The sequence below is a fragment of the Yersinia sp. 2553 StPb PI genome (genome assembly GCF_052217105.1).
GTDB classification, from domain to species: Bacteria; Pseudomonadota; Gammaproteobacteria; order Enterobacterales; family Enterobacteriaceae; genus Yersinia; species Yersinia enterocolitica_E.
In genome coordinates this window covers 1,207,545-1,322,887 of sequence record NZ_JAZGPX010000002.1, presented here as the reverse complement: position 1 = coordinate 1,322,887, position 115,343 = coordinate 1,207,545, and the positions used below count along the sequence as shown (strand labels likewise).

Here is a 115,343-nt window from a genome sequence, read left to right as displayed (position 1 = left end):
TATTACGCCCCCGCAACTCTTTCGCCAGAATAGCTGTCATGGTTTCAACCGCCGCTTTGGTTGCAGCATAAACACCGTATTTTTCCAGTTTCAGCCCGACAACACTGGTTGAAAAGTTTACGATGCGGCCGCCATCTTTCAAACGCTTTGCCGCTTCACGCATCCCGTTAAAGCTCCCTTTCAGGTTAATGGCGATCTGGCGGTCAAAGTGTTCATCATCACTGTCTGCAATGGCACTGAGAGATAGAATTCCAGCATTGTTGACCAAGACATCAACCCCGCCAAACGCAGCTTCTGCTTGAGAAAATAACTGTGCAACCGCTGCGGCATCACTGATATCCCCCTTCGCACTCGCTGCATTTCCGCCCGCTTGTTGAATTTTGCGCACCAGTGTTTCCGCCTCAATGTTACTCCGGGCATAATTGATCAGAACGGTATACCCCTCCTGAGCCAAACGCTCAGCAATTGCTGCGCCAATACCCCGTGATGCTCCGGTTACAATGGCAACCTGCCCGGTTGTATTCACCATGATTTTCTCCTCGATGTGTATTTTATCGTTTGTGACGATGCATTGATTGCTATCCAGCAAGTGGAGCATGCTATGTTTAACCGCCCGCAAACAGAGAATGCCACTTTTATCGTTTCGGATAATCATCTATTATTCGTTAACACTATCCGAATAAAGCGAACAATCACGTGGACCGAATTGATGCAATGCGGGTATTTATCAGGGTAGTGGAACAACGCAGTTTTACCCAAACCGCCCAAGATTTAAATCTACCGCGATCTACAGTGACAGATGCCATTCAACAGCTCGAAAAGCGTTTAAATGTGCGCTTATTGCAGCGAACTACCCGACATGTTAGCCCTACGCTGGATGGTGGAGCTTACTACCAGCGCTGTCTGCGTATTATTGCTGATATTGAAGATGCTGAAATGGCCTTTGCCAATGCCAAGCCACGAGGTTTGTTACGAATTGATGTACAGGGCACGTTAGCCCGCCATTTCGTCTTGCCACAATTACCTGATTTTATTGCTCAATATCCTGACATTGAGTTATTTATCAGTGAAGGTGACCGCTTGGTCGACCTTATTCGAGAAGGTATTGACGGGGTGCTACGTGTAGGTAATTTACAAGACAGCGATATGGTCGCCCGCCGAGTGGCGTTGTTGCCACAAGTCACCTGTGCTGCACCGCAATATTTACAACGACAGGGTACTCCACTCCGGTTGGACCAGTTACCAGGCCATCAGATGGTAGGTTTTCGTTCTAGCGCAACCGGTAGCCTGATGCCACTGGAATTTGGCACTGACAGCACCCTTAGCCCCGATAAAACAACAGGTTATAATAAATCAGCGTCCTCCAGGGTAATAACAGAAAGCGCATATCTACCCTCTGCTTCGTCATCATCTACTAAAACTCAGCAAGTAAAATTACCGACTGTTCTATCAGTCAGTGGTGCAGAAAGCTTTGTAGCAGCCGCACGTCTTGGATTGGGTATTATTCAAGTGCCTCGTTACCATATCGAATCTGACTTAATCGCTGGCACCTTGGTTGAGATACTACCAAAATACGCACCACCCCCGATGCCAGTCTCGTTCCTGTATCCTCACAACCGCCAGCTTTCCCCTCGAGTACGTATTTTCAGTGACTGGTTGAGCCAGTTATTTCTTGCCACCGAGATAAAGTGATAATACGCCGGTACGCCTATCCTGAATCAATGTTGCCACGATAGGCAGCCGCACCAACCGGCACAGCCGCCACTCATTATTGTGCTTTTTCAACCGATTGACAGATATCGATATCAAAATAACCATCAGTTATGCCGTCATTGAGGTAAACCTCATAACACGCACCTTCTACCGAACGATAACCACTTTGTGGCAGATGCTGGTTATACAACTCGCTCCAGGCTTTGGCATAATCATCATCCGTTACCCTGGTGTGATACACCGCATACAACCCCCCGGGAATCACTTGTAGTTGTAGTTGATCACTGAGTTCTGCGGGCAACACATAATCGTCAGCCACAGACAAGGATATGTCAGCCCGTAGCTCAGCAGGAGGATTAGTCTCAGGATTGTCCCAGTAAAGAGCCAACCACTCTTTCCCAGGGATTTGGTACTGAGTATAGAGTGAAGAAAGTTGGTTAAAGCCTTGCGGGATAGTCTCGTGATAAGGGCCGACCAGCCGAATACTGACTATTTGCTGCGGTTGCTTTTCTACTATCTTAAATGTCATATCGCTACCTCGACTTAATGGTTTCAAGAAAGATGAAGTGACCAAAAATGCGACTTTATGCCACAACTGTACATTCATACAGTATAGCGAGATTTTATGACACTCGGTTAATTTTCAACCTTGACTTGTGAAGAGCTTCGCAAAAAATCATCCGCCTGTTTAAGCTGATGATGGCTGAAAACGGTTATTCCGTGGCGGCGCAATAACGCCGTGGTGACTCCCTGTCCTGTGCGCTGGGTGCCGCTAAAATGACCATCATAGATGCGGCTGCTCCCACAAGATGGACTCCCTTCGGTCAAAATTGCTACTGTGCAGCAGTGCTTTTGCGCCAACTCCAGAGCCTGATAAGCCCCTTGCAAAAACTCCCGGCTAACATCATTGCCCCACTGCTCGGTCACCCGCGCCAGCCCTTGCAACACCGCCTCGCCGTTACCTTGCTGAATTTCGGCAGGCGGACGCGGTACCGGCATACCTGCGGATAATTCAGGGCAAATAAGGACCAGTCGCCCCTCATCCTGCCAGCGTTGAATAATTTCATCGCTAACAGACAGGGCACTGCCGTTATAACGTACCGGTTTTCCCATTAAACAGGCACTGATCAGAATGCGCGCAGGTTTTGGTTCCACGTAATTATCAACCTTAATATTATGCAGCGAATAAAAAATGATGATTATGCTGATAATAACCAATTAATGGCTGTTGGTCATGAGCGTGCGTTGATAATTGTTGCAGAACAGATAATTTTCATGTCAATAAATGGCATTGTTGCTTATTTTGCATAATTCAATGCCGCTAACACCTGCGGCAACAGTCGCGCCAAACGGCTCGCCCAGAGCGCCTGACCTGCTTGATGCGTAATAAGATCCTGACGAATCTCAATACCCACATAAGGTAACTGCCGCTGTTCTGCGTGGAAGGGTAACGTGAAATCTGTTGCATCCGTCATGGCATAAGGTTCGTTAATCCCGACGTGCAGGTCACCTTCTTGCTGTAACAATGAAACCAGTTGCAAAGCAAACTCAGGATTACGATGAAACAAGGTACCAATCTGCCAGGGGCGCGCGATGTTTTTAAACGACGGTGTAAAACTGTGCATGGAGAGGATCACGCTCATCTGGCCGCTATCACGACGTTGATTCAGCGTTTGTGTAATCAAATCATGATAAGGCTGGAATACCTCAACCCGGCGCGCTTCAGCCTCTGCTACGGTGACACCAATATTGCGCGGGATCCGTGTGTGCTCAGAAATTTCAGGGATCGAACTGGCGATTCCCGGCGTGCGATTGCAATCAATCACCAATCGCGAATACTGCTGATGAATCAAGGTTGCATCCAGATACTGGCTAAGTAACCGCGCCATTGCCAATGAACCTATATCCCAACCGATGTGGCGGTCAATTTCTCCTGAGGGTAACCCCAAATCACCAAGTTGAACCGGTATCCGTTGACCGGCATGGTCGGCCAGTAAGATAAATGGTGATTGGCTGTGCGGGCGCTCGATAACAGCTGACTGAGGATCGCCATCACGTAATAAAGGAGACAAAATGATATTTGACATGGAGTTAGTACCTGGCATGAAGTGGCAATCGTAAGTATCAGTCGTCACAACAGTTAATACTCACAAACAAGGGCTTTCGTAATCAATAAGCTATCATCCTAGCCGCTAATGTTGGGTTCGCCCACCCCGAATTTATACCTAAATTTTCTTGGTTATGCGATTATCGCCACAGTAGGTATCTTTTGATGCCATATTTCAGGCAATCATTATCGGCAAAACTGTCTACAACCAACAGCAGCAGCATAGCGGAGACTTATGGAAACGTTTTTTATTGATCGGATGGCAACTCCACAAGGTGAACTGTTACTGATCGCAGACCAAGAAAACCGGCTACGTGCCATCGATTGGACTGACCACTACGAGCGTCTGATGAAGTTGCTAGGCAACCATTACGGCCAGGGCGCGTTTACATTGGTTGAAGAACGCAATCCCGGTGGGCTAAGTGACAGTATGCAACGCTATTTTGCTGGTGACCTGAGCATTATTGATAATTTACCAGTTAAAACCGCTGGGACTGATTTTCAGCGTCAAGTCTGGCAAGAGCTGCGAAAAATCCCCTGTGGCGAAACGATTACTTATGGCGAGTTAGCAAAACGAATCAACCGCCCTACCGCTTCGCGGGCTGTCGGGATGGCGAATGGATTGAACCCTATTTCAATTGTTGTCCCTTGTCATCGGGTCATTGGGCAACAAGGTGCATTGACAGGATATGCCGGTGGAGTGGAGAGAAAACGCTGGTTATTAATGCATGAGGGTTATCTTTTAGCACGCTAACTATTGTTGCTCTTATCAGACGCAAGAAAAGATGTTAAAATTGACGCATATCAATATTAATGGGAATACCCTATGATCCCGGAAAAACGCGTAATCCGACGTATCCAGTCTGGTGGTTGTGCAATTCACTGTCAGGATTGCAGTATTAGCCAGCTCTGTATTCCGTTTACCTTAAATGAAAACGAGCTGGATCAGCTCGACAATATCATTGAAAGGAAGAAACCTATTCAGAAAGGACAGGCGCTGTTTAAAGCGGGTGATGAACTCAAATCCCTGTATGCCATCCGTTCCGGGACCATTAAAAGCTACACCATTACCGAAGAAGGTGATGAGCAAATCACCGGTTTCCATCTGGCGGGTGATTTAGTCGGTTTTGACGCTATCAGCAATTTGCAGCATCCGAGCTTCGCACAAGCTCTGGAAACATCCATGGTTTGTGAAATCCCGTTTGATACGTTGGACGATTTATCCGGCAAAATGCCAAATCTGCGCCAGCAGATGATGCGCCTGATGAGTGGTGAGATCAAAGGTGACCAAGATATGATTTTGCTACTTTCCAAAAAGAATGCAGAAGAGCGTCTGGCGGCCTTTATCTATAATCTGTCTCGCCGTTTTGCTCAACGTGGTTTCTCTCCACGTGAGTTCCGCCTGACGATGACCCGTGGTGATATTGGTAACTATTTAGGTCTGACGGTAGAAACCATCAGCCGTTTACTGGGCCGTTTCCAGAAAAGCGATATTCTGAGTGTGAAAGGTAAGTACATTACTATCGAGAATACCGAAGCTCTGGCCAAACTGGCGGGTAATCCAAGACCAAGTCTGTAACCTGATCAAAACCAGAATAATAAATACCCGATAGATTTCAAGTTGCAGGAAGGCGGTAAGTAACGGCCTCGTAGAGAGCAGGTCTGAGGATCGACCGAGTAACACAAGCCGTCAGCAAATCTGCAACTTGAAAATTTATTGGTCTGCTTCTCCCAGCCACCTATCCTGTTTCCCTTTCATGGTTTACTCTTTAACTAACATACTGTTAATTCACGTTTGTAAGGAGACTCTATGGCAAAGTATCAGAATATTCTGGTTGCTATTGACCCCAATCAGGATGATCAACCTGCACTAAGACGTGCAGTTTACCTTGTGCAGCGCAATGGCGGCACAATCAAAGCATTTTTGGCTATTTATGATCTGTCATATGATATGACCACCCTGCTGTCGCCTGATGAGCGTACCGCAATGCGTAAAGGGGTTATCAGCCAACGTTCCGCATGGATAAGCGAGCAATGCCGCTTTTATCTTGATGCCGGTATTCCAATTGAAATCAAAGTGGTATGGCATAATCGGCCCTATGAGGCCATTATTCAGGAAATCCTGAACGCCAAGCACGATTTGTTGTTAAAAATGGCGCATCAACACGACCGCCTGGAGTCGATTATCTTTACCCCAACCGACTGGCATTTATTGCGTAAGTGCCCATGCCCAGTCTGGATGGTGAAAGACCAACCTTGGCCGGAAGGCGCCACAGCGCTGGTGGCCGTTAACCTCTCAAGTGAAGATCCACTCCATGACCCACTAAATCTCCGTTTGGTCAAAGAGACCAGAGAGTTAGCCGAACATGTCAATCAAACGCCAGTGCATCTGATCAGCGCCTACCCGGTAACCCCGATTAATATCGCCATTGAATTGCCTGATTTTGACCCGAGCGTCTATAACGATGCCATTCGTGGTCAGCATTTGGTTGCGATGAAAGCGTTACGCCAGCAATTTGGCATTGATGAAAAATTCACCCATGTTGAAAAAGGTCTCCCTGAAGAGGTTATCCCTGATTTGGCTGAACACTTGCGGGCTGGGGTGGTTGTTCTGGGTACCTTGGGGCGTACTGGGCTATCTGCCGCCTTTATTGGGAATACTACCGAACATGTGATCGACCATCTTAAGTGTGACTTACTGGCAATTAAACCCGAAGGATTTACCTGTCCGATAGAAGGCCATGAAGATCTGGAAGAGATTGAATAACCCTTGTCTGACATCACCCATTGATTAAATCAAAAAGAAGGGCCACCGAATAGGTGGCCCTTGATCTGCGATTCGTAATAACGAATTACAATGCGCGTAAAATTGCTTCTACGCTGTCTTTAGCATCGCCAAACAACATTTGGGTATTTTCTTTAAAGAACAATGGGTTTTGCACGCCAGCATAACCGGTATTCATTGAACGTTTAAAGGCAATAACACTTTGCGCTTTCCATACTTCCAACACCGGCATGCCGGCAATCGGACTACGCGGGTCTTCCAGTGCTGCTGGGTTAACCGTATCGTTGGCACCAATCACCAACACGACATCAGTACTTGGGAAATCATCATTGATTTCATCCATTTCCAGCACTACGTCATAAGGGACCTTGGCTTCAGCCAATAACACGTTCATATGACCTGGCAAACGCCCAGCTACCGGGTGAATACCAAAGCGGACTTTGATGCCCCGCGCTTGTAGTTTTGCAGTAATCTCAGCGACGGGGCATTGTGCCTGTGCCACTGCCATGCCATAACCCGGAGTGATGATAACTGAGCTAGCATTTTTCAGCAGGTCAGCCACTTCTTCAGCCGTGGTTTCACGGTATTCACCCATTTCTTCAGCATTACCGGTTGAAGAACCATCAGTACCAAAGCCACCGGCGATCACACTGATAAATGAGCGATTCATCGCTTTACACATGATGTAAGACAGAATAGCACCGGAAGAACCGACCAAGGCACCCGTTACAATCAACAGGTCATTGCTCAACATGAAACCTGCCGCAGCCGCAGCCCAACCGGAGTAGGAGTTCAGCATTGAGACCACAACCGGCATGTCAGCACCACCGATAGATGCCACCAAGTGCCAGCCAAAGCCCAAAGCAATCACCGTCATCAATAACAACGCGACCACTTGTAAGCTAACGCTGTCGGTTTTGACGAACAGAATCATCAGCAGGAATGACACAACCAGTGCCACCAGATTCAACTTATGGCGTTGTGGCAACATCAGTGGTTTGGATGAGATAATCCCGCGTAACTTACCAAAGGCAACAATAGAACCGGTGAATGTTACTGCCCCGATAAAAATACCTAAGAAGACTTCAGTCAGATGGATATTAACCATCACCGCGTCCATCACCACCGGGCCGTGATCCAGATAGCTGTTAAAGCCAACCAGAACGGCTGCCAGACCGACGAAACTGTGCAAAATGGCAACCAGTTCTGGCATTTCAGTCATTTCGACTTTCTTCGCCAGATAGATACCAATTGCGCCACCAATCACCATGGCAATGATGATCCAGGCAACATTACCTGAATCCGGCCCAAGGATGGTGGCGATAAGCGCGATGGCCATACCGGTCACACCGAAAGTGTTACCTTGTTTGGATGTTTCGTGGCGCGACAGCCCAGCCAAACTGAAAATAAATAAAATCGCAGCAACTATGTACGCAGCTGTAACGAGACCACTAGACATCAGTTACCCCTATATTTTTGTGTGACATTATTTTTATACCCACCGAGTTTTATACCACTCAGTTTTTACGGAACATTTTCAGCATGCGCTGGGTGACCGTAAAGCCACCAAAAATGTTGATACTGGCAATCAGTACGGCAATAAAGGATAAGAAGCTTACCCAACCGCCATGGCCAATCTGCAATAATGCACCGACGACAATAATGCCTGAAATGGCGTTAGTGACTGACATTAAAGGTGTATGTAGTGCATGGCTGACGTTCCACACCACGTAATAACCCACTACGCACGCCAGTGCAAAGACCGTAAAGTGAGATAAAAACTCTTTCGGAGCAACATTTGCTAACCAGCCAAACAACACAACGACCAGTGCCATAATGATGTATTTCGGCCATGGCGAGCTAGGCTTGGCGTCTTCTTTCACAATAGGTTCAGCTTTAGCCGCCTGAGGCTGTGCTGATACCTGAATAGGCGGCGCTGGCCACGTTATTTCACCGGTTTTGACCACGGTTACACCGCGAATCACGGTATCTTCGAAATCAATATCTATCTCACCATTTTTCTCTTTACAGAGTAATTTCAGCAAGTTAACCAAGTTGGTTCCGTAAAGTTGCGATGACTGTGTGGGTAAACGGCTGGGTAGATCGGTATAGCCGATAATTTTTACGCCATTGTCTGTCACTGTCACTTTATCGGCGACGGTCAGTTCACAGTTACCACCGGTTTGCGCGGCCAGGTCAACAATCACACTGCCCGACTTCATGGATGCCACCATCTCTTTGGTGATCAACCGAGGAGCAGGTTTACCCGGAATCAGTGCAGTGGTAACAATGATGTCCACTTCAGCAGCTTGAGCGGCAAACAGTGCCATCTCGGCTTTGATAAAAGCGTCAGACATCACTTTGGCGTAACCATCACCACTGCCCGCTTCTTCCTCAAAGTCCAGCTCAAGGAATTCAGCACCCATACTCTGAACTTGTTCTTTTACTTCTGGGCGGGTGTCGAATGCACGCACGATAGCACCCATACTCCCTGCCGCCCCGATGGCTGCCAAACCTGCAACCCCAGCCCCGATAATTACCACTTTCGCCGGTGGAACTTTACCCGCGGCCGTAATTTGCCCAGTGAAGAAGCGACCAAATTCATGGGCAGCTTCAACAATGGCACGATAGCCGGCTATATTGGCCATTGAACTGAGCGCATCCATCGATTGCGCGCGAGATATGCGCGGCACTGAATCCATGGCCAATACGGTTACCTGACGCTCCGCTAACTTTTGCAGTAATTCCGGGTTTTGAGCTGGCCAGATAAAACTGGCTAACGTACTCCCAGCACGCATCAGGCTAATTTCTTCCTCAAGGGGCGCATTCACTTTGAGGATAAGGTCGGATTGCCACACATCGGTGGTATCCGTAATGGTGGCACCCGCTTCCTGGTACGCCGCATCGTCGAAGCTGGCTAAGTGACCAGCTCCACTTTCAATCGCCACGGTGAAGCCTAATTTCAGCAGTTGTTCCACCGTTTTCGGCGTTGCTGCAACACGGGCTTCATTGGCCAACCGCTCTTTTGGTACACCAATACGCATAATGTTCCCTTTTTACCTGTCTTTGATGATGAGTATTGCCATATCCATCTTACTCGGCGTTGCTGGGACGTTAGCGACTTACACTCACCCGAACCACTGACGTGAGATTCGTTTGCTTGCAGCCTACCGGCAACACCCACTAATTTGGGTATGCTTCAGTTCTATTTGGTTACTGATAAACCTGCTTTGCTACAGCTCCCTATAACCTACTGAAAATGTGACTGATGATCCATATCTGTGTGTGCTTCTGGTGCAGTTTTTGCACTAAAACTGGCAGGCGGAAAGAACTCTCTATAATTCACTACAAAAATAATATTTACTAGCGGCTTGTCCTGCAACTTTGCACCAAAATAACAAGCCGGACAATAATGAGGCAGCCCAGTAATGGCGCGGCATCAGGTTAGCAAAATGTAAATAATCAGCACTTATGACGTTAAAGCAATTATTCGTAAAGCTTATCCCTATTATTGCTGTAAAGTACCGGCGGGCTAATCTTCAGAATTGATATACTAAGTCATATAAATTGCTGAGACACCCGCCATTATTACATGTAATAATCATCTGCTATTCTGTTACACATCAATTGTTCCGCACGTATCAACGTTAATGCGCAAGGCGAAAGGATTTTTTATGAAGCTGAAATACACGATCATCGCATCGGCATTGCTATCACTCACCGCGCTTTCTGCTGCACAAGCGGCAAAAGAACTCGCGCCTGAGCAAGCAGCAGCCATTAAGCCATTTGATCGCATTACTATTACTGGCCGATTTAATGCAATAAATGAAGCAGCGGATGCGGTATCCCGCCGTGCTGACAAATTGGGTGCAGACTCCTTCTATATTCAGGATATCAACAGCAACAATAATGGCGGCAACTGGCGTGTAACGGCCGATGTTTATCATAACGATGCCGCGGAAGTGAGCAAAGAAACCCAGTATCGCGTCTTTAATGATGTGAAAGAATTGCCAAAAGCAGAAGCCTACGCGCTTCAGCCTTATGATACCGTTTCTGTTAGTGGCTTCTTCCGCAGCCAGCCTGATATCAACGATGCCATTTCAAAAGCGGCAAAAGAGAAAGGGGCTTACTCCTTCTTTATCGTACGTCAGGTTGATGCAAACCAAGGCGGCAACCAGTTTGTTACGGCATATGTTTATAAAGCAGATGCGGCAAAACGTGTTGTCCAGAGCCCGGATGTTATTCCTGCCGATTCTGATGCTGGTCGTGCGGCACTGGCTGCCGGTGGCGCAGCTGCTGCCAACGTTGAAATCCCAGGTGTTGCCTCTTCAGGTACGCCAAGTGCTGATGTGGGCCGTTTCTTCGAAACGCAATCATCAACCGGTAAACGTTACACTGTCACCCTGAATGATGGTACTCAAATTCAGGAGCTGAATAACACGACAGCCGCACAGATGGTGCCGTTTGATTCTATTACCTTTAGCGGTCACTACAACAGCATGACTGACGTATCTCATGAAGTGGCTAAACGTGCTGCGGCAAAAGGTGCGAAGTATTACCATGTGACTCGCCAGTGGCAGAACCAAAGTGGTGGTAACCTGAGTGTTAGCGCTGACTTGTTCAAATAAGTTTGCTTAAATCGTTACTGTAAGGGCAGCTCCGTGCTGCCTTTTTTTATGTGTCTGCTGTTGTCCTGCTTCTTATTGGTACGGACTGAATAATTTTTTGCCCAAATCGCATAACCAATCATTGCATGATCGCGTTCCACTCCGTAAAATCTCCCCAAAAATTTGGGGCTATTATCTGTCAATTATCGATAATCTTTCCTCATATAATGCTGCTTACAAGTCAGTAACCATTCATTAATACTTTCAAAACCAGGATCCATAATTGGAAAAAAAACTCGGCCTGACTGCGTTAACCGCGCTGGTCCTTAGCTCAATGCTGGGAGCGGGTGTCTTCAGCTTACCGCAAAATATGGCAGAAGTTGCCAGCCCTGCGGCACTGCTTATCGGCTGGAGTATTACCGGCGTGGGGATCATCTTCCTGGCGTTTGCCATGCTGTTACTGACGCGTTTGCGCCCTGATCTCGATGGCGGAATATTCACCTATGCCAAAGAAGGCTTTGGTGATCTTATCGGTTTTTTCTCAGCCTGGGGTTACTGGCTATGCGCCGTTATTGCTAATGTCTCTTACTTAGTAATTGTTTTTGCTGCATTAAGCTTCTTTACTGATAAATCGGGTCACATTATCTTCGGTGAAGGGAATACTTGGCAGGCATTGCTGGGAGCCTCCTTCCTGCTATGGTTGGTGCATGCACTGGTTCTGCGCGGTGTCCAAACCGCCGCCAGTATTAACCTGGCCGCCACCTTGGCAAAACTGCTGCCTATCGGTGGTTTTATTGTGTTGGCGGGACTTGCATTCAGCCTTGATACTTTCAGTTTTGATTTTAGTGGTGTCGCGCTGCATACCCCGGTCTGGCAGCAGGTTAAGGACACCATGCTAATAACGCTCTGGGTCTTTATTGGTGTGGAAGGCGCAGTCGTTGTTTCGGCCCGCGCACGCAATAAAAAAGATGTGGGTCGGGCAACCATGTTAGCCGTACTTTCTGCCCTGTGCGTTTATTTGCTCATTACCCTATTGTCTCTTGGCGTAGTGCCGCGGGCTGAGTTAGCAGGCATGCGTAATCCGTCGATGGCTGGAATTATGGTCGAGATGATTGGCCCTTGGGGGGAAGTCATCATTGCCACTGGGCTCATTATTTCTGTGTGTGGCGCTTATCTTAGCTGGACCATTATGGCTGCTGAAGTGCCGATGGTTGCAGCTAAGCACGGGGCTTTTCCCAAAATGTTCCGCCATCAGAATAAAAACAATGCACCGGCACAATCTTTGTGGTTAACCAACTGCGCAGTACAGGTGGCTCTGATTCTGATTTGGCTGACGGGTAGCAACTACAATACCTTACTAACAATTGCGTCAGAAATGATTCTGGTACCCTATTTCCTCGTGGGAGCCTTCTTATTTAAAGTCGCCTTAAAGCGTCATGACTGGCGTTTGATTGTTGCTGCCAGTGGCGCGTGCTTGTATGGTTTGTGGTTAATTTATGCTGCCGGATTAGTGTACCTGCTGTTGTCCGTTCTGTTATATGCCCCAGGATTATTGGTATTTATTTATGCGCGCAAAGGGCATGAAGGGCTGAAATTACTCAATACCGTGGAGCGAGCGGCTATCTGCCTGGTGTTGATTGCAACTATTCCAGCAACCTGGCTCGCGATGCATTAAGCCCGAATAAAAGCGGCGAAAAATAAGATCTCAAATGGGCTGACCGCGTTACCTCAGTTTGCCCGTTTGAGTATCGTCTGTTAACTAATGATTAGCTGCTCCCGCCAAATCCACCGATAAACACTCCCCCTGCTGGTTTAATTTTATCGATTCCGGCAATTTTTGTTTAATCTCACCGAGTTGATCAGTATCCAAAGGGTAAGGCAACTGGATATCCAACACCGTAATGCCCTGTTGTTCGGCTAGCCGAATCAAGCGAACAATATTGGTTTGGTCATTAAGCTGGGTAGATAATACCTGTAAGGCCAATGCTTTAAGCCGCTCTTGCGGTGTTTTTTCCGATTCAGTCTGCGATTTTACTACCATGCCAAATATCGGCATAACACCATAAATCGCATCGATAAAACTCCACCGTTTTTTGCATGATGCGGCTAAAAATTCCGTGTAATTGAAACAAACCTTTTCACTGTGCGCTGGCGCACCAATGTGTTCGCCACTCATCCCTCAGTCCTCAGCTGATCGATACAGCTATTCATTAATCGTAAGTATTGATATATAAACGATAGGCGCAACAAAATAGAGATGACGATATAATCACTTTTATTAATATAATGAAATGATTTACCTGTTGTCTAGCAATCACTCATCAGCATTAATGATAAGCGGAATAAATAACATGCATAGTATTGCTGTCAACTGCGCGCTATGCTGAATTCTGGCACCTTTATAAACTGAAAAACATGACCAAAATTGTTTTTGTGGAAGACGACCCGGAAGTCGGAAAATTGATTGCTGCCTATCTGGGTAAGCATGACATTGATGTGTTTGTAGAACCCCGTGGCGATACGGCCCAGGCGGTGATTGAACAACAACAACCGGACTTGGTATTGCTTGATATCATGTTGCCAGGAAAAGATGGCATGACGCTGTGTCGTGATTTGCGGCCGGTTTATGAGGGGCCGATTGTGCTACTGACCTCGCTTGACAGTGATATGAACCATATTCTGTCGCTTGAAATGGGCGCAAATGACTATATTCTCAAAACCACACCACCCGCAGTACTGCTAGCACGCCTACGGCTACATCTTCGCCAGCATAATCAGCAACAAAGCAAAGAGATCATTAGTCCGCCATTTACCGGTCATAATGCGATTCATTTCGGCTTACTCTGTATCGATCCGGTAAACCGCCAAGTTAATCTTAATGATGAAGAGATAACATTATCCACGTCTGATTTTGATTTGTTATGGGAGTTAGCTACCCATGCAGGAATAATAATGGACCGTGAAGCGCTACTGAAAAATTTACGCGGCGTCAGCTACGACGGCATGGACCGCAGTATAGACGTTGCCATCTCGCGTTTGCGGCGCAAACTCTATGACAATGCTTTCGAGCCATTTCGCATCAAAACCGTGCGTAATAAAGGCTATTTATTCGCCCCCAATGCCTGGGAGTCCGTGCAACAATGAGGAAGCTATTTATTCAGTTTTTCTTATTGCTGTTCGTCTGTTTTATGGTGATGGCGATGCTGGTTGGCTTGGTTTACAAAGTCACCGCAGAGCGTGCTGGCAGGCAGTCATTAGATGACCTGATGAAAAGTTCACTTTCGTTGATGCGCAGTGAATTGCGGGAAATTCCCCTGAAGGATTGGAATAAAACCATTGCTACACTGGACTTAAATCTTTCCTTTCAGTTGCATATAGAACCTCTCGATAAACGGGATCTCGGCGAGCGTTTGAATAAACGCCTGCGCGCCGGTGAAATTATTGCGTTAGATGATGAATATACTTTCCTGCAACGTATCCCACGCAGTCACTACGTTCTTGCTGTCGGCCCAGTCCCCTATTTATTTTATTTGCATCAAATGCGCCTGCTCGACTTGGCCTTATTAATCCTGATTGGTATGTCCTTAGCGCTGCCAGTATTCTTGTGGATGCGCCCGCACTGGAAAGACCTACTGAAACTGGAGAATGCGGCTCAGCGACTGGGGGCTGGCTATCTTGACGAGCGAACCCATTTTGATCCTACGTCCAGTTTAAACCGCTTAGGCGTAGCGTTTAATCAAATGGCTGACAATATCAATACTCTGATTGTTAGCAAGAAATTACTCATTGATGGTATTGCTCATGAACTCCGCACACCGCTCGTGCGTTTACGCTATCGTTTAGCGATGAGTGACAACCTGACAGAAAGTGAACAATTGGCTTTAAATCATGATATTGGCCAGTTAGAAGCACTGATTGATGAGTTACTGACCTACGCTCGATTGGACCGCCCGCAGGTTTCCCTTAATCTGGAACCCATCGACCTACCCGCTTGGTTAACAGCAAAAGTCGTGGATATGCGCTTAATCCATAGTGATCGGGAAATCGAACTCGATATCCCCCATCGCGGTGACTTTGGTGCTGTTGACCTGCGTCTGATGGAGCGCGTATTAGATAATCTGGTTAATAACGCGCTACGCTATTCCACTCAACGACTGCGTATCGGATTATGGTTTGATGGTGACAACGCCTGCTTGCAAGTTGAAGATGATGGGCCTGGTATCCCTTTGGAAGAGCGCGCACGCGTTTTTGAGCCTTTTGTTCGCCTCGATCCCAGCCGCGACCGGGCAACGGGAGGCTGTGGCTTGGGCTTGGCGATTGTTCACTCCATCGCACTGGCTTATCAAGGCAGTATCTCCGTCGATGCCAGTTCATTAGGCGGTGCCAGTTTCCGTTTCTGTTGGCCGGTAAAAAGCCTTTACTCACTGTCCGTTGCTCAAGATTAAGCACTAACTTTTACTTTGGAGTGTTTTATGACCACTGCTTACCACCACCTGCGTACAACCTTTACCCGGCTTGCACGTTTCGAACACCTGTCGGCTATTGCCGGATGGGATATACAGACTATGATGCCAGTGAAAGGTAACCTTGCCCGTTCAGAAGCGATGGCGGAGCTGAATGTCTTACAACACCAGATATTAACGGCCAACCAGGTTGGTGAATGGTTAAAACAAGCTGAGCAAGAAACACTTGATGATATTGAGCAGGCAAATTTATGCGAAATGCGTCGCCATTATGACAATGCAGTCCTGCTGCCAGAAGCACTGGTAGAAGCTAAATCACTGGCAGGGGCGCGATGTGAGCATGCATGGCGGCAACAGCGTATCGCTAATGATTGGCATGGTTTTGCAAAGAACTTGCGGGAAGTGGTCAAACTCAGCCGTGAAGAAGCCTCGATACGTTCTCAGGCGGCTGGTATATCGGGTTATGACGCATTACTTAATCTCTATGAACCAGGGACTAACAGTGCCGATTTAGACCGTATATTTGGTGATCTTAAGCAATGGCTACCTGACCTATTACAAAAAGTGACGGCTAAACAAGCCAATGAAAACTGCCTGATACCACAGGGCACTTTTGACGTGGAAAAACAGCGTCAGCTTGGGTTACAAGTGATGAAAGTACTCGGTTTTGACTTTGACGGCGGGCGGGTCGATGTCAGTGTACATCCGTTCTGCGGTGGTGTTCCTCAAGACGTACGCATTACAACTCGTTATAACGAACAAGAATTTCTCAGTTCATTAATGGGTATTGTGCATGAAACAGGCCATGCCCGTTATGAGCAAAATCTACCACGTGAATGGTTAGGGCAACCCATTTCCCATGCACGGTCAACCGCCATCCATGAGTCCCAAAGCTTACTGTTTGAGATGCAATTAGCACGCAGTAATGAATTCTTACAAGTGATCCGCCCACTGGTAGCAAACCAATTTGGGGATCAACCCGCTTTTGCGCAACAGAACTTCATAGCTCTCAATCAACGGGTTAAAACGGGTTTTATTCGAGTTGATGCCGATGAAGTGAGCTATCCTGCCCATGTTATATTGCGGTATGAAATCGAAAAAGCGTTGATCAGTGGTGAAATCGAAGTAGATGATATCCCTATGCTGTGGAATGAGAAAATGCAGCAATACCTCGGTATTAATACTGAGGGTAATTACCGTAACGGATGTATGCAAGATATCCATTGGACCGATGGTGCTTTTGGCTATTTCCCAACGTATACATTGGGTGCAATGTATGCAGCGCAACTGTTCCAAACTGCCCGTGATGCTATGCCGGGGCTGGATAAAAGTATCGCTAGTGGCGATCTCAGCGCCCTATTCACCTGGTTACAACAGAATATCTGGCAGCATGGCAGTCGTTACTCAACCGCAGAATTAATTACCAAGGCTACCGGTGAAACACTTAACCCTCGCTATTTCCGCCAACATTTAGAGCGGCGCTATTTGTAATTTATTGCGTGTTAGTCTGCGCCTAACCTCTCATTAGGGTTGGGCGCCTTCTCCCTGCATAACTCAAATTACATCCCCACTATCAAGCGACGTTGATGTTACATAAGACGATAAGTTTATTAAAAGGCTATATGTATGTTGTAACTAAAATAAGTGATTTAGTCGGTTATTTATCTGGTTTATTGCCGTTGTACAATCGGTTACAAGCCGAAACCAATGACTCACGGAAGCCAGTATATATTTCCTCTACTCTCTTTATAACGACCCAACGGGGCCGATATACAAACAGAACACTGAGGAATAAATTATGAAAACAGTATTAGCTCTGATTGTTGCTGCAACCTTGGGTGTATCATCTATAGCAATAGCCGCCGACACCGTTGCACCACCGGCAGCACCCGTTGTTACAGCACCTGTAGCTCATAGTGCACCGGCTAAAACCATGCACCACAAGAAAGCTAAAAAATCTGATTCGATGAAAAAAATGGATAAAGCAGCCCCGGTGCAAAAAGCACAGGCAGCCAAAAAACACCATAAAAAAGCGACACACAGTAAGTCAGCTCCAACCGCAGTGCCAGTGACCAAATAGCGGCAGCATTTAACTTGTGAAAGCTACAACAGGCTCTCACGATTGACCTGCAACAGCGATTCACTCGACACCCGGTTTACCGGGTGTTTTTTATTAGGAGTGCTGATAATGCTGCGCCATTATTTATTTGAAATCACTTTAGCCATATTAGTTATTTGCGGTCTGATCACATTATTCTTTTATTTATAGTACCAACAGCCGATAGCGCTCTAAAATTATCGAAAAATCAATTACTGACAACATATGACACAACTTATTATGTCTATAGTTAGCGCTAGTAGAGCCGTGATTGGTCGTCTAATCAGCAGGTCTCAGGTGTGTTAATGGATAACCTTTGGTCAGTAAATAAAGGCAAGGCTAATTATTTATGCGTTTATCTTCATTATTACTATTGAGTCTGTTGCCACTTTCCATCTCTATGGCTTTAGCCCTTCCCCCCACTGACAAGCCGAATGATGAAAGCAGCATTGCGGATCAAACCACGTTGTTCTTCGGGAAAGATGACCGTACAGCGATAACAAATAGTACGGAGTGGCCGTGGCAAGCCATTGGGCAAGTTGAAACAACCAGTGGCAACCTTTGCACAGCAACGTTAATCTCCCCTCGTCTGGCGCTCACCGCAGGCCATTGCGTTCTTACCCCACCGGGGAAAATTGATCGCGCTGTTGCCTTACGTTTTATTTCTCATGATGGTCATTGGAAGTACCAGATTACCCGACTGGAAACGCTGGTTGATGCCAAATTAGGTAAAAAACTTAAACCTGATGGCGATGGTTGGATAGTTCCACCCGCCGCCGCCGCTTATGATTTTGCACTTATTCGGTTAACTAACACAAAGCCTATCCCGATTAAGCCGTTACCGCTTTGGGATGGAACCTCAAGTGAGCTGACACAAGCGCTTAAATTGGTTAATCGTAAAATAACTCAAGCGGGTTATCCCCTTGATCATCTTGAAACTTTATACAGCCATGAAGACTGTCTGGTTACCGGGTGGGCACAACAGGGCGTACTTTCACACCAATGCGATACCTTGCCAGGTGACAGTGGTTCCCCACTATTACTAAAAAATGGCGACGCGTGGTCTTTAATTGCGATTCAAAGTTCTGCACCGGCCGCCAAAGACCGCTATCTTGCGGATAACCGCGCCCTAGCGGTAACGGCGATTAGAGAACGGTTAAAAACGCTCGCTAAAAATGCAGCAAAGTGACCACTTTATTCAGTGATACACAGAGTGAGGGATATCCCCTATTTCTTACTGACACAATGGGGCTTTTGGTTGAATTTGAAAACAAAAGTCCCACCTAATGCTGCTGCGTAACGGCTCAACGTGGTGAGGTTGGGAGAAATGATACCTTTCTCCATACGGCTGATATTTTGTTTTTTCAGCCCTGCTCGTTGCGCCACTTCCTCTTGTGTTAAATTACATTGCTGACGGGCAGCTTTCAGCTCAGTCATCATGGCGTCGCGAATCTGCAAGTCTGTGTAAGCTTCTTTGACCTGAGGATGATTTAAAGCATCTGTTTTAACCTCAGCAAAAGAAATAATGTCAAAGTCATCTTGTTTTTTCATGGTTGCAATCTCCGTTTGATTTCCTTCATCCGCTGATAAGCCAACATCAGTGTTCGCCTTGGGGTCTTTTGCGTCTTCTTTTGTAAGATATGAATGATGTAAACCTGCCAACCCAGGTGGTAAAAGAAAAAACCACGCCCGCCCCCCTCTCTAGCACTAACCCGCAATTCCTTTAGCCCGCGCCCAATATCCCGCACCTCTGGCTCCCGCAACTCATGACCATAAGCCTCTAACTCATCCATAGCTTTAATCAGAGCCGCCTGAATGCCTACAGGTAATTTAAACAACTCGCGCTGTGCCAACCTCAACAAACTAATTTGATACATAAGCAATCCCTGCACTGGAAAAACTCTATCAAACTCACCATAGGTAATCAAATATGGTGACCCTAAATCAGACAAACTTTAACCCAATGGTCTGATTTATCAGTACCCATATAGCGGGAGTTCAAGATAGGAGGCAATAATGCCGCGGCCATGCAGCCCAGTTAATTTACAATTCTCGAGAGGCTTCGCATCAACATCAGCAAGTTTCATCTATTACATAGTTGACATGCAGATAAAAATAGACGAATCATAAAGATAGTGAATTTTATAGCGGTATATTAGGAAGGAATTTAGTCAGTAAGAGACTCCGCGTCTAAATCAATGATACTTAGAACGCGGAGTGATATTAATCGCTAATCAGGCAGAAAGCTGTTCGATAGTTTGTAGAATACGCTTGTCAGAAATAGGGTAAGCTGTCCCCAATTGCTGGGCAAATAAGCTCACACGCAGTTCTTCAATCATCCAGCGAACTTCTTTAACATCTTCATCTTGCTGGCGTTTTGGCGGCAATTTATGCAGCCATTGCTGCCACATCTGTTGCACATGTTCTACGCGTAGCATTTGGGCACGATCACGATGAGGGTCCATAGCCAGCTTTTCCAATCGGCGCTCAATTGCTTGCAGATAACGCAGTGTATCCGGCAGACGTTTCCAACCATTATTGGTCACGAAACCACGATAAATAAGCCCCCCTAGCTGGGCTTTGATATCAGAGAGAGCCAATGCCATTGAGATATCTATCCGGCCTTTCAGTCGCTTATTAATACTGAATACCGTCGTCAGAATTTGTTCAACTTGCTTGGCAATCTCAACCACCGTGTCATTCAGCTCAGCACGAACCTTTTCCTGTAGTCGAGCGAACTCCGCCTCTTGCCATGCGGGGCCACCATGCTGCGCAACTAACTTATCCACACCACAAGCAATGCAGTCATCAATCAGGTCCAACACTTTGCCATAAGGATTAAAATAGAGCCCGAGCTTGGATTTGTTCGGCAATTTCTCATGTAAATACTTTATAGGGGATGGGATATTCAATAATAGTAAACGTCTTGTCCCCTGCCACATAGCTTGTTGTTGCTGAGATTCTGTATCAAACAAGCGAATAGCGACACTGTCTTTTTCATCCACCAGTGCCGGGTATGCCTTGACTTCATAGCCACCACGACGCTGCTCATAGCACAGCGGTAGATCACCGAAACTCCAGATATGTAAGTCAGTTTGTTCAATACCATCGTCGGCAACGGCGGACAATGTTTCCTGCACTTTCTCTTGTAACTGTAGCTTCAAGGCAGCAAGGTCTTTACCTTCACGCAAAATACGATTTTTATCATCGAGCACACGGAAGGTTATTTTAAGATGATCTGGAACTTGGTCCCATTGCCAACTATCACGTGACACTGTCACACCAGTCATGCGCCGCAGTTCACGCTCTAATGCATCGAGCAGCCCCACCTCCATCGGGGTAACGCGGGCCAGAAACGCCTCAGCATAATTGGGCGCGGGGACAAAATTGCGCCGCACCGGTTTAGGCAAAGACTTGATCAGTGCAATCACTAATTCACGCCGAATCCCCGGTATCTGCCAATCAAAACCCTGCTCTTGGATCTGATTAAGGATGGGCAACGGAATATGTACGGTTACCCCATCAGCGTCAGTACCGGGTTCAAATTGGTAGGAAAGCCGTAACTTAAGCGACCCCTGATACCAAAAATTGGGATAGTCGAGCGGGTTAACTTTGTTCGCGCCATCTTTGATAAGCATGGTTTTTTCAAAGTTCAATAACTCTGGCTGTGTCTGGCTGGTTTTCTTCCACCAGCTATCAAAATGACGGGCTGAAATAACCTCGCGACCAATTCGCTGGTCATAGAAGTTAAACAGTGTCTCATCATCCACCAGAATATCGCGCCGACGTGATTTGTGTTCCAACTCTTCAACTTCAGCCAATAGTTTGAGATTGGCGCGGAAAAAAGCGTGACGCGTTTGCCAATCCCCCTCCACCAAGCCATGACGAATAAACAACTCACGGCATAGCGGTGGGTCAATCAGGCCATAATTGATTTTGCGCTCAGCAACTATGGGTAAACCGAATAGGGTGACTTTCTCACTGGCCATCACCGCACCCTGTGCTTTCTCCCAATGCGGATCACTATAATGATGTTTCACCAAATGCTGCGCCAAAGGTTCGATCCATTCCGGCTCGATGCGGGCAGCAATGCGGCCCCATAAGCGACTGGTTTCGACCAGCTCAGCCACCATGCTCCATTTCGGCGGTTTTTTAAATAAACCGGAACCGGGGAAGATAGCAAACCTTGCGTTACGAGCACCGGTATACTCTTGCTTTTCAACATCTTTTTGGCCGATATGAGATAACAAACCGGTCAATATCGCGGTATGCACGCTACGGTAGTCGGCTGCAACACTATTCACCGGAATACCCAGTTCTTTCACCACCTGGCGCAGTTGCGTGTAGATATCCTGCCATTCGCGCACCCGCAGATAGTTGAGAAAGTCACTACGGCACAGTTTACGGAACTGCGCTGATGACAACTCTTTTTGCTGCTCTTTCAGGTAATCCCATAAGTTAACAAACGCCAGGAAATCAGAATCCTTATCCGCAAAGCGACGATGTTTTTCATCAGAAGCCTGCTGCTTATCCATTGGCCGTTCACGCGGGTCCTGAATCGACAACGCCGAGGTAATGATCATCAGTTCACGGACACTGCCACTTTTCTGTGCTTCCAGCACCATCCGTGCCAGACGAGGGTCGACGGGCAATTGCGCTAATTGTCGCCCCAGCGGGGTCAGTTGTTGATGACCATTATCAGCGGTTTGTATCGCACCCAGCTCTTCCAGTAACCGAACACCATCTTGGATATTGCGTTTATCGGGGGCTTCCACAAACGGGAATGCCGCAATATCACCCAGACCGAGTGACGTCATTTGCAAAATGACGGAGGCCAGGTTGGTTCGTAGAATTTCCGGGTCGGTAAACTCTGGGCGAGAGAGGAAGTCCTGCTCAGAATAAAGACGGATACAGATACCGTCTGACACACGGCCACAGCGGCCTTTACGCTGATTAGCTGACGCCTGAGACACCGGCTCGATAGGCAACCGCTGCACCTTAGTACGGAAGCTATAACGGCTGATGCGAGCTGTACCGGGGTCAATCACGTACTTAATCCCAGGTACGGTGAGCGAGGTTTCAGCCACGTTGGTCGCCAATACAATTCGCCGCCCATGATGCGACTGGAACACCCGATTCTGCTCACTGTTTGATAAGCGGGCATAGAGTGGTAGTACTTCCGTATGGGGCAGATTTTGCTTCATCAATGCATCAGCGGTATCACGAATCTCACGCTCACCACTCATAAAGATCAGAATATCGCCGGGACTTTCATGGCCTAACTCATCAACCGCATCAAAAATAGCCTGTAGTTGGTCACGTTCAACATCATCGGCATCATCCACAATGGGGCGATAACGTACTTCGACCGGATAGGTGCGGCCAGAAACCTCGATAATAGGGGCATTATTGAAATGCTGGGAGAAACGCTGCGGATCAATGGTCGCCGAAGTGATAATTACTTTTAGATCTGGGCGTTTGGGTAATAATTCACGCAAATAGCCCAAGATGAAATCAATGTTCAGGCTACGTTCATGGGCTTCATCGATAATCAACGTATCATATTGCATCAACAGACGATCTTGCTGAATTTCAGCCAACAAAATCCCGTCGGTCATCAACTTAACCAGCGTGTTTTCACCCACTTGATCGTTAAAACGCACTTTATAACCGACACAACCGCCAAGGGAGGTATCCAGTTCATCCGCAATACGGTTTGCGACGGTGCGCGCAGCCAGACGACGTGGTTGAGTATGGCCGATCACCCCTTGCACGCCCCGCCCCAATTCCAGGCAAATTTTCGGCAACTGGGTGGTTTTACCGGAACCGGTTTCACCGGCGACGATCACCACCTGATGGTCACGAATAGCATGGTAGATATCTTGCTTTTTCTGGCTGACCGGCAAGTTTTCAGGATAAGTTATCGCCGGACAAGCAGCTCGACGACGAATAACCCGCTGCATGGCGGTTGCTATATCAGCCTCAAGCTCGAGGGTAATCGCCTCTACGGCCTGTGGATTATTAATTTTTCGTGCGCCTTGCAGCCGACGCCGCAGGCGTTGTTGGTCACGGAGCATCAACTCACCGAGTTGGGTGGATAATGCTGCGAGCGAAGATTTCACGTTCTGTGTTCCTTGTTACGATGCGGCTGCAACCTACGGTATCAGCCCAATGATTTTATGCTATGAGTTTGATTGGCAGATATTTTTTATTAATCGGTATCAATTTTTAACCTGCCAATACCCCCATTTTCGACGCCAAATAGATGAGTGACCCATAGCTTTTATTAGATAAACCCTTACCTGATATGGTAACACAGCCTCGGATTACGCTGTAACCCGGCGGAGATTTCCTATCTGATTATCATCGTTCAATTAAATCGAACAAAGAACGCAAAATATTGCGCTATCACTAATAGAAAAATATTAATAAAGTGTATCTCATTGAAAGGGCGAACCGCCTAAGTCTCTGTTACCTGTTAAGGAATTACGATGAGCAAAGTACTGGTCCTGAAATCAAGCATTCTGGCAACTTATTCACAGTCCAACCAATTAGCTGACTTTTTTGTCGAACAATGGCAAGCAGCCCATGCTGACGACGAAATCACCGTACGTGACTTGGCCGCTCAACCGGTTCCGGTGTTAGATGGTGAACTGGTGGGTGCTCTGCGCCCTTCAGATGCCGCGCTAACACCGCGCCAACAAGAGGCTTTGGCACTGTCTGATGAGCTGATTGCGGAACTGCAAGCCAATGACGTGATAGTTATGGCAGCACCAATGTACAACTTCAATATCCCGACGCAGTTGAAAAACTATTTTGACCTGATTGCACGTGCTGGCGTGACTTTCCGCTACACAGAAAAAGGTCCAGAAGGTTTGGTAACCGGTAAACGTGCCATTATTCTGACCAGCCGTGGGGGCATTCATAAAGACACCCCAACTGATCTGGTGGTGCCTTACCTGCGTCTGTTCCTGGGCTTTATCGGCATTACCGATGTTGAATTTGTGTTTGCAGAAGGCATTGCTTATGGTCCTGAAGTGGCGACCAAAGCACAAGCTGATGCCAAACAGTTACTGGCTCAGGTTGTCAGTGCTTAATTGATAACTTTCGCGCAGAAGTGGGTGTCTCCGTCAATGCGCGACTGAAAATGACCTTGTATTACCCTCGTGTTACCCAGTAGTGTCATTGGTTAATTGCGCGCCTTTCGGCGCGCTTTTTTCTCTGTGATTATGCCAGTAACGCCATCGCACTCTCTTCATCCGTAACCAAACCATTCACCCAATGCCCCCTGAGCGCCGCTTTAATAGCCTGATGTTTCTCCTTACCACCTGCGATAGCAATCACCGGTTTTTCTGGCTGAATACGTAAGCTGGCACTGGTTAAACGCTGATCCAATTCATAGGCGACGCGCTGACCATCGATATCAATGAAATTACCCAGCATTTCTGCCACAACATTCGCGGCCATGAGCACATCGACATCTTGTGCAGAAATAAAGCCATCTTTATGCAATGGACAATGATACCCCATTGAGCCAATACCGATAAACGTAACATCAGCCTGAGCTGCTTTCTCAGTGACAGTGCGGTAAATCCGGTGATTACACCACAGGTCACGATCCGCCGCGCTGTCAGCAAACAAAGGCGCGGGCAAAATAAAGTAGCGTCCTTGTGTTTTCTCGGCCATCCACAGCGGGACATCATAGCGTGTACAGGAACCATCAGCAGCAATAGCGCCGATAAGTGAGACACAACTGTGCTGAGGACGTTCGAAATCAGGTAACTCATCAATGGCGGCTTTCAAACTGCGACCAGAGCCGACACCAATGACCAGTGGCTGTTCTTGACGCAGAAATTGCGACATCACTTCAGCCCCCACCACAGCAATGGCTCGTTGGATACCCGAGCTGTCCATCCCCAAGCTGGGGACCACCTGACACTGATGCAAGCCATACTGCTTTTGCACCTGTTCGGCCAGCGCCATACAGCGGCCAACCGGGTGAGCAATGCTGACACTGACCAGCCCGTTATCAATAGCACACGCCACCAGCCGCTGGGCCACCTGACGCGAAACCCCCAGGGCATCAGCAATTTCATGTTGCGTCTGCCCGGCAACGTAATACATCCAGGCCGCTCTGGCCGCTTGATCCAGCTTCTTATCACTCTTCTGCATGAGTTATCTGCGCAATATTATTTGAAATAGAGATAGGGGGTGAAACCACAATGGTCATCATCTTACGCCTCTATTTGACAGATTTTTATCTCTACTTACGGTTATGTGAGCCAAAGCCCACCTTTCGGGCAAAAGTTACATTACCCTAACGCCATTAGAGCAAATGCCCTACATTAGAGCTTATGCTCAAATTATAACGCCAACACTTACCGTGATTGTGGAGATAATTTATGAACAGTTTTCTGAATACCACCCATGCAGTGTGGTTGCACATTGGTGCAGGCTCCTTCCACCGTGCTCACCAAGCCTGGTATCTACACCGGTTACGGGCCATAGGCGATAATCGTTGGTCTATTGCTCTGGCTAATATTCGGGATGACGCGACCCCGTTGCTCAATGCATTACAAGCCCAAAACGGCGAATACACCTTGGAAACCGTGACACCAGGGGGGGAGCGTCAATATGAAAAAATCACATCAATCCGCAAAATTATCCCTTGGGATAAAGAACTGAGCCAATTGGTAGCACAAGGTAGTCTGCCAGAAACGCGCGTTATCTCCTTTACCGTGACCGAGGGCGGTTACTACCTGGATAACCAATTTAACCTGCAACAGGATAATGCGGATATCCAGGCTGACCTCAAAGGTGATTGCCGCACAATATACGGTGCTATCAGCCGTATCTTGCTGCAACGCCAACAGATGCAGAGCGGGCCAGTGACCTTGCTGAACTGCGATAATTTGCGTCATAACGGTGAGCGTTTCCGCCATTGCCTGCTTGAGTTCCTCGCACTTCGCGACCAGCAAAGCTTGCTCAGTTGGGTGACAAGTCAAACCCGTAGTCCCAATACCATGGTTGACCGCATTACCCCGCGCCCCGCTGATGACATCGCACCACGGGTGCTGGAACAAACCGGTTTCGCTGATCTGGCACCGGTTATGGGGGAATCATTCATCCAGTGGGTTATTGAGGACGATTTTATTGCCGGACGCCCAGCATTGGAGAATGTGGGTGTAGAGATGGTGGAATCAGTTCTGCCGTATGAAGAGGCAAAAATCCGCATCCTCAATGCCAGTCACAGTTGTATTGCCTGGGCTGGCACCTTGCTTGGGCAAAGTTACATTCATGAAAGTACCCAGACTGACGCTATTCGCCAGATGGCCTATGACTATGTGACTCAGGATGTCATCCCATCACTGTCGCCAAGCCCACTGGATCTTGCCAATTACCGTGATGTGGTGCTGGACCGTTTCAGTAATCCGTATATTCGTGACACCAACCAACGGGTGGCGGCAGATGGCTTTTCCAAAATTCCCGGATTTATTACACCCACATTGATGGAGTGCTACCAACGAGGTGATACCCCAGCAGCAACCGCGATACTACCCGCATTATTCTTCGTATTTATGGAAAGTTGGCATCAGGGCATCCTGCCGTATGAATACCAGGACGGAATACTGGACGCCGCGGCCGTCCATGCCATGTTCCAATCAACTGACCCGGTAGGTCTGTTCGCTCGCGACAGCAAGCTATTTGGGCCACTAGCCAGTGACAACCAGTTTGAACAGCTGCTGCGCCAATCGATTGACCGGGTAAATACCTGGCTCGTTGCTAACCGTTAATCATCGACAAGGAATTGCTATGTATCTTGGACTTGATTTAGGGACGTCAGAAATTAAAGCCGTGGTGATTGATGACCGGGGCCAGATTCTGGCCAGTGAAGGCGAACCCTTGACCGTGCAGCGCCCGCATCCTTTATGGTCGGAGCAAAATCCCACTGACTGGTGGCAGGCGACACAACGGGTTATTGGCCGCCTGCGCCATAAAATACCCCAGCGCTGGGGTGAGATCCTCGCGATTGGTCTTTCGGGTCAAATGCATGGCGCGGTGCTGTTGAGCCGCGAGGATCGTATCTTGCGACCGGCTATTTTGTGGAATGATGCGCGCTGTGCCGAAGAGTGTGATGAGTTGACCCGCAATGCCCCACAGTTGCATCAGATTGCCGGAAATCTGGCGATGCCAGGCTTTACTGCACCGAAACTGCTGTGGGTTGCTCGCCATGAGCCGGAGGTGTTCGCACAACTGGCGACGGTACTGCTACCTAAAGATTATCTGCGCTGGATGATGAGTGGCGATAAGGTCAGTGATATGTCTGATGCCGCCGGAACGTTATGGTTGGATGTCGCCAGGCGCGACTGGTCGGACTCTCTCCTGGCTGCCTGCGGATTATCCCGCGATATGATGCCGCGCTTGATTGAAGGTAATGAACCCAGTGGTTACCTGAAAACAGATATTGCGCGCGAGTGGGGCTTAGCCGATAAAGTGATTATTGCTGGCGGTGGTGGCGATAACGCAGCCAGTGCTGTTGGGATTGGTGCCATCAATCCTGGTGATGGCTTCATCTCTCTGGGCACGTCCGGTGTATTGTTTGCCGTTAATGATTGCTACCGGCCCAATCCACAATCTGCCGTTCATGCCTTTTGCCATGCTTTGCCGCATCGCTGGCATCAGATGAGTGTCATGCTGACCGCAGCCAGCGCCCTGCGCTGGTTGTGCCAATTGCTGGGAACCAATGAAACCACCCTTCTATCCGAGGTTGCGCAACTCAGTCGCTCAAAGCAGCGGCTGGCACCAATTTTCCTGCCTTACCTTTCAGGCGAACGCACCCCCCATAACGATCCGCTGGCAACCGGTGCGTTTCATGGCATGACTCATGCGACAGACCGTGCGGCGCTGGGATATGCCGTGCTGGAGGGGGTGACTTTCGGTATTGCTGATGGCCTGGCGGTGTTACAGCAGGCCGGTACCCAACTGAGCCAATCATCGTTGATTGGTGGTGGTGCACGCAGTGTGTGGTGGGGGCAATTGATGGCTGACACCCTTAACCTGCCAATTGTCACCCACAGCGGTGGGGAGGCTGGTGGGGCTTTAGGTGCCGCACGTTTAGGGTGGCTTGCCAGCGGCGGTGATGAGCAGGAGGTGTGCAGCAAACCACAAATCGACCAACGCTTCATCCCCGATGTTAACCGGCAAGATGCCTTGTTTGCGCGCCTTGAACGCTATCGACTGCTCTATCAACAGCAGCGGCAGTTACGCCAACAACAGCCGCAATAACCATCTAAAAAATAAAGATATAACAAGCCCGGGCGAGCCTATCGCCCTTTTCTCTGTCCCTATAACCGTTGCTCCTACCAGCAACTCAACCAGCCGGCGCTCAAGCGCCAGAGGAACTTACTATGCAAAAAAAACCTACCCACTGGTTTGGTTTGCCAATGAATTTGTTCTGGGGTTACATTGCCATTGCCATTTTTATGAGCGGCGATGGATTTGAAATGGCCTTCTTATCCAAACATATTACTGATATGGGCTTTTCTCCGGCACAATCAGCCTTTGTGTTTACACTCTATGGCTTAGCTGCTGCCATTGCCGCCTGGAGCTCTGGTGTGGTTGCAGAGATCATCACGCCACAACGCGCCATGCGGATTGGTTTTGTGCTGTGGGTGGTCATGCACTGCTTATTTATGGTATTCGGTTTAGGCATTAAAAGTTATCCACTAATGTTGCTGTTCTATGGTATTCGTGGGTTGGCCTATCCGTTATTTATCTATTCATTTGTTATGTTAATTGTTCAAAATGTCCCTAAACAGCAACTCTCTTCTGCCATGGGTTGGTTTTGGGCGATGTATTCCGTCGGTATCGGTGTCATAGGGAGCTATTTGCCCAGTTTCACCATTCCGGTGATTGGTGAAACCGGTACGTTGTGGTTTGCCATTGTCTGGGTCATGGCCGGCGGTATGATGGCGTTGATATTACTGCGCAATGTTGGCACTGCCAGCCCTAAAGCATCACTCTCAAATAAAGAAAAAATCAAAGAGTTGTCACGGGCCGTCACTATTCTGTTTACCAATAAAAACATCTTCTTATCCTGTTTAATCCGCATCATCAACACCCTGTCATTATTTGGTTTTGCCGTTATTATGCCGCTCCTGTTCGTTGGCCGACTTGGTTTTACCATGTCTGAATGGCTGCAAATCTGGGCGGTGTTCTTCTTCGTGACAATTTTCACCAATATTATGTGGGGGATCTTGGGCGAAAAAATTGGTTGGATGCGGCAGGTGCGTTGGTTTGGCTGTATCGGTTGTGCCCTTTCTAGTCTGGCGTTCTACTATATTCCGGTTCATTTCGGCCATAATTTCTGGGCGGCCCTGATCCCGGCAGTAATGTTGGGGATAACCGTAGCCGCTTTCGTTCCGATGACCGCAGTATTCCCGGTATTGGAACCGGAACACAAAGGTGCAGCCATCTCGATTTATAACTTGTCTGCGGGTCTGAGTAACTTTGTTGCCCCGGCGATTGCCTCGCTGGTGTTACCTTTCTTCGATATTGTTGGCGTGGTGTGGGTTTATACTGCGCTGTATCTGATTGCTGCTGTGCTGACCCTGATTGTTAAAGTTGAGCAACCAGGGCATGCAGATACCTATTATCGCAAAGAATCACTCGATAGCCTCGCTGGGCATCCTGCTACGGCCAGTTTACACCCTGAGCGCTAGCGGGTTATTTTTTAAGCTAAGGCCAATACCGTCGAAATCAATATTTCAGCAACCCGAAGTTTAGACATAAAAAACGCCCGTGCTGAGACGGGCGTTTTCCATAGCGTCATTGATACCATCATCGCAACAATTAGCGCTGCATCCACTGGCCATTAATACCGCGCACATATTCACCGGCAGCCGCACGGTTAACTAACTTTTGCCCTGCCAGCTTGGCAACATCTTCAGTTGAAATATGGTTTTTCTGCGCCACTTCCTGATATTTCTCTGTTCTGGCAATATTGATTTGCTCTACCAACGCCAGTGTCTCAGGATCTTTTTTGACCGGAGCCAAATAACCACTTAGGGTTTCGCCAACCCGCCCTTGCTGCTTTGCCTGTTCCACGGTCAGGGCGAAAGCCATGGCGCTGAACAGCAAACTGCCACTCAATATCGTCCACCCCAACATCACTCGAATCAGCCTTAGCCTGCCACCAATCCAGCCTGAATTTTGCTTTTTCATCGTGGCTCCTTAAAATAGATTGGATTGATTTTTAAGCAAGTTTTCCACATCTTTATCAACTTTTATCTGGATTTCATGCTCAATCTTGACGTTCATATTGATAGTGATCGGTTTTTCCGGTGTCGCTACCTCAAGGCGTAAACAGCCACTGAGCATCAAAACACCCAAAGCTATTGCCACATGTTCCCCTGTCAAGATCTTCATTCCTTCGTCCTCGCCGGTATCACTGTTGGTTGTAAAGAAAGCGTCTGTTGTAGCCACTCTTGTAAATTGTCACCAAAACGCAGGCTACGCCAGAGTTGGAACACATTTTCCTGATGCTGATAATTCAATACTATCTCACGCTTTGAGTTTTTTTGCGTATTCACACCATGAATCTTCGAGCGTAATGTCAATTGCCCCAAATTATCCAGATCCACTTTGGCATAAGATTGATAAATCTCCATATAGCGTAACCAATCAATCGCAGCACCGGCGACAAAGTTACTATCACCGATTGAATTGGCCAGATCTTGATCGAGGCGCAATGTCACCCTGCCATCGTTAGCAATCCAACCATTACGCACCAACCACTGTGGGTTATTGAGATAAAGAGGCAATTCCCCGTTGACCTTCCCCGACATCGCAAACTGTTTCGGTTGTAGCACGGTAAATAGCTCACTCAAGTCAATGGCGGTTAATTTCAGCACGGCGGCGTCGTGTTGCGGTAAGCGTAACGCGGACAAACTCAGATGGCCGTTAAGAATGTCCATACCGACGTTACTCAAAGTTAACGGTGCATCATCAGAATAGGGATAAGTACCTTGTAAATCAGCAGTTATATTCTGCATTTCAAACAAGTTGCTTATTGAGGCGATACGCAACATCACCGGGTCTTTCGCGCCCAACTGCCAGTGGTGATTCTGCAAGCGATACGACATGACAAAATCTAACCCGCTCATTTCTCCGTCTTTCAGCCACATCCCGCCATTCTTCACCACCCAGTGACCACCGGCGGTAAAGCCTTGTTCTCGGGCTGCCGAAAAGGCCGCCTGAGCATACAGCTCTCCATCACGCAGTTTGATGCCTAACTCGGATGCGATAAGCGGCTGGAATACGGTTAACGATTGTTTCGGCCACCAGCCCTCACCCCGTAACCGCTCGCCATCCCAGCGGCCGCGCAGTGGGATCGGCCCGATAGGCTGCGCCTGCAATTGCCCCTGCCACAGAAAGCTGTTTGGTTCCCGACCATTGAGTTGCAAAGATAATTCAGCGGGAGGTAGATAACCGCCCCCGTCGCTGAACGACACTTTTTTCGCCCCTAACGCAAAACCGGCAATAAAGGCTGGGTGATGGTTATCGCGCTGCCAGGTGAGTGGTTTCACCAATGTCAGTCTTGGCGCCTCAACCTTAACCAGGCCATATTGCAACCGATCAAAACCGGTCGAGAGCTGGTCAACGGTGATTAATGTATCGCGCCAACTCCCCTTGCCCGCCATATCCCAGCGAGCAGCCAGTGGCGGCAGGTGACCATTGCCCCAGTAACGCCACTGCCAATAACCTTTATCCGGCCAAAACTCTTGCGCCTGACCATCCAAATGCAGGTTGAAATTACCCCAATAGCTGTCTTGTGCATCAACGATGGCTTGTAGACGCCCGCTAACCCCGGCAGCCGTGACCTTGACACCAGCCAATGGCCAGCGAGCATCTCTTATCCGCAATTCAGGCGTCACATTGCCATGCGCGCGCAGTAACGCCCCCGGGTGCAGCACCCACGTTGGGTTCAACACCGAACCACTGAGCAGCCCTGGAATGGTGGCATTAAGCACCATTTTCTCCAGATTAGCCTGACCACTGAGTTGGAATTTTAAATCGCTGTTTATCATGCTCAGATTACCCGGCCCGAGGGTCAATACGGCATTACCCTTACCACTCTGCCCAGAGGTAATCACATTAATTCGCGCGTCAACTGAGGTCTGATCCAACCCTTGGTCCCAGTCATGTAACGTCAGGTTAATACCGCCACTTAATGGTTGCTGCGCGTATGGCCATTGCCACTGTCCGTTAACTAGCTGAATTTGGTTTACCGCAACACGCCATGGCAACCGTGCGAGCGGCACATCATCGCCACGCTCAGTGAGCGTCAGCACACCTTGCTGCTGTTGCCAGCTCAAGTTTAGAAGCAGTGGTTTAGACAGATAACCGGTGGTTAGCATCCCCTGTAATTCACCCTGTTCCGGCCAATCATCCAGTGACAAAGGAATCTTTATTTTTCCACTGAGTTCGAAAGGCTGCGGGGTACCAGGAACCGCAATAGAGAATTGATGCAAACTCAGTTGTTGATCCTGATCAAGGGTCGCGGCAAAGCTCAGTTGCGGCCCCTGATAACGTAACTCTTGAATCAATTTAAGCTTATCGGGCGAGGTGAGGGTCAGTTTACCGGCATATTGCTGCCAGGGCGTAATCTGCAAATTGCTGATATCCAGATCCAATACCGATAACTGCTGTTGCCAGTAAGCTAAATTCAGTGGTGCGCTGTCGCCATTAGTCGGTAATTTACTCAAACAAGCAGTATCCAACGCAACATTACCGGCCGCAAGTTGCCAGCGCCCCTGATGGTAGCCGACACTCAATTGATTCATATTTGCGAGGGTGCAGTCTTGTATCGAATAGCGCAATTGCTTGATACGCAGTGCGCCGTCACGCCATACCGGTGGCGTAGCCAGCGTTATCTGACTCCCCACGGGTAACCAATAATGTGCCACTTTGGGTAACCACTGTGGCAGGGTTTTCCATAATGCCATCAGAGAAATTGCGCTGATTAATAACAACCAACCCACTATTTTTGCGCATTTAGCCATGACTCGCCTTGTTTTATCCCCAACCAGACTTACGGTGTGCTTTAATCAAATCACTGCAAGATACAATAATAGATAACGCTACCCTTGCAACTCAGACAAAACTGTTGCCATTGAAAGTTGGAATAAAAACCTTATCTCTTTGGCATGAAAAAGTTACAAGTGCTCTATTTAACTTATTATTGTGGCAAATTGTATGATTTATTCAAATCTGTTAGATTGATCACAATATTTTAGCGGAGATATCGCGATGAAATTAGCCGTTTACAGTACTAAACAGTATGACCGTAAATACCTCGAATTGGTCAACAAAGATTTTGGCTTTGAATTAGAGTTTTTCGATTTTCTGTTAACGCCAAAAACAGCAAAAATGGCTGCTGGCTGTGATGCGGTCTGTCTTTTCGTCAACGATGATGGTTGTCGTGCGACATTGGAAGAACTGAAAAGTGTCGGTGTCGAGATTCTAGCGTTGCGTTGCGCTGGTTTCAATAATGTGGATCTGGAAGCCGCGAAAGAACTGGGAATTCAGGTAGTTCGTGTCCCTGCCTATTCACCTGAGGCGGTCGCTGAACATGCTGTGGGTATGATGATGAGCCTTAACCGCCGAATTCATCGTGCTTATCAGCGCACCCGTGATGCCAACTTCTCGCTGGAAGGACTGATCGGCTTCAATATGCATAACCGCACTGCCGGGATTATCGGTACCGGTAAAATTGGTGTGGCAACCATGCGCATTCTGAAGGGTTTTGGTATGCGTCTGCTCGCTTTTGACCCCTATCCAAGTGCGCAAGCTCTGGAACTGGGTGCTGAATATGTCGATCTCAAAACGCTATATGCTGAATCTGATGTTATTTCCTTGCATTGCCCGATGACACCGGAAAACCATCATCTGCTTAATAAACAATCATTTGATCAAATGAAAAACGGTGTAATGATCATCAACACCAGTAGAGGTGGTCTGATTGACTCTACCGCAGCCATTGATGCCCTAAAACAGCAAAAAATAGGTTCGCTCGGCATGGATGTGTATGAAAATGAACGTGACCTGTTCTTTGAAGACAAATCCAACGATGTGATTCAGGATGATGTTTTCCGCCGTTTATCTTCTTGTCATAACGTGTTATTTACCGGGCATCAGGCGTTTCTGACCGAAGAGGCGCTGACCAGTATTTCGGCCACCACAATGCAGAATATTGCCCAGTTGAAAAAGGGTGAACCCTGCCCGAATATTATTACCGCCTGATTATTTATACGTTATAACAAGCGGCAGCATGGGATACCCAATAGATTTCGAGCACAGGCAGGCGGCAAACAGAAGTAGCCAATACACCTGAGACTTGAAAGATGGCGGGTATCAACGTGCCGGACAAGCGCCGCGCATTAACGCCCATTCTTCACAACGTTTACCATCGGGTAACTGACACATCCCTACGCTGCCACCATTGAGTTGTTTGGCAATGGTTAATACACCACCGGCATTGGCACAATTGACTGCCGCCGGATTGGCCATATTAATATTATGGTGGACACTGGCGCTGGTGGCTTGTTGCACGGGTTCATAGGCATCAACATTATTTAAAGCTGTATCCGTTGGGTCATTGCTGCTACAGGCGGCTAAAAAGAACACAGCGCCACCCACAAACATTGATAATACTTTCATTCTTCTGCTCCGGCATGAGAAAGGCATAAATCTATTGTTTAATGCAATTTCGTCTACGCTAATTGGCTTATATAATATCTGTTATAATTAAAACACAACATAAATAAGCGCAAATTCGATAATTAAACTTAACCTGTAACAAGGTGAATAGCCGAATTATCAAGGTAGTTTGCTGTTAAAAATTTGGCGAAATAACCAAACCGAGACTAATTAGATAGAGAATCAGTTACCTACGATTTGGATAAAACGGGAATAACTATGATCACTGATTTACTGCTACGAATAGCCCTTGCCGGATTGCTGGGTGGGTTAATAGGTATTGAACGTCAATTGCGGTCAAAAGAAGCAGGATTGCGTACTCATATCCTGGTTGGTATCGGCAGTGCCATGTTTATGATTGTTTCAAAATACGGTTTCGAGGACTTACTGACACTGGAACACGTCAGTTTTGACCCTAGTCGAGTCGCAGCACAGGTTGTCAGCGGCATGGGGTTCCTGGGAGCCGGGACGATTATGATTCAAAAGCAGATGGTTAAAGGCCTAACAACCGCAGCCGGTATGTGGGTAACAGCGGCTATCGGCCTGGTGATTGGTAGCGGCCTGTATGAAATTGGCATCTATGGCACGCTAATGACACTGGTGGTACTGGAGATCTTCCGCCAATTGAGTAATCGCCTGCTTGGCCAGCACCATTATGTCTCGATCAAACTGTTACCCGAAAGTGTGCCACTTATTCTGGTCGCATTGCAAAAACTGCGACTGCGACCAATTAACCTGTCAGTGGTACAAAAACGTGAAGAGAAGGATACCGATTGTGAACTGACCATGGAAGTGACTTTGTCACCTAGAAAAAGTCTCGATCAGTTTTATGAGACGTTATTGTCTATTGATGGCATACATCAATTAGACATTAAATAGTTGAAAAGGACGTTGTCCTACCTTTCAGTGACACCGACCATCACTCATTAGCGTGTTATCCCGCCCCACCACGATAACGCGCTAATAGATGAGTTCCGCCTGTATCCTACAGGCGTGATTAATGCATGGGTGTCTTAGACAGCAGATTAATCACCATAACCCCCGCAATGATTAGCGTCATCCCGGCAATGGCTGCCCAATCAAGCTTTTGTTGGTACATAAAGGTAGCGGCGATCGACACCAAAACAATACCCAACCCTGACCAGATGGCATAAGCGATACCTAATGGCATGGTTTTAACCACCTGCGAAAGCCCCCAAAATGCAATGCCGTAGCCAATAACCACCACAATTGAGGGTACCAATCGGGTAAACCCATCAGATGCTTTCAGCATCGTAGTAGCCACCACTTCGGCAACAATTGCCATCATTAAATACATTAAACCGCTCATCATCATTTTCTCATTTCAGTATTGGGTCAACATTATGCCCGTCCCATATTAAATGTTCATTAAATCTAATTCAGCTTCACAATTATTTTACAAAAGCACCCATAGGTATTGCTTCACCAAGCGATATCTGAGCAGTGCAATAAATAGTTTTCTAATTGTAATAATTATTATCCGAATAACATCTATATAAGCTTTGCCTGCGCTACTGGCTTATTTTCTGCATTTTAACTGAAAGCATTTAGCCCCCCAGCCACACAAACTCGATAACTGACAAAAATGCACTCTGCTAGAATTTCAGTATTAGTTCAAATAATTCGTTAACCGTCAGAGGCACCCATTACTACTTTGGTCTCTGCGTGACAAGCAATGTGAAGGTATAAATTAATGATTACTACTGACGGTAACAGTGCAGTAGCTTCTGTGGCCTATCGCGCCAGCGAAGTTATTGCTATCTACCCTATTACACCCAGTTCTACCATGGCAGAGCTTGCTGATGCATGGTCAGGTGATGGTAAAGTCAATATTTGGGGAGACGTTCCCCGCGTGGTTGAAATGCAGTCAGAAGGCGGCGCCATTGCCACTGTGCATGGCGCACTACAAACTGGCGCGCTGTCGACCTCCTTTACCTCTTCGCAGGGATTGCTGTTGATGATCCCCACGTTGTATAAGTTAGCGGGTGAACTGACCCCTTTCGTACTGCATGTTGCAGCCCGAACCATTGCGACTCATGCCTTATCCATCTTTGGTGATCACTCCGATGTTATGGCCGTGCGCCAGACCGGTTGTGCCATGCTGTGCGCCAGCAGCGTGCAAGAAGCGCAGGATTTCGCCCTGATTTCACAGGTAGCGACGCTCAATAGTCGCATTCCATTTATTCATTTCTTTGATGGTTTCCGCACCTCACATGAAATCAATAAAATTGTGCCACTCGATGATGACACGCTACGCCAATTATTGCCGCAAAAAGGGATAGATGGCCACCGCAGCCGAGCGCTGTCACCGGAGAGTCCGGTTGTGCGCGGTACCTCTGCCAACCCTGATACCTATTTCCAGTCGCGTGAAGCGACCAACCCTTGGTATAACAACACCTATCAGCATGTTGCTGATGCCATGGCCGCTTTTGCCGAGGCCACTGGGCGCGAATATAAACCATTTGAATATTACGGCCACCCACAGGCGGAGCGTGTCATTATCTTAATGGGTTCCGCTATCGGCACCTGCGAAGAAGTGATCGATACTTTGTTGACGCGCGGCGAAAAAGTCGGCGTGCTTAAAGTGCGTCTATTCCGCCCTTTCTCTGCGGCGCAGCTGTTGAGTGTCTTACCCCAATCAGTAATAAAAGTGGCCGTGTTGGATCGCACCAAAGAACCGGGTGCACTGGCCGAGCCACTCTATCTTGATGTGATGACCGCATTGGCTGAAACCTATAGCCGTGGCGAACGCGCCACATTACCGAAAGTGATTGGTGGTCGTTATGGTTTGTCTTCCAAGGAGTTTGGCCCTGATTGTGCTCTCGCCATTTTCAAAGAGTTGACATTGGATTTGCCTCGTCCACGTTTCACCGTAGGGATTTTTGATGATGTTACTGGTCTGTCATTGCCATTGACTGACGAAAAGATAGAACAACGCGCCACACTGGAGGCGCTGTTCTATGGCCTGGGCAGTGATGGTTCGGTCTCTGCCACTAAAAACAACATCAAGATAATCGGCAACAGTACCTCACTGTATGCACAGGGTTATTTTGTTTATGACTCGAAAAAAGCGGGTGGCCTGACGGTCTCGCACTTGCGCGTCAGTGAAACTCCGATCAATTCCGCCTATTTGGTCAGCCACGCCGATTTTGTCGGTTGCCACCAGTTGCAGTTTATTGATATCTACCAAATGGCCGAACGGCTGAAACCGGGTGGTATCTTCCTGATTAATACCCCATTCAGTGCAGACGAAATGTGGTCTCGCCTACCACAAGAAGTGCAGGCCGTATTGCACCAGCGCAATGCACGGCTGTTTGTGATCAATGCAGCCAAAATTGCCCGTGAATGCAAACTGGGCGCTCGTATTAATACCGTGATGCAGATGGCGTTCTTCCATCTGACACAGATTTTACCCACTGCGATGGCGCAACAGCAGTTGCGGGCCGCAATTGATCTTAGCTACAGTAATAAAGGGCCAGAAATTGTCACGCGCAACTGGCAGGCACTGGATGCGACCCTTGATGCACTGATTGAAATCCCGCTACAACCGATTAATGAAAATAGCCCGATGCGGCCACCGATCGTCTCCGATCAAGCACCTGATTTCGTCAAAACAGTTACCGCAACCATGTTGGCTGGTTTGGGGGACGCACTGCCAGTATCAGCCTTCCCGCCTGATGGAACCTGGCCGGTGGGTACGACCCAGTGGGAAAAACGCAATATTGCAGAAAATATTCCTATCTGGCAGCCCGACCTCTGTACCCAGTGCAACCACTGCGTTGCCGCCTGCCCACACTCAGCAATCCGTGCCAAAGTGGTACCGCCAGAGGCTATGTCTGGTGCACCTGACAGCTTGCAGTCACTCGATGTCAAAGCCCGTGATATGCGTGGGCAGAAGTATGTGTTACAAGTTGCGCCGGAAGATTGCACCGGATGTAACCTGTGCTATGAAGTCTGTCCGGCCAAAGATCGCCAGAATCCTGAAATCAAAGCCATCAACATGCAACCACGGCTGGAGCACCTGGTGGAAGAAAAAACACACTATGACTTCTTCCTCAAATTGCCGGAAATCGATAAAACCCAAATGGAACGTATTGATATCCGTACGTCACAATTGATTTCCCCGCTGTTTGAATACTCTGGAGCCTGTTCGGGTTGTGGCGAAACACCGTATATTAAGCTGTTGACCCAGTTATATGGCGATCGTCTGTTAATTGCCAACGCCACCGGTTGCTCATCAATCTATGGCGGCAATCTACCTACCACGCCTTATACCACCAACGCCGATGGCCGTGGTCCGGCATGGGCTAACTCACTGTTCGAAGATAATGCCGAGTTCGGTCTGGGCTTCCGCCTCACCGTCGATCAGCATCGTCAGCGGGTAACTCGCCTAATCAACCAACTGGCACCACAGTTACCACAAGAGCTGGTCGATCAGTTAATTCTTCAGGATGCCACGCCAGAAGTACGCCGTGAGCAAGTCTCTCAATTGCGTCAGCTATTGCGTGACATCCCAGGCAATGATGCTCAACAATTGGCAACGGATGCGGATTATTTAGTCGATAAATCCATCTGGTTGATTGGTGGCGATGGCTGGGCATATGACATTGGTTTTGGTGGACTTGACCATGTATTGAGCCTAACAGAAAACGTCAATGTGCTGGTGCTCGATACCCAGTGTTACTCCAACACCGGCGGTCAGCAATCTAAAGCGACCCCGCTCGGGGCGGTCACTAAATTTGGTGAGCATGGCAAACGTAAGGCGCGCAAAGACTTAGGCGTCAGTATGATGATGTATGGCCATGTCTATGTTGCCCAGATTTCGCTGGGAGCGCAGCTCAATCAGACGGTAAAAGCCATTCAAGAAGCGGAAGCTTATCCTGGCCCATCGCTGATTATCGCTTACAGTCCGTGTGAGGAGCATGGTTATGATTTGGCCTACAGCCATGACCAGATGAAGCAATTAACCGCCACCGGTTTCTGGCCGCTATACCGCTTTGACCCACGCCGCACTGACGAAGGCAAAGCGGCCTTGGCATTGGACTCCCGCCCACCAAGCAGTGACCTGACCACCACACTGCTGAATGAGCAACGTTTCCGCCGACTCAATACCCAAGAGCCGGAGGTGGCGGCACAGTTGTACGCGGCGGCGGAGAAAGACTTGAAAAAACGCTACGACTTCCTGAGCTTACTGGCAGGGAAAACAGAAAAAACCGCCTCTGAGGGATAAGTCCACTCAGTATCAACATCGTTTATCAGCAGGATAACAACGCCTCATTCGGGGCGTTGTACTGCGGGTTTTGATTCTGGGGGCACCCTATTCTATTGTTTTTCTCGTACTGAGTATTCCCCCATAAATCAATGGGGGAATAGCAGAATGGGTCAAAGGTGATATTACCGCGTTAACTTAATAGATAAATAAAATCAGAGATTGGTTACATCTATATACAGGGCGTTATTGATATTGGTAGAAGAAACCGTTGCTTCACTAAACGCGTACTCTTCCCTATCCCCGTCACGATCTAACGGCAGGTTGACGAAATCAAAAAGGTTACGGTCAGCTAACTGGCTTGGGCTTACGTTTTGTATTGACTTAAATACACTCTCAACCCGTCCCGGATCTTTTTTATCCCATTCGCCTAGCATGGTTTTAATCGCCTGGCGTTGCAAATTCTCCTGCGAACCACACAGGTTACATGGAATTATTGGAAAAGTTTTATACTCAGAATACTTAATCAGGTCTTTCTCGCGGCAATATGCCAGCGGCCTGATAACAATATTACGTCCATCGTCAGAACGTAATTTTGGCGGCATCGCTTTCATGCGTGCACCATGGAAAATATTCAAAAATAGCGTTTCAACAATGTCATCCATATGGTGACCGAGCGCGATTTTTGTAGCGCCAATCTTCTCCGCAAATGAATACAATGTTCCTCTGCGTAGACGAGAACATAGCCCGCAGGTTGTTTTACCTTCAGGTATTTTCTCTTTAACAACCGAATAAGTATCTTTATCCACAATATAATAAGGGATATTAAGGCTTTCAAGATACTCAGGCAGAATATGCTCAGGAAAACCGGGCTGTTTTTGGTCTAAATTTACCGCAATAACATCGAACTTGATCGGCGCAACCTTTTGTAGGCCGAGCAGGATGTCCAACATTGCAAACGAGTCCTTCCCACCACTCATGCATGCCATTACAACGTCATTATCTTCGATCATGTTGTAATCGGTGATAGCGTTGCCGACATTTCTCCGAATGCGCTTCTGGAGTTTATTGAACTCAAGGGTTTCTTTTCTTGTATCTTCTTGATTCATAAATACTTATCAGGTCTCTAATAACGTTCAGAGCGACTAATTCCGAGTGAAAAAGTAAAGCGTTATTATACGTAAGTTTATGCATCCATGAAACAGTAGAAATTGCAGCAACCCTGAGCAGGTTGAAAGGAATTAAATATCTTGCTAAAAATGCATAAAAAAAATGCCGATGTTGAGACAACATCGGCATCGTAACAATTATGTGCTATGCAGTAATTCAAAATAAAAGTATTACAAATATGGAGCGCAACGCCCATCGCTTGACGTTGCATTCACCTGCACAGTGATAATGCCTGAGTCATTACCATCAAATCTTGATGTGGCTCAATTTTGCAGTGATTAACCCTATCTCTGGCACACTCTTTTACGCGCCTACCGCTTCATTATTAGAGCCATTTACTGCGCTTTAACCACCAGGCAACACCTAACACCAAAGCCACCAACATCATGCAAAAAGTCGCAAAACCAAAAGAGTCGGTATTACCGGGGATCCCACCAAGGTTGACCCCAAACAAACCGGTCAAAAAGGTCGTCGGTAAAAAGACCATTGCCAAAAGCGACATGGTATAGGTCCGCCGGTTCATCGCATCAGCCATTAATGAACTAATTTCATCAGACAGCACTGCCGTGCGGGCGATGCTTGAATCTAAATCCTCTAATCCACGGCCCAGCCGTTCTGAGATTTCCTGCATTCGACGCCGATCATCATCATTCATCCAGGGCAAACGCTCGCTGGCCAATCGAGAAAATACATCGCGTTGTGGTGCCATATAGCGGCGTAACACAATTAGCTGCTTGCGTAATAATGCCATTTGCCCACGCTGGGGGATTTTTTGCTCCAGTAAATCATCTTCAAGATCGATAATTTTGTCGTGTAAGTCTTCGATAAACTCACTGGTATGGTCGGTCAGGCCATCGACAATCTCCACCAGCCAATTACCACTGTCTGTCGGGCCAGTGCCGCTTTGCAGGTCATTTAGTACATCATCGATGGAGTAAACCTTACGATGGCGAGTTGAGACGATCAATTTGTCTGTGATATAGACCCTAATCGTCACTAACTGATCGGGACGGGCATCGGTGTTAAAGTTAATACCACGCAAGGTTATCATCGTGCCATCACCCAGCCGGGTGACCTTAGGACGCACACTCTCCCCCGCCAGACCATCACGCACCACCTCTGGCAGTAAGGGTGTATTTTGCAACCAGGCTGCACTTTGCGGATAGGTATAATCCAGATGCAACCAGCAAGGCTGCTCCGCTGTGGCGACCGCATCAACACTTATTGACGTCACCCCCCCTTTACCATCGAGTTGATAGGCATAAACCGCATCAGAGACTTGAAGTGCTTTCCCTTCGACTACATCCACAACAACATCCTCTATTTCGGAATTTATCATGCAATTAGCTCAGTGTAGCGCTAGCCACCCGATCTTTAAAGGTGATGAACCAGGATAGCTCGCCGCAGCCATAACAGAACCGTCTGACACTAAGAAAACGCAATGTTAAATGTAGTAAAATGATCTAAACATAAAGTGACCAGATAGATTTAATTATCTCATCACCACTGAGAGAAAATTAAAAAAATAGAAAAAGCCGCCAATTAATACTGGCGGCCTAACTGTCAGAAACACACCAGCTTTAGTGCTTGATGATATACATCGTCTGACTGTATGCCACATCCTCAGGGTTAGTGATTGGATAACCTTTCACCCACGGCTTAATTAAACGGCCATTGGTAAATTGATATATAGGTGCGATAGGTACTTGCTCGGCAATAATCTGTTCAGCTTTATTATAATCATCACTCAGTGCTTTAGCATTGGTCTGTTTACCCGCTTCATTGAGTAACTTATCATAATCTACACTATTAAATTTCGCGATATTTCCGCTGTGTGTGGATGTCAGCAGTGACAGGAAGGTAGACGGCTCATTATAGTCACCGACCCATGACGCACGAACCACATCAAAATTACCGGTGTTACGGCTGTCAATATATGTCTTCCATTCCTGGTTAATCATTTTGACATCCACACCCAATGTTTTCTTCCACATAGAAGCAATGGCAATGGCTAATTTCTGATTATTATCAGAGGTATTATACAAGAGGGATAATGTTAACGGCTTATCAGGGCCATAGCCCGCAGCATGCAGCAATGCTTTGGCTTGTGCGTTCAATTCATCCTGATCTTGCTGCTGCAATAAATTTGCAACCGGATGGTAGCCAGCAGTAACATCAGGCGTAAAGTGATAAGCTGGCTTCTCTCCAGTACCTAATACTTTTTCAGCAATGATTTTACGATCTATCGCATAAGATAATGCTTTACGTACGCGAATATCATTGGTTGGTGCACGTTGCGTATTAAAGGCGTAATAATAGGTTCCTAGCTGATCAGGCGTATAAACCTGGTCAGGAATATCTTTTAGCAACTTCTGATATAAATTTTTCGGGAATGATTCTGTAATATCAATATCACCCGCACGATAACGTTTAGTGGCATTTGCTTCCTGATTAATTGGAATAAACGTTACTTTGGTCAGCACCGTATGCGCATGGTCCCAATAATGTTCATTCGGTACTAAGACCAATTTCTCATTGACGACTCTATCTTGTAATTTAAATGCGCCATTGCCTACCAGATTACCGACTTTGGTCCAATCATTACCATATTGTTCAACAACAGACTGGGGTACCGGGAATAAACTGAAATTTGCTGTCAGACTTGGGAAATAAGGTACTGGTTTACTGAGTTTGACTTTTAAGGTGTGATTATTAATAGCACTCACCCCTAGCGTGTCGGGTGACATTTTCCCTGAAATAATTTGCTGTGCATTCTCCATCCCCGCTAATTCAGCGAACCAGGCAAAAGGAGATAAACTTTTAGGGTCAACTAATCGACGCCAGCTGTAAACAAAGTCCTGTGCAGTGACCGGTGAGCCGTTAGACCATTTAGCGTCTTTACGTAAAGTAAATATATAGGTTTGGTTATCTGTTGTTTGCCAGCTTAATGCCACTCCGGGAATTATTTGGCCCTGAGCATCCTGATTCACTAAGCCTTCAAACAGGTCACGCGCGACCTGAGCCTCGATGAGCCCCACGGCTTTCATCGGATCAAGGGAGGCTGGCTCATCTTTAATATGACGAACGATTTCTTGTTTTTCTGCCAATACGGTACCCGCAGGAACATCAGCAGCATTTGCTGCGCCCAACGCGGTGCCCACTAATGCGGCACACAATGCATAACGGAAATAGCGCATAATCGATAACCTTATCGTTGTTGTCCATGTCAGCGAAAGCAGCCCCTGACTGCTCATAACGTTAACTACTCACAGCGCGTACCAACATATTCTATGTAGGTAATATTCAGCCATGACCTTGGGGTTACTGTGTGTGTAAATTTAACGCATCATTATTTCTAGATCTATTTATTTAAAGTAAATCAAACAGTAAAGCTTCAACATCAACTCAACACGTTGTCGATATAAACTAGCAGATTAAACCCTATACTGACGATGATAAAATATAGCTCACCACGGCAACATCAAAAGTAAACTGCATTCAACAATACAATCAGCGACTGACGTTAGCCTTTATGGTTCTCTGAACCATTGCCATCAGCATCAAAAATAACTTATTGATTCAAAGAAATAATATTAAATGCTATGTTGAAAGTATTATAAATATGTTCAGGATAACAGAGAACATTATGACTCAATATCGACCTCGTTCAGCACGAGGAAATTTGTTCACCTTAGGCCAACACTACGGCCAATCGCTGCTGGGGGCACCGCTGCTTTACTTCCCTGCCCCCACGTCATCTGTGAACACCGGGTTGATTATCGCCGGCACCCATGGCGATGAAAGTGCGGCCATTGTTGCCCTTTCCTGCGCGTTACGCACTATTGCCCCGGAACAACAGCGCCATCATGTGGTATTAGCAGTGAACCCGGATGGTTGCCAATTAGGGTTACGTGCTAATGCCAATGGTGTTGATCTTAATCGCAATTTCCCGGCAAAAAACTGGCAACCAGGCGAGACGGTTTATCGCTGGAACAGTGCCGCTGATGCACGTGATGTCCGGTTATTGACGGGCGAACACGCAGGTTCAGAGCCAGAAACACAAGCTTTATGCGCCTTGATTGAGCAACTTGCTCCCCGCTGGGTCGTCTCATTCCATGAGCCGTTGGCCTGCATTGAAGACCCTGATAGCTCTGTGCTAGGGGCTCGGTTGGCAGCCAATTTCGCATTACCGCTCGTTAACAGTGTCGGTTACGCCACACCGGGGTCATTTGGTAGCTGGTGCGCTGATCGCAATTTGCCGTGTATCACCGCAGAATTACCGCCAATTTCCGCCGATGCGGCCAGTGAATGTTATCTGGCTGCATTGGTGGATTTACTCACGTTGGCGGATTAAACCGACAAATCGATCGCCCCTGTTGAGAAGTGCAACCCACCCTCAATGTCCTGTTCCAACCATGTCGGGCCGTCGAGATCAACAAACCGCGCGCCCGGTGCCAGTGGCAAGGCCGCTCGTATGGCGCGGGAAGTACACAACATGCAACCGAGCATAATGGCAAATCCCTGTGATTTTGCCTGCTCGGCTAGCAATAACGCTTCGGTTAACCCGCCACTTTTGTCCAGTTTAATGTTTACCATGTCATAGCGGCCAACCAGTCCGGCTAAATCCGCCCGCGTATGGCAGCTTTCGTCAGCACAAATCGGCAACGGATGAATAAAATTCTGCAAGCTATCATCTTCACCGGCCGGTAGCGGCTGTTCCAGCATCGCCACACCTAAATCTGCCAGTAACTGGCAACGGGCAACCAGCCCTTCGGTTTGCCAGGATTCATTGGCATCCACGATTAAGGTCACTTCTGGCGCAGCACTGCGGATCGCCACTAAACGCTCAGCAATAAGATGGTCATCAAGTTTTATTTTCAACAATCTGGCGCCAAGATGTGCCAATGCACTGGCACTGTACGCCATCGCTTCTGGCGTGCCGATACTGACTGTTTGAGCCATTGAAATATGGGGAATAGCCGTTGTCTGGCTCATATGCCACAAACTTTGCTGGCTCTGTAAACATTCCAACTGCCACAGTGCACAATCCACCGCATTCCTGGCGGCCCCTGCGGATAATAGCGGCTGTAAATCCTGCCGTGAAATGCCACCTTCTATGGCATTAACAACCAAGGCGAGCTGTGCCATGACCGATGATTCACTTTCACCATAATGTGGATATGGCGTACATTCGCCGCAAGCCAGGATGCCGTCCTCTTCAATCTCGACGACCACCACTTTGGCTTCGGTGCGGCTACCACGGGAAATAACAAACGCAGAATGTAAAGGCCATGCCTCAGGGTAGAAACGCATTGTTCTCAATTATGGCTCCTTGGCAAAATTCGGGTTTGAGTATCAGACGTTAGAACCTAACGTAAGCGAAATCTCAATTATTTAGCAAATTTCTCATATCCAAGCCGCCATTGTTACCTTAAACTGAACTTCGTGTTACACATCTGTAAAAGGGATCAAATAATGACACAGACCGTACATTTTCAAGGCAATCCAGTGACTGTTGCAGGTCAACTGCCACAAGCTGGCGATAAAGCAAAAGACTTTACTTTGGTTGCGAAAGATTTATCTGATGTTGCCCTGAGCAGCTTCATTGGCAAACGTAAAGTCCTGAATATCTTCCCAAGTATTGATACCGGCGTTTGTGCGGCATCGGTACGTAAATTCAATCAATTGGCTGGCGAACTTGAGAACACTGTCGTTCTTTGTATCTCCTCTGACCTGCCATTCGCTCAATCACGCTTTTGCGGTGCTGAAGGCCTGAGCAACGTAACGACCTTATCAACGCTGCGTGGCGCCGATTTCAAACAAGCTTATGGTGTGGCCATTACCGAAGGCCCATTGGCTGGTTTGACTGCGCGTGCTGTGGTGGTTCTGGATGGGCAAGATAACGTTATCTACAGTGAACTGGTTAACGAAATCACCACTGAACCAAACTATGATGCCGCCCTGGCAGCATTGAAGTAACTGGTTAACTTGGGTTTAACTAATCCGGAGCATTAACTCAAAACGGCTGGCCCATCTGGGTACAGCCGTTTTTTAATACAATCCGTTTTTAATACAATCCGTTTTTAATACAATCCATTTATAGCAACGTATTGCTCTGTTGCTTACTCTTCTTCGCTGTTATCACTGACTGGCCGCTTACTGCTTAAACCATATTCGCGCAACTTGTTGGCAATCGCGGTATGCGAGACGCCAAGGCGCTTGGCCAATTTACGTGTACTGGGATAATTACGATAAAGACGGGTCAGCACTGAGCGTTCAAAGCGTTTGCTGATGTCATCAAGCGAACCATCAAGCACTTCGTCCCCCAGTACGGCTTCAACTTCGAACTCCGGCAAGATAATGTCCTGGGGCCGTAGTTCGAAACCGTCCAATTGGGTCAGAGCGCGATAAATGGCATTTTTCAACTGCCGTACATTGCCGGGCCAACCATAATTAGTCAGAAAACTGCTCAGTTCAGGAGCCAACTTCGGCCGTGGCACGCCTTGTTCGTCCGAAAAGCGGGCAACGAACAATTCGGTCAGTGGCATGATATCAGCCTGACGCTCACGCAATGGTGGCAAGGTGATAGTCAGCACATTAAGGCGATAATAGAGATCTTCACGAAACTCACCACGCTGAACCAACTCCACCAGGTTCTTTTGCGTGGCGCAAATAACCCGAACATCGACATGCACTTCATGTTCTTCCCCGACACGGCGGAAGGTACCATCGTTTAGGAATCGCAACAGTTTGATTTGCATGCGTGGCGACATTTCGCCGATTTCATCCAGTAGCACCGAGCCACCATTCGCCTGCTCAAAGAAGCCTTTTTTACCTTCGATGGCATTCGGGTAAGCCCCGGCTGCATAGCCGAATAGCTCGCTTTCTACCACATCGTCCGGCATTGAAGCACAATTAAGGCCAAGGAAAGGCATTTTCCCGCGCGGGCTACGCAAGTGACAGGCGTGAGCCAAGAGATCTTTACCAGTACCGGTATCACCGACCAATAGCAAGGGGGCATCCAGCATCGCCAATTTACGGGCTTGCTCAAGCACTTGGCGCATCTTAACGCTGGTGGCAACAATCTGTTTAAATTCAGTATCATCGTTAACTGATAAGATTTGTAACTGTTTACCCATGCGCGCCGTGGATTTTAACATCACCACTGCACCCACTGTTTGGTTCTGCTGATGCTCGTCTTCAAGCTCGATGGGGGTTATCTCCATCAGGTAATCCTGATTGTTGATCAACACCCGTTCGGTATGAGGCGCGGTTTCCCCCCCTTCAAACCAACGGGCAAAGTTATATCCCCCGAGCAGGCTGCCGGCAGTTTTGTGGCGAATACGCTCCTCATGAAGGGAGAAAAGCTCACGGGCCGCAGGGTTCGCTAACTCAAGATTACCTCTTAAATCAATGGAGAATACCGGTTCTGGCATCGATTCAAGTAACGCTCGCAGCGCGCGGTGTTCACGTTCTGATGGCATAAAGGAGACGGTTCGAACGTCTGTTACCCCCTCGATACGTCGAATATCCATCATTAAAGCACTGAATACACTGAAATCCAGTTGAGAAAAGTTCAGGTAAATACGCCCTATCGGATCAATTTCGATCCCCCGTAAATCAATGCTGCGTAAAACCAAGAGATCAAGTAACTCTCTGGTGAGACCGAGTCGGTCTTCACAAAAAACTTCCAAGCGCATCAGTATCGACCTTATATAGTGCAGGTGCGGAGTCTCTGCTTATGATAATACCCTGTCCCCCCTTGCTGATGAAGCAGTCTGTCAGCAAAAGTTGACAGGAATCGGGTTTTTGCTGATTTTTTCCCCGACCAATACTAGCAAGGTAAGATTTTCAGCGCCTGTGCGCTATACATCTAGCGAGTTATTAGTTTTTATAAGAATAATTCAGAATAATATAATGCCTGACTGTATCAGTCCCTTCGTCAAGGTGAGGTGACACTTTGCATTCCATCGGCCAACTGGCTATAGTAGAGGTAGCCATATGACCGAGGAGGTTACATGAGAGCTTATCAGCCTACCCCCACAACCAAGGCAGGGGCGCTCTGGCGTGAAATTGGTTTGCCGGCCAGTCGTGGCACGGTATTGGTGGATAGCATCAAATTGGGTTTTTCTGTCGATGTCATCGATAGCATCCATCTCTGGGCGTCCATACCTAAATCTGAAGTATTGCGTGCTACCGGTATTCCCAGCCGTAGTCTAACCCGCAGACGCACCCATGATGGCCGTTTCACACCGGAAGAAAGCGAGCGAATTGCGCGTTTCGTGCGAGTAATGGATGCCGCCGTTGATCTATTTGGTGGTGATAAAGGCAAAGCCATCGTCTGGATGTCGACGCCAATTAAGGGGCTTGGGCATCGCAGCCCTGACTCACTGCTGGAGACCGAAACCGGCGCACTAGAAATCTGTGATTTAATTGGCCGGCTGGAACACGGTGTATTTTCATAGCTGAGTGCCAGGAAGGATAAAAGTTCTATAGGGAAGATGACATGGATAAGTTCACAATTACTAGCAACCCGACGGGGCAATACTTATGATGCTCTATCGCATTGTGATGCGCCGTTATCTTGCTTCAACCTGGACCGGCTATGGCGCTGAAATCTATGGCGGCCGCTGGAATCATAAAGGCCACGCTGCCATCTATTTAGCCAGTAGTGTGTCACTGGCAATGCTGGAAACACTGGTGCATATTCAAGACAGCTCAACACTCAGTGAGTTTGAATTATTTCAAATTGAGATTGATGATAGCAATATCATGCTGTTACAGCCACAGGATTGGCCCATTGACTGGCGTAACGACCCCGCACCTGTCGCTACGATGGATATCGGCACCGAGTGGTTGGCATCAGAATCATCAATTGGATTACTGGTCCCGTCCACACTGGTGCCATCAGAACACAATATGCTGGTCAACCCACGCCACAAAGATTTTCAGACCTGTTTGAGTACCGCTAAAACACTCTCCTTCGCCTTCGATCCGCGATTGAAATAGCCAACCGGCTATGGCTTAGCTTGGTCTTTTTTCGGCAGCGTATTTTTCAATTGGCTAATCAACTGGCGGCGAAAATCTCCCAGTTTAGGTTTATCACCATCCAGCCATGGCAACGGGCGACATAGCTCCATCGCTTTGATACCCAGTCGGGCGGTCAGTAGCCCCGCCCCGATCCCTTGCGCCGCACGAGCCGATAAACGCGCGGCCAAATCCTGTGACAACCAGTCCATACCCACTTCTCGTACCAATTCGGAAGCCCCGGCAAAAGCAATGTTCAGTAACACTAAGCGGAATAACCGAATTCGGCTGAAATATCCCAATTCGATACCATACAAAGCAGCAATACGATTAATCAGACGAATATTACGCCAGGCGATAAAGGCCATATCCACCAACGCCAGAGGACTGACCGCAATCATTAATGCTGATTCAGCAGCGTAGCGGCTAATTTCTGCCCGTGCCTGATTATCCAGTGCTGGCTGTACCAGTTTGGCATATAACTCAACCACTTCTCGATCGTTATGCGTCTCATGCAAGGACGCCTGCCAACGTTGCAGTGCCGGATGCCCTTGATCCAGTCCGGCCTGACGCGCCAGTTTTTCACAAAAGGTGCGCCCTTGCCCGATACCGTGACTCACCAAGAGTTCACGGGCGATATCTCGCTCTTGTGCCCGCTGGCGTAAACGGTATAAGCGCCGCCACTCGGTCAACACCGAACCAACTCCGGCCACCACAATCAGCCCACCGGCAGTCGTTGCCCCCAGTGCTATCCAATCCTGCTGCTGCCAAGCCTGATTAACCCATTGCACTGACTGGGCAATTACACTGACACCAAAGAGTGCCAGTCCGGCCGTCACCATTTTGCGCCACAGACTGCGTTTGGGTTTCAGCGCAGCATTCACCAACCCTTCCACCCGCCCTTCTTCATCTTCAGCGTCTAGTTCAGGTGCCGCAGGGTAGAAGTTCTCCGCGGTTTGTTGATCAAAAGCCTGTGCTGCTTTTAATACTGGCTCATCAAGAGGCTGCAAAGGCTGTTCAAAATCTATCCGTGGTTTCAACGGCTCACTCATCGCAACTTATCTCCCAATAAGAACTCCATCACTGCATCCAGCCGAATATGGGGCAATGGGCTATCAACATTCACCGCTTGTGGACGAAATTCATCAAAATGAAAACCCTGTTGCTGCCAGAATGCCGGACCAGGCAAACGCGCCGGGACATCCCCCGGGAATACCGTCAGCGGTACACCATCCAGTAGGCGATGGCCACGCAATGCAGGGATTTTTTGCCCCTGATGTTCAACTATGCCACTTTCTGTCGCCTGTACCGATGCTAGCCCAACACAATCCATACTGATCCCTTCGAAAGCAGCATTTTGCCAGGCTTCCTGCACCAATTGCTGGAGTAACGATACTAGATTCGCGTGTTGATCCGCCGTCACGTGATCCGCTTTAGTCGCCGCAAACATCAGCTTATCGATACACGGCGAGAATAAGCGACGGAATAACGTTCGTTTTCCGTAATGGAAACTCTGCATTAATTGTGTCAGAGCCAGGCGCATATCGTTGAATGCCTGCGGCCCGCTGTTCAAGGGTTGCAAACAATCCACCAGCACAATTTGTCGATCAAATCGGACAAAATGTTCTTTATAAAAACCTTTCACCACCGAGTTGCAGTAATAGCTAAAACGGGTGCGTAACATACCCAAATTGGAATGTTTATCCGCCTGCGCCAGCCGTGATTCACTCAGTTCATTCACCTCCGGCCACGGGAAAAACTGTAGTGCAGGCGCACCAGCCATATCACCAGGCAGGACAAACCGCCCGGGTTGAATGAAATGCAGGCCTTCATTCTTGCAGCGAATAAGATAATCGGTATAGGCCTGTGCAATGGCCGCTAGCTGGTTTTCGTCTGCCGGTGCTAACGGATCACACTGCTGACACAATGTTAGCCAAGGTTTGGCCCACTGTGCGCGATCCCCTTGTAGTAGACCAGCCATCTGGCGGGACCAGCTTAAATAGTCCTGTTCCAACATAGGCAGGTCCAGTAACCATTCACCGGGGTAATCGACAATCTCCAAATAAAGTGTCGATGTCTCTTTAAAGTGGCGCAAAAGCGAATCACCAGAACGAAAGCGCAATGCTAAGCGAATTTCACTGACGCCACGGGTTGGGGTTGGCCAGTTTGGCGGTGTGCCATATAAAGACGCCAATCCTTCATCATAGGTAAAACGTTGAATACCCAAATCACGCTGCGGTACCCGTTTTACACCCAGTAGCCGCTCTTCGCGCACAGCCGAAAACAGCGGTAAACGTGCACCGCTGTGGACATGAAGTAATTGATTCACTAACGAAGTAATAAAGGCAGTTTTCCCGCTGCGGCTCAAGCCGGTTACCGCTAATCGCAGATGGCGATCCATCCCACGATTAACCAAAGACGTAATCTCATTTTGCAGTCGTTTCATGCTTCTCCTTGGCAAATTGGCCAGCAGCTGCCTGCATTGCGCGTTTTAACATTGGCTCGAGCAGCATCAGCAGCAACCAACGCAGGGGCTTGCGGCTCACACTCTTTACTATCAAGCCAGCCGCACTGGCTGGGCCATAGGCCAATGCAACAGTAAAGATAATTTTAACCAGTGACGTTAATACTACACCTGCACGTGAACGGGCGGGATTATTGTTCATCTTTTGCCCTCCGGCAGGCTGTATGGATAGGTAAGTAACATCTATGGGCAACATTCCCGGCTGCAATAATTGGTAACACTACAACTGGCGAAAACGGCTCTGGACACCAAAAGTCTCAGAGGTGACATAGCGCTCTACCTGGCGCAAACGCTGTTCCCCGGCGCCCAACTCAAACTCTAGTTGATCCAGCAGCTGACGAGGCGTTGCTTCATGCTGCCCATTAAAACTGGCTGCGGGGACCGGTTCCAGTATAAAAGTCAGTACGATATAGGCCGCGATAGTGAAAACAAACAAACCAAAGAACAGGGATAACACCACCATCACCCGAATCAATCGTACTGGAATATCAAAATAGTGGGCCAGACCAGCACACACCCCTTTGATCATGCCCTCTTCTGGCACCCGGTACAGTTTTTTGCCACTTAACATATTATTTTTAAAAACATCGCCCATTATGACTGCCTCCAGTTCGGATGTTGCGCATCAAGAATTTCTTCTAATGTTTGAATCCGTTCCCGCATCCGGCGAGCATCATCAGTTAACTGTGATAGGCGCTGCATATCCTGATGACTAAGCTGAGCGCCACTTTGCTGGCGATTGCTGTAATGCAGCCATAACCAAATAGGTGCGACAAACAGCACAAAAATGGTCAGTGGTATGGCAAGAAACAGGATACTCATTCGTTCCCCTTAATCATCTGGCGCGGGTATCCGCATTTTAATTATGGCAGGCCGCTTTATTGCTTACGGCCCGCCCGATATATTTTCGCCCCTAAAGCGATAAAACAGAGCAAAAGATAGGGCTTACGCAAATGGGTCAAGACCATTACTCAGCCGAATTCATTTTCGCTTTCAGTGCGGCCAACTGGTTACTGATTTCATCATCTGCTTTCAGTTCAGCAAACTGGCTTTCCAGCGACTTTTGTTTGCCGACCCCCACAGTTTCAGCCTCAGCTTCCATATGGTCAATACGCCGCTCGAATTGCTCAAAACGTGCCATAGCTTCGTCGAGTTTCCCACTATCGAGCTGGCGGCGCACATCGCGAGATGACGCAGCAGCCTGATGGCGCAGGGTCAGCGCCTGTTGTCTGGCGCGGGTTTCAGTTAGCTTACTTTCCAACTCGCTAATTTCATGTTTCATGCGGCTCAGTGTTTCTTCTACTGTGGCCACTTCACGGGTCAGTGTATCAATCAATGCAGCAACTTTTTGTTTTTCAATCAGTGCCGCGCGGGCTAAATCTTCTTTATCTTTACGCAGAGCCAGCTCGGCTTTTTCCTGCCACTCTTGCTGCTGACTTTCGCTGTGATCGATGCGACGCAACAACTGTTTTTTCTCAGCTAATGCGCGGGCAGATGTTGAACGAATTTCGACTAGTGTATCTTCCATTTCCTGAATCATCAGGCGTACTAACTTTTGTGGATCTTCCGCTTTATCTAGCAATGTATTGATGTTGGCATTCACGATATCGGCAAAGCGTGAAAAAATACCCATAATGTATGTCCTCTTTGACTTAATGGCTTTCTGAAATAGCGGCGTCTGGTTGCATCCATTCGCCTAACTCTTGTGGAATAACTATTATCAAGAGTCGTGCCAACTTTTCATTAGTTTTAATAAGTTGAAAAATAACAAAAAAATATTTTCTGCTTAAATTAAGATAGAATGTAAAGTGAGTGTTTTAACTAACTATTGGCGAATTTCATCATGAGCGAGCAATTAGAAAACCTGTTAGGCGAAGCAAACTCTTTTGTTGAAGTGCTGGAGCAAGTTTCCGGGCTGGCAAAGTTGAATAAGCCGGTGTTGGTGATTGGTGAACGAGGCACCGGTAAAGAGCTGATTGCGCACCGGTTACATTATTTATCAAACCGTTGGCAGGGGCCATTCATCTCACTTAACTGTGCCGCATTGAATGAAAACTTACTTGACTCAGAATTATTTGGTCATGAAGCGGGGGCGTTTACCGGTGCGCAGAAGCGCCATCTGGGGCGTTTTGAACGAGCAGATGGGGGTACGCTCTTTTTAGATGAACTGGCAACAGCGCCTATGTTAGTGCAGGAAAAATTACTGCGTGTGATTGAGTATGGTCATCTGGAGCGCGTTGGCGGCAGTCAGCCGTTGCAAGTGGATGTCCGGCTGGTTTGTGCTACCAATGACAATTTACCCGCTTTAGCGCAGGCAGGTAAATTCCGCGCCGACCTGCTGGACCGGCTCGCCTTTGATGTAGTGCAACTACCACCGTTACGTGAACGTCAGCAAGATATCATGTTACTCGCTGAACACTTTGCCATCCAGATGTGTAGAGAGTTAGGTCTGCCGCTATTTCCCGGTTTTACGCCACAAGCTAAACAGCAACTACTGGATTATGACTGGCCGGGTAATGTGCGGGAGTTGAAAAATGTGGTGGAACGTTCAGTTTATCGCCACGGGAATAGTGACCAATCACTGGATAATATCATTATTAATCCTTTCGCACCCCGACAGCCTCGTGAAAACAAAGCGCCGCAAATGGCAGACGTTCACGTTTCTGAACTTTCTCAATTGCCTCTCGACCTAAAGCAGTGGTTGCAAAACAGTGAACAACAAATGTTGAAACACGCTTTGGAACAGGCGCGGTTCAATCAACGCAAAGCGGCGAGTTTACTCGGGCTAACCTACCATCAGTTACGTGGCATGTTAAAGAAACATGCTATTTTAAGCGGTGATATCGGTCAGTAGAAAAGAATTAGCTTCTCATTTCGTTCAGTGCAGAGGATAATAACCGGCTGATCTGAGCGAAAAGCTAATGAACCCCCTCCAGCCCCCGTAGATATTTACCTTTAACACAGACATCGACAGGGAGATTAATTAAGTAAGCGGCTTGTGCAAAACTGGATAGCCCTTTCGCTCCATTACCATTAACTTTATCTTCTGCTATAGTTCCATACCATTTATCATCTATTTTAATATTAATCGCATTAAGCGACATATCATCCGGTCGCCACATAATAGTCGCATTATATTTTTTAATTATCTGATTATAAATCATCATGCTGTTATCAGCATCACATTGTGATTTTAAATCTCCAGGTTTAGTCGCCAATACCGAACTACAAAATAACACAATGGCCCCATAAATAACCACCTTCATAATATAACCTCTACATATTAGGAATATTAACTTTATAAAATAGCGATTAACTTAAACATTCTGCCATGACCTCGATAAATTGAATCTATACCCCGCTTGTGGTTCGTTGACTTCATACTGCCAAAACACGCCCTGACCATCGGTCTTATTCCCATTCTTAACATCCAGACTCGCATTATATTCAGAGTCGACGGTATTATTAAAGCATTGCGATAAGGATTCGCACTGGCACTCGATCGTGTTTGCCGATACAAAGGGTTAGGCATAAACTCATTAGCGATAACTTTGCCCTGACGCAACAGGTATGAAGTTGCTGACATAATTTGTTCTCCTAAAATTCTGCTATGCGCCATCCATTCCGATAAGAACGGCGAATAGCGAAAAATATGGTGAAGCTCCTGTTGCATACCACTCGCCCCCACGCGTAATATAAAATTCAATGTATAATCTGCGCTATACATATTACTATCAGCCCTTATCTGATAAAGATAAACCAGTGCATCACTGCCTATTGTCGTTTGTGTTTTTTTCAAAACTCTCTCTAAATAATTATAAGCAAATATTTTATCGGCTGTAGTGGAAATAAATATACTATCCGCTGATGTGGCATGGTCACCACGGCAACTTCTGCCACTAAGGTGTTCTACTACAGAATCATTATCACCTAAAGAGTGAAAACCCTGACTGAATATCTCTTGATAATCGCGGGTATCAACACGCCAAACAATATCCGGCGGTTTAGCCCAACCACTCATACTTATTATATAAGAAATAAACAATAAAACCATTAATTGACATCGTTTCATAACGCCACCAGACTATATAAATACAGTTTCAGCACTAATATTTTTCATTTATTAATATAGCAATGGATGTATTGATTTCATAATACAAAAAAACTGAGTGCACACAGGATAAATATCATTATCATTTATAATTAAATCGTGATCGAACGTCAGTACACATAACATATGAAAGGACCAGGCGACGCCAGGCAAAAAAAAAGCCAGCACCCGAGCTGGCTTAAAAAACACTGGAAGCAATGTGAGCAATGTCGTGCTTTCCTGTCTAAAACCAGAAGCTACTGGCCTTATCTCGAAGAGCAAAATGATGATAATGGTTATCAATAGCACTTGCAAACACTTTGTTGAGAATTTTTCTCATTCCCGCACTGATTATGATGGAATTATACTCAATTACAGCATCGAACACCGCCGCCGCCGCCCATTGCTCTCACTACATCCTCGCGTATAAACAACAATTTGCTGTTTATTCACCTCGATTGCTGCAACAACCAGCAGACAGTGCAGTTGTTTTACTCAATGGATTGGGGGGAGTGTCAGATTACGGTACACTAAGAGTATTGCTTACTTACTGCGAAGCGTTTATGCGTGCTTTACTTATTTGCTTGCTGTCGTTGTCTTGCCTTGCGACATCAGCGCTGGCGCAACCCGCCCCGGCCCCTCAACCCGCTCAACCGCTGCCGGATATCCGCCAACGTGGCTTCGTCTATTGTGTCAGCGGGATACTCAATACCTTTAATCCGCAGATGGCCAGTAGCGGATTGACCATCGATACCCTGGCAGCACAACTTTACGACCGCCTGCTGGACGTTGACCCGTATACCTACCGTTTAATCCCTGAACTAGCTGAAAGTTGGCAAGTGCTGGATAACGGCGCGACATATCGTTTTCATTTACGTAAAGACGTCTCCTTCCAGACCACCGATTGGTTTACCCCAACCCGGATGATGAACGCAGATGATGTGATATTCAGCTTTCAGCGGGTATTTGACTCACAACACCCCTACCACCATGTCAATGGTGGCGAGTATCCTTACTTCGACAGTTTACAATTTGCCGACGCAGTGCAAAGTGTCAAAAAACTGGATGATTATACGGTTGAATTTAAGCTGAAGGCTCCAGATGCCTCCTTCCTTTGGCATCTGGCTACCCATTATGCACCAGTACTCTCTGCCGAGTACGCCGACGTGTTGACCCAAAAAGGCCGACAAGAGCAGATCGATCGTGAGCCTGTGGGGACCGGTCCCTTCTTGTTGAACGAATATCGCTCCGGGCAATACATTCGTCTGTTCCGTAACAGTGATTATTGGAAAGGTTTACCGCGCATGCCGCAGGTGGTTATCGATCTGGGTGCGGGTGGTACTGGCCGCTTATCCAAACTACTGACCGGCGAGTGTGATGTGTTGGCCTATCCAGCAGCCAGCCAATTATCCATTTTACGAGATGACCCTCGCCTGCGTCTGACACTGCGCCCAGGGATGAATGTAGCTTATTTGGCATTCAACACCCGTAAGCCACCACTCAACGATCAGCGGGTGCGGCAGGCGATCGCATTATCGATTAACAACCAGCGATTAATGCAGTCAATCTATTACGGTACCGCTGAGACCGCAGCGTCTATTTTACCTCGTGCATCATGGGCATATGACAATCAGGCCCAGGTAACCGAATATAATCCAGAAAAAGCTAAAGAGATTCTAAAACAGCTTGGATTGACTAATTTACAATTCAATCTATGGGTGCCGACCGCCTCGCAATCTTATAATCCCAGCCCATTAAAAACGGCGGAACTGATTCAGGCTGATTTGGCTCAGGTGGGGATTACGGTCAATATAGTGCCGGTCGAAGGCCGATTCCAAGAGGCGCGGCTGATGGAGATGAATCACGACCTGACGCTGACAGGGTGGTCGACAGACAGTAATGACCCAGACAGTTTCTTCCGCCCGCTATTAAGCTGTGCGGCAATTCGTTCGCAAACAAACTATGCTCATTGGTGTGATCCGGCGTTTGATGAATTGCTACAAAAAGCATTACGTTCCCAGCAATTATCCGCGCGTATTGAATATTATCAGCAAGCTCAGCGTATTTTGGAGCAACAATTGCCACTGTTGCCATTAGCATCTTCATTACGGTTACAGGCATACCGTTATGATATTAAAGGTTTGGTATTAAGCCCGTTTGGCAATTCTTCTTTTGCTGGCGTGTTCCGTGAGAGCAATGAGGGCAAAAAACCATGATTATCTTCACCTTACGCCGCTTATTACTATTAGTGATAACGTTGTTTATGTTGTCACTGGTCAGTTTTAGCCTGAGCTACTTTACCCCTCATGCGCCGTTAAATGGCGCATCCTTAATGGATGCTTACCGCTTCTATTTCAATAGCCTGTTTCAGTGGGACTTCGGGGTTTCTAGCATCAATGGTCAACCTATTAGCGAGCAATTGCGTGAAGCCTTCCCCGCCACCATGGAATTATGTGTACTGGCCTTTACACTGGCCCTATTTGTTGGTATTCCGCTGGGGATTATTGCCGGTGTGATGCGCGGGAAATGGGCTGATATCGCCATCAGTTCTGTCGCATTACTTGGTTTCTCAATTCCTGTATTCTGGTTGGCGCTGCTGTTGATGTTGTTCTTTTCACTGCATTTAGGTTGGCTGCCGGTTTCTGGCCGGTTTGACCTGTTATATCAAGTGAAACCGGTCACTGGTTTGGCTCTGGTCGATGCATGGCTATCACCTTCGCCGTATCGCAAAGAGATGATGCTCAGCGCTGTGCAGCATATGATCCTGCCAATCACCGCACTGGCGGTGGCCCCAACGACCGAAGTCATTCGCCTTATGCGCACCAGTACCGATGATGTTATTGGGCAAAACTACATTAAAGCCGCCGCCACTCGCGGCCTATCACGCTTTACCATTATTCGCCGCCATGTGCTGCATAATGCATTGCCGCCCATCATTCCAAAACTGGGGTTACAGTTTTCCACCATGCTGACGTTAGCGATGATAACCGAAGTGGTGTTTAACTGGCCGGGATTGGGCCGTTGGTTGATAAACGCCATTCGCCAGCAGGATTACGCCGCCATTTCTGCAGGGGTAATGGTGGTCGGGTCGTTGGTTATCGTCATTAACGTCCTGTCAGATATTCTGGGTGCAATGATGACACCGCTAAAGCATAAGGAATGGTATGCCCTTCGATAATGTCTACCGTGAGAAGAAAATGCCCAGCCCGTTGCTGTATACCTGGCGGCTTTTTTATGGCGATGCCTTGGCAATGGTGGGCTTCTACGGCGTACTCGCCCTCTTGGTGCTTTGTGTGTTGGGCAATACACTGGCACCCTATGCCCTTGACCAACAGTTTTTGGGCTACCAACTGCTCCCGCCCTCTTGGTCACGCTATGGCAACGTTTCGTTCTTCCTTGGCACTGATGATCTCGGCCGCGATATTTTAAGCCGATTATTGGCAGGAACCGCATCGACTTATGGCTCGGCACTGTTAGTCACACTGGCTGCGGCGCTGTGTGGCGTGATCCTTGGTGTATTTGCCGGTATCACTCACGGCTTTCGCTCCGCTATTCTTAATCATGTACTGGATACCCTGCTCTCTATTCCGTCGCTGCTGCTGGCCATCATTGTGGTCGCCTTTGTCGGGCCGAGTTTAGAACATGCCATGTTCGCGGTTTGGCTGGCACTGCTACCCCGAATGGTACGAACCATTTATAGCGCCGTACATGATGAGTTGGATAAAGAATATGTTATTGCCGCCCGTTTAGATGGCGCGTCTACCCCTCATATTCTGGCTTATGCTATTTTCCCCAATATTGCCGCTATTTTGGTCACTGAATTTACCCGGGCACTATCAATGGCAATTTTGGATATTGCTGCGTTGGGTTTTTTGGATTTAGGCGCACAATTGCCCTCACCGGAATGGGGAGCGATGCTGGGGGACTCACTTGATTTAGTCTATGTCGCCCCGTGGACCGTGATGTTGCCGGGTGGCGCGATTTTAGTCAGCGTACTGCTAGTTAACCTGTTGGGTGACGGCATGCGCCGGGCAATTAATGCGGGGGTGGAATAATGCCGTTACTTGATATTCGTAACCTCACCATTGAATTTATGACCTCTGAAGGGATGGTCAAAGCGGTTGATCGCATCAGTATTACCCTGACTGAGGGTGAAGTTCGTGGTCTGGTGGGTGAATCCGGTTCAGGTAAAAGTTTAATCGCCAAAGCTATCTGTGGGGTCAGTAAAGATAACTGGCGCATTACCGCTGACCGTTTTCGCTTTGACGACATCGATCTGTTGCAATTGACCCCACGCGAACGACGCAAGGTGATCGGCCATAATATCTCGATGATTTTTCAGGAACCGCAATCCTGTCTGGATCCCTCAGAAAATATTGGTCAGCAATTGATACAAGCGATACCGGGCTGGACCTATAAAGGTCGCTGGTGGCAACGTTTTCATTGGCGCAAACGGCGGGCAATTGAGTTGCTGCACCGTGTAGGGATTAAAGACCACACAGATATTATGCGCAGTTATCCCTATGAGCTGACTGAAGGTGAATGCCAAAAGGTGATGATTGCCATTGCACTGGCTAATCAACCTCGGCTGCTTATCGCCGATGAACCTACCAATGCCATGGAACCCACCACTCAGGCACAAATTTTCCGTCTGCTGGCGCGACTTAATCAGAATAACAACACCACTATTTTGCTGATAAGCCATGACTTGCAGATGATGAGTAAATGGGCGAATCGGGTTAACGTGCTGTATTGCGGCCAAACTGTGGAAAGTGCCGTTTGCGAAGACCTGCTGGCCGCCCCCCACCACCCTTATACTCAGGCGCTGATCCGTGCCATGCCCGATTTTGGCCGCTCCCTGCCACATAAAAGTCGCTTAAATACCTTGCCTGGGGCTATTCCATCACTGGAGCATTTGCCCGTTGGCTGTCGTCTTGGGCCTCGCTGCCCTTATGCGCAAAAAACCTGTATTGAAACACCGCGCTTGCGGCTGGTAAAAAACCACGCCTTTGCCTGCCACTTCCCCTTAAATCTGGAGGAGCAATAATGGCAGAGACTCTGCTCGAAGTCCGTAATCTGAGCAAAACCTTCCGCTACCGCACCGGGTTATTTCGTCGTCAGCATGTGGAAGCAGTCAAATCGGTCAGTTTTACTTTACGCGAAGGCCAGACCCTGGCGGTGATTGGTGAGAACGGTTCCGGTAAATCCACCTTGGCAAAAATGCTGTCGGGCATGATTGAACCAACGGATGGTGAATTGCTGATTGACGATCATCGCCTGTCCTACGGTGATTATGCTTACCGCAGCCAACGTATCCGTATGATTTTTCAGGATCCGAGCACCTCACTTAACCCGCGTCAGCGCATCGGCCAGTTGTTGGATGCGCCACTGAAATTGAACACTGATTTAGACGCGGTGGCTCGTGAGCAACGAATCTATCAGACCTTGCGGCAAGTGGGATTACTGCCCGATCACGCTAACTATTATCCGCATATGTTGGCGTCCGGCCAGAAGCAGCGTATCGCACTGGCACGGGCACTTATCCTGCAACCTAAAGTGATTGTTGCCGATGAAGCACTGGCGTCTTTGGATATGTCCATGCGCTCACAGATTATTAATCTGATGCTGGAATTACAGGAAAAACATGGCATATCTTATATTTATGTCACCCAGCACTTAGGCATGATGAAACATATCAGCGATCAGGTGATTGTGATGCATGAAGGAGAAGTGGTGGAGCGTGGTAGCACGGCCGAGGTGCTGGCATCCCCGCTGCACGATCTGACTAAGCGGCTGATTTCCAGCCACTTTGGTGAAGCTTTAACCGCCGATGCCTGGCGGCGGGACTCAGGCCATTTTTAGGCGGGTTTTCTGCCCTGCCATTTACCTCCACGATCACCCATTCCGCGCTCACCTCAGCGCGGATTTTTTCCTGCTTCTTTAGTCATTTATTCGCTAACGTAACAACATTTTTGTTATATATAATAATATGTTATTACTTTTAGTTATGGATTATGGTTTAACATTATTTTATCTCGCAAACTCAATCAGTAATGATATCCACTGTGTTCATTCCATAAAACAACAGGATATCTTGCCGATGTTGATACCGACTACTTTGCTATGCTCCCGGTCCGATACCGCACTACCTACCCTTGTCACTGATTCGCTCTCGGTTTATAGCCAAACGGTGCTTACAACCTCTTTATCGTTAACCTGGGCGCGTTGCTGTCCCTAACGGAGGTCATCATGGTGCAATTTCGACAACAGGATAATGCCCATTGGTATCATGAAACTCAACGCAGCGGTAACCCGGAGATCTACGCCGCCCCCGTCACCGAGGAGAGTTACAGTGCTAATAGTTGTAATGGCGATAATCTGCTGACAAATGAGAACAGCATTGAACAGGGTATCTTTTTGCTTGGCTTAGCCGATACTATTCCCGCCCGATTAGATGACCCGTTACGCCAGCATGCGGCGATTTTGTCTGCCTCAGATGCAATGTATCAGGCACTTTTCCCGCTCACTGTCGAGCTGAACCGAGACCACACCTTTTCACTGTATGACCGCTTAAGTACCGCACTGACGGTGGCACAAGTTACCGGGGTTCAACGGTTGTGCAGCCATTATGCCGCCCGCCTGACGCCACTTTCCAGCCCGGACGCATCGCGGGAAAGTAATATGCGATTGACACAGATAACACAATATGCCCGTCAACTGGCCAGTCAGCCGACATTAATTGATAAGCATGCTTTGCAACAACTCGCTGATGTAGGTTTAACCGCTACAGATATTATTGTTTTATCGCAGATTATTGGTTTTGTTAGTTATCAAGCCAGAGTAGTGGCAGCCCTTTGTGCACTCGCTGGATATCCTACGGTAATATTGCCCGGTTTTCCGCGCATGGAAGATGCTCCCGCAGGCTTGATAGCGTCATCTGTAGCGCAATGGCAAGGTTGGTTACCCTCAAAGACAATCAATGAGGTCATTTCATCTGAGCCATCGTCAGATGACGCAGAGATAACCCTCAGTGAGTTGCTACAACACCATCAGCAAAGTCTGCTCGCGTACCGCACCATTATCACCCGCCAACATTATCCTCCGTTGCTGCCACCTGATTGGCTGGCATTGGTGGCGTTGGTGACTGCGCGCATCAATGGCAGTCGCTACTGTCTGGCTATCCATAAACACCAATTGCACCAATTAACCCCTAACACCACATTGATAACGTCACTTGACGCGGGGATTGATAACGCTTTGGCGACTCAATCTGATGAGCAGATTATCCACTGGCTTATCTATGCCGCAGCCGAGTTGACTCGCGCACCAGAACGCTTTAGCCATCAACATATCAGTCCATTGTTAGCTCTGGGTGTCAGTAATCAGCAACTGGTGAGTATCATCTTCGACACCGCCGCAGCCGGATGGACCAACCGGTTAAGACAAACGCTGGGGCAAGCTGTTTGATACTCGCCCGCAATTGCGGATTGCAGTGTTTTAGTCGGTAGCCAACCACGTTTTAGCGACATCAAAAAAGTGCTGGGCCAGCGGTGTAACTCGCCCTGGTTCAGCCACCACGACAGCAGCATGCCGACTCATCTTCAAAATATCCACCGGCCGCCGTTGCAGGTCGGGTGACATATCCTCAAGTAGACTACCCTGCGGGAACAAGCCACAGCCTAAACCGACAAAGATTCCTTGTAACAACTGAAAGATAGAAGTACTTTCCAGCCGCACATGCAGCGGCAGACCGGCATCACGAAAACTGTTATCCAGATAGCGGCGGAAGTAACGGCTGGGTTCAGCCAGGCAGAGCGGCAGTTGTGCTACCTGGGCCAGTGCCAGCGGCTCAGTCCCCATCAAATCAGGGAAATGTCCGGGGTGAAACACCAGGTCAATGCCCCCGTCAACTAGCGGTTGTACCTGAAAATGCAGCTCATTCAAGGTGGTCAATTCAAAAAAACCAATGCCCACATCGACCGAGTGACCGGTTAAAGCTTCCAGTAATTGGTCAGCACTTAACACTGAAACACGGTAATCCAGATGGGGATAGCGTTCACTGGCACTTTTAAGTAATAGTGCCAACGAGATACTGCATTGTGGTACTACACCAATACGCAGCGTGCCGTTTAAACCATGTTTAAGGGACTCCACCTCTAACTTTAGCCCTTGATAGACAGAGACAATCTCTCTGGCCCAGGCTAATACGCGCTCACCTTCGGCGGTAAATCCTTCGAAATTATTACCCCGGTTTATCAGTGCCACCCCCAGTTCCCGCTCCAGGTTTTTCAGACGCATCGACAATGTTGGCTGGCTGACAAAGCTGGCCTCAGCCGCACGACCAAAATGGCGCTCGCGCTCCAGATTACAGAGATAGACCAGTTGCTTGATATCCATACAGATACTCAGATTTTCATGATTCTATCCAGTATACCATCGTCCCTTGGTGGCATGTTTTGCCGTGCTGGCCTTTTTCGCGCGAAAAATTTACACAGCTATCTGATCCAGATCCCATTTCATCTTTCAACTCAGGCATTTTACTGATTAACATTTGAACGAAATTTGGATAATTTCAGATTATTCACAATAACCACAATATTGAATTGTTTATTCACTCACATCTGACCATATAAACCACTAACCAATCAAATAGCAGAATATACCACCAAATAAAATCAGTTCAGCTTTTAATCAAAACAAAAAATCGTCAAACAGCTAAAACATAAACGTTAATACTGCATAACATTTGTAACATGGTCGCATAGCCCTGCCTGAGATATATGTAACAGAATATTGCAAAATCCTTGTCTCGTTGACAAAGATAGTGAACATTAACCGCCGCTAAACATCTTATAACAATGCAAAAGGATGCCGGTTCGCGCATTCACTTTTGTCTCTCCCACCATTTGTGGTCGGTAGTGAAAAACAGAGGTCCCCGTGTCAACAGCAAACAACAGTCAACAGCCACCCAACAGTGAGCAACCCGAAAGCATCAGTATGAATGCTTTCAAACAACCAAAAGCATTTTACCTGATCTTCTCTATCGAGCTTTGGGAGCGCTTTGGTTATTACGGCCTGCAAGGGATCATGGCCGTCTATCTGGTAAAAATGCTCGGGATGAGCGAAGCCGACTCCATCACCTTGTTCTCATCCTTCAGTGCACTGGTCTATGGCTTTGTGGCCATCGGTGGCTGGTTAGGCGATAAGGTGCTCGGTGCCAAACGTGTCATCGTACTTGGTGCATTAACGCTGGCAGTTGGTTATGCCATGATTGCCTACTCCGGCCATGACATTTTCTGGGTTTATCTGGGTATGGCGACCATTGCGGTTGGTAATGGTTTGTTCAAAGCCAACCCATCCTCTCTGCTGTCAACATGCTATAACAAAGATGATCCGCGTTTAGACGGCGCATTCACCATGTACTACATGTCCGTCAATATCGGTTCATTCTTCTCTATGCTGGCCACCCCATGGTTAGCCGCGAAGTATGGCTGGAGCGTCGCATTCTCACTGAGCGTAGTGGGTATGTTGATCACCTTGGTAAACTTCTGGTTCTGTCGTAAATGGGTAAAAAATCAAGGTTCAAAACCTGACTTTGCACCACTACAGATTAAAAAGTTACTGATGGTATTGGTGGGTGTGGTTGCACTGGTCACGCTGTCAAGCTGGTTGCTGCATAACCAAATAGTGGCACGTTGGGCGTTGGCATTAGTATCTCTGGGCATCATCTGTATCTTTGCCAAAGAGACCTTCTCTCTGCATGGCACTGCCCGCCGCCGAATGATTGTGGCATTCTTACTGATGCTGGAAGCGGTGGTGTTCTTTGTGCTGTATAGCCAAATGCCAACGTCGCTGAACTTCTTTGCTATTCATAACGTTGAGCATTCAATCTTTGGTATTACCTTCGAACCAGAACAGTATCAGGCGCTGAACCCGTTCTGGATCATGGTAGCCAGCCCAATACTGGCGGCTATCTATAATAAGATGGGTGACCGACTGCCAATGCCACACAAGTTTGCTTTCGGTATGGTGCTCTGCTCTGCGGCCTTCCTGGTTCTACCATGGGGTGCCAGCTTCGCCAACGAACATGGCATTGTGTCCGTTAACTGGTTGATCCTGAGCTACGCATTGCAAAGTATCGGGGAACTGATGATTTCGGGCCTCGGCCTGGCGATGGTTGCGCAGTTGGTACCTCAGCGCTTGATGGGCTTCATCATGGGTTCATGGTTCCTGACGACAGCAGCAGCAGCCCTGATCGCCGGTAAAGTTGCAGCATTAACTGCGGTGCCAAGTGATATTACTGATGCCCATGCATCACTGGCAATCTATAGCCATGTATTTATGCAGATTGGTATTGTCACTGCCATTATCGCAGTATTGATGATGCTCACTGCACCAAAACTGTATCGCATGACTCTCGCACCAACAGAGAGTAATAAAGCGACCCCAGTAACCGCCGCATAATTGCCCGGCAGGATAAAGCACGCGTGCTAAGCACTTTATCCTGCCAACTCCCACGTAAAACTCAGACAGCCTGTCGTTTGGCGAGAATAAGTCCTAAATTCAATACTTATTTATCAGACCATACCGCCAACTGATAGCCATCCGGGTCGGTAAAGTGGAAACGACGCCCGCCGGGGAAAGTAAATATCGCCAGCACAATAGAGGCTCCCGCTTCTTCCAACCGTTTTTGCGTCTGTTCAAGATCATCAGCATACAAAATGATTAACGGCCCACCGTTGGGCTGAACGTCACTCAGGGTGGTGAAGCCACCGGTCAGTCGGCCATCGGTAAACTCACAATATCCTGGGCCATAGTCAGTAAAGCGCCAATTGAATACCTTGCCATAGAAATCCTTCGAGCGAGCAATATCACCGACGGCAAACTCTATGTTGTCAATTCGACTATCATTTCCCTGAATACCCATAAACGGCTCCTGATTAAAATACCTGATTAATTCACTGATTCATCTTAAACATTTACTGAGATGATGAATATCACTCGCCTTATCAATGATAACTTCATCACATTATTTGTGCGCAAAAAATAAACTATACTGATAACAGACCGCACAGCGTTAACCCCATTTTGAGCGATATCAGAATGAAACCCGTCTGTTATTTGCGGTCAATAACCGGCAAGGAGGTGATTTATGATAAACCATGTATGGGGGCTTCTGACCCGTCCTAGTCAGGAATTGCAGCAAATTAAACGCGAGGGGGAAAGTGTCCGCCACCTGTATGCCCATCACGTCCTTTTAATGGCTGCCATTCCCGTGATTTGCGCGTTTATCGGCACCACACAAGTGGGCTGGAACTTTGGTGATGGTCAGATAATAAAACTGGCTCCCCTTACCGCACTCTATTTTGCCATTATTTTCTATGTTTTGATTTTGGCGGCGGTAGCTCTCATGGGACGAGTAATTTATTGGATGGCCCGCCGCTATGAGAGCCGGCCTAGTTGGCAAAGCTGTACCTTATTCGCCGGTTATGCTGCAACGCCCATGTTTTTAGGTGGCGTGGTTGCCCTCTACCCGATTATCTGGTTGTGCTTATTGGTTGGCATCATTGCACTCTGCTATGCAGGCTACCTGATGTATTTGGGCATCCCCACCTTCCTGAATATAGACCGACAAGAAGGTTTTATCTTCTCCGGTTCCACATTTGCTATCGGCGTGCTGGTATTAGAGTTACTCCTTGGTCTGACTGTATTGCTGTGGGGTTACGGTTCACGGCTATTATGACCTCCAAACCTTCCCTTCGTTAACACCGCTCCTGATAACATTTACAGAGAGCGGTGGCTGTTACTCCGTTGGTTCTCGCTTTATTAGCTTTGACTGGGGCTAATATCAGGCTTTTATGGTGATTAATGTCGCCCAGATCGCAATCTCTTACATCCACACGCAGGATAAGGTTGTACACTGAGTAAGACTGATGCAAACAAGGCGAAAAAAATGAAAAGGCTAACATTAAAAGAAATGACCGAAAGTGAGCAACGTGACGTCAAAACGCAACTCGATAGAGCCAGAATAAATTTAGGAAGGGCTTTAACCAATTCAGAACAGAATAAAGTAAGAGAAGAAGCAATAGATAAAATCATGAACGCTCGGGAACAAGTCGCCAAGTTAACCCGCGTAGAAAGAAAAACCAAAAAAACCGCACCAAGTACCACCACTTTTAGCTGGTCCGCATCGATCAGCACTCGCCCACCACGGTAACTGATTTCCACTGCCTGATAATAACAGACAGGGATTACCTACAGCGGTGGATACTCACTGCTGTAGGACAACACTTTATTTCTGCGACTAATTTTATTTCCCGCACAATTATATTACACCGCTAGCAGCATTTTTCCCCCGCCTGCCTTAGGATTAAGGAAGCTTTTTTCTTTCAGTGATCGATTAAGGAGTTTGTGATGAAATTGTTCTATAAACCCGGTGCCTGCTCTCTGTCTCCACATATTGTATTACGTGAAGCAGGGTTAGATTTTAGTATTGAGAGTGTCGATCTGGCGGCCAAAATAACTGAAACGGGTGAAGACTATTTAAGCATCAGTCCAAAAGGACAGGTACCCGCCTTGGTACTGGATGATGGCAGCCTGCTCACTGAGGGTGTTGCTATCGTGCAATATCTGGCAGATATGGTGCCAGACCGCCACCTGATTGCCCCATCAGGGACCCTTTCCCGCTATCATGCCATTGAGTGGCTAAACTTCATTGCGACTGAATTACATAAAGGTTTCAGCCCACTGTTTAACCCGAAAACACCAGATGACTATAAAACGATCGCACGTGAGCGGCTGAATAAACAATTCAGTTATGTAGACAGCGTATTAGCACAACACGATTATCTGTTAGGCAAAAAATTCAGCGTGGCTGACGCCTATTTATTTACTGTCACTCGTTGGGCGAGTGCGCTGAAACTTGATATTACCCAGCGCAGTAATTTGGATAAATATATGGGCCGTGTAGCAGAACGCCCAGCCGTTAAAGCCGCATTAGCCGCAGAAGACGTTAAGAAATAAGTCCTTTGATTAATTAGAGTGCCCCTCCATTAAGGGGCACTGTATAGCAGGGATTATAACTTGATGGCAGAGAATTTACTGACGGGATTAACAATTCCATCCTGAGCGGCGACAACCTGAAGTTCATACTCACCCATCTCCTGAGTTTTCAGCATCACTTCATATACAGCGGCAGTAACATGCTCCAGTGCCTTATCCAGTGCTTCACCTTTCAGCAAGTTCACCAGCAATAAACCACTGGTCAAATCACCCACACCGACCGGTTGGCGGGCACCAAAGTCCACCAGCGGACGGCTGATATGCCATGCCTCATCGGCCGTGACTAATAACATTTCAAAGCAGTCAGCATGATAACCGGCGCGGCTTAGGTGCTTAACTAACACAACTTTTGGCCCTTGGGCGCAGAGATCACGAGCAACCTTAACGGCCTGTTCGACACTTTCAACCCGCACACCACTAAGTTGCTCCAGTTCAAGCAGGTTCGGTGCAATGATATCGCTGGCAGGCAAGGCCTCTTTACAGAAGAACTCTGCCACCCCTGGCGCGACGATACAGCCCTTCTCTGGATGCCCCATGACCGGATCACAAAAATACCAGGCATTCGGATTGGCTTGTTTTACGCGTGCAACCGCAGCCAGAATATGATCGCCCTGCTCGGGTGAACCGATATAACCACTTAATACCGCATCACAATCTTTCAGCCGATCAATATCGGCAATGCCTTGTACTATCTCAGTCAAATGGCTGGCGGGCATCACACAACCAGTCCAGTGACCATATTGCGTATGGTTGGAAAACTGGACGGTATTCAGCGGCCAAACATTGACCCCCATTCGGCGCATAGGAAATTCAGCAGCACTATTACCCGCATGGCCAAAAACAACGTGAGACTGAATCGAAAGTATATTTTTCATTGGAACGGCCTAAAGTTAAGGGCACCCATGCCCACTTTGTAATACAGCGCTGACTGGAATAAAACATCAGCTAACAAAACATTAGCCAAAAAATAAGGGGCATTTCGGCCCCTTATCTTATTTCATTCTTATAGCCAGCTAATCAGGCAATAATGTTTTTTGCCACGACGCAATAAGGTATAGCGCCCAAACAGACGATCAGCATCGGTAAAGATGTATTCTGGGTCTGCCTGCTTTTCACCATTAATGGCGACAGCATTAGAACCAATCATAGTACGCGCCTGCCCACGAGAAGGGACCAACTCAGCATTAACCAATGCCTGTTGTAAATCAGCATCGCGGCTCAGTTCAATTGTCGGCATGCCATCTTGTGCTAACTGAGCGAAGTCGGCTTCGGTCAGCTCATTTAAATCACCGGAGAATAAGCTCGCGGTAATACGTTTGGCGGCAGCAAGGCCTTCTGCACCATGGACCATGCCGGTGACATTTTCGGCCAGAACATACTGCGCACGTGGCGCTTTGCCGCTGTTTTTATCTTCTTCTTCCAGCGCGTTAATTTCTTCCATACTCATGAAAGTAAAGAACTTCAGGAAACGATAAACATCGGCATCTGCGGTGTTAATCCAGAACTGGTAGAATTTGTAAGGACTGGTCTTCTTCGGATCAAGCCATACCGCACCACCTTCGGTTTTACCAAATTTAGTGCCGTCAGCTTTAGTAATTAATGGCACGGTCAGGCCATAAACTTGCTGCTGATGGAGGCGACGCGTCAAATCAATACCAGAGGTAATATTACCCCACTGATCAGAGCCGCCGATTTGCAGCGCCACACCGTGAGCTTTATTCAGGCAAGCGAAATCATAAGCTTGTAACAGGTTATAGGAAAACTCAGTAAACGAAATCCCACTGTCATCGCGATTCAGGCGTTGCTTAACCGCTTCCTTATTGATCATCTGATTAACAGAGAAGTGCTTGCCAATATCACGCAGGAAGGTCAGCACATTCATGCCACCAAACCAATCGTAGTTATTGGCCGCAATAGCACTGTTTTCACCGCAATCAAAATCCAGGAATGGCGAAACCTGACGGCGGATTTTCTCCACCCATTCGTTAACCGTATCTTCCGTATTCAGTTTGCGTTCGCTAGCCTTGAAACTTGGATCACCAATCATACCGGTAGCGCCACCGACCAGCGCCACGGGACGATGCCCAGCCAGTTGGAAACGCTTTAGGCACAACAACGGAACCAGATGACCCAAATGCAAGCTGTCTGCGGTAGGATCGAAACCGCAATACAGTGAAATTGGCCCTTGCGCCAGTCTCTCTGCTAACGCGTCTTCATCCGTAACCTGGGCAACGAGGCCCCGCTCTTGCAATTGTTTAATCAGGTTGCTGCTGGTCATCAACGACTCCATTGTTTTTCACAAAAAATTGTCTTTTACAAAAATTATCTTTTACCAGGAAAAGAGGATTTATACCCAAAAAACTTGGCGTTGCAGCCAGGCAGCAAGCAAATCCCACTGGGCTTACTCAAATAAGAAATAAGCGATTAGGGTGACAAATTTGCTTGCCGTGGCCTCGCAGAGGCGAGACTCAGGGGTGGGCCGAGTAACGAACGTAAAAACCCCCTGCGGCTTCAAGTACGAAGGGTATAGAATAAAGCGCCCGCCACACGAGCGCTAGGCTTAACCACAATTATTTCATCGTTCTCAAGGGGCTAAACGGTCAATTTTCCATGCATCTGCTTGCCGTTGATAAATAAAACGGTCATGCAAGCGATGCTCACCGCCCTGCCAAAACTCCACAGAGTCAAACTTAACGCGGAACCCGCCCCAAAAACTGGGCAACGGCACGTCACCATGCTGGAATTTTTGCTTTAACTCGAGGAACTTACTTTCCAATACACCACGAGCAGAAATACGTGATGATTGTTGGGAAACCCAGGCACCAATCTGGCTATCTTTCGGGCGGGAACTGAAGTACTTCAGCACTTCAAGGGTTGAAAGCCGTTCTGCGGTACCGAGGAAGATGACTTGCCGGTCTAACATATGCCAAGGGAACAACAGACTAATATGTGGATTTTCAGCCAGTTGCTGCGCTTTGCGGCTGCCCAAATTGGTATAGAACACCATACCCTGATCATCATAATGCTTCAGCAGCACGATGCGCTGATAAGGTTGACCATCGGCAGCTACCGTAGCCACACACATAGCTGTTGGATCAGGCAAACGCGCTTCACAGGCCTGTTTTAACCAACGTTCAAATAAGTCCAGTGGGTTTTCGGTTAAATCACTGCGACGCAAACCGCCGCGAATATATTCACGACGTAAATCTGCAACATCAAATTCATTCTTGTCAGTCATATAAGCTCTGTAACGCGCAGGAAAGCAGTGACTATTATTCTGCCCTTGCAGAGCAAGAATCACAATCACTCAGAGCAGACAACGGCCTGATTACTTGATCAAAACACAGTCATTGATAATGACTTTTCCATCACGCTCAACAAAAGCACTATTTCCTTTCGACCAGAAGCTATAGTGGCCGTTGCTATATTTAGTACCGGAAGCTGCACGCACCTGAGGTAAGGTCAACTGTTCACCATCTAACACCAAATTGACTTTATCTTGGCGGTTGTCCTGAGCAACGGTCAGCCGGGTTGTGCCACACTGATAATGCAACGTTTCACTTTTAGGTTGAACCAGACTGCATCCTGCCAACATCAATACTGCTGTTACGCCAAATACTGAAGTTGCAACAAATAAGTGTTTCATTATGTCGTCCTCGTTGATGGAATAAGGCACCGTACCCTATGGCAGCTTAACACCCTCAGCGTGACGATACAGGATAGACTGCTCCTAAAATGGTTTCGCAACTGGCTCCGGTCACCGAGGGCAAATTACCCGATTTACCGGACAAGGTCCGAAATGCCAGCCAGGCGAACGCCAGAGCCTCCATATCGTCGCCACTCACACCAAAATTGTCAGTTACGCACACCTCCGTCCCCGGTAACAAGGTTGACATCCGTGACATCAGCAACGGGTTACGCGCCCCGCCGCCACACACCAACAGCCGCTCACAGCCTCCCGCCAACTGCACCTGTTCGGCGATTGATAGCGCGGTTAACTCTGCCAACGTTGCTTGAATATCTTCCGGTTTCAGCCCCGGCACCTTCGCCAATTGCTTATCCAACCACCCGGCATTGAAATATTCACGCCCGGTACTTTTTGGAGCAGGCTTGGCAAAATAGGGATCACTGAACATCAGCTCAAGCAGCGGTTGATTAACTTGCCCCGACAGTGCCCAGCACGCATCTTTATCATAGGGTAAGGCACGATTACGCCAGATCCAGGCATCCATCAACATATTGCCAGGCCCGGTATCAAACCCCCGCACCGGCAAATCGGGTAATAGCATAGATAAATTAGCAATACCGCCAATGTTCAGTATCATGCGCCGCTCGGTGGCATGGGCTAGTAACGCATGGTGGAAAGCGGGTACCAAAGGTGCACCTTGCCCGCCATAAGCCATATCACGGCGGCGAAAATCCCCAACAGTAGCAATGTTTGTCAACGCAGCAATACGATTATTATCACCTAATTGTATTGTAAACGCCGGTTCACCAAGCGGTTCATGCCACACCGTTTGCCCATGACAGCCAATGGCGGTAATGTCCTGTGCGCTAAGGCCTTCTTTTGCTAGTAAGCCCTGCACCGCTTGCGCAAACAAGATACCCAGTTGGGCATCAAGCTTACCCACTGCGGACAAGGTCGTAGACTGGCCCTGACACATGCCGAGGATATCTTTTTTCAGCTGTAGCGGCATTGGATGACTATAGCTGGCCTGCTGGGCCACCATACGCTCATCAATGGCAGCTAACACCACATCAATCCCATCCAAACTGGTTCCTGACATCACTCCAATAAAACGGCCTGATTTCATAGCAATGACCTTATTCCCTCATTCAGGGACAAAATAGCAATAAGACTTTCCACAAGCCAAGTCAGAATAATAAAATTAACACCCTGAAAAGATATACTTTTTAAAGTGTATACCGCTATAGGAGCCTGTCCTAAACGCTACTTTTTATTTGTAGGAAAGGTCACATAAAAGTCACTCTTACTGACATTTTCATTTATCGCAGTGATATTTCTTACTTTAAGAAAGTTAAACTGCCGTTTAATATTCGTTGAAGTATAAACCGCTAAGCTGCGTACCCATCGATGGTGGTCGAAAAATTAAGCAGAAAGTTAAAATAAGTAAGTAGTGAAATAAACATTTGGGTAAGCCATACTTTGTGCAAATATCGGCCCTGCGCAAATACTGGGCCATCAATGGACTGGATTTGGATATCCCTGGCATACTGAACCGTAATACGGTTGTGCATTTTTAATAGGAGTTTTTATGATCAAGCCACTAATCGCCGTTGCTATCGCTGCGGTTACTCTGACCGGTTGTGCCAATAATAGCACCCTGTCCGGTGATGTCTTCAGCGCATCCGAAGCCCGACAAGTACAAACTGTGACTTACGGTACCCTACTATCCGTACGCCCAGTCACTATTCAGGGTGGCGATGAAAACAATGTTATGGGTGCCATTGGCGGTGCAGTCTTGGGTGGTTTCCTTGGCAATACTGTTGGTGGTGGTACTGGTCGTAGCCTGGCAACTGCAGCAGGTGCTGTTGCGGGTGGTATGGCAGGGCAAGGTGTTCAGGGCGCAATGAACCGCACCGACGGCGTGCAACTTGAAGTCCGTAAAGATGACGGCACAACCATTCTGGTGGTGCAAAAACAAGGCCCAACTCGCTTTAGCGTCGGTCAGCGCGTGATGCTAGCGAGCAGTGGTAGCACCGTTACCGTTAGCCCACGCTAATAACTCTGCTATTACTGTCTTCAGGTAAAAGCCAGAGTTCGTAATGAACTCTGGCTTGTTTTACTAAAATATTTCTTTCTGCTGTGAATAGAGTCGTAAATCTTTATTATTACTTGCTTTGTAATTGGTTAATATTGCTCTCAAGCTTATTAATCAGACCAGATAGCAATTCAATCTCATCTGTTGAAATCCCCCCAAGAATTTCTTTACGGGTGGAACATATGACTCCATCAACCGTATCGATTATCGGTGAAGACTGCTCCGTCAGTTTTATCCTCTTCGCACGGCGATCATTTGCGCAGGTATGCCGTGTGATTAAACCTTTCTCCTCCAGTTGATCTAAGGTTCTAACCAATGATGGTTGTTCGATACCAATCGCTTTTGCCAGTTGAATTTGTGACTGTTCAGGCGGTAAACGATTAATGTTATGCAAGGTAACCCAATGCGTTTGAGTTAACTCCAGCGGCTTCAACCGATGGTCGATAAGCGCGCGCCAAGCGCGAACTAATCGTGCTAAATCAGATCCTAATGTCGATTCCAATTGCCCCTCCTTTTAATTAGCGTGCTAGCATAACTCCCAGAGTCCCGTCTATTTTGGGTAATTAACATTAAAAACACAAATGTATATATACCGTCGATGCTAGGGTAATAGCAATAAATACGGCGAATCCTTTAGAAAAAATGATGTTTTAGCTAAAAATACCTATTAAGGATTAACCTTATGTATGTATCAGTGTTACCCATAAACGCACCTCTTACAGACTTGGTTATAGGTGCCTCAATCTATTTCCCGCCGATGTTTAAGGCGGTTATGCTAGGTTTGGTGTTTTGGCTATTGATCCATCATGTCCTACGGAATTGGATCTACTCTGGTGACATCTGGCATCCAATATTAATGGATCTGTCAATTTTTGTCATTGCGGTCAGCGTTTCTTTATGGATATTAGCCAGTTGGTAAATTGATATGAATCATCAGTCTCTTAAATATTTCTCCTCTGTCATTGTCTTCGCTCTCGCACTTTGTGCGGGTTGGTGGATGTGGAACTACTACATGCAATCACCCTGGACTCGCGATGGTAAAGTCCGGGCTGAATTGGTCAGCATCACCCCGGAAGTGTCGGGCCGGCTGGTTAAAATAGTAGCTCATGATAACCAGTTGGTAAGCTCGGGTAGCTTATTATTTGTGATTGACCCACAACCCTACCAACTGGCACTGGATAACGCACAAGCCGCTTTAGTGAAGGCGCAAGCTGACCTGGCTAAAGCGAATCATGAAGCAGAACGTCGGCGAAATTTACCGAAAAATATCATTTCTGGTGAAGATCTCGACATTGCCAACTTAACCGCCGATAGCATGAAAGCGGCCTATCAGGGCGCAGTGGCGAATGTCGAACAAGCGAAATGGAATCTCAGCAAAACCCGTATTTATGCGCCGACCGATGGTTATATAACCAACTTGCAAACACGGGTGGGTAACTATGCTACCGCCGGCATACCATTAGTCGCGCTAATCGATACCAATTCATTCTATGTGATGGGCTATTTCGAAGAAACCAAGTTGAAACATATTAGAGAAGGTAATAAAGCAAAGATTGTTTTGTATAATGGCAACATTCCTTTACGCGGCGTAGTCGAAAGTATTGGTCGTGCTATTTATGACCAAAGTGTTGATAGCAGCGGTGACTTATTGGTAGATGTAAAACCTAATGTTCCTTGGGTACGGCTGGCCCAACGGGTTCCGGTAAGAATCAAACTGCTGGATGTCCCAGCCGATGTCACCCTTATTGCCGGCACCACCTGCACTATTTCACTGGTTGACTAAACGATGCGTATCTCCTTCCCCCTGTGGCACCAGACCCCATGGGGTAAAGCCAATACCGGTCAGTGGCGTTATGCATTGCGTAATTCATTGGCAATGTGCTTATCACTGTGGATTGCCTTTGCGCTGAATTTAGATGAGCCTTACTGGGCAATGACCTCCGCTGCGGTGGTGAGTTTCCCCACCGTCGGCGGGGTCATCAGCAAGAGTATTGGTCGCATCATCGGCAGCTTACTGGGGGCGGCCGCATCCGTGGTAATTGCCGGCCATTGCCTAAATGACCCCTGGCTGTTTACCTTTACCATTGCAGCCTGGATTGCCCTTTGTACTTTTGTCTCCAATCACTATCAAAATAATGTTTCTTATGCGTTTGCGTTAGCCGGTTATACCACCGCGATTATTGCCTTTTCTACGGTCAACACCGCTGGCACCCAGCAAATTTTTGATATCGCGCAAGCCCGAGTGTGTGAAGTAATTACCGGTATTCTTTGTGGTGGCCTGATGATGATGCTGATGCCGAGCACCTCCGACGGCGAAGCATTACTGACCTCACTGCGCCGCATGCAATCTCGCTTACTGGAACATGCCGAGTTATTGTGGCAAACCGATCATAACCCCCAGCTACGTGCCTCACATGAAGGGGTAATTGGCCAGATCCTGACCATGAATGTACTGCGGATCCAGGCCTTTTGGAGCCATTACCGCTTGCGGCGGCAAAATAACGTCTTGAATTTTATTTTGCATCGTCAATTACGTATAACCAGTGTAATTACCAGTTTACGACGCATGTTGCTTAACTGGCCAACGCCACCGGAGAACCTGACACCAGTTCTGTCACAGTTGCTACAAACACTACAGCGACCCGATTGCGATAAATATCAATTGGCCAAAATACTGCAACAAATCGCCCCGCATGATGAGTTCGACTATCGACACCGCGCCTTCTGGTTACGATTACAGCATTTTTGTTGGTTATATTTGCAAGTGAATCGTTGGCTGACACAGTTGGATAAAGAATCTGCCAGCGACCTGCCACAACCGCCACCAGTAACCGCGCTGGCTCGCCATACCGATACCTATGAGGCCGCCTATAATGGGCTGCGAACCTTCGTGTGTATTGTTATTGGTTGTGCATTTTGGATAAATACGCAGTGGAGTTCGGGCAGTGCTGCACTGGCATTGGCCGCGGTAAGTTGCGTGCTCTACTCCGCAACCCCGTCGCCAACCGACAGTATTGCTACACTATTGAAAGCCATTGTTCTGCTTTCTATCGGCTGTTTTATTCTTAAGTTTGGTGTGATGGTACAGATTGATGATTTCTGGCAATTTGCTGCCGTACTGTTCCCCATTTTAATCACCATGCAGATGATGAAACTACAGCATCCGGCCTATGCTTCATTGTGGGGACAATTGATTGTCTTTATGGGTTCTTTCCTAAGTGTAACCAACCCGCCGAGCTATGATTATCAAGAGTTCCTTAATGATAATATTGGTAAATTAGTCGGCGTAATGTTAGCTGGTGTTGCTTTTCAGCTATTGCGCCCCAGTTCTGATAAACGCAAAAGTCGACGTATCATTCGGATGCTCCGCCGCGATTTCATTGATCAAATCAGTAGCCATCCACAACAGAGCCAGAATCAATTCGAATCACTGATTTACCATCGAATTAACCAACTCAATCTCAGTAAAGATCAGTCAGCTCGCCTGTGGCTGCTGCGTTGGGGGATGGTATTGCTCAATTGTAGCCATGTGGTCTGGCAATTACGTGATTGGCAAACCACCTCTGCACCCTTGTCAGCAGTACGGGACGTTTGTATTCACTGCCTGAAGGGGTGTATGACCGAAAAAGGTGTGCAACCCAGTTCGTTACTCGCAACATTGCAGGAGTTACAACGAATGAGTGCTATTTTGGCTCAATACCCCGATGCCTCTGGGCGGGAACTGGCGGGGCTGATTTGGCGATTATATTGCTCACTGACACAACTGCAACTGGCCCCTCCTGCTGAGGAAAGCAAAACTGCGCCAGCCTGAGGCTTACTGGCGCAGAAAAGAAGCTTAAGGCACGTCATAACCCAGTGCAGCACGACGAATGCGGAACCACTGCTGGCGAGTCATCGTCAAGGAGAGTGATGCCCATGCGGCTTTAACCCGCTCTATCTTGCCAGAACCAATAATCGGCAGCGGCGCTGACGGCAAACGTAGCACCCAGGCATAAACCACTTGCTCAATGCTTGCTGCACCGATTTCGTCAGCTACCGCCTGTAACTCATCACGTAATGCCTGGTACTCCGGGTCGCTGAACAACCTACCACCACCAAGACAAGACCATGCCATGGGTTTGATACGCAGTTGCTGGCAAGCATCGAGCGTACCATCCACAATAGCAGGCTGATGTAGCGGGGAAATCTCTACCTGATTCGTTACCAGCGAGAATGGCAGGCGTGATTGCAGTAAATTGAATTGCGCAGGGGTAAAGTTTGACACACCGAAATGTTTTACTTTGCCGCTTTTGTGCAGTTGGGTGAAGGCTTCTGCCACCTCATCGGCATCCATCAACGGGTCCGGGCGGTGAATCAGCAGTAAATCAAGATAATCAGTGTGCAAATGGGCCAATGATTGCTCAGCACTTGCAATGATATGTGAACTATCCGTAATGTAGTGCCCCAACGCATGTTCCGGTTTAGCCGTGGTGGCAATGCCACATTTACTCACCAGCTCCAGTTGGTCACGCAAGGACGGTTTAAGCCGTAAGGCTTGGCCAAATGCTTGTTCACACTGATAACCGCCGTAAATATCAGCATGATCCGCCGTAGTAATACCCAACTCAATGTGTTGCTCGATAAAAACCAACAACTGCTCAGGCGTCATGCCCCATTCCATCAGCCGCCAATAACCGCAAATCATACGTGAAAATTCAGGTCCAAGCGGAGCCAGTTGGCTACGTGTATCCATTATTAGCTACCTCATCTGTTTATCTACCTATAAGCATACACAACCGGCGGTAAGGTTAAATCCTCCCTGAACCATCAATTAAAGGTCAAACGGGGGCTTAGCGGTAAAATAGCCAGAAATGGTAAAGTTTAAGACCGATTAAGCGCGAATTAGAATAAGGAAGGTTGTTCTGGTAACGGCTCATCGACTTGTTTGTTACCACGCTGCAAGCGCATTAGGCGTTGGCGGCATAAACGCAATACATCCCGTTTCTGCGGGTCACTCATTTTCATCCAATTAAAGCGCTCATCCCTGCTACGCAGACAGCCACGACAAAAGCCACGGTCATCTGATTGGCAGATGCCACGGCACGGACTGGGAATGTCGAAAAACTCAAGTTGCTGAGACACGCTGCCTCCTGCGGCTGATACCTTAATTGAAGACTGCTTCACCGCGGCTGGCAAGTCCAATTTGTTTACGGTTGTAAAAATCCGCTATCAGCGCCGAGGCGCGGCCCTTAACCGCTAAGGTTATCTTAAGTTTCATTCGATACCATTCAGGTAATTAGTGAACTGTAGGATTCCATTTTCACAATGAATGTTCGATATAAGTTACGGTGTAACAGCCTGAGTTTTATCCTGGCCAGTGCACTCTTTTTCACTCTGGGTCATAACGCACTGTTTATTGCGAAAGCCTGGTCGCTGATCCATTTTGACAGCAGTGACAGTTACTTCTTCGCCGCGACAATTCCGGTGGTGATATTTTGTGCACTGAACATCATATTTAGCCTGTTAGCTGTGCCCTTTCTGCATAAGCCAATCATTATTCTATTGCTGTTGGGCAGCGCGGCGGCAAACTATTTTATGTTTAGTTATGGTGCCGTCATTGACGCCAATATGATGCAAAATGCCTTTGAAACCAACTCACAAGAGGCGGCCGCTCTTTTCACTCCCCGTATGACCCTATGGCTACTGGTGGCAGGTATTATTCCTGCGACCCTGGTCTGCTTTGCCCGTATTCGGGTCAGCCGCCCATGGTGGTATATGTTGGGGCTGCGCGCAGCAAATATTTTGATATCAGCAGTGATTATTCTGTTGGTTGCTGCCCTGTTTTATAAAGATTATGCATCGTTGATTCGTAATAATAAAAACATCGTTAAAATGTTAACTCCATCCAACTTTGTCAGTGGCAGTTTTCAATTCACTAAACACAAATATTTCACCCGTAATCTGCCACTGGTAACACTCGGTGAAGATGCCCATAAAGGCCCATTGATTAGTGGGCAACAAAAGAAAACGCTGGTCATTCTCGTGGTCGGTGAAACTGCCCGTGCAGAGAATTTCTCCTTGGGCGGTTATGAGCGAGAAACCAACCCGAACCTGAAAAAACAAGATGTTACCTATTTCAGCAAAGCATCATCCTGCGGGACTGAAACTGCGGTGTCGGTACCTTGTATGTTCTCGAATATGGCGCGCAAAAATTATGATGCCACCCTCGCCAGTCATCAGGAGGGCTTAATGGATATTCTTGCCCACGCTGGCTTGAATGTCTTATGGCGCGAAAATGACGGGGGTTGTAAAGGTGCCTGCGATCGCATCCCACATCAGGATGTTACCCAATTGCAGCTCACCACCGATTGCGAGAACGGGGTCTGTTTAGATAACGCATTACTTTATAAATTAGATAATTATATTAATGGGCTACAAGGTGACGGTGTCATTGTCTTACACCAAATGGGCAGCCACGGGCCGGCTTATTATCGCCGTTCAACCCCAGAAATTCGCCAGTTTTCCCCTACCTGTGATAGCAACCAAATTCAGGATTGCACCCCACAGGAATTGGTAAACACCTACGATAACTCTATTCTTTATACCGATGCGATGTTGGGTAACACCATTAAGTTATTGCAACAACACAATAATAACTTTAACACTGCGCTGGTCTATCTCTCTGATCACGGTGAATCATTAGGCGAAAATGGCATGTATTTGCACGGTACCCCTTATATGTTCGCCCCAAGTCAGCAGACACATATACCATTTCTAATGTGGCTATCACCTGAATATACAAAAAACTATGGCATTGACCGTCAGTGCTTATCCTCCAGTGCACAACATGATGAAATATCACAAGATAATCTGTTTCATACCTTATTGGGCATGATGAATATTCAAACCACTGAATACCAATCAGAACTAGATTTACTACAGAAATGCCGAACTCAGGGCGAAAGAATTAGTCAAAAAAGTCCGTAAAGAGTTAATACCTGATAGTGAGCTTGATGCTAGTGTTTCCCTCCGCTGGCATTTTTTTCTTGACCTAGACCGATTGGTCTATTACGCTCTGCGACATGAACAAAATACAGCACACACACATAGACACCCGTGAACATCTGTTAGCAACCGGTGAGAGCCTTAGCCTGCGTCTTGGCTTTAATGGTATGGGTCTCAGCCTGTTACTGACCACGGCAGGCATACCGAAAGGCTCGTTTTATCACTATTTCCGTTCTAAGGAAGTTTTTGGTGAAGCGATGCTACAGCGTTATTTTGATCGTTACGACGCTGAAATGGAAAGCCTGCTCACCCATTCACAAGGTGATATGCGCCACCATTTGTTGCACTATTTTGCTCAAGCTATTGCTAACTATTGTGGCAGTGAATGCCACAATGCTTGTCTGGCAGTTAAACTATCAGCAGAGGTAAGTGACTTATCCGAACCTATGCGTCATGCATTGGATATCGGCACTGCCCGTGTGATTGGTCGGTTGCAAGATGCCATTGAAGCCGGTATTGCTGAGGGCTCGCTGCGCATTACGCTCTCACCGGCGGCAACCGCTGAAACACTGTATGCCTTGTGGCTCGGTGCTTCACTGCGGGCTAAAGTGAAACGATCGGTTGCTCCGCTGACCTGTGCGCTAGAAAGTATCGAACTGATTCTACAACCAACCCCATAATCCAATGATTCTGAAGCTAACACTTTTGTTTTTCAGAATTTACCCAGTTACTAGTTGACTGGTCTATTAATATAGGACGCACCATGAAGACTGCTAAACTGTTCTCCCCTTTGAAAGTTGGCGCGCTCACATTGCCAAACCGCGTATTTATGGCTCCGCTAACGCGCTTGCGCAGCATTGAGCCAGGTGATATTCCAACTCCTCTGATGGCTGAATATTACCGTCAACGGGCCAGCGCCGGTTTGATTATTACCGAAGCCACCCAGATTTCTTTCCAGGCGAAAGGCTATGCGGGTGCTCCAGGGTTACACACTCAGGAACAGTTAAACGCCTGGAAAAAAATCACGCAGGCGGTGCATGAAGACGGTGGACATATTGCTGTACAGTTATGGCATGTCGGCCGTATCTCGCACAACAGTTTGCAGCCAGGTCAGCAAGCGCCGGTAGCACCTTCAGCCATTGCCGCGGATACCCGCACCACCGTGCGCGATGAAACGGGAGCCTGGGTACGCGTTCCCTGCTCCACCCCACGCGCCCTGGAAACAGAAGAGATCCCTGGCATCATTAATGATTTCCGTCAGGCAACAGCGAATGCCCGTGAAGCTGGCTTTGACTATATTGAATTGCATGCAGCCCACGGCTACCTGCTGCATCAATTTATGTCTCCGGCATCCAATCAACGTACCGACCAATACGGCGGTAGTATTGAAAACCGTACCCGTCTGACATTGGAAGTGGTTGATGCAACAGTAGCCGAATGGGGCGCTGAACATATTGGTATTCGTATTTCACCATTGGGGCCATTCAACGGCTTGGATAATGGCGAGGATCAGGAAGAGGCTGCGTTGTACCTCATTGACGAGTTGAACAAACGTCATATTGCTTATCTGCACATGTCGGAACCCGACTGGGCGGGTGGTAAGCCTTACTCCGACGCATTCCGTGATGCCGTTCGCGCCAAATTCAAAGGTGTGATTGTGGGTGCCGGTGCATACACGGCTGAAAAAGCTGAAGAGCTCATTGATAAAGGGTTTATTGATGCCGTCGCCTTTGGCCGTAGCTATATTTCTAACCCGGATCTGGTAACCCGCCTGCAACAACAGGCTCCGTTGAATGAACCAGATGGTGATACCTTCTATGGCGGTGGCGCAAAAGGTTATACCGACTACCCAACTCTGTGATTAGTCCGTAAATTAAATCATTAAATAACAGCCAGTTAGATTAACCCTCTGACTGGCTGTTTTGTTTATGGCTACAGGTGAGATAACACAAAAAATGGCGCAATTGCCCCCACTACGGATGATGTAATACAACCCCCGCTATCGACTTAGGTATTTAGTGATTCATTTCGAATTCTTTGGAAACAAGATAAAGCCATTGATTTTGTAAAAAATGACGAGTAGAAACAGAGGAATACTTACAGGGAGGATAAAATGGACAGCACTATTATTTCTGTTTTAACCATCAGTGGAGTGATAGCTTTAGGGGCTATGTCTCCAGGGCCGAGTTTCATCCTTGTTGCGCGAACGGCAATGTCATCCTCACTTAAAAATGGTTTAGCCGTTGCTTTAGGCATGGGCACCGGGTGTGCATTCTTTGCCTTGGTCGCTCTGCTTGGTTTGCAATCTTTGCTACTCACCGTACCTTGGCTATATATGTCACTTAAAATCGGCGGCGGTTTTTATCTCATTTATTTAGCCTTTAAAATGTTTTTCGCGCCTAAAAAAGCAATAAAATTTGAACCCGAGGTTGGCGGACAAACAAGTCTGTCTCGTTCGTTTTATATCGGGCTTATTACACAAATTAGTAATCCCAATACAGCATTGGTTTTTGGCGGCATATTTGCCGCAATCCTTACTCAGAATATCGTGGGCTGGATGTATATTGTGTTACCTGTTCTGGCATTCTTGATTGACCTCATTTGGTACGCAATCGTCGCTTGTGTCCTGTCAGCCCCGGTACCAAGAAACTATTATATGCGTTTCAAAATATATTTTGACCGTATTGGTGGTTTGGTCATGGCGCTGCTAGGCATCAAACTGATATTTCAGAAGTGACGGTACTCAACTATAAATTAACAGATTGTTTTTTAATGATATTACTTAACATGCAGATGATTAACCACAAGAACGCATAGCGGGAGAGTCGATTAAATTGATCTTCACATGATGGCAAAAAACACGATAATACCCGCAATAGCCCTCAATACGCCTACTGTGATTAATCTACGTATCCATTTAGCACCCTAGGTTAAAGAATAAATTGCTTCAACCACGAAGAGTATTATCGAAAATAAAAAAGAAAATAGGCTTACCAATAAATTAAATAAAGCTTCTGCTATCGCTACAACTAAAGAGTCCATTTTCATAAGAATAGTATCCATAAAATTCCTACGACTAACCACGGGATAATACAGATATTTTACTGAATCAGAATAGTGTACTGACATAATGTCACAAAAAAAGTCAATTTACTCCCCCCTTTCCAGGGACAATCCCGCCATAATGATAACCAAATATCAGAAGAGTCATGGTAGAGAGCGGGATGATATTACTATATGATTATGAATCAGTTTTGATTTATAATGATTTTAAGACTTTAAACTGTTGATTATAAAGAGGTATTATGAAGCGCTTACTCCATACCATGATCCGCGTTGGTGACCTGCAACGCTCTATCGATTTTTACACCAAGGTATTAGGGATGCGTTTACTGCGTACCAGCGAAAACACGGAGTATAAATACTCGCTGGCTTTCGTCGGTTATAGCGATGAAAGTGAAGGTTCAGTGATTGAGCTGACCTATAACTGGGACGTGAACAGTTACGACATGGGGACTGCATTTGGTCACCTGGCGCTGGGCGTGGATGATGTTGCCGCTACCTGCGATCAAATTCGTCAGGCGGGTGGGAATGTGACCCGTGAAGCCGGCCCGGTAAAAGGCGGTAATACTATTATTGCTTTTGTCGAAGATCCCGACGGTTACAAAATCGAGTTAATCGAGAATAAGAGCGCCGGACACGGCCTTGGCAACTGATTAGCGCAAAGGCACCTAAGGTGCCTTTTTTCTCATCGCGATATCCCCCTGCATCCCGCGCTAAAATTTGACATAATGCGCGCTGAATTCGATGAAGATAAGAAACTGATGGCAGATAAAAGTGATCTTAACGCCCTAAGTGGCCGTTTTCGTGGGTATTACCCCGTTGTAATTGATGTGGAAACCGCCGGTTTTAATGCGCAAACCGATGCATTATTAGAAATTGCTGCCGTAACCTTGCAGATGAACAAGGATGGTTGGTTATTACCCGATGAAACGCTGCATTTCCATGTAGAACCATTTGAGGGTGCCAATCTGCAACCAGAAGCACTGGCATTTAATGGCATTGACCCAACCAACCCTTTGCGTGGTGCTGTGAGTGAATACGATGCTTTGCACGCCATCTTTAAAGCCGTGCGTAAAGGGCTGAAAGATCAAGGTTGTAACCGAGCTATTATCGTGGCACACAACGCCAATTTTGATCACAGCTTCGTGATGGCTGCTGCTGAACGCGCCAGTTTGAAACGTAACCCGTTCCACCCATTTGCAACCTTTGATACTGCGGCGCTCAGTGGGCTGGTGCTGGGGCAAACTGTGCTGGCGAAAGCCTGCCTGACGGCAGGTATTCCGTTTGATAGTAGTCAGGCGCACTCCGCATTGTATGACACCATGCAAACGGCAAAATTATTCTGTGAACTGGTCAACCGCTGGAAAAAACTGGGTGGCTGGCCTATACCGGCGGGGGAATCCGAATAGCGCAGTGTTCACGAAATAAGATTGTTCATGAGAGAAGACGCAACAATTTTACGTTCAAAAAAGGTGGCCCAAAGGCCACCTTTTTATTTTTGTCACAGAAAACACACATGCCCTATTCTGCGGCAGGCTTTTCTTCTTGTGCACGGTATTTGTCAGCGGTTTCTTTCAACAACTGTTGTAGTTCGCCACGCTGATACATTTCCATCAAAATGTCGCAACCGCCGACCAATTCACCATCAACCCACAATTGTGGGAAGGTTGGCCAGTTAGCATATTTTGGCAGTTCCGCACGAATATCCGGGTTTTGCAGGATATCAACATAAGCAAAGCGTTCGCCACAGGCAGACAGCGCCTGCACAGCCTGAGCCGAGAAACCGCAGTTAGGTAACTTTGGTGAACCCTTCATATAAAGCATGATTGGGTTTTCTGCTATCTGGCGCTGGATTTTATCAATCGTCGTCATTTCTTGCTTCCTCAAGCCATATAGTGGCTACAATACTTAGAACCTATCCATTAGGGCTGTTTTATTATTGCGTCCGGCCTATTGTAGCGACTGTTACCACTGGAATAAAACGCCATCTTTTGCAGGGGCTTTACTCCGTGGACGAATGGTTATATTGTCAGCTACAAATATGTGCATTTAGAATAACATTTTTGATCCCATCACTTCACTATTATCTTCTTTATGGGATTCCCCCTGCGGCTTCAAGTAGGAAAGAGATAACTCGTTGACGTATGGTTGATTTAAGTCCATTAGACGTGTGAAAAAGCGACAATATCTAAGCCATTAATGTTTTCTCACAATATCGATTAAGATCCTGTCGCTCTCTGCTTTTTTATATCGTGAGTTTCGGCAATACTGTGACTCTTCATATTCATCTCAGGGCAAGGTTGGTAGCGTTATTATGCGTTTAATATTTACGCTGTTTGTGCTGCTGTTTACCCAGCTATTTTTAAATCTGGCGCATGCGTCGCCGCAGGCTCATGTGTCTGCTGAGCAGAAGAAAGGACAGGTCAGCCAGGCCAGCCCTGATGATCGTAAAAAACGTAAAGCAGATAAAAGTACCAAAAAAGTAAAAGTAGCCAGCAATAAAACCCCTACCAGCAAAGTGACTACCAATAAAACAGCAACCAGCAGCGATAAAAAGAAAATTGCCGCCGGCACGACTAAAACCATTAAAAAGAAAACGCAGGAAGTCAGTAAAATCGCTACAAAAAAAACCAGCAATACGAAAAAAACCAATATTAAAACTGCAGCCAATAAAAAAGTGACTGCAGGTAAAAAAACAGAAAGAGTCGCTTATGGCCGACACAGAAATAAAACCCAAGGCAAAGCGGCTACCGAATTAGTCGCCAATAGTAAAATCAAGCTCAGTCCAGCGCATAAAAAACGCTATCAACACGCCAAACAGACCGCGATGAGCAAACTGATGAAGCAAGTCGGTAAACCTTATCGTTGGGGTGGCACCTCTCCTAATACCGGATTTGATTGCAGCGGGCTTATCTATTACGCCTATAAAGACGTGATCAGAATAAAAATGCCGCGTACCGCGAACGAGATGTATCACTTGCGTGACGCCGCCCCCGTCAAACGTGCTGAGCTGGAGAGCGGGGATTTAGTGTTCTTCAATATTGCCAACCGTGGCGTCGCCGACCATGTAGGCGTCTATCTGGGTAACGGTAAGTTCATTCAGTCCCCACGCACTGGTGAAGAAATTCGTATCAGTATGCTGGACAATGACTACTGGCAGGATCATTACGTTGGCGCACGCCGTGTGGTCACACCGAAAACCATCCGCTAAGACTTCAGTTTGCGCCCGGTTGTCCTACCGGGTGCTGATGGCACAATAACGCCCCTGCACTTGTTATCCCCATGGCATAACGGTGATACAATCACCCATCAAACAGTATGGTTATATCTGTCATTCCTGTTGAAAGTTGTTAAGATTAATACCCACAACAAAAATACAACAATTAAGCTTTAACCGCTCTTCGCCACCTCACTGCCCGTGGCAATTGATGTGATTTGAGGAGCAAACACCCTGAGCAACCCCGAAAGGAGAGAGCGATGTCTTTTGAATTACCGGCATTACCCTATGCGCAAAATGCGCTAGAGCCCCACATCTCAGCTGAAACGCTGGAATACCACTACGGCAAGCATCACAACACCTATGTGGTTAATCTCAATAACTTGATTAAAGACACTGAGTTTGCGGGTAAGACGCTGGAAGAGATTGTAAAAACCGCTAATGGCGGGATCTTTAATAATGCGGCCCAAGTCTGGAACCACACCTTCTACTGGCACTGCCTGTCACCTAACGGCGGCGGCGAACCTACGGGCAAAGTTGCCGATGCCATTAATCAATCATTTGGTTCTTTTGCTGAATTTAAAGCACAATTTACTGATGCGGCAGTAAAAAACTTTGGTGCGGGCTGGACCTGGCTGGTTAAAAAAGCAGATGGCACACTGGCGATTGTCAGTACGTCTAATGCAGCAACTCCACTGACCACCAACGATAAACCAGTGTTAACCGTAGATGTGTGGGAACATGCTTACTATATTGATTACCGCAATGCGCGGCCAAAATACCTGGAAAACTTCTGGGCACTGGTTAACTGGTCTTTCGTTGAGAAAAATTTAGCCTGATACGGCAAGAAGAGTGACAACCCATCGTCGCATTACGCGTAAAAATAATTAAGGGCGGGATTAACCCGCCCTACTTATCACTTCACACCGGCAAGCGGTTTAATTAATTCATTACCGCCACGAAGCTAAAGACAATAATCATCGCCAGCGCACCAACAGTCGTAATCAGCGACATTTTCAGATTGGTATCCATAAAAACTCCTTAGCCGGTTAGTTTGTAGTAGGGAAAAGGCACATAGTTAGTGTGTTAAATTATTTTCCCACAGTTCAGAAAAAAAATCTTGTGCTCATTACGCACTTTATAACTTTGATTACCCCTTTCACTTTTCCTCCAGATCAGCCAAAATTCGCAGTTCATAACTGCATACCGACTAATAACGTCCAATAAATACTCTCAGACAATCAGCTGATTTAACTTCCCAGCCTAATATCGTGTTTTTGTCTGAGCGGTTTTCGGGTTATGCAGGCAAACGATTAACATAATACTTACCCTACTGTAACCGGTAAGCTTAGGAGTCATTCTTTTTATGGCAACGATTAAAGATGTGGCCAAACACGCGGGTGTGTCCACCACCACCGTTTCGCACGTTATCAACAAAACTCGTTTCGTCGCCGAGAATACCAAGGCTGCGGTGTGGGCTGCCATTAAAGAACTGCATTATTCACCCAGCGCTGTAGCCCGCAGTTTGAAAGTTAATCACACTAAATCAATTGGTTTACTGGCAACATCCAGCGAAGCGCCCTATTTTGCCGAAGTGATCGAAGCGGTCGAAAATAGTTGTTATAGCAAAGGTTATACCCTGATTTTATGTAATTCTCATAATAATCTGGACAAGCAAAAAGCTTATCTGGCGATGTTGGCACAAAAACGTGTCGATGGGTTGCTGGTGATGTGTTCAGAATATCCTGAGCAGCTACTCGGGATGTTGGAAGAATATCGCAATATCCCAATGGTCGTCATGGATTGGGGAACCGCACGGGGTGATTTTACTGACTCGATTATTGATAACGCTTTTGAAGGCGGCTATTTGGCGGGCCGTTACCTGATTGAGCGCGGTCATCGTGACATTGGGGCTATCCCCGGCCAGTTAGCCCGTAATACCGGTGGTGGCCGCCACCAGGGCTTCCTGAAAGCACTGGAAGAAGCAAATATTACCCTGCGTGATGAGTGGGTGGTCCAAGGGGATTTTGAACCGGAATCCGGTTATAAAGCGATGCATCAAATCCTGACACAAAAACATCGCCCAACGGCGGTGTTCTGTGGCGGCGATATTATGGCCATGGGCGCGATATGTGCTGCTGATGAGTTGGGCCTACGGGTACCACAAGATATTTCGGTGATCGGGTATGATAATGTGCGTAATGCGCGCTATTTCTCGCCGGCGCTAACCACTATTCACCAGCCCAAAGAGCGCTTGGGCGAAACGGCCTTTGCCATGTTACTTGACCGTATTGTCAGCAAACGTGAAGATTCGCAGACCATTGAGGTACACCCTAAACTGATTGAGCGCCGTTCTGTCGCTGATGGCCCGTTCCTCGATTATCGCCGTTAATCCTCTCCTGCCGGTAGTGTTTAGCTCTACCGGCGGCTAATCTTGCCTCATTAATCCTCAGTCATTGATTGATAACTCACTGTCATCTTTCAACCATTCGGTATTAAGTGTGACACTGTCACCTAGATATTCCAGCAGCCAGGCCAATGCTGGTGAATGGTTGTTCTGCTCCCAGGTCAAGCAACATGGACTATCGGGCAACGGTTCAGCCAGCGTCAGTGCCGCTAGCTTCCCTTGCTCAATCAACGGCGATACCATATGTGCCGGCACCATCCCGATGCACAATCCTGCACACAGGCAATCGATTCCCGTTGCCCAGTCCGGGGCGACCAATCGCTGCTGGTTTGCTAAAGTCCAGGTGTCACGTTTAGGTAAATTACGGGCGGTATCTTCCAGGCAAAGTGAGGGATAAGGCCGTAACTGATTATCGCTAAGTGGCTCGGTTAATTGGGCTAAAGGATGATCGACACTCACCACACAATGCCAGCTTAAAAAGCCCATATCGCGAAAGATGAACCGCCCACCGACCGGGATCGCGCGGGTCGCACCAATGGCCATTTCCGCCTGCCCATCCACCAGCGCATCCCACACACCGTTGAATACTTCATAGCGTACCCGCAGTTCAATATCAGGAAAATGTCGGTAAAAATCCAACACTAAACGGCGACTACGCTGTGGTTTAACAATTTTATCTATTACTATATTTAACTGCCCACGCCAACCATTCGCCACCTGTTGACACTGACGGCGTGTGTCATTCATTTTTTTGATAACATCTCGCGCATCTTTAATAAAAACCACGCCAGCTTCGGTTAATTCCACATCGCGATGACGTCGTTCAAACAACGGAACGGCCAACCACTCTTCCAACTGGCGCACCGTATAACTAATCGCAGACGGTACGCGGTGCAATTCTTGAGCAGCAGCACTGAAACTCCCAGTACGGGCTACTGCGTCCACCACATCCAGTGAATATTCAGACCACATAGTTTTTCACCTTTTTACATCACCAATTTGCTATCAAATTTTTTAATAGCATGGTGCAAATATTACCGTTTCACAACAGAATATCGCAGCGGATAGAATGCCCTCCGCAATTAATTTTCTATAACAGAAGTTTTGCCTGCAAAAATTATAATTTAGCCAACGTCATTGGAGCCGCTGCTAACACCTCTGCGGTTTCAAAGACCAAGGATATAAAGAGAAATAAAGAATGAAAACGTCGTCTGGTTTTATGTTCTATCTGGCCGGTCTGAGTATGTTGGGCTATTTGGCCACTGACATGTATCTACCCGCTTTTGGCGCAATGCAACAAGAGCTTCAAACGTCTGCCGGCGCCATCAGTGCCAGCTTAAGTATCTTCCTCGCCGGTTTTGCTATCGCTCAGCTTATCTGGGGACCCGTATCGGATAAGTTAGGCCGTAAACCGGTACTGTTAGCCGGTTTGGCGTTATTTGCCATCGGTTGTCTGGGGATTTTATGGGTTGAAAATGCGACACAATTATTGGTACTCCGCTTTATTCAGGCGGTAGGGGTGTGTTCTGCTGCTGTAAGTTGGCAGGCGTTAGTGGTAGACCGTTATCGCGATGGCAAGGCCAATCGCGTGTTTGCCACCATTATGCCGCTCGTAGCACTCTCTCCCGCGTTAGCTCCGCTACTGGGTGCCTGGTTATTAAACCACTTCAGTTGGCGTTCAATTTTTGTAGTGCTACTGGCCGTTACGTTGCTGCTATTGATCCCAACGGCGCGGTTGAACGAACGCAAAAAAACCGCACAAGATAATGCTGCACGCATTAGCACCAACATCAGTTTCTGGCAGTTGCTTAAGTCGGCAACATTTAGTGGCAACGTGATGATGTTTGCTGCCTGTAGTGCCGGTTTCTTTGCCTGGTTAACCGGTTCACCTTTTATTCTGGGTGATATGGGTTATAGCCCGAATGTCATCGGATTAAGTTATGTCCCCCAGACCCTGGCCTTCCTGTTAGGTGGATTTGGTTGTCGCAGTGCTCTTTCCCGAATCAAGGGTAATACCTTGCTGCCGTGGCTGTTGGCGGGATATGCAATCAGCATGATTGCACTTTATCTGATAGCAACGTTAACCACGCCGACGCTGCTGACCTTACTTATTCCATTCTGCATAATGGCGCTGGTGAATGGTGCCTGCTACCCTATTATCGTAGCGAATGCATTAATGCCTTTTCCAGCTAACACCGGTAAAGCAGCCGCGCTGCAAAATACGCTTCAGCTCGGGTTATGTTTTGTTGCCAGTATGTTGGTATCGGCCTATATCAGCCAGCCATTGCTGGCAACAGTGACCGTGATGCTGTCGACCGTGGTGCTGGCGTTTTTAGGATATGGCATTCATTGCTACGCATTGCGAAAAGAAAAAAATGATACTAATCCGATGCCCAACGTCATCGGTGTTACAGCAAAGCAACAAACGAATGAACCACGGTGAGCCTGGATAAGGAATGATTCGGGTCGGAAATCGATTTGAACGCTGCAAGCGGCAGCCTGATAGAGGCGAGACCCAAGGATGGGCTAAGTAACGAGAGCCGCTAACACAGCGGTAGCATCAAGGACGAAGTGAATTAATTTCCAATAGAAATAGTCACTAAGGAACACGTGAGCCGGGTGTGATTTATTATTGAGAAAGCCTCCCGGCAAGCCTATACTCGATTTAACCAATTACGATATCATTAAAAAAAAGCATTATCTTAAGTACTTTCTGTGCGCGTGGATTGCGTCACATTTACGCTTATGGATGAGTTACCCTAAATCAATCTTTATTAGGGTTTCTTCTTAATCTTCCTCTGTCCGTTATGGATATTAGACACCAAGGTCACAACAACCTTATTGGTATGAATCTGCATATATCGCGGGTCATAAGTCAGAAGAAAGTGATGGAGAAGCTATGAGTTCATCCTGTATAGAAGACCAGAGTATTCAAGAAACCCCTTGGTTTCGCATTGTACAAGAAATGCTGAATCGGGCTGATATTGAAATCAATGGCTCACGCCCTTTCGACATTCGAATCAATAACCCAGACTTTTTCAAACGAATACTTCAAGAAGGATCTTTGGCATTAGGTGAGAGTTATATGGACGGCTGGTGGGAATGTGACCGCTTGGATATCTTTTTCCAACGGGTTCTCAGGGCTGGCCTGGAAAATCAACTTCCACACCATCTCAAAGATACTTTACGCATTGCTGCTGCGCGTATTATTAATTTGCAATCAAAGAAAAGAGCCTGGATTGTTGGCAAAGAACATTACGATCTGGGTAATGATCTGTTTAGCCTAATGCTCGATTCGAATATGCAATACTCATGCGCTTACTGGAAAGATGCCACGACCCTTGAGCAAGCGCAGGAAAATAAACTGCGGATGATCTGCGAAAAACTTCAATTGGCTCCGGGCATGACATTGCTCGATATCGGTTGTGGCTGGGGAGGCCTCGCAGCCTATGCTGCCCGGCATTACGGCGTCGCCGTTTCCGGTGTGACCATTTCGGCTGAACAACAAAAACTGGCACAAAAACGCTGTGAAGGTTTAGACGTCACTATTTTATTGCAAGACTATCGTGATCTGAACGAACAGTTCGATCGTATCGTTTCTGTCGGTATGTTCGAGCATGTCGGGCCAAAGAACTATCACACCTATTTTGATGTGGTAAACCGCAATTTGAAGCCAGATGGCTTGTTCTTACTGCACACTATCGGTGCTAATCGTACCGATCTGAGTATCGATCCGTGGATTAATAAATATATCTTCCCTAATGGCTGCCTGCCGTCAGTAAAACATATTGCTAACGCCAGTGAGCCTTATTTTATTATGGAAGATTGGCACAATTTTGGCGCTGATTATGATCGCACCCTGATGGCGTGGTATGAACGTTTTCAAGCCGCGTGGCCGAGCCTGGCTGCGAATTACTCGTCGCGATTTGAGCGGATGTTTAGCTATTATCTCAATGCCTGTGCGGGTGCTTTCCGCGCCAGAGACATCCAACTGTGGCAAGTATTATTCAGCCCTAACGGGGTCGAGGGTGGGATTCGCGTGCCGCGTTAGTACTTAAAAGAGGACAGGTGGACTGCCTGTCCTATCCTATTTACGTTAAGCCCACATTTATCCGCGAGTGGCCTTATCAACTACCGGCGTAGCGAGTACAGTTTCCCGCTGAGCCAATACCCGCTCAACCGTGTCCACCACCGCCTGGGTTTGTGGATCGATCTCGATATTTACCCGATGTCCCAAACGCTTTTTACCTAATGTGGTCCGCGACAGTGTTTCTGGTATCAGATGTACACAGAAGCGGTTCCCCACAACCTCACCAATAGTTAGGCTGATACCATCAATACCGATAAAACCTTTGTGTAACACATACTTCATTAAATCAAAGCTGGGCATACGAAACCAGATCTGACGATTATTTTCTGATGTGTATATCTTGGCAATCTCAGCAGTACAAATAATATGGCCGGACATGAGATGCCCACCGATTTCATCGCTGAATTTAGCCGCACGTTCCAAATTAACGGTATCACCAACCTTAATATCGCCCAAATTGGTAATACGCAGTGTCTCCTTCATTAAATCAAAGCTAACCCGATTACCCTCAACGGCGGTGACTGTCAGGCAGCAACCATTGTGGGCAACAGAAGCGCCTAACGCTAATTCAGGCAACATCTCCGCTGGCATGTCTACTACATGGGTGCGGAAATTTGATTTTTCTTCGATGGCAACCACCGGCGCGGTGCCTTGAACAATACCGGTAAACATACGCCATGCCTCTTATCTATAGAAAGAAAGTTTCTTTGCCTTGATTTTGCCTCAGAAGATAAGGAAAACCAAACCACTTACACTAAAAAAACAGATAAGAGGTATTTAGCTGATAATTAGCAACAAAGATTGCTTAAGCGCGATGAGCAGGTACAATCCTTCATTGTTTTTCCGCTATTTTATTTATCGCCCATGGCGCGATAAATAGTCGTTATTGAAATCATAACTAGGTTATACCCAAGTTACTTCGAGATACAGGTAGGCGGCAACCGCGTGAACCTCCAGGAGCTTAGATAACTAAGTGTCTGGAGTGAGCAAGGGCAGCCAACACCCCTGTATATTGAAGGGCGACGGGTAGAGAAAGGTGCATACGTGCAGAAGTATATCGTCGAAGCGCGTAGCTTATTGGCTCTCGCTATTCCCGTTGTCATCGCGCAATTATCTCAAACCGCCATGGGCGTGGTTGACACCATTATGGCCGGTTCTGTCAGTGCTACTGATATGGCTGCCGTGGCGGTAGGTACTTCTATCTGGTTACCGGCTATTTTATTTGGCCATGGTTTGTTGTTGGCACTAACCCCGACAGTTGCACAGCTCAACGGTTCCGGGCGTCGCAATCAAATTGCCCATCAAGTCAGGCAAGGGTTTTGGCTGGCGTTTTGCGTTTCACTGCTAATTATGTTTGTTCTATATAATAGCGACCACGTTATTATGCAAATGCATAATATTGACCCCGTGCTAGCAGATAAAGCCGTGGGCTTCCTGCATGCCATTATGTGGGGTGCGCCGGGCTATCTCTTCTTCCAGGTGCTACGTAATCAATGTGAAGGATTATCCAAAACCAAGCCGGGGATGGTTATCGGCTTTATTGGTTTGCTCGTGAATATTCCGGTTAACTATATTTTCATCTACGGGAAATTCGGTGCTCCGGCATTGGGTGGCGTCGGGTGCGGGGTGGCAACAGGCACAGTCTACTGGGTGATGTTCCTGATGATGCGCTGGTATGTCACCCGCGCTCGTTCACAGCAAGATATCAAACTGGAGAAAGGGTTCGCCGCACCGGACTGGCAAGTAATGAAACGCTTGGGTGGCCTAGGCCTGCCGGTTGCTCTGGCACTCTTCTTTGAAGTGACGCTGTTCGCGGTTGTCGCCTTACTGGTTTCACCTCTGGGCATTGTCGCTGTTGCCGGGCACCAAATTGCGCTCAACTTTAGTTCATTAATGTTTATGTTACCGATGTCGCTGAGCGTAGCAGCCACCATTCGTGTTGGTTTCCGCCTCGGTCAAGGCTCGGTAGAACAAGCGAGAGTGGCCGCTTATACCAGTATTGCCGTGGGTTTAATGCTGGCCTGTGTCACTGCGGTATTTACCGTTATTTTCCGCGAGCACATTGCCTTGCTGTACAACAAAACACCGGCAGTGGTAATGATGGCCTCGCACTTGATGTTGCTGGCCGCTATTTACCAGCTATCGGATGCGATTCAAGTAATCGGTAGCGGTGTGCTACGTGGTTATAAGGATACACGTTCGATCTTCTTTATTACCTTTACTGCCTATTGGTTACTGGGGTTACCGAGTGGTTACGTGCTGGGGCTGACCGATTATATCGTGCCCGCCATGGGGCCAAGTGGTTTCTGGATTGGGTTCGTTATTGGCTTAACTTCTGCGGCGATTTTAATGGCACTGCGCATCCGCTGGTTACAAAAACAGCCAGCAGCATTTATCCTGCAAAAGGCGGCGCATTAGTACCGATAGTCTCTGGCGTGACAGCCAGAATTCATATTGGCAAGTCGCGACTGCGTAAAACACCGAGGTGGAGAAAAAAACAGCGCAATGGGCAAAAGCGCAGCAATTACGTGAGTTTGCGGTGAATATTGTGTTTTTCCCCTTGCCAGCAGACGGGCAGCTCGTTAATATTCGTCCCCGCTGTCAGCATTGATGGTGAGTAATAAAAGAGGATGCGTCCGTAGCTCAGTTGGTTAGAGCACCACCTTGACATGGTGGGGGTCGATGGTTCGAGTCCATTCGGACGCACCAAATTTATTGCAGGTAGATAGCGTTAAATATTTTGTTAGTTCAGTCGCTAAGGTAGTAGTCGTTGCAGTTGGTAACACTGTAGCGTCAAGTCAGTAGGGTAATGTGCGTCCGTAGCTCAGTTGGTTAGAGCACCACCTTGACATGGTGGGGGTCGATGGTTCGAGTCCATTCGGACGCACCACTCTGGCAACAGGTTTATCATCTTTAGATGCGTTCTTAGCTCAGTTGGTTAGAGCACCACCTTGACATGGTGGGGGTCGATGGTTCGAGTCCATTAGAACGCACCACTCTGCATTTGCGGTTTACTCTCTGTTTTCTTAATCTTCCCAATACTCTTTTACCCCCTATTCCCTGCAATATATAACCGAGATAAAGCAATAAATATCAACCAATCGCCCTGCCACCTCCTGCTTGTTTTTCAACCCTGGATTGGCTAAAAATGTTAAACATCACACCAGTTGCGCAACAAAATAAGAAATATTCGCAATACTTGCGCGACTAATTCCCCCTTTTTATAAAAAACGGCAATGAGTTTCTGTTTTCTATTTCATTTCCCGTTAGTTACCGCTTATAATACGAACCGTCGTTTCAGTTGAATGGTTTCAGCATCTTGATCTGCCGATACGCTAAAAAAATACAACTCACATTTACGCCATCGTATACCGATCATGCGGTTAGCCTCGTGCTAAAGTTTTCCGCTCAACTTCCGCAACTGTCATCTATCCTTAGTAATGTTTTGCTTCTTTGTAACGTTTCGCTACACCAGACACTAATCAGATCCCACTCCGTTGATCTCATTAACGGAACTTTCGTTTTTAATCCATCACAACTTGTAGAAAAATCCTCATGAACATGAACGACAAAAAGACTAAAATTGTTTGTACTATCGGTCCCAAAACCGAATCTGAAGAAATGCTGACAAAACTGCTTGATGCCGGCATGAACGTTATGCGTTTGAACTTTTCTCATGGTGACTATGAAGAACATGGTCAACGTATCAAGAATATTCGTACTGTCATGGCAAAAACCGGCCACAAAGCTGGCATCCTGCTGGACACCAAAGGCCCTGAAATCCGCACCATGAAACTGGAAGGCGGCAAAGATGCAGCCCTGGTTGCCGGTCAAACTTTCACCTTTACCACGGATCAAAGTGTTATCGGTAACGACAACATCGTTGCTGTGACTTATCCCGGTTTTGCTGCTGACCTGAAAATTGGTAATACCGTGCTGGTTGACGATGGTCTGATCGGCATGGAAGTGACTGAAGTCACTGAAAGTACCGTGGTATGTAAAGTACTGAACAACGGTGACCTGGGTGAAAACAAAGGCGTTAACCTGCCAGGAGTTTCTATCCAGCTACCTGCATTGGCTGAAAAAGATAAAGCTGACCTGATCTTTGGTTGTGAGCAAGGTGTGGACTTCGTTGCAGCCTCGTTTATCCGTAAACGTTCAGACGTGCTGGAAATTCGCGAACACCTGAAAGCGCACGGTGGCGAGCATATCCAAATCATCTCTAAAATCGAAAACCAGGAAGGTCTGAATAACTTCGACGAAATCCTGGAAGCATCTGACGGTATCATGGTTGCCCGTGGTGACCTGGGTGTTGAGATCCCGGTTGAAGAAGTTATCTTCGCGCAGAAGATGATGATTGAGAAATGTAACCGCGCTCGCAAAGTTGTTATCACTGCAACGCAAATGCTCGATTCAATGATCAAAAACCCACGCCCTACCCGTGCAGAAGCTGGCGACGTTGCTAACGCCATTCTGGATGGTACAGACGCCGTGATGCTGTCGGGTGAAAGCGCCAAGGGTAAGTACCCATTAGAGTCTGTCACCATCATGGCGACCATCTGTGAGCGTACAGACCGAATTATGCCTAGCCGCATTGATACGCTGAATGATAATCGTAAAATGCGTATCACCGAAGCCGTTTGCCGTGGCGCGGTAGAAACAGCAGAAAAGCTGGAAGCAAAACTGATTATCGTTGCCACTGGTGGCGGTAAATCAGCAAAATCAGTGCGTAAATACTTCCCTACCGCCACCATTCTGGCATTGACCACCAATGAAACCACCGCACGTCAGCTTATTCTGACTAAAGGCGTGGTGACTCAACTGGTCGATAAGATTGCTTCGACTGATGATTTCTACCGCATCGGTAAAGAAGCTGCTTTGGCCAGCGGTCTGGCACAGAAAGGCGAAGTTGTGGTTATGGTTTCTGGTGCTCTGGTAGCAAGTGGCACCACCAATACTGCTTCGGTGCACGTGTTATAATCCCAACACGTCCTCTCGGATGATAATTAAAAACGCCGCTTTCAATAGCGGCGTTTCCTTTTTTAAACCGTCCAAATAAACTTTCTGAAAAATCTGCTTTATCCCAACTGCGTTAAAGTCATTTTTTCAAATAAGACTTATCCCATAGAATCCGGCTGTTTTGCCTCGTTTTTTTAACTTTTTTTTAAAACAAGGTGCTTCTTTGAGCGAACGATCAAAATAAACCCCTCTAACACTAAAAATTTATTCTCTTTCGAAAAAACTTTGTGTAATACTTGTAACGCTACATGGAGATTAACTTAATCTAGAGGGTGTTAATAATGAATCGTACTAAACTTGTACTGGGCGCGGTAATCCTGGCTTCAACTATGCTGGCTGGTTGTTCAAGCAATGCTAAAATCGACCAACTGTCTTCTGACGTTCAAACTCTGAACGCTAAAGTTGACCAACTGAGCAACGACGTGAACGCAATCCGTTCTGACGTTCAAGCAGCTAAAGACGATGCAGCACGTGCTAACCAACGTCTGGACAACCAAGCTCACGCTTACAAGAAGTAATATTACTTCCTGAAAATGAAAAATGGCGCACATTGTGCGCCATTTTTTTACCCCGCTAAAATGAATCCCTGACGTTACCTTCCTTGATATCGACCTTCCTTTGCTACTGACTCACCATGTCATCCTGCGGTTACTGCTACACGCTTTGCCACGACGGATAAGTTGCCATGGCAAAGGTGCATCTAAAACTTAATTAGCGGCGGAGTAGACCGGACCTGGCTGAACCAGCTTAGGTGCGGCTTCATCAGCCGGTTGCTGCTCTTCTGTCTGCGGTTGTGCCTGTTGCTCGCCCTGAGGCGCTACAGCGGCCGGAGCCTCTACAGGGGCAGTCTCACCTACCGTTACGATGACGGGCATGCCAGCGCGGCGTACAATCGCATCCTGGACCACTTGAGCATCAGTCTGGCTGTCACTCATAAACTTCAGTAGGCTGCTGCTAATCGCAATTGGCATCGTTTGTGGGTCATCACTGTCTACACGGGACAACGGCTGATGAACTTCCACATAACGTTTACCATCAGGTTCTACGGAATATTTAACCGGTTCGTTGACTATCTGTACGCGAGTACCTTTAGGTACTGAGCTGAACAGTGCCTTGATATCATCAGGACGTAAACGGATACACCCGGAGCTGACACGCATACCGATACCAAAGTTGGCATTAGTACCGTGGATCAAGTACTCACCGCCGCCGGCTGACAGACGCATAGCAAACAGGCCCATTGGGTTTTCCGGCCCTGCTGGAACAACTGATGGCAAGGTAACGCCTTGTGCCAGGTAGTGCTTACGGATGTTCGCAGTCGGTGTCCAAGTCGGATTCGGGATCTTCTGGCTAACAGACGTCGTCATCGTCGGAGTATTACGCCCTAACTGGCCGATACCGATAGGATATACGATGACCTTGTTCTGGCCTTTAGGGTAGTAATAAAGACGCAGCTCAGCCAGGTTGATGACGATACCTTCACGTGGGGTATCAGGCAGCAACATCTGGGTCGGGATAGTTAATACTGAACCCGGTAACGGCAAATACGGGTCAGCACCTGGGTTGGCTTCGAGCATCCCCAGCAAACCGATTTTATAATCGGCAGCAATAGCCTCAAGCGGACGGCCATCGTTTGGAACGGTATAGGTAGTATTTTCACCAATCAGACGGCTATTGGCTGGCGGCAGAGGATACTCGGTCGCATTGGCAGCGGTGATACTTCCCGCCATACAAGTTGCGAATAACATACCAATCAAAGTTAATGCACGTTTCATGCTTAGTTCCTACATCACTTCTTCAAATTCGGTTTACACGGCTATACCCGATAGATTTCAAGTTGCAGGAAGGCGGCAAACAAATGAATCCCGCTGAGCTTACGCAAGTAAGTGATTCGGGGGGATGAGAGCAGCCAACACACCAGCAGTTTGAAAGATGACGGGTATATCTACGTTAATTCTAGCAGCCAATTATAAGGCCAACATATAGTAACAGCCATTATTATAAAGGCAATTTATATCTCTAGAAATCAAGGTGTTACAAAGTAATTTATTATGCTTTATCCAGCAAGAAAGCCGATTTAACCTGCTGAAATTCCACCATTTTAAGACTGTGACCCATGACGCAAAAATGGTCAACCGCCGAGGAATAAAGCACAAAATGTTGGCATGAATTAGTGAGTTTTTAAACTTGCCGCTTTAATACGAATAGCACGGATCATCGCTTCCAGACCTTGCGAACGCGATGGTGTCAGGTGCTGACTCAGGGCTAAGTCGGCAAAAAATGGCCGAACATCCAATTCGATTATCTGTTGTGGCGTTAAACCTTGATAAAGGATAAACACCACCGCGACCAACCCTTTAACGATAGCCGCATCACTGTCACCGGCAAAAACCACCTGGCCCTCATCAGAGGTTGTCATGGCAATCCACACTTGGCTTTGGCAACCGGAAATAAGATTCTCCGGCTGGCGCTGCTGTTCCGTTAACGCTGCCAACTGCCCACCCAACTCGATCACATACAGATACTTTTCTTCCCAATTCAAACAACGGGAAAAGTTACGAATCAATTTATCTTTATCTGGCAAAACAGCCATAGCGTGCTTCCTGATACCCTTTGTACTTGATGCCGCAGGAGATTAAGGCCCCACTGCCCCGCCAAATTACACGAACGCGTAAGCTCATTGGCATTAATGAGCTTCATCCTGCGGCATCAATAATGTGGTAGTAGTTGATTTTAGGTACGGCGCTTATTAATAGCACTCAACCTAGCAATTTTTCAATGCGCTGTAGCCCTGCCACCAAGCGATCTACTTCCTCACGGGTATTATAAAGTGCTAATGAGGCACGACACATACTCGGAACCTGGTAGAACGCCATCAGAGGCATGGCACAATGATGACCAGTACGAATCGCGATACCGTATTGGTCAAGGAAACTGCCAACATCATACGCGTGGTGCACCCCTAAATTAAACGCGATAACCCCGGCACGGGCTTGCGGGCCATAAAGTGTCAGGCTGTTTACCTGACCCAGTTGCTCCAAGGCATACTGCATCAGCGACTGCTCATAGTGCTGGATCTGCGCAAGTCCAACATCAGTAACATAACTGATTGCCGCACCCAGCCCCATAATGCCTGCGGTATTGGGTGAACCAGCCTCGAAACGCCATGGCGCATCAGCAAAAGTGGTACCTTGCGTCAGGCTAACGGTTTTGATCATCGAACCGCCCCCTTCCCATGGCGGCATGTGTTGTAGCAGTTCACTCTTGCCGTATAAAATACCAATGCCTGACGGCCCATAAAGTTTATGGCCGGAGAAGACATAAAAATCACAATCCAATACCTGCACATCTATCGATTGATGCATGATAGCCTGCGCACCATCCACCAGCACCACCAGACCAGCAGCTTTAGCCTGAGCAACAATCTGCTGTATGGGATTCACGGTCCCCAATACATTGGAAACCTGAGTAATCGCCAACAACCGGGTGGTATCATCAATCAAGCCCGCCAATGCCGCCAACTCAAGTTCCCCGGTCGCCGTCAGCGGCCAGATACGAATTTCAACACCCAAGTCAGTTGCTAACATCTGCCACGGCACAATATTGGCGTGATGCTCCATCTCAGTGATGATGATGCTGTCACCGGCGCTCAGGAAATGACGGCCATAACTGTTAGCCACCAGGTTGATGGCCTCGGTAGTCCCTTTAACGAAAACAATCTCTTCAGCCGAGGCGGCATTAATAAAACCCGCAACCTGGCTGCGCACCGCTTCCATCTGTTGGGTCGCTTCGCTACTTAGGGTATGGATACCACGATGGACTGCGGCATAACCCTCACGATAAAAGTTAAGCTCCCTGTCGATGACCACTTGTGGCTTCTGTGCGCTGGCGGCGCTGTCCAGATAGGCCAGCGGCTGGCCGTTAACCTGACGGCTCAGCAGTGGAAAGTCAGCTCTGACCTGTTCGATAGGGAAACTCATAGCGATTCTCCGGCTAAGCGCTCAGCAATCCGCGCCAGCACCACTTTGCGAATGGCATCGCTGTGAATGGCTTCCGTCAATTCGGCTGCAAAGGCAAAAATAATCATCTGTTGCGCATCAGCCTGATTAATCCCGCGCGATTGCAGATAAAAAAGCTGTTCCGCATCAATGCGCCCAACCGTCGCACCATGACTGCATTTCACATCATCAGCATAAATCTCTAACTGTGGCTTGGTATCAACTTCAGCCAATTTACTCAACAGTAAATTATTGTTGGTCATCTGGCCGTCAGTTTTTAATGCATGTTGAGCCACTTTAATCATGCCGTTAAAGATAGCTTTACCCCGTTCACGCACAATGGTTTTGTGTAACTGGCGGCTTTCACAATAACCTTTGTTGTGCTCCAGATAGCTGCGGGTATCGCAGATTTCGCGCCCTATCGGGAGCAGCAAGCTATTAATGGATAACGTAGCACCTTCGCCGTTCAGCTGGGCGCTGGTATTATGACGGGTCAACCCGGCACCCAGCAGGAAACTATAACTACGCGCCCGCGCATCACGACTTAATACCAGATCATTATGGGCAAAGTGATAGCTGTGAGGGGTTTCAAATGCCAACTTACAATGGCGTAGTTCAGCATTATCACCTACCTCAATGGTAAGCCGTGCGCCGGTAAAGTGAGGCTGCTCACTCAGACTGACGAAATGTTCAATCACTTCAGCCTGTGCATTAGCTTCAATCACCAGATGGTGTCGGTAGTGACTGGTATTCACAACGTCAGAATCATTACCTGAGCTGATATGCAGCAGATAGAGCGGCTTCTCACTGTGTTTCCCCACCGGCAATCGGATATGCAGACTTTCCTGCGCCAGACTTTCCGTCAGATGCAAAAACACCTCAGACTGGATCGCCGGAGGAAACTGCGTATTTCCACTCAGGTTGGTCAGTTGATAAGGGCCACACTCAATATCACTGAGTTCAGGTGCATATCGGCCATCAATAAAGACTAAACGATGAGCATCTTGCACCAACGACAGTTCATCGCGTTGGCTAGCCGTCACCTGCGCAGGGCTGGCGAAACTGAAATTATTGACCAGCAAACGTTCCAGTGGCGTGTATTTCCAGTCTTCATGTTTAAAGCTCGGGAAACCCAACTGTAACACCTGTTGCCAGTGCGCACTGGCCTGTGTTGAATGGCCATGCTGGCGCAGATTAAACAGTTGACCGAATTGTTTCAGTGCATCACTGCGCTGTTTTTGTTGCAGATGCTGCTGTTCCAGCATTTTACTGTTGGTCGGTAAGCCAGCCATAGCCTTGCTCCTCCAACTGTTTTACCAATGTGAAATCACCTGACTTAATGATCCGCCCCTGATACAGCACATGCACAAAGTCGGGTTTTACATAATCAAGGATACGCTGATAGTGAGTCACAATAATAAATGCACGGTTTTCGTTACGTAGCGAGTTAACCCCGTTAGCGACAATTTTCAGCGCATCAATATCCAGCCCAGAGTCGGTTTCATCCAGAATACATAACGAGGGTTCCAGTGCCGCCATTTGCAGAATATCGTTACGTTTCTTTTCGCCGCCGGAGAAGCCCACATTAACCGAACGGGTCAGCAAGTCAGCCGGCATTTTCAGTAACTCAATTTTTTCTTCAATGAAATCAGCGAAATCAAAACGGTCCAATGGCTCTTGCTGGCGATATTTACGCACCGCATTGACGGCAGTTTGCAAGAAGAAATGGTTACTGACACCCGGAATTTCCACTGGGTACTGAAAAGCCAAAAATACGCCTTCACCCGCGCGATCCTCTGGGTCCAACTCCAGCAGGTCTTTCCCTTTAAAGGTTATATGCCCCTCAGTCACCTCATACTCTTCACGCCCCGCCAACGCGGCAGATAATGTACTTTTCCCTGAGCCGTTTGGCCCCATGATGGCGTGCACTTCACCGGGTTTGATCTCCAGATCCAAACCTTTGAGGATTTCATTACCTTCAACACTGACTTTTAAATTCTTAATGCTTAACATAGGGTTCCTTGGTGCGCCAGAGCGCAAAACTCTGCGAATGCGTGTTTCAACTCACACTTAACCGACACTGTGTTCCAGACTGATGGCTAACAGTTTCTGTGCTTCGACGGCAAACTCCAGCGGCAGTTCGGAGAACACATCTTTACAGAATCCGTTAACAATCATTGAGATGGCATCATCTTCACTGATACCACGCTGCAAGCAATAAAACAGTTGGTCATCGCCAATTTTTGATGTTGTCGCTTCGTGTTCCAATTGGGCTGAGTTATTGCGCACTTCCACATACGGGAAGGTATGCGCACCGGAGTCCGGCCCAATCAACATCGAATCACATTGCGTGAAGTTACGTGCGTTATCCGCACCGGGCAGGATTTTCACCAAACCACGGTAGGTGTTCTGGCTATGCCCAGCAGAGATCCCTTTGGCAATAATTGTTGATTTGGTGTTTTTGCCAATATGAATCATCTTGGTACCGGTATCAGCTTGCTGGTGGCCATTCGTTAGTGCCACCGAGAAGAACTCACCGATTGAGTTATCACCCTGTAAAATAACGCTTGGATATTTCCAAGTAATAGCGGAGCCAGTCTCAGATTGAGTCCATGACATTTTTGAACCCGCACCTTCACACAACGCACGTTTGGTCACGAAGTTAAGAATACCGCCAGTGCTATCAGCACCGGCGAACCAGTTCTGCACCGTTGAATATTTCACTTCAGCATTTTTGTGCAAAATGACTTCAACGACCGCAGCGTGTAGCTGGTAGCTGTCTCGCACTGGCGCTGAGCACCCTTCGATATAGCTGACATAACTGTCTTCGTCAGCAATCAGAATGGTGCGTTCAAACTGCCCTGTTTTAGCCGCATTAATACGGAAATAGGTGGATAACTCCATCGGACAGCGCACACCTTTTGGCACATAAACAAAAGTGCCATCAGAAGCCACCGCCGCATTTAGCGCGGCAAAAAAGTTATCTTTAGCCGGTACCACCGACCCCAGATATTTACGTACCAAATCCGGGTATTCCTGAATAGCTTCGCTAAATGAGCAGAAAATAATCCCTTGTTCGGCTAATTTCCCACGGTAGGTGGTCGCAACCGAAACTGAGTCAAAAATAGCGTCTACTGCTACTTCGGCCCCTTCGCGCACCGGAACCCCTAGCTGAGCAAAGGCAGATTCAACCTCTGCGGTGAGGTACTCATTCATCGCCTGTTCAGACAGATCACGTGGTGACGCACTGTCCGCAGACGATTGCTGCACTGCACCGGGTTGCGAATCACAACTGTCATCACAACTGCCACAGGATGGCGCGGAGTAATAACTGTAGTCCTGATAATCCAGACTTTTATAATTGGCTTTCAGCCAGTGAGGCTCTTCCATTTCGAGCCAACTGCGATAAGCACCAAGACGAAACTCCAGCATCCATTCAGGCTCATTACGTTTCGCTGAAATGGCGCGAATGACATCTTCACTAAGGCCTTTCGCTAACTGATCAGTCGCAAGCTGGGTAAAAAAGCCTTCTTTGTAACGACCATCGCTGACCCAAGCCTGCACATCATCTGGAACCTCTACATTGCTTCGTGTCATTTCGTTTACATCGCTCAAACGCCAAAACTCTCGCCACACCCGCAGGAATGCTGAGCTTTAGGATTATTAAATTTAAAAATCTGGTTTAGCCCTTCGCGGACATAATCCACCTCGGTGCCATCGATAAACGGCATCGCTTTTAACGGTACGTAGAGTTTGGCACTGCCCTGTTCGAAAACCAGAGCGTCGCTGGCGGGCTCTTTAGCCATATCCATTACATAAGCAAACCCCGCACAACCGGATTGTTTCACGCCAAGCTGCAATCCTTTAATTTGCGGATCTTGCTGCATGAGTCGTGTAATTTGTGCGGCAGCGCTCTCTGTTATCGTCACGCCCTGCCAGACATTCTCGTCGAGTGAAAATGTCCCGACTGATTCCTGTTGCATATGCCCTACCTTATATTTCGCAATCACCCATTAGGTTGATCTTTTCAGGTTAACAATTTGCTGGCTGATTATTGGAGAATCAACACAGATTATTTACAATGGTAGTGATAATAATTATCACTTCAACCGTTTGTTTTGCAGGGATATTAAGAAAAGTGCCGTTTGAACCTCGAATGAGGCGGCAACGAGTAAGCATGCTGCGATGGCCGAAGAGGTCTGGAGGAAAAAGTGCACTTTTATCACCCTGAAATAAATGAATAAATTCCTCTGTGACGCTCGAATCCCTTACTATATCAATGGCTAATCGCAGTCAGCCGCTGAGTATTTAAAACATTCATAAAAAATACCTATTTCTATTTTAACTTTAGCTGAAAACCCTCACAGGGGAAACCTATCATAGAGATTCGCCGCATTTATCGGCTAAATGAAACTGTCTGAAGGGAGCCGCAGCAAGTGCCATGAGCTGCTGACGTCACTCAGGGCCATTGGTGGCCCTGAGTCAGGTAATCACGTGTAATTTGGTGGGGGAATGACCTTATCGGGACAACACGGCGACGGTTAAACGCGAGGTACAACACAGATGGTCTTCTTCATCAAACACCTCAATCTGCCACACCTGATGGCTGCGGCCGATATGAATGGCCCGACAGCAACCCCGAACTTTCCCGGAACGTACTGCTTTCAGGTGGTTAGCATTAATCTCCAACCCCACGACTTGCTGGCCTTCGGTGGTACACAGATATCCGGCCATCGAACCGAGCGACTCCGCCAGCACCACCGACGCACCACCATGAAGTAAACCGAAAGGTTGAGTCGTCCGCTGGTCTACTGGCATCGTGGCTTCTATTTCGTTATCAGAGAGGCGGGTAAACTCAATGCCCAAATGCCCAACCATACAGCCCTGGCATTGCTGGTTTAACTGTTCCAGCGTTGCGGTGCGTTTCCACAGCATCTTTTCCCCTTGGTTGTTGAAATTACAGCAGCAATAGCTGTTCTGATTACTCAGCCCATCCTTGGGCTTTGCCTCTGCGAGGCGGCGGCAAGTAGCACGAAGTAAATAGCATAGTCAGCTCGTAGGTTAAACCAGCTCAAGCAAAGCTTGTAACGGATGTCTCAGTCCATTGCCTTCAATACGTTTAACCTGACTCCGGCAAGAGTAACCTGTGGCTAAACAGCGTTTACCCGGTAACTTTTGTAACGCCTGTTGCCAGGATAACGCGTAAATACCCAACGAGTTATCGATGTTCCTCGCTTCATGACCATAAGTTCCGGCCATGCCACAACACCCGACACTGACGTTTTCCAGTTTGGCACCATAACGGGAGAATATTGCTGCCCAGTGCTGGCTGCTGGCAGGTAGTGCCGTGGTTTCGGTGCAATGCCCAAACAGGTACCAGGATTCGCCACTCATCTGCTGCTCTGGCAGGTCAGCCAGGGCCATCTGTAGCCACTCGTGCACCAATTGCACCGTAAAGTCACCGCGCGCATCACCAAGAATCTCTTTATATTCATCGCGATAACAAAGAACCAGCGCCGGATCAACCCCAACCATTGGTATCCCCAGTAACGAAATGCGATTAAGAAAATCTGCCGTCTTACGGGCCGTTTTAGCAAAACGTTGCAGGAAACCTTTAATGTGCTGCGCTTTACCGTTGGGTGAGAATGGCAACAGCACGGGATTGAAGCCCAGTTTTTCGACCAAGTGAACAAAATCCGCCACCACCTGAGCGTCGTAGTAACTGGTGAAGGGATCCTGCACGATCAGCACATGCTGGTGGCGTTCTGACTCAGACAGTTTCTCCAACTGCTCAAGGGTCATAGTACTGGCATAATGGCCGGATAATGATTGCTTCAACGTTGGGCTAGAAAGCATCGGTAAGTCCACCATACCAATACTTTTCCGGCTTAGCTCCCTGACCCACGGCTGTTTGAGGAAAAAGTTAAACACTTTTGGGGTTTTGGCCATTAACGGCGCATAACTCTCTACTCCAGCCACCACATAGTCACGCAGTGGGCGATGATAACGGGTGTGATACAACTGTAGGAAGCGGGAACGGAAGCCCGGTACATCAATTTTTATCGGGCACTGCGTCGAGCAAGCTTTGCATGCCAGACAACCTGACATCGCCTCTTTGACTTCATGAGAGAAATCATAATCCCCCTGACTGGCAGCCCAGGTATTACGGGTTTTCTCAATCAAACCACGCAGGCTGGGGCGTTTGGTCGCCAGCCCTTTCTCTAGTGCAATGGGGTCAACCCCTTGCTCAGATAGCAGCCGTAACCATTCTCGCACCAGCGTTGCCCGGCCTTTTGGTGAATGAATACGGTCACCGGTAATCTTCATCGACGGGCACATCGGGCTACGTGTATCAAAGTTAAAGCACAGACCGTTACCATTACATTCCATCGCACCACGGAATGAGGTTCTTACTGCTAACGGAATACGCCGGTCCAAGGTACCGCGTTTAGCTGAGGTATCCACTTTCATCATTGGCGCATCACTGCCCAACGGTGAGCATATTTTCCCCGGATTTAAGCGATTATCCGGGTCGAAAACGGATTTAATGCGCCGCAACTCGTGGTAAAGCACTTCACCAAAGAAGTCAGGGCTGTATTCTGCACGGAAACCCTTACCGTGCTCGCCCCATAGCAAGCCGCCATAGCGCGCCGTCAGTTGCACCACTTGGTCAGATATCTGTTTCATCAGCATTTCTTGCTGTGGATCGCACATATCCAGCGCTGGGCGTACATGTAATACCCCCGCATCCACGTGACCAAACATGCCGTAGCTCAAATTGTGGCTATCAAGCAGTTGGCGGAACTCGACAATATAATCGGCCAAATGTTGTGGTGGCACACAGGTATCTTCCGCAAACGGAATGGGCTTAGCCTGGCCTTTACTGTTGCCTAACAAACCAACCGCTTTTTTGCGCATACCATAGATGCGCTCAATACCCGCTAACTCACTGCAAATCTGGTAACCAATAACGCCGCCTTGCTGAGCAGACATCAGGTCATCCAAGCGCTGACAAAGTGCCTCCATTTGACTATCGATCAGTGCCTTATCATCACCGGCAAACTCAACGATATTCAACCCCAGCATCTCTTTATCAGGGATATCGGTAATCAGCTCTTTTACTGAGTGCCAGACAATATCTTCTTTGGCCAGATTAAGAACTTTAGAGTCCACAGTTTCCACTGACAGTGCTTTGGCTTCCACCATAAACGGGGCATTACGCAGAGCGGAATCGAAGGAGTCATACTTTACATTCACCAGACGGCGAACTTTAGGCAGCGGTGTTATATCCAGTGTCGCTTCAGTAATGAAGGCCAGCGTGCCCTCTGCACCGGTTAAAATTCGGGTCAGGTCAAAGGTTTGCAGGTCATCACTAAACACGTGGCGTAAATCATATCCGGTCAGGAAACGGTTTAATTGGGGGAATTTCTCCAGAATCAGCGCGCGCTGCTCACGGCAGTGATGCAGCACCGTATGATAAATACGGCCGGTTACAGAGTCCTCCTGCGCAATCGTTTGTGCCAATGCCGTCGGCATGGCGCGGGTATCGAGCAGGGTTCCACCCAGCAATATGGCACGTAGCCCCAACACATGGTCGGACGTTTTGCCATACACTAGCGACCCCTGCCCAGAGGCATCGGTATTGATCATTCCACCCAATGTGGCGCGGTTACTGGTCGATAACTCGGGCGAAAAGAAGTAGCCGAATGGCCGCAGATATTGATTGAGCTGATCTTTAATCACCCCCGCTTCAACCCGCACCCAACCCTGTTCGGGATTAATCTCCAGAATACGGTTCATATGGCGCGACATATCCACCACAATGCCACTGTTCAGTGCCTGGCCATTGGTGCCGGTCCCGCCGCCGCGAGGCGTAAATACCAGGGATTTAAAACTCTCCAGGCCAGCCAGACGGCCAATCAAGGCAACATCTGCAGTCGAACGAGGAAAAACCACGGCGTCGGGTAGCAGTTGGTAAATACTGTTGTCCGTCGCCATAGTCAGGCGATCGGCATAATTAGTGGCGGTATCGCCGGTGAATCCGTTTTGCTTCAAAGCATCCAAAAAATCTAGCACCAACTGGATGACACCCGGTGCCTGAGAAATCTGTGGGATCATTAGTGTGACCCTATCTAATAGGTATGTTTGTGGTTCCGCCAAGAGATTATCTGCTAGCAATCCTCTTTGTCGAATAATTTATGTCAATTCAGAATGATGAGAAAGTGATGCGTATCTGCCGAGGATAAATGCGGCAATAAATCATTAAGTATCAAAATTATATATTGTATAAATAATAGTCGCACCACGCCGAAAGAACATTGTTTCAGCACCTTGGTTGCGGTCGGTGTTTTTGTTATGTCCAAGCTAATGCTATTTTTTAACAAATCACAGCAGTAAAATCCGGCGTTGTCTGTTAAAACATTAAAAAATACACCATGATTAGTACAGATGCTTAATTAGTTCAAAATCTAATGAGTGCCTAAAAAACAGTGCGATGGCCACCTTGCCATGACTTTCGATGTGAGAACCCATTGATGAATTACCCGCAGCAGCGCCGTTTCGATTTACCTAAACTGATGTTTGGGGTGATATTCATTATGATAATGATTATCGCCAGTTTCTGGGTGGTACAGCCTTTTATTATGGGTTTTGCCTGGGCGGGCATGGTAGTCATTGCGACCTGGCCACTGTTGATTAGGCTGCAAAGGCTACTTTGGGGTAAGCGCTGGCTGGCTGCTATTGTCATGACTCTGCTGCTGGTGTTGTTGTTTGTCATCCCGATAGCCCTACTGGTCAGCAGCCTGGTGGAAAACAGCGGCCCGCTTATCCAGTGGGCATCCAGCCCGTCTAATGTGCGCATGCCGGATATGACCTGGTTGCAATCGATCCCAATGGTGGGGAACAAACTCTATAGTAGTTGGCATACATTGGTTGCCGGTGGTGGCAATGCGATGATCGCCAAAGTTCAACCCTATATTGGTGCGGCCGCGACCTGGCTGGTAGCTCAAGCCGCCCATGTCGGTTATTTTTTGATTCATCTGGCGCTGATGGTGCTGTTCAGTGTTTTACTCTATTTCCATGGTGAGCAAGTCGGGCTGGGTATCCGCCATTTTGCGGTGCGCGCTGCCGATAAACGTGGTGATGCCGTCGTGGTGCTGGCCGCTAAAGCTATCCGGGCCGTCGCATTGGGGGTCGTGGTCACCGCACTGGTACAAGCAGTGCTGGGCGGGATTGGGCTGGCGATTGCGGGCATTCAATACGCCACACTGTTTACCGTATTAATGTTTATCTGCTGCGTAGCTCAGCTTGGGCCACTGTTGATACTGGTCCCGGCAATTATCTGGTTGTATTGGACCGGTGATACCACCTGGGGCACGGCACTGCTGGTTTGGAGCTGTATCGTTGGTACCATGGATAACGTTTTACGCCCCTACCTTATCCGTATGGAAGCTGATATGCCGATGATTCTCATCCTGTCCGGGGTGATTGGTGGCTTGTTGTCATTCGGCATGATTGGCTTGTTTATTGGGCCGGTGGTGTTAGCCATCTCCTACCGCCTGACTTCTGCCTGGGTCAATGAAGCGCCGGAACCTGAAGAGAGTATGAAGGAAGTTGCCAAGCATTTAGAAGAGCTTTAGCTCTTACCGGGGGTTTGGTAGTTATGCTGCCGAACCCCTATTATCCAGCGACATTCGCTATTAACAATTAAGAACAACCGTTTTAATTCCTCTATTTCTATTCTCAACCTGTATTTCATTAGTTATTAAATAGAATGATTATTAATAACCATATGAAATTAATCCTATAAAAACATTTATTTAACCTATTATATTCAGAAGATTCTTAATGACTAAGCCACGGAATTTACTTAATATTATTATTAGAAAGTGCTTTCCCCAAGGCATTTAAATAATTCATCTTCAAATGACTTATTTAAATATCTGTAATCGAATACACGTATTGCTGTGTGTAGTCTTTGCCTGTCATCTTAGACGGGCTTTTTTTTTTACTTATTATTGCAAAAAATCCGCAACCTAAGCTGCGGATAATTAAATGTCTCTCTATCGGTATAACCCGAGTCCAATCAATGCTTAGTATGTTGCGCCAAACTGACCCACGTTTGTACTACGGTGTCTGGGTTAAGGG

105 protein-coding genes, 3 tRNA genes and 1 other RNA gene (2 of these 109 cut by a window edge) are annotated in these 115,343 nt (G+C 47.6%); 56 read left to right on the top strand and 53 right to left on the bottom strand.

The features are described 5' to 3' along the window. Nucleotides 1-529, bottom strand: the 5' portion of a protein-coding gene (locus tag V2A84_RS07365) for an SDR family oxidoreductase (protein ID WP_083158807.1). 212 nt of this gene lie to the left of the window's left edge; 529 of the gene's 741 nt are visible here — the first part of the coding sequence; it begins with the start codon at nt 527-529; its stop codon lies off the left edge, out of view. Between the two features lie 167 nt (nt 530-696). Between V2A84_RS07365 and V2A84_RS07360 the strand changes: the two genes are divergently transcribed. Next, nucleotides 697-1,692, top strand: a complete 996-nt coding sequence (locus V2A84_RS07360; protein ID WP_083158806.1) for a LysR family transcriptional regulator — start codon at nt 697-699, stop codon at nt 1,690-1,692. A gap of 76 nt (nt 1,693-1,768) precedes the next feature. On the opposite strand, the gene sbmC is transcribed toward V2A84_RS07360, so the two are convergent. The 3 genes from sbmC to V2A84_RS07345 form a co-directional block, all read right to left on the bottom strand. After that, nucleotides 1,769-2,242, bottom strand: coding sequence for a DNA gyrase inhibitor SbmC (sbmC, locus tag V2A84_RS07355; protein WP_102970405.1), 474 nt, complete (start codon nt 2,240-2,242; stop codon nt 1,769-1,771). A gap of 107 nt (nt 2,243-2,349) precedes the next feature. Beyond that, entirely contained in the window at nt 2,350-2,868 is a 519-nt protein-coding gene (locus V2A84_RS07350; RefSeq protein WP_083158805.1) for a DUF523 domain-containing protein, read from the bottom strand. A 143-nt stretch (nt 2,869-3,011) separates the two neighbouring features. Continuing rightward, complete coding sequence (locus tag V2A84_RS07345; protein WP_083158804.1) at nt 3,012-3,800, bottom strand: N-formylglutamate amidohydrolase; 789 nt, start codon at nt 3,798-3,800, stop codon at nt 3,012-3,014. A 255-nt stretch (nt 3,801-4,055) separates the two neighbouring features. Here V2A84_RS07345 and ogt point away from each other — a divergent pair, with 255 nt between their 5' ends. The 3 genes from ogt to uspE all read left to right on the top strand — a co-directional run bounded on the left by ogt (nt 4,056) and on the right by uspE (nt 6,587). Next, entirely contained in the window at nt 4,056-4,574 is a 519-nt protein-coding gene (gene ogt, locus V2A84_RS07340; RefSeq protein ID WP_083158803.1) for a methylated-DNA--[protein]-cysteine S-methyltransferase, read from the top strand. 72 nt (nt 4,575-4,646) lie between these two features. Continuing rightward, nucleotides 4,647-5,399 carry an FNR family transcription factor gene (locus tag V2A84_RS07335; protein WP_004390269.1) on the top strand — a complete coding sequence of 251 codons (753 nt, stop codon included), beginning with the start codon at nt 4,647-4,649 and terminating at the stop codon, nt 5,397-5,399. 231 nt (nt 5,400-5,630) lie between these two features. Further along, entirely contained in the window at nt 5,631-6,587 is a 957-nt protein-coding gene (gene uspE / locus V2A84_RS07330; protein WP_083158802.1) for a universal stress protein UspE, read from the top strand. 85 nt (nt 6,588-6,672) lie between these two features. On the opposite strand, the gene pntB is transcribed toward uspE, so the two are convergent. Both pntB and pntA read right to left on the bottom strand, forming a co-directional pair. Continuing rightward, nucleotides 6,673-8,064: a Re/Si-specific NAD(P)(+) transhydrogenase subunit beta gene (pntB, locus tag V2A84_RS07325; RefSeq protein ID WP_442848672.1), complete on the bottom strand. Its 1,392-nt coding sequence runs from the start codon at nt 8,062-8,064 to the stop codon at nt 6,673-6,675. 58 nt (nt 8,065-8,122) lie between these two features. Continuing rightward, entirely contained in the window at nt 8,123-9,649 is a 1,527-nt protein-coding gene (gene pntA, locus V2A84_RS07320; protein ID WP_083158800.1) for a Re/Si-specific NAD(P)(+) transhydrogenase subunit alpha, read from the bottom strand. 630 nt (nt 9,650-10,279) lie between these two features. Here pntA and ydgH point away from each other — a divergent pair. Both ydgH and V2A84_RS07310 read left to right on the top strand, forming a co-directional pair. Beyond that, nucleotides 10,280-11,233 carry a DUF1471 family protein YdgH gene (gene ydgH, locus V2A84_RS07315; RefSeq protein ID WP_083158798.1) on the top strand — a complete coding sequence of 318 codons (954 nt, stop codon included), beginning with the start codon at nt 10,280-10,282 and terminating at the stop codon, nt 11,231-11,233. A 262-nt stretch (nt 11,234-11,495) separates the two neighbouring features. Further along, nucleotides 11,496-12,887, top strand: a complete 1,392-nt coding sequence (locus V2A84_RS07310; RefSeq protein WP_083158797.1) for an amino acid permease — start codon at nt 11,496-11,498, stop codon at nt 12,885-12,887. Nucleotides 12,888-12,971: 84 nt separating this feature from the next. On the opposite strand, the gene V2A84_RS07305 is transcribed toward V2A84_RS07310, so the two are convergent. Beyond that, nucleotides 12,972-13,388 carry a hypothetical protein gene (locus tag V2A84_RS07305; protein WP_083158796.1) on the bottom strand — a complete coding sequence of 139 codons (417 nt, stop codon included), beginning with the start codon at nt 13,386-13,388 and terminating at the stop codon, nt 12,972-12,974. Between the two features lie 239 nt (nt 13,389-13,627). Between V2A84_RS07305 and rstA the strand changes: the two genes are divergently transcribed. The 5 genes from rstA (at nt 13,628) to V2A84_RS07280 (ending at nt 18,962) form a co-directional block, all read left to right on the top strand. Next, nucleotides 13,628-14,356, top strand: a complete 729-nt coding sequence (gene rstA / locus V2A84_RS07300; protein ID WP_083163624.1) for a two-component system response regulator RstA — start codon at nt 13,628-13,630, stop codon at nt 14,354-14,356. After that, a complete protein-coding gene (gene rstB / locus V2A84_RS07295) occupies nt 14,353-15,657 on the top strand; it encodes a two-component system sensor histidine kinase RstB (protein WP_083158795.1) in 1,305 nt (434 codons plus the stop codon). Before rstA ends, rstB begins: the two co-directional genes overlap by 4 nt. A 27-nt stretch (nt 15,658-15,684) precedes the next feature. Then, nucleotides 15,685-17,166: a carboxypeptidase M32 gene (locus tag V2A84_RS07290; RefSeq protein WP_442848671.1), complete on the top strand. Its 1,482-nt coding sequence runs from the start codon at nt 15,685-15,687 to the stop codon at nt 17,164-17,166. Nucleotides 17,167-17,473: 307 nt separating this feature from the next. Next, nucleotides 17,474-17,755, top strand: coding sequence for an acid resistance repetitive basic protein Asr (gene asr / locus V2A84_RS07285; RefSeq protein ID WP_083158793.1), 282 nt, complete (start codon nt 17,474-17,476; stop codon nt 17,753-17,755). Nucleotides 17,756-18,122: 367 nt separating this feature from the next. Next, on the top strand, nt 18,123-18,962 hold the full coding sequence (locus V2A84_RS07280) for a trypsin-like serine peptidase (RefSeq protein ID WP_083158792.1): 840 nt from the start codon (nt 18,123-18,125) through the stop codon (nt 18,960-18,962). Between the two features lie 38 nt (nt 18,963-19,000). On the opposite strand, the gene V2A84_RS07275 is transcribed toward V2A84_RS07280, so the two are convergent. The 3 genes from V2A84_RS07275 to hrpA form a co-directional block, all read right to left on the bottom strand. Beyond that, complete coding sequence (locus V2A84_RS07275; protein WP_083158791.1) at nt 19,001-19,324, bottom strand: helix-turn-helix domain-containing protein; 324 nt, start codon at nt 19,322-19,324, stop codon at nt 19,001-19,003. Continuing rightward, the gene (locus V2A84_RS07270; RefSeq protein WP_193784656.1) at nt 19,321-19,650 is read right to left on the bottom strand and encodes a type II toxin-antitoxin system RelE/ParE family toxin; all 330 of its coding nucleotides are present in this window, start codon (nt 19,648-19,650) and stop codon (nt 19,321-19,323) included. Before V2A84_RS07270 ends, V2A84_RS07275 begins: the two co-directional genes overlap by 4 nt. A 357-nt stretch (nt 19,651-20,007) precedes the next feature. Then, nucleotides 20,008-23,895, bottom strand: coding sequence for an ATP-dependent RNA helicase HrpA (gene hrpA / locus V2A84_RS07265; RefSeq protein WP_442848670.1), 3,888 nt, complete (start codon nt 23,893-23,895; stop codon nt 20,008-20,010). Between the two features lie 369 nt (nt 23,896-24,264). Here hrpA and azoR point away from each other — a divergent pair, with 369 nt between their 5' ends. Then, nucleotides 24,265-24,870: an FMN-dependent NADH-azoreductase gene (azoR, locus tag V2A84_RS07260; RefSeq protein WP_083158789.1), complete on the top strand. Its 606-nt coding sequence runs from the start codon at nt 24,265-24,267 to the stop codon at nt 24,868-24,870. A gap of 130 nt (nt 24,871-25,000) precedes the next feature. Here the strand turns inward: azoR and V2A84_RS07255 are convergent, their stop codons facing one another. Continuing rightward, nucleotides 25,001-25,945, bottom strand: coding sequence for a sugar-binding transcriptional regulator (locus V2A84_RS07255; RefSeq protein ID WP_442848669.1), 945 nt, complete (start codon nt 25,943-25,945; stop codon nt 25,001-25,003). A 230-nt stretch (nt 25,946-26,175) separates the two neighbouring features. On the opposite strand from V2A84_RS07255, the gene dalD reads away from it, so the two are divergent. From dalD to V2A84_RS07240, 3 genes are all read left to right on the top strand, one after another. Next, nucleotides 26,176-27,567 (top strand): D-arabinitol 4-dehydrogenase, encoded by a 1,392-nt coding sequence (gene dalD / locus V2A84_RS07250; protein ID WP_102970403.1) that lies wholly within the window; start codon nt 26,176-26,178, stop codon nt 27,565-27,567. A gap of 19 nt (nt 27,568-27,586) precedes the next feature. After that, the gene (gene xylB, locus V2A84_RS07245) at nt 27,587-29,059 is read left to right on the top strand and encodes a xylulokinase (RefSeq protein WP_083158787.1); all 1,473 of its coding nucleotides are present in this window, start codon (nt 27,587-27,589) and stop codon (nt 29,057-29,059) included. Between the two features lie 122 nt (nt 29,060-29,181). Beyond that, a complete protein-coding gene (locus V2A84_RS07240) occupies nt 29,182-30,495 on the top strand; it encodes an MFS transporter (protein ID WP_050085290.1) in 1,314 nt (437 codons plus the stop codon). A gap of 130 nt (nt 30,496-30,625) precedes the next feature. Here V2A84_RS07240 and V2A84_RS07235 read toward each other — a convergent pair whose 3' ends face one another. From V2A84_RS07235 to V2A84_RS07225, 3 genes are read right to left on the bottom strand one after another with little or no spacing between them, the layout of a single operon-like run. After that, nucleotides 30,626-30,997 carry a YdbL family protein gene (locus V2A84_RS07235; protein WP_083158786.1) on the bottom strand — a complete coding sequence of 124 codons (372 nt, stop codon included), beginning with the start codon at nt 30,995-30,997 and terminating at the stop codon, nt 30,626-30,628. Between the two features lie 9 nt (nt 30,998-31,006). Then, nucleotides 31,007-31,201 (bottom strand): YnbE family lipoprotein, encoded by a 195-nt coding sequence (locus V2A84_RS07230; RefSeq protein ID WP_193784655.1) that lies wholly within the window; start codon nt 31,199-31,201, stop codon nt 31,007-31,009. Further along, the gene (locus tag V2A84_RS07225) at nt 31,198-33,837 is read right to left on the bottom strand and encodes a YdbH family protein (protein ID WP_083158785.1); all 2,640 of its coding nucleotides are present in this window, start codon (nt 33,835-33,837) and stop codon (nt 31,198-31,200) included. Before V2A84_RS07225 ends, V2A84_RS07230 begins: the two co-directional genes overlap by 4 nt. A 247-nt stretch (nt 33,838-34,084) precedes the next feature. Between V2A84_RS07225 and V2A84_RS07220 the strand changes: the two genes are divergently transcribed. Next, a complete protein-coding gene (locus tag V2A84_RS07220) occupies nt 34,085-35,077 on the top strand; it encodes a 2-hydroxyacid dehydrogenase (protein WP_083158784.1) in 993 nt (330 codons plus the stop codon). 111 nt (nt 35,078-35,188) lie between these two features. Here V2A84_RS07220 and V2A84_RS07215 read toward each other — a convergent pair whose 3' ends face one another. Then, nucleotides 35,189-35,494 (bottom strand): putative hemolysin, encoded by a 306-nt coding sequence (locus V2A84_RS07215; protein WP_083158783.1) that lies wholly within the window; start codon nt 35,492-35,494, stop codon nt 35,189-35,191. Nucleotides 35,495-35,752: 258 nt separating this feature from the next. Between V2A84_RS07215 and V2A84_RS07210 the strand changes: the two genes are divergently transcribed. Further along, nucleotides 35,753-36,412, top strand: a complete 660-nt coding sequence (locus tag V2A84_RS07210) for an MgtC/SapB family protein (protein ID WP_083158782.1) — start codon at nt 35,753-35,755, stop codon at nt 36,410-36,412. A gap of 118 nt (nt 36,413-36,530) precedes the next feature. On the opposite strand, the gene V2A84_RS07205 is transcribed toward V2A84_RS07210, so the two are convergent. Continuing rightward, a complete protein-coding gene (locus V2A84_RS07205) occupies nt 36,531-36,863 on the bottom strand; it encodes a DMT family transporter (protein WP_442849118.1) in 333 nt (110 codons plus the stop codon). 384 nt (nt 36,864-37,247) lie between these two features. On the opposite strand from V2A84_RS07205, the gene nifJ reads away from it, so the two are divergent. Next, nucleotides 37,248-40,784, top strand: a complete 3,537-nt coding sequence (gene nifJ / locus V2A84_RS07200; protein ID WP_442848668.1) for a pyruvate:ferredoxin (flavodoxin) oxidoreductase — start codon at nt 37,248-37,250, stop codon at nt 40,782-40,784. A 194-nt stretch (nt 40,785-40,978) separates the two neighbouring features. Here the strand turns inward: nifJ and ttcA are convergent, their stop codons facing one another. The 3 genes from ttcA to V2A84_RS07185 form a co-directional block, all read right to left on the bottom strand. Continuing rightward, on the bottom strand, nt 40,979-41,872 hold the full coding sequence (gene ttcA / locus V2A84_RS07195; protein WP_083158780.1) for a tRNA 2-thiocytidine(32) synthetase TtcA: 894 nt from the start codon (nt 41,870-41,872) through the stop codon (nt 40,979-40,981). Between the two features lie 386 nt (nt 41,873-42,258). Further along, entirely contained in the window at nt 42,259-43,242 is a 984-nt protein-coding gene (zntB, locus tag V2A84_RS07190) for a zinc transporter ZntB (RefSeq protein WP_083158779.1), read from the bottom strand. 271 nt (nt 43,243-43,513) lie between these two features. After that, complete coding sequence (locus V2A84_RS07185; RefSeq protein ID WP_083158778.1) at nt 43,514-45,130, bottom strand: peptide ABC transporter substrate-binding protein; 1,617 nt, start codon at nt 45,128-45,130, stop codon at nt 43,514-43,516. A gap of 449 nt (nt 45,131-45,579) precedes the next feature. Between V2A84_RS07185 and mpaA the strand changes: the two genes are divergently transcribed. After that, nucleotides 45,580-46,287, top strand: a complete 708-nt coding sequence (mpaA, locus tag V2A84_RS07180; protein ID WP_083158777.1) for a murein tripeptide amidase MpaA — start codon at nt 45,580-45,582, stop codon at nt 46,285-46,287. On the opposite strand, the gene ycjG is transcribed toward mpaA, so the two are convergent. Then, entirely contained in the window at nt 46,284-47,255 is a 972-nt protein-coding gene (ycjG, locus tag V2A84_RS07175; protein WP_083158776.1) for an L-Ala-D/L-Glu epimerase, read from the bottom strand. The two genes, mpaA and ycjG, sit on opposite strands and share 4 nt — an antisense overlap. Before the next feature lie 153 nt (nt 47,256-47,408). Between ycjG and tpx the strand changes: the two genes are divergently transcribed. Next, nucleotides 47,409-47,912 (top strand): thiol peroxidase, encoded by a 504-nt coding sequence (gene tpx, locus V2A84_RS07170; protein ID WP_083158775.1) that lies wholly within the window; start codon nt 47,409-47,411, stop codon nt 47,910-47,912. A 143-nt stretch (nt 47,913-48,055) separates the two neighbouring features. Here tpx and tyrR read toward each other — a convergent pair whose 3' ends face one another. After that, a complete protein-coding gene (gene tyrR, locus V2A84_RS07165; protein WP_083158774.1) occupies nt 48,056-49,633 on the bottom strand; it encodes a transcriptional regulator TyrR in 1,578 nt (525 codons plus the stop codon). A 318-nt stretch (nt 49,634-49,951) separates the two neighbouring features. Here tyrR and V2A84_RS07160 point away from each other — a divergent pair, with 318 nt between their 5' ends. Next, entirely contained in the window at nt 49,952-50,398 is a 447-nt protein-coding gene (locus tag V2A84_RS07160; protein ID WP_083158773.1) for a DUF2384 domain-containing protein, read from the top strand. Nucleotides 50,399-50,483: 85 nt separating this feature from the next. Beyond that, nucleotides 50,484-50,942, top strand: a complete 459-nt coding sequence (locus V2A84_RS07155) for an RES family NAD+ phosphorylase (RefSeq protein WP_083158772.1) — start codon at nt 50,484-50,486, stop codon at nt 50,940-50,942. Between the two features lie 8 nt (nt 50,943-50,950). Here V2A84_RS07155 and V2A84_RS07150 read toward each other — a convergent pair whose 3' ends face one another. The 6 genes from V2A84_RS07150 to pspA form a co-directional block, all read right to left on the bottom strand. Then, complete coding sequence (locus tag V2A84_RS07150) at nt 50,951-52,012, bottom strand: YcjF family protein (protein WP_083158771.1); 1,062 nt, start codon at nt 52,010-52,012, stop codon at nt 50,951-50,953. Further along, on the bottom strand, nt 52,009-53,406 hold the full coding sequence (locus V2A84_RS07145; RefSeq protein ID WP_083158770.1) for a YcjX family protein: 1,398 nt from the start codon (nt 53,404-53,406) through the stop codon (nt 52,009-52,011). The genes V2A84_RS07150 and V2A84_RS07145 overlap by 4 nt, the downstream gene beginning before the upstream one ends. Then, nucleotides 53,387-53,626 carry a phage shock protein PspD gene (gene pspD / locus V2A84_RS07140; RefSeq protein ID WP_083158769.1) on the bottom strand — a complete coding sequence of 80 codons (240 nt, stop codon included), beginning with the start codon at nt 53,624-53,626 and terminating at the stop codon, nt 53,387-53,389. The genes V2A84_RS07145 and pspD overlap by 20 nt, the downstream gene beginning before the upstream one ends. A 78-nt stretch (nt 53,627-53,704) precedes the next feature. After that, nucleotides 53,705-54,079 (bottom strand): envelope stress response membrane protein PspC, encoded by a 375-nt coding sequence (pspC, locus tag V2A84_RS07135; protein WP_193784654.1) that lies wholly within the window; start codon nt 54,077-54,079, stop codon nt 53,705-53,707. Beyond that, on the bottom strand, nt 54,079-54,306 hold the full coding sequence (gene pspB, locus V2A84_RS07130) for an envelope stress response membrane protein PspB (protein WP_032906081.1): 228 nt from the start codon (nt 54,304-54,306) through the stop codon (nt 54,079-54,081). Before pspB ends, pspC begins: the two co-directional genes overlap by 1 nt. A 145-nt stretch (nt 54,307-54,451) precedes the next feature. After that, nucleotides 54,452-55,117, bottom strand: a complete 666-nt coding sequence (gene pspA / locus V2A84_RS07125; RefSeq protein WP_083158768.1) for a phage shock protein PspA — start codon at nt 55,115-55,117, stop codon at nt 54,452-54,454. 210 nt (nt 55,118-55,327) lie between these two features. Between pspA and pspF the strand changes: the two genes are divergently transcribed. Next, complete coding sequence (gene pspF, locus V2A84_RS07120; protein WP_083158767.1) at nt 55,328-56,338, top strand: phage shock protein operon transcriptional activator; 1,011 nt, start codon at nt 55,328-55,330, stop codon at nt 56,336-56,338. A gap of 64 nt (nt 56,339-56,402) precedes the next feature. Here the strand turns inward: pspF and ytxB are convergent, their stop codons facing one another. Together ytxB and ytxA are read right to left on the bottom strand one after the other, a co-directional pair. Beyond that, on the bottom strand, nt 56,403-56,750 hold the full coding sequence (gene ytxB, locus V2A84_RS07115) for a putative AB5 enterotoxin binding subunit YtxB (protein ID WP_083158766.1): 348 nt from the start codon (nt 56,748-56,750) through the stop codon (nt 56,403-56,405). Nucleotides 56,751-56,782: 32 nt separating this feature from the next. Next, nucleotides 56,783-57,556 (bottom strand): putative AB5 enterotoxin ADP-ribosylating subunit YtxA, encoded by a 774-nt coding sequence (gene ytxA, locus V2A84_RS07110; protein ID WP_102970402.1) that lies wholly within the window; start codon nt 57,554-57,556, stop codon nt 56,783-56,785. A gap of 581 nt (nt 57,557-58,137) precedes the next feature. On the opposite strand from ytxA, the gene sapA reads away from it, so the two are divergent. From sapA to V2A84_RS07080, 6 genes are all read left to right on the top strand, one after another. Further along, on the top strand, nt 58,138-59,790 hold the full coding sequence (gene sapA, locus V2A84_RS07105; protein ID WP_083158765.1) for an ABC transporter substrate-binding protein SapA: 1,653 nt from the start codon (nt 58,138-58,140) through the stop codon (nt 59,788-59,790). Next, nucleotides 59,787-60,752 carry a putrescine export ABC transporter permease SapB gene (sapB, locus tag V2A84_RS07100; protein ID WP_083158764.1) on the top strand — a complete coding sequence of 322 codons (966 nt, stop codon included), beginning with the start codon at nt 59,787-59,789 and terminating at the stop codon, nt 60,750-60,752. The genes sapA and sapB overlap by 4 nt, the downstream gene beginning before the upstream one ends. Further along, nucleotides 60,739-61,629, top strand: a complete 891-nt coding sequence (gene sapC / locus V2A84_RS07095; protein WP_083158763.1) for a putrescine export ABC transporter permease SapC — start codon at nt 60,739-60,741, stop codon at nt 61,627-61,629. Before sapB ends, sapC begins: the two co-directional genes overlap by 14 nt. Then, complete coding sequence (gene sapD / locus V2A84_RS07090; RefSeq protein ID WP_083158762.1) at nt 61,629-62,621, top strand: putrescine export ABC transporter ATP-binding protein SapD; 993 nt, start codon at nt 61,629-61,631, stop codon at nt 62,619-62,621. The genes sapC and sapD overlap by 1 nt, the downstream gene beginning before the upstream one ends. Beyond that, nucleotides 62,621-63,436, top strand: coding sequence for a putrescine export ABC transporter ATP-binding protein SapF (gene sapF / locus V2A84_RS07085; protein ID WP_032906086.1), 816 nt, complete (start codon nt 62,621-62,623; stop codon nt 63,434-63,436). Before sapD ends, sapF begins: the two co-directional genes overlap by 1 nt. Nucleotides 63,437-63,823: 387 nt before the next feature. Beyond that, nucleotides 63,824-65,041 (top strand): CMD domain-containing protein, encoded by a 1,218-nt coding sequence (locus tag V2A84_RS07080; RefSeq protein ID WP_083158760.1) that lies wholly within the window; start codon nt 63,824-63,826, stop codon nt 65,039-65,041. A gap of 30 nt (nt 65,042-65,071) precedes the next feature. On the opposite strand, the gene V2A84_RS07075 is transcribed toward V2A84_RS07080, so the two are convergent. Next, nucleotides 65,072-65,971, bottom strand: coding sequence for a LysR family transcriptional regulator (locus V2A84_RS07075; RefSeq protein WP_083158759.1), 900 nt, complete (start codon nt 65,969-65,971; stop codon nt 65,072-65,074). A gap of 540 nt (nt 65,972-66,511) precedes the next feature. Here V2A84_RS07075 and dtpA point away from each other — a divergent pair. Next, complete coding sequence (dtpA, locus tag V2A84_RS07070; RefSeq protein WP_372569223.1) at nt 66,512-68,038, top strand: dipeptide/tripeptide permease DtpA; 1,527 nt, start codon at nt 66,512-66,514, stop codon at nt 68,036-68,038. Nucleotides 68,039-68,144: 106 nt separating this feature from the next. Here the strand turns inward: dtpA and V2A84_RS07065 are convergent, their stop codons facing one another. Continuing rightward, a complete protein-coding gene (locus tag V2A84_RS07065; RefSeq protein WP_083158757.1) occupies nt 68,145-68,501 on the bottom strand; it encodes a VOC family protein in 357 nt (118 codons plus the stop codon). Nucleotides 68,502-68,726: 225 nt separating this feature from the next. Here V2A84_RS07065 and V2A84_RS07060 point away from each other — a divergent pair, with 225 nt between their 5' ends. The 3 genes from V2A84_RS07060 (at nt 68,727) to gstA (ending at nt 70,597) form a co-directional block, all read left to right on the top strand. Next, a complete protein-coding gene (locus V2A84_RS07060; RefSeq protein ID WP_083158756.1) occupies nt 68,727-69,317 on the top strand; it encodes a Yip1 family protein in 591 nt (196 codons plus the stop codon). Nucleotides 69,318-69,527: 210 nt separating this feature from the next. After that, nucleotides 69,528-69,791, top strand: coding sequence for a DUF3811 domain-containing protein (locus V2A84_RS07055; RefSeq protein ID WP_005184457.1), 264 nt, complete (start codon nt 69,528-69,530; stop codon nt 69,789-69,791). 197 nt (nt 69,792-69,988) lie between these two features. After that, complete coding sequence (gene gstA, locus V2A84_RS07050; RefSeq protein ID WP_372569224.1) at nt 69,989-70,597, top strand: glutathione transferase GstA; 609 nt, start codon at nt 69,989-69,991, stop codon at nt 70,595-70,597. Nucleotides 70,598-70,650: 53 nt separating this feature from the next. Here gstA and pdxY read toward each other — a convergent pair whose 3' ends face one another. From pdxY to anmK, 5 genes are all read right to left on the bottom strand, one after another. Then, nucleotides 70,651-71,511, bottom strand: coding sequence for a pyridoxal kinase PdxY (gene pdxY, locus V2A84_RS07045; RefSeq protein WP_083158754.1), 861 nt, complete (start codon nt 71,509-71,511; stop codon nt 70,651-70,653). Between the two features lie 128 nt (nt 71,512-71,639). Then, entirely contained in the window at nt 71,640-72,914 is a 1,275-nt protein-coding gene (gene tyrS / locus V2A84_RS07040) for a tyrosine--tRNA ligase (RefSeq protein WP_372569225.1), read from the bottom strand. Between the two features lie 306 nt (nt 72,915-73,220). Then, nucleotides 73,221-73,874 (bottom strand): pyridoxamine 5'-phosphate oxidase, encoded by a 654-nt coding sequence (gene pdxH, locus V2A84_RS07035; protein ID WP_372559107.1) that lies wholly within the window; start codon nt 73,872-73,874, stop codon nt 73,221-73,223. A gap of 90 nt (nt 73,875-73,964) precedes the next feature. Next, a complete protein-coding gene (locus V2A84_RS07030) occupies nt 73,965-74,282 on the bottom strand; it encodes an MliC family protein (RefSeq protein WP_083158751.1) in 318 nt (105 codons plus the stop codon). Nucleotides 74,283-74,337: 55 nt separating this feature from the next. Continuing rightward, complete coding sequence (gene anmK / locus V2A84_RS07025; protein ID WP_083158750.1) at nt 74,338-75,450, bottom strand: anhydro-N-acetylmuramic acid kinase; 1,113 nt, start codon at nt 75,448-75,450, stop codon at nt 74,338-74,340. 462 nt (nt 75,451-75,912) lie between these two features. Between anmK and V2A84_RS07020 the strand changes: the two genes are divergently transcribed. Next, nucleotides 75,913-76,380, top strand: coding sequence for a glycine zipper 2TM domain-containing protein (locus V2A84_RS07020; protein WP_083158749.1), 468 nt, complete (start codon nt 75,913-75,915; stop codon nt 76,378-76,380). A 109-nt stretch (nt 76,381-76,489) separates the two neighbouring features. Here V2A84_RS07020 and slyA read toward each other — a convergent pair whose 3' ends face one another. Further along, nucleotides 76,490-76,921: a transcriptional regulator SlyA gene (gene slyA, locus V2A84_RS07015; RefSeq protein WP_083158748.1), complete on the bottom strand. Its 432-nt coding sequence runs from the start codon at nt 76,919-76,921 to the stop codon at nt 76,490-76,492. 180 nt (nt 76,922-77,101) lie between these two features. Between slyA and V2A84_RS07010 the strand changes: the two genes are divergently transcribed. The 3 genes from V2A84_RS07010 to V2A84_RS07000 are packed head-to-tail and all read left to right on the top strand — an operon-like array spanning nt 77,102 to nt 80,230. Next, a complete protein-coding gene (locus V2A84_RS07010) occupies nt 77,102-77,338 on the top strand; it encodes a DUF1656 domain-containing protein (RefSeq protein ID WP_083158747.1) in 237 nt (78 codons plus the stop codon). Between the two features lie 6 nt (nt 77,339-77,344). After that, complete coding sequence (locus V2A84_RS07005; RefSeq protein ID WP_083158746.1) at nt 77,345-78,202, top strand: efflux RND transporter periplasmic adaptor subunit; 858 nt, start codon at nt 77,345-77,347, stop codon at nt 78,200-78,202. Nucleotides 78,203-78,205: 3 nt separating this feature from the next. Beyond that, entirely contained in the window at nt 78,206-80,230 is a 2,025-nt protein-coding gene (locus tag V2A84_RS07000; RefSeq protein WP_083158745.1) for an FUSC family protein, read from the top strand. A 24-nt stretch (nt 80,231-80,254) separates the two neighbouring features. Here V2A84_RS07000 and V2A84_RS06995 read toward each other — a convergent pair whose 3' ends face one another. Both V2A84_RS06995 and V2A84_RS06990 read right to left on the bottom strand, forming a co-directional pair. Beyond that, complete coding sequence (locus V2A84_RS06995) at nt 80,255-81,151, bottom strand: aldo/keto reductase (protein WP_083158744.1); 897 nt, start codon at nt 81,149-81,151, stop codon at nt 80,255-80,257. Between the two features lie 149 nt (nt 81,152-81,300). Beyond that, complete coding sequence (locus tag V2A84_RS06990; RefSeq protein WP_083158743.1) at nt 81,301-81,540, bottom strand: DUF1289 domain-containing protein; 240 nt, start codon at nt 81,538-81,540, stop codon at nt 81,301-81,303. 183 nt (nt 81,541-81,723) lie between these two features. On the opposite strand from V2A84_RS06990, the gene eptA reads away from it, so the two are divergent. The 6 genes from eptA to rnt all read left to right on the top strand — a co-directional run bounded on the left by eptA (nt 81,724) and on the right by rnt (nt 87,875). Further along, on the top strand, nt 81,724-83,385 hold the full coding sequence (gene eptA, locus V2A84_RS06985; protein WP_083158742.1) for a phosphoethanolamine transferase EptA: 1,662 nt from the start codon (nt 81,724-81,726) through the stop codon (nt 83,383-83,385). A 95-nt stretch (nt 83,386-83,480) separates the two neighbouring features. Beyond that, nucleotides 83,481-84,083 carry a TetR/AcrR family transcriptional regulator gene (locus V2A84_RS06980; protein ID WP_083158741.1) on the top strand — a complete coding sequence of 201 codons (603 nt, stop codon included), beginning with the start codon at nt 83,481-83,483 and terminating at the stop codon, nt 84,081-84,083. Nucleotides 84,084-84,166: 83 nt separating this feature from the next. Beyond that, a complete protein-coding gene (locus V2A84_RS06975) occupies nt 84,167-85,264 on the top strand; it encodes an alkene reductase (RefSeq protein WP_083158740.1) in 1,098 nt (365 codons plus the stop codon). Nucleotides 85,265-85,516: 252 nt separating this feature from the next. Further along, the gene (locus V2A84_RS06970) at nt 85,517-86,140 is read left to right on the top strand and encodes a LysE family translocator (RefSeq protein ID WP_083158739.1); all 624 of its coding nucleotides are present in this window, start codon (nt 85,517-85,519) and stop codon (nt 86,138-86,140) included. Between the two features lie 568 nt (nt 86,141-86,708). Continuing rightward, nucleotides 86,709-87,119, top strand: a complete 411-nt coding sequence (gloA, locus tag V2A84_RS06965; protein ID WP_005184478.1) for a lactoylglutathione lyase — start codon at nt 86,709-86,711, stop codon at nt 87,117-87,119. 75 nt (nt 87,120-87,194) lie between these two features. Continuing rightward, nucleotides 87,195-87,875 carry a ribonuclease T gene (gene rnt / locus V2A84_RS06960; protein WP_193784653.1) on the top strand — a complete coding sequence of 227 codons (681 nt, stop codon included), beginning with the start codon at nt 87,195-87,197 and terminating at the stop codon, nt 87,873-87,875. A 112-nt stretch (nt 87,876-87,987) separates the two neighbouring features. On the opposite strand, the gene V2A84_RS06955 is transcribed toward rnt, so the two are convergent. Further along, on the bottom strand, nt 87,988-88,338 hold the full coding sequence (locus tag V2A84_RS06955) for a Grx4 family monothiol glutaredoxin (RefSeq protein WP_442848667.1): 351 nt from the start codon (nt 88,336-88,338) through the stop codon (nt 87,988-87,990). Nucleotides 88,339-88,780: 442 nt separating this feature from the next. Here V2A84_RS06955 and V2A84_RS06950 point away from each other — a divergent pair, with 442 nt between their 5' ends. Continuing rightward, entirely contained in the window at nt 88,781-89,677 is an 897-nt protein-coding gene (locus V2A84_RS06950; protein ID WP_083158737.1) for a C40 family peptidase, read from the top strand. 266 nt (nt 89,678-89,943) lie between these two features. Then, nucleotides 89,944-90,522 carry a superoxide dismutase [Fe] gene (gene sodB, locus V2A84_RS06945; protein ID WP_083158736.1) on the top strand — a complete coding sequence of 193 codons (579 nt, stop codon included), beginning with the start codon at nt 89,944-89,946 and terminating at the stop codon, nt 90,520-90,522. A 103-nt stretch (nt 90,523-90,625) separates the two neighbouring features. Here sodB and cydH read toward each other — a convergent pair whose 3' ends face one another. Further along, nucleotides 90,626-90,715 (bottom strand): cytochrome bd-I oxidase subunit CydH, encoded by a 90-nt coding sequence (gene cydH / locus V2A84_RS06940; RefSeq protein ID WP_019079325.1) that lies wholly within the window; start codon nt 90,713-90,715, stop codon nt 90,626-90,628. 334 nt (nt 90,716-91,049) lie between these two features. On the opposite strand from cydH, the gene purR reads away from it, so the two are divergent. Further along, nucleotides 91,050-92,075 carry an HTH-type transcriptional repressor PurR gene (gene purR / locus V2A84_RS06935; RefSeq protein ID WP_083158735.1) on the top strand — a complete coding sequence of 342 codons (1,026 nt, stop codon included), beginning with the start codon at nt 91,050-91,052 and terminating at the stop codon, nt 92,073-92,075. A gap of 57 nt (nt 92,076-92,132) precedes the next feature. Here the strand turns inward: purR and punR are convergent, their stop codons facing one another. After that, the gene (punR, locus tag V2A84_RS06930) at nt 92,133-93,062 is read right to left on the bottom strand and encodes a DNA-binding transcriptional activator PunR (protein ID WP_083158734.1); all 930 of its coding nucleotides are present in this window, start codon (nt 93,060-93,062) and stop codon (nt 92,133-92,135) included. Nucleotides 93,063-93,288: 226 nt separating this feature from the next. Here punR and punC point away from each other — a divergent pair, with 226 nt between their 5' ends. Further along, nucleotides 93,289-94,533, top strand: coding sequence for a purine nucleoside transporter PunC (gene punC / locus V2A84_RS06925; protein ID WP_083158733.1), 1,245 nt, complete (start codon nt 93,289-93,291; stop codon nt 94,531-94,533). A gap of 456 nt (nt 94,534-94,989) precedes the next feature. Then, nucleotides 94,990-96,141: a cyclopropane fatty acyl phospholipid synthase gene (gene cfa / locus V2A84_RS06920; protein ID WP_083158732.1), complete on the top strand. Its 1,152-nt coding sequence runs from the start codon at nt 94,990-94,992 to the stop codon at nt 96,139-96,141. A gap of 57 nt (nt 96,142-96,198) precedes the next feature. Here cfa and V2A84_RS06915 read toward each other — a convergent pair whose 3' ends face one another. Continuing rightward, entirely contained in the window at nt 96,199-96,852 is a 654-nt protein-coding gene (locus V2A84_RS06915; protein ID WP_083158731.1) for a riboflavin synthase subunit alpha, read from the bottom strand. A gap of 372 nt (nt 96,853-97,224) precedes the next feature. Here V2A84_RS06915 and V2A84_RS06910 point away from each other — a divergent pair, with 372 nt between their 5' ends. From V2A84_RS06910 to V2A84_RS06885, 6 genes are all read left to right on the top strand, one after another. Continuing rightward, complete coding sequence (locus V2A84_RS06910) at nt 97,225-98,598, top strand: MATE family efflux transporter (protein WP_083158730.1); 1,374 nt, start codon at nt 97,225-97,227, stop codon at nt 98,596-98,598. Between the two features lie 214 nt (nt 98,599-98,812). After that, nucleotides 98,813-98,889: transfer RNA gene (locus V2A84_RS06905), tRNA-Val, on the top strand. A gap of 104 nt (nt 98,890-98,993) precedes the next feature. Next, nucleotides 98,994-99,070, top strand: a tRNA-Val gene (locus V2A84_RS06900). 29 nt (nt 99,071-99,099) lie between these two features. Continuing rightward, a tRNA-Val gene (locus tag V2A84_RS06895) sits at nt 99,100-99,176 on the top strand. Nucleotides 99,177-99,741: 565 nt separating this feature from the next. Further along, nucleotides 99,742-101,160, top strand: coding sequence for a pyruvate kinase PykF (gene pykF, locus V2A84_RS06890; protein ID WP_083163609.1), 1,419 nt, complete (start codon nt 99,742-99,744; stop codon nt 101,158-101,160). A 320-nt stretch (nt 101,161-101,480) separates the two neighbouring features. Beyond that, on the top strand, nt 101,481-101,717 hold the full coding sequence (locus tag V2A84_RS06885) for a major outer membrane lipoprotein (RefSeq protein WP_005165631.1): 237 nt from the start codon (nt 101,481-101,483) through the stop codon (nt 101,715-101,717). Nucleotides 101,718-101,906: 189 nt separating this feature from the next. Here the strand turns inward: V2A84_RS06885 and V2A84_RS06880 are convergent, their stop codons facing one another. The 9 genes from V2A84_RS06880 to ydiJ all read right to left on the bottom strand — a co-directional run bounded on the left by V2A84_RS06880 (nt 101,907) and on the right by ydiJ (nt 113,315). Continuing rightward, entirely contained in the window at nt 101,907-102,974 is a 1,068-nt protein-coding gene (locus tag V2A84_RS06880; RefSeq protein ID WP_083158729.1) for a L,D-transpeptidase family protein, read from the bottom strand. Nucleotides 102,975-103,369: 395 nt separating this feature from the next. Further along, the gene (gene sufE / locus V2A84_RS06875; protein WP_083158728.1) at nt 103,370-103,792 is read right to left on the bottom strand and encodes a cysteine desulfuration protein SufE; all 423 of its coding nucleotides are present in this window, start codon (nt 103,790-103,792) and stop codon (nt 103,370-103,372) included. 166 nt (nt 103,793-103,958) lie between these two features. Beyond that, nucleotides 103,959-105,179 carry a cysteine desulfurase SufS gene (gene sufS, locus V2A84_RS06870; protein WP_442848666.1) on the bottom strand — a complete coding sequence of 407 codons (1,221 nt, stop codon included), beginning with the start codon at nt 105,177-105,179 and terminating at the stop codon, nt 103,959-103,961. Next, nucleotides 105,176-106,489 carry a Fe-S cluster assembly protein SufD gene (sufD, locus tag V2A84_RS06865; protein ID WP_083158726.1) on the bottom strand — a complete coding sequence of 438 codons (1,314 nt, stop codon included), beginning with the start codon at nt 106,487-106,489 and terminating at the stop codon, nt 105,176-105,178. The genes sufS and sufD overlap by 4 nt, the downstream gene beginning before the upstream one ends. Next, nucleotides 106,464-107,210: a Fe-S cluster assembly ATPase SufC gene (gene sufC, locus V2A84_RS06860; RefSeq protein WP_083158725.1), complete on the bottom strand. Its 747-nt coding sequence runs from the start codon at nt 107,208-107,210 to the stop codon at nt 106,464-106,466. Before sufC ends, sufD begins: the two co-directional genes overlap by 26 nt. A gap of 57 nt (nt 107,211-107,267) precedes the next feature. Beyond that, the gene (gene sufB, locus V2A84_RS06855; RefSeq protein ID WP_083158724.1) at nt 107,268-108,794 is read right to left on the bottom strand and encodes a Fe-S cluster assembly protein SufB; all 1,527 of its coding nucleotides are present in this window, start codon (nt 108,792-108,794) and stop codon (nt 107,268-107,270) included. Nucleotides 108,795-108,808: 14 nt separating this feature from the next. Then, nucleotides 108,809-109,180 carry a Fe-S cluster assembly scaffold SufA gene (sufA, locus tag V2A84_RS06850; protein ID WP_083158723.1) on the bottom strand — a complete coding sequence of 124 codons (372 nt, stop codon included), beginning with the start codon at nt 109,178-109,180 and terminating at the stop codon, nt 108,809-108,811. A gap of 535 nt (nt 109,181-109,715) precedes the next feature. Beyond that, nucleotides 109,716-110,132, bottom strand: a complete 417-nt coding sequence (locus V2A84_RS06845) for a hotdog fold thioesterase (protein ID WP_083158721.1) — start codon at nt 110,130-110,132, stop codon at nt 109,716-109,718. A 126-nt stretch (nt 110,133-110,258) separates the two neighbouring features. Next, nucleotides 110,259-113,315: a D-2-hydroxyglutarate dehydrogenase YdiJ gene (ydiJ, locus tag V2A84_RS06840; RefSeq protein WP_083158720.1), complete on the bottom strand. Its 3,057-nt coding sequence runs from the start codon at nt 113,313-113,315 to the stop codon at nt 110,259-110,261. Between the two features lie 416 nt (nt 113,316-113,731). Between ydiJ and ydiK the strand changes: the two genes are divergently transcribed. Continuing rightward, a complete protein-coding gene (ydiK, locus tag V2A84_RS06835; protein ID WP_083158718.1) occupies nt 113,732-114,835 on the top strand; it encodes an AI-2E family transporter YdiK in 1,104 nt (367 codons plus the stop codon). A 265-nt stretch (nt 114,836-115,100) separates the two neighbouring features. Beyond that, nucleotides 115,101-115,205: antisense sRNA RprA (rprA, locus tag V2A84_RS06830), an RNA gene on the top strand. 76 nt (nt 115,206-115,281) lie between these two features. Here the strand turns inward: rprA and ppsA are convergent. Continuing rightward, a protein-coding gene (gene ppsA / locus V2A84_RS06825; protein ID WP_083158717.1) for a phosphoenolpyruvate synthase crosses the window boundary here: on the bottom strand, nt 115,282-115,343 show its 3' end. It continues 2,323 nt past the right edge of the window; only the last 62 of its 2,385 coding nucleotides appear in the window; its start codon lies off the right edge, out of view; its stop codon occupies nt 115,282-115,284.

Excerpts from the sequence above, each read along its gene's own strand:
- sbmC (WP_102970405.1), bottom strand. The coding sequence starts at position 2,242 with ATGACATTTAAGATAGTAGAAAAGCAACCGCAGCAAATAGTCAGTATT.
- V2A84_RS07345 (WP_083158804.1), bottom strand. The coding sequence starts at position 3,800 with ATGTCAAATATCATTTTGTCTCCTTTATTACGTGATGGCGATCCTCAG.
- ogt (WP_083158803.1), top strand. The coding sequence starts at position 4,056 with ATGGAAACGTTTTTTATTGATCGGATGGCAACTCCACAAGGTGAACTG.
- V2A84_RS07335 (WP_004390269.1), top strand. The coding sequence starts at position 4,647 with ATGATCCCGGAAAAACGCGTAATCCGACGTATCCAGTCTGGTGGTTGT.
- uspE (WP_083158802.1), top strand. The coding sequence starts at position 5,631 with ATGGCAAAGTATCAGAATATTCTGGTTGCTATTGACCCCAATCAGGAT.
- pntB (WP_442848672.1), bottom strand. The coding sequence starts at position 8,064 with ATGTCTAGTGGTCTCGTTACAGCTGCGTACATAGTTGCTGCGATTTTA.
- pntA (WP_083158800.1), bottom strand. The coding sequence starts at position 9,649 with ATGCGTATTGGTGTACCAAAAGAGCGGTTGGCCAATGAAGCCCGTGTT.
- ydgH (WP_083158798.1), top strand. The coding sequence starts at position 10,280 with ATGAAGCTGAAATACACGATCATCGCATCGGCATTGCTATCACTCACC.
- V2A84_RS07305 (WP_083158796.1), bottom strand. The coding sequence starts at position 13,388 with ATGAGTGGCGAACACATTGGTGCGCCAGCGCACAGTGAAAAGGTTTGT.
- rstA (WP_083163624.1), top strand. The coding sequence starts at position 13,628 with ATGACCAAAATTGTTTTTGTGGAAGACGACCCGGAAGTCGGAAAATTG.
- rstB (WP_083158795.1), top strand. The coding sequence starts at position 14,353 with ATGAGGAAGCTATTTATTCAGTTTTTCTTATTGCTGTTCGTCTGTTTT.
- V2A84_RS07290 (WP_442848671.1), top strand. The coding sequence starts at position 15,685 with ATGACCACTGCTTACCACCACCTGCGTACAACCTTTACCCGGCTTGCA.
- asr (WP_083158793.1), top strand. The coding sequence starts at position 17,474 with ATGAAAACAGTATTAGCTCTGATTGTTGCTGCAACCTTGGGTGTATCA.
- V2A84_RS07280 (WP_083158792.1), top strand. The coding sequence starts at position 18,123 with ATGCGTTTATCTTCATTATTACTATTGAGTCTGTTGCCACTTTCCATC.
- V2A84_RS07275 (WP_083158791.1), bottom strand. The coding sequence starts at position 19,324 with ATGAAAAAACAAGATGACTTTGACATTATTTCTTTTGCTGAGGTTAAA.
- V2A84_RS07270 (WP_193784656.1), bottom strand. The coding sequence starts at position 19,650 with ATGTATCAAATTAGTTTGTTGAGGTTGGCACAGCGCGAGTTGTTTAAA.
- azoR (WP_083158789.1), top strand. The coding sequence starts at position 24,265 with ATGAGCAAAGTACTGGTCCTGAAATCAAGCATTCTGGCAACTTATTCA.
- V2A84_RS07255 (WP_442848669.1), bottom strand. The coding sequence starts at position 25,945 with ATGCAGAAGAGTGATAAGAAGCTGGATCAAGCGGCCAGAGCGGCCTGG.
- dalD (WP_102970403.1), top strand. The coding sequence starts at position 26,176 with ATGAACAGTTTTCTGAATACCACCCATGCAGTGTGGTTGCACATTGGT.
- xylB (WP_083158787.1), top strand. The coding sequence starts at position 27,587 with ATGTATCTTGGACTTGATTTAGGGACGTCAGAAATTAAAGCCGTGGTG.
- V2A84_RS07240 (WP_050085290.1), top strand. The coding sequence starts at position 29,182 with ATGCAAAAAAAACCTACCCACTGGTTTGGTTTGCCAATGAATTTGTTC.
- V2A84_RS07235 (WP_083158786.1), bottom strand. The coding sequence starts at position 30,997 with ATGAAAAAGCAAAATTCAGGCTGGATTGGTGGCAGGCTAAGGCTGATT.
- V2A84_RS07230 (WP_193784655.1), bottom strand. The coding sequence starts at position 31,201 with ATGAAGATCTTGACAGGGGAACATGTGGCAATAGCTTTGGGTGTTTTG.
- V2A84_RS07225 (WP_083158785.1), bottom strand. The coding sequence starts at position 33,837 with ATGGCTAAATGCGCAAAAATAGTGGGTTGGTTGTTATTAATCAGCGCA.
- V2A84_RS07220 (WP_083158784.1), top strand. The coding sequence starts at position 34,085 with ATGAAATTAGCCGTTTACAGTACTAAACAGTATGACCGTAAATACCTC.
- V2A84_RS07215 (WP_083158783.1), bottom strand. The coding sequence starts at position 35,494 with ATGAAAGTATTATCAATGTTTGTGGGTGGCGCTGTGTTCTTTTTAGCC.
- V2A84_RS07210 (WP_083158782.1), top strand. The coding sequence starts at position 35,753 with ATGATCACTGATTTACTGCTACGAATAGCCCTTGCCGGATTGCTGGGT.
- V2A84_RS07205 (WP_442849118.1), bottom strand. The coding sequence starts at position 36,863 with ATGAGCGGTTTAATGTATTTAATGATGGCAATTGTTGCCGAAGTGGTG.
- nifJ (WP_442848668.1), top strand. The coding sequence starts at position 37,248 with ATGATTACTACTGACGGTAACAGTGCAGTAGCTTCTGTGGCCTATCGC.
- ttcA (WP_083158780.1), bottom strand. The coding sequence starts at position 41,872 with ATGAATCAAGAAGATACAAGAAAAGAAACCCTTGAGTTCAATAAACTC.
- V2A84_RS07185 (WP_083158778.1), bottom strand. The coding sequence starts at position 45,130 with ATGCGCTATTTCCGTTATGCATTGTGTGCCGCATTAGTGGGCACCGCG.
- mpaA (WP_083158777.1), top strand. The coding sequence starts at position 45,580 with ATGACTCAATATCGACCTCGTTCAGCACGAGGAAATTTGTTCACCTTA.
- tpx (WP_083158775.1), top strand. The coding sequence starts at position 47,409 with ATGACACAGACCGTACATTTTCAAGGCAATCCAGTGACTGTTGCAGGT.
- tyrR (WP_083158774.1), bottom strand. The coding sequence starts at position 49,633 with ATGCGCTTGGAAGTTTTTTGTGAAGACCGACTCGGTCTCACCAGAGAG.
- V2A84_RS07160 (WP_083158773.1), top strand. The coding sequence starts at position 49,952 with ATGAGAGCTTATCAGCCTACCCCCACAACCAAGGCAGGGGCGCTCTGG.
- V2A84_RS07155 (WP_083158772.1), top strand. The coding sequence starts at position 50,484 with ATGATGCTCTATCGCATTGTGATGCGCCGTTATCTTGCTTCAACCTGG.
- V2A84_RS07150 (WP_083158771.1), bottom strand. The coding sequence starts at position 52,012 with ATGAGTGAGCCGTTGAAACCACGGATAGATTTTGAACAGCCTTTGCAG.
- V2A84_RS07145 (WP_083158770.1), bottom strand. The coding sequence starts at position 53,406 with ATGAAACGACTGCAAAATGAGATTACGTCTTTGGTTAATCGTGGGATG.
- pspD (WP_083158769.1), bottom strand. The coding sequence starts at position 53,626 with ATGAACAATAATCCCGCCCGTTCACGTGCAGGTGTAGTATTAACGTCA.
- pspC (WP_193784654.1), bottom strand. The coding sequence starts at position 54,079 with ATGGGCGATGTTTTTAAAAATAATATGTTAAGTGGCAAAAAACTGTAC.
- pspB (WP_032906081.1), bottom strand. The coding sequence starts at position 54,306 with ATGAGTATCCTGTTTCTTGCCATACCACTGACCATTTTTGTGCTGTTT.
- pspA (WP_083158768.1), bottom strand. The coding sequence starts at position 55,117 with ATGGGTATTTTTTCACGCTTTGCCGATATCGTGAATGCCAACATCAAT.
- pspF (WP_083158767.1), top strand. The coding sequence starts at position 55,328 with ATGAGCGAGCAATTAGAAAACCTGTTAGGCGAAGCAAACTCTTTTGTT.
- ytxB (WP_083158766.1), bottom strand. The coding sequence starts at position 56,750 with ATGAAGGTGGTTATTTATGGGGCCATTGTGTTATTTTGTAGTTCGGTA.
- ytxA (WP_102970402.1), bottom strand. The coding sequence starts at position 57,556 with ATGAAACGATGTCAATTAATGGTTTTATTGTTTATTTCTTATATAATA.
- sapA (WP_083158765.1), top strand. The coding sequence starts at position 58,138 with ATGCGTGCTTTACTTATTTGCTTGCTGTCGTTGTCTTGCCTTGCGACA.
- sapB (WP_083158764.1), top strand. The coding sequence starts at position 59,787 with ATGATTATCTTCACCTTACGCCGCTTATTACTATTAGTGATAACGTTG.
- sapC (WP_083158763.1), top strand. The coding sequence starts at position 60,739 with ATGCCCTTCGATAATGTCTACCGTGAGAAGAAAATGCCCAGCCCGTTG.
- sapD (WP_083158762.1), top strand. The coding sequence starts at position 61,629 with ATGCCGTTACTTGATATTCGTAACCTCACCATTGAATTTATGACCTCT.
- sapF (WP_032906086.1), top strand. The coding sequence starts at position 62,621 with ATGGCAGAGACTCTGCTCGAAGTCCGTAATCTGAGCAAAACCTTCCGC.
- V2A84_RS07080 (WP_083158760.1), top strand. The coding sequence starts at position 63,824 with ATGGTGCAATTTCGACAACAGGATAATGCCCATTGGTATCATGAAACT.
- V2A84_RS07075 (WP_083158759.1), bottom strand. The coding sequence starts at position 65,971 with ATGGATATCAAGCAACTGGTCTATCTCTGTAATCTGGAGCGCGAGCGC.
- V2A84_RS07065 (WP_083158757.1), bottom strand. The coding sequence starts at position 68,501 with ATGGGTATTCAGGGAAATGATAGTCGAATTGACAACATAGAGTTTGCC.
- V2A84_RS07060 (WP_083158756.1), top strand. The coding sequence starts at position 68,727 with ATGATAAACCATGTATGGGGGCTTCTGACCCGTCCTAGTCAGGAATTG.
- V2A84_RS07055 (WP_005184457.1), top strand. The coding sequence starts at position 69,528 with ATGAAAAGGCTAACATTAAAAGAAATGACCGAAAGTGAGCAACGTGAC.
- gstA (WP_372569224.1), top strand. The coding sequence starts at position 69,989 with ATGAAATTGTTCTATAAACCCGGTGCCTGCTCTCTGTCTCCACATATT.
- pdxY (WP_083158754.1), bottom strand. The coding sequence starts at position 71,511 with ATGAAAAATATACTTTCGATTCAGTCTCACGTTGTTTTTGGCCATGCG.
- tyrS (WP_372569225.1), bottom strand. The coding sequence starts at position 72,914 with ATGACCAGCAGCAACCTGATTAAACAATTGCAAGAGCGGGGCCTCGTT.
- pdxH (WP_372559107.1), bottom strand. The coding sequence starts at position 73,874 with ATGACTGACAAGAATGAATTTGATGTTGCAGATTTACGTCGTGAATAT.
- V2A84_RS07030 (WP_083158751.1), bottom strand. The coding sequence starts at position 74,282 with ATGAAACACTTATTTGTTGCAACTTCAGTATTTGGCGTAACAGCAGTA.
- anmK (WP_083158750.1), bottom strand. The coding sequence starts at position 75,450 with ATGAAATCAGGCCGTTTTATTGGAGTGATGTCAGGAACCAGTTTGGAT.
- V2A84_RS07020 (WP_083158749.1), top strand. The coding sequence starts at position 75,913 with ATGATCAAGCCACTAATCGCCGTTGCTATCGCTGCGGTTACTCTGACC.
- V2A84_RS07010 (WP_083158747.1), top strand. The coding sequence starts at position 77,102 with ATGTATGTATCAGTGTTACCCATAAACGCACCTCTTACAGACTTGGTT.
- V2A84_RS07005 (WP_083158746.1), top strand. The coding sequence starts at position 77,345 with ATGAATCATCAGTCTCTTAAATATTTCTCCTCTGTCATTGTCTTCGCT.
- V2A84_RS07000 (WP_083158745.1), top strand. The coding sequence starts at position 78,206 with ATGCGTATCTCCTTCCCCCTGTGGCACCAGACCCCATGGGGTAAAGCC.
- V2A84_RS06995 (WP_083158744.1), bottom strand. The coding sequence starts at position 81,151 with ATGGATACACGTAGCCAACTGGCTCCGCTTGGACCTGAATTTTCACGT.
- eptA (WP_083158742.1), top strand. The coding sequence starts at position 81,724 with ATGAATGTTCGATATAAGTTACGGTGTAACAGCCTGAGTTTTATCCTG.
- V2A84_RS06980 (WP_083158741.1), top strand. The coding sequence starts at position 83,481 with ATGAACAAAATACAGCACACACACATAGACACCCGTGAACATCTGTTA.
- V2A84_RS06975 (WP_083158740.1), top strand. The coding sequence starts at position 84,167 with ATGAAGACTGCTAAACTGTTCTCCCCTTTGAAAGTTGGCGCGCTCACA.
- V2A84_RS06970 (WP_083158739.1), top strand. The coding sequence starts at position 85,517 with ATGGACAGCACTATTATTTCTGTTTTAACCATCAGTGGAGTGATAGCT.
- gloA (WP_005184478.1), top strand. The coding sequence starts at position 86,709 with ATGAAGCGCTTACTCCATACCATGATCCGCGTTGGTGACCTGCAACGC.
- rnt (WP_193784653.1), top strand. The coding sequence starts at position 87,195 with ATGCGCGCTGAATTCGATGAAGATAAGAAACTGATGGCAGATAAAAGT.
- V2A84_RS06955 (WP_442848667.1), bottom strand. The coding sequence starts at position 88,338 with ATGACGACGATTGATAAAATCCAGCGCCAGATAGCAGAAAACCCAATC.
- V2A84_RS06950 (WP_083158737.1), top strand. The coding sequence starts at position 88,781 with ATGCGTTTAATATTTACGCTGTTTGTGCTGCTGTTTACCCAGCTATTT.
- sodB (WP_083158736.1), top strand. The coding sequence starts at position 89,944 with ATGTCTTTTGAATTACCGGCATTACCCTATGCGCAAAATGCGCTAGAG.
- cydH (WP_019079325.1), bottom strand. The coding sequence starts at position 90,715 with ATGGATACCAATCTGAAAATGTCGCTGATTACGACTGTTGGTGCGCTG.
- purR (WP_083158735.1), top strand. The coding sequence starts at position 91,050 with ATGGCAACGATTAAAGATGTGGCCAAACACGCGGGTGTGTCCACCACC.
- punR (WP_083158734.1), bottom strand. The coding sequence starts at position 93,062 with ATGTGGTCTGAATATTCACTGGATGTGGTGGACGCAGTAGCCCGTACT.
- punC (WP_083158733.1), top strand. The coding sequence starts at position 93,289 with ATGAAAACGTCGTCTGGTTTTATGTTCTATCTGGCCGGTCTGAGTATG.
- cfa (WP_083158732.1), top strand. The coding sequence starts at position 94,990 with ATGAGTTCATCCTGTATAGAAGACCAGAGTATTCAAGAAACCCCTTGG.
- V2A84_RS06915 (WP_083158731.1), bottom strand. The coding sequence starts at position 96,852 with ATGTTTACCGGTATTGTTCAAGGCACCGCGCCGGTGGTTGCCATCGAA.
- pykF (WP_083163609.1), top strand. The coding sequence starts at position 99,742 with ATGAACGACAAAAAGACTAAAATTGTTTGTACTATCGGTCCCAAAACC.
- V2A84_RS06885 (WP_005165631.1), top strand. The coding sequence starts at position 101,481 with ATGAATCGTACTAAACTTGTACTGGGCGCGGTAATCCTGGCTTCAACT.
- V2A84_RS06880 (WP_083158729.1), bottom strand. The coding sequence starts at position 102,974 with ATGAAACGTGCATTAACTTTGATTGGTATGTTATTCGCAACTTGTATG.
- sufE (WP_083158728.1), bottom strand. The coding sequence starts at position 103,792 with ATGGCTGTTTTGCCAGATAAAGATAAATTGATTCGTAACTTTTCCCGT.
- sufS (WP_442848666.1), bottom strand. The coding sequence starts at position 105,179 with ATGAGTTTCCCTATCGAACAGGTCAGAGCTGACTTTCCACTGCTGAGC.
- sufD (WP_083158726.1), bottom strand. The coding sequence starts at position 106,489 with ATGGCTGGCTTACCGACCAACAGTAAAATGCTGGAACAGCAGCATCTG.
- sufC (WP_083158725.1), bottom strand. The coding sequence starts at position 107,210 with ATGTTAAGCATTAAGAATTTAAAAGTCAGTGTTGAAGGTAATGAAATC.
- sufB (WP_083158724.1), bottom strand. The coding sequence starts at position 108,794 with ATGACACGAAGCAATGTAGAGGTTCCAGATGATGTGCAGGCTTGGGTC.
- sufA (WP_083158723.1), bottom strand. The coding sequence starts at position 109,180 with ATGCAACAGGAATCAGTCGGGACATTTTCACTCGACGAGAATGTCTGG.
- V2A84_RS06845 (WP_083158721.1), bottom strand. The coding sequence starts at position 110,132 with ATGCTGTGGAAACGCACCGCAACGCTGGAACAGTTAAACCAGCAATGC.
- ydiJ (WP_083158720.1), bottom strand. The coding sequence starts at position 113,315 with ATGATCCCACAGATTTCTCAGGCACCGGGTGTCATCCAGTTGGTGCTA.
- ydiK (WP_083158718.1), top strand. The coding sequence starts at position 113,732 with ATGAATTACCCGCAGCAGCGCCGTTTCGATTTACCTAAACTGATGTTT.